This window comes from Streptomyces sp. NPDC004732, assembly GCF_040609235.1.
Classification (GTDB): Bacteria; Actinomycetota; Actinomycetes; order Streptomycetales; family Streptomycetaceae; genus Streptomyces.
Window position 1 is genome coordinate 115,344 of sequence record NZ_JBEXJR010000012.1, and the last position, 110,779, is coordinate 226,122.

107 protein-coding genes, 4 tRNA genes and 1 riboswitch (1 of these 112 running past the window's edge) are annotated in these 110,779 nt (G+C 70.8%); of the genes, 54 read left to right on the top strand and 57 right to left on the bottom strand.

Annotated features, from left to right (window positions below; all coding sequences use genetic code 11):
- Positions 1–2: 2 nt before the first annotated feature.
- Positions 3–1,820 (top strand): glutamine--fructose-6-phosphate transaminase (isomerizing), encoded by a 1,818-nt coding sequence (glmS, locus tag ABZV77_RS32655; protein WP_356264770.1) that lies wholly within the window; start codon positions 3–5, stop codon positions 1,818–1,820.
- A 277-nt stretch (positions 1,821–2,097) separates the two neighbouring features.
- On the opposite strand, the gene ABZV77_RS32660 is transcribed toward glmS, so the two are convergent.
- A complete protein-coding gene (locus tag ABZV77_RS32660; RefSeq protein ID WP_055565530.1) occupies positions 2,098–2,622 on the bottom strand; it encodes a universal stress protein in 525 nt (174 codons plus the stop codon).
- Between the two features lie 466 nt (positions 2,623–3,088).
- On the opposite strand from ABZV77_RS32660, the gene ABZV77_RS32665 reads away from it, so the two are divergent.
- The 5 genes from ABZV77_RS32665 (at position 3,089) to ABZV77_RS32685 (ending at position 6,716) form a co-directional block, all read left to right on the top strand.
- The gene (locus ABZV77_RS32665) at positions 3,089–3,412 is read left to right on the top strand and encodes a hypothetical protein (protein WP_356265187.1); all 324 of its coding nucleotides are present in this window, start codon (positions 3,089–3,091) and stop codon (positions 3,410–3,412) included.
- Positions 3,413–3,835: 423 nt separating this feature from the next.
- Positions 3,836–5,065 (top strand): helix-turn-helix domain-containing protein, encoded by a 1,230-nt coding sequence (locus ABZV77_RS32670; protein ID WP_356264773.1) that lies wholly within the window; start codon positions 3,836–3,838, stop codon positions 5,063–5,065.
- A 10-nt stretch (positions 5,066–5,075) separates the two neighbouring features.
- Positions 5,076–5,678 carry an oligoribonuclease gene (gene orn, locus ABZV77_RS32675; RefSeq protein WP_356264776.1) on the top strand — a complete coding sequence of 201 codons (603 nt, stop codon included), beginning with the start codon at positions 5,076–5,078 and terminating at the stop codon, positions 5,676–5,678.
- A 111-nt stretch (positions 5,679–5,789) separates the two neighbouring features.
- Positions 5,790–5,862 (top strand) — tRNA-His (locus ABZV77_RS32680).
- A 179-nt stretch (positions 5,863–6,041) separates the two neighbouring features.
- Positions 6,042–6,716: a hypothetical protein gene (locus ABZV77_RS32685; protein WP_356264779.1), complete on the top strand. Its 675-nt coding sequence runs from the start codon at positions 6,042–6,044 to the stop codon at positions 6,714–6,716.
- Here the strand turns inward: ABZV77_RS32685 and ABZV77_RS32690 are convergent.
- Positions 6,653–6,985: a hypothetical protein gene (locus tag ABZV77_RS32690; protein WP_356264781.1), complete on the bottom strand. Its 333-nt coding sequence runs from the start codon at positions 6,983–6,985 to the stop codon at positions 6,653–6,655. The genes ABZV77_RS32685 and ABZV77_RS32690 overlap by 64 nt on opposite strands.
- Positions 6,986–7,061: 76 nt before the next feature.
- Between ABZV77_RS32690 and ABZV77_RS32695 the strand changes: the two genes are divergently transcribed.
- Complete coding sequence (locus ABZV77_RS32695; protein ID WP_356264784.1) at positions 7,062–7,700, top strand: hypothetical protein; 639 nt, start codon at positions 7,062–7,064, stop codon at positions 7,698–7,700.
- 42 nt (positions 7,701–7,742) lie between these two features.
- Here ABZV77_RS32695 and ABZV77_RS32700 read toward each other — a convergent pair whose 3' ends face one another.
- Positions 7,743–8,798 carry a LacI family DNA-binding transcriptional regulator gene (locus ABZV77_RS32700; protein WP_356264787.1) on the bottom strand — a complete coding sequence of 352 codons (1,056 nt, stop codon included), beginning with the start codon at positions 8,796–8,798 and terminating at the stop codon, positions 7,743–7,745.
- Positions 8,799–9,099: 301 nt separating this feature from the next.
- Between ABZV77_RS32700 and ABZV77_RS32705 the strand changes: the two genes are divergently transcribed.
- From ABZV77_RS32705 to ABZV77_RS32735, 7 genes are all read left to right on the top strand, one after another.
- Positions 9,100–10,422 (top strand): extracellular solute-binding protein, encoded by a 1,323-nt coding sequence (locus ABZV77_RS32705; protein WP_356264790.1) that lies wholly within the window; start codon positions 9,100–9,102, stop codon positions 10,420–10,422.
- 5 nt (positions 10,423–10,427) lie between these two features.
- Positions 10,428–11,432 (top strand): sugar ABC transporter permease, encoded by a 1,005-nt coding sequence (locus tag ABZV77_RS32710; RefSeq protein ID WP_356264793.1) that lies wholly within the window; start codon positions 10,428–10,430, stop codon positions 11,430–11,432.
- Positions 11,433–11,518: 86 nt separating this feature from the next.
- Complete coding sequence (locus tag ABZV77_RS32715; protein WP_356265190.1) at positions 11,519–12,331, top strand: carbohydrate ABC transporter permease; 813 nt, start codon at positions 11,519–11,521, stop codon at positions 12,329–12,331.
- Positions 12,332–12,427: 96 nt separating this feature from the next.
- On the top strand, positions 12,428–13,849 hold the full coding sequence (locus ABZV77_RS32720) for a GH1 family beta-glucosidase (RefSeq protein WP_356264796.1): 1,422 nt from the start codon (positions 12,428–12,430) through the stop codon (positions 13,847–13,849).
- A gap of 113 nt (positions 13,850–13,962) precedes the next feature.
- Complete coding sequence (gene aspT / locus ABZV77_RS32725; RefSeq protein ID WP_356264799.1) at positions 13,963–15,642, top strand: aspartate-alanine antiporter; 1,680 nt, start codon at positions 13,963–13,965, stop codon at positions 15,640–15,642.
- Between the two features lie 24 nt (positions 15,643–15,666).
- On the top strand, positions 15,667–17,370 hold the full coding sequence (gene aspT / locus ABZV77_RS32730; protein ID WP_356264802.1) for an aspartate-alanine antiporter: 1,704 nt from the start codon (positions 15,667–15,669) through the stop codon (positions 17,368–17,370).
- Positions 17,371–17,388: 18 nt separating this feature from the next.
- A complete protein-coding gene (locus ABZV77_RS32735; RefSeq protein ID WP_356264805.1) occupies positions 17,389–19,038 on the top strand; it encodes a bifunctional aspartate transaminase/aspartate 4-decarboxylase in 1,650 nt (549 codons plus the stop codon).
- 100 nt (positions 19,039–19,138) lie between these two features.
- On the opposite strand, the gene ABZV77_RS32740 is transcribed toward ABZV77_RS32735, so the two are convergent.
- The 3 genes from ABZV77_RS32740 to ABZV77_RS32750 all read right to left on the bottom strand — a co-directional run bounded on the left by ABZV77_RS32740 (position 19,139) and on the right by ABZV77_RS32750 (position 22,518).
- Entirely contained in the window at positions 19,139–20,194 is a 1,056-nt protein-coding gene (locus tag ABZV77_RS32740) for a chitinase (protein ID WP_356264808.1), read from the bottom strand.
- 234 nt (positions 20,195–20,428) lie between these two features.
- A complete protein-coding gene (locus ABZV77_RS32745; RefSeq protein WP_356264811.1) occupies positions 20,429–21,817 on the bottom strand; it encodes a HAMP domain-containing sensor histidine kinase in 1,389 nt (462 codons plus the stop codon).
- Entirely contained in the window at positions 21,814–22,518 is a 705-nt protein-coding gene (locus ABZV77_RS32750) for a response regulator transcription factor (RefSeq protein WP_356264814.1), read from the bottom strand. The genes ABZV77_RS32745 and ABZV77_RS32750 overlap by 4 nt, the downstream gene beginning before the upstream one ends.
- A 97-nt stretch (positions 22,519–22,615) precedes the next feature.
- On the opposite strand from ABZV77_RS32750, the gene ABZV77_RS32755 reads away from it, so the two are divergent.
- The gene (locus ABZV77_RS32755; protein WP_356264817.1) at positions 22,616–23,158 is read left to right on the top strand and encodes a hypothetical protein; all 543 of its coding nucleotides are present in this window, start codon (positions 22,616–22,618) and stop codon (positions 23,156–23,158) included.
- A gap of 27 nt (positions 23,159–23,185) precedes the next feature.
- On the opposite strand, the gene ABZV77_RS32760 is transcribed toward ABZV77_RS32755, so the two are convergent.
- Together ABZV77_RS32760 and ABZV77_RS32765 are read right to left on the bottom strand one after the other, a co-directional pair.
- Entirely contained in the window at positions 23,186–24,046 is an 861-nt protein-coding gene (locus ABZV77_RS32760) for a fused MFS/spermidine synthase (protein ID WP_356264819.1), read from the bottom strand.
- A 135-nt stretch (positions 24,047–24,181) separates the two neighbouring features.
- Positions 24,182–24,703, bottom strand: coding sequence for a hypothetical protein (locus ABZV77_RS32765; protein ID WP_356265193.1), 522 nt, complete (start codon positions 24,701–24,703; stop codon positions 24,182–24,184).
- Between the two features lie 301 nt (positions 24,704–25,004).
- Here ABZV77_RS32765 and ABZV77_RS32770 point away from each other — a divergent pair, with 301 nt between their 5' ends.
- Entirely contained in the window at positions 25,005–26,387 is a 1,383-nt protein-coding gene (locus ABZV77_RS32770; RefSeq protein ID WP_356264822.1) for a tetratricopeptide repeat protein, read from the top strand.
- 13 nt (positions 26,388–26,400) lie between these two features.
- Here ABZV77_RS32770 and ABZV77_RS32775 read toward each other — a convergent pair whose 3' ends face one another.
- The gene (locus ABZV77_RS32775) at positions 26,401–26,994 is read right to left on the bottom strand and encodes a histidine phosphatase family protein (protein ID WP_356264825.1); all 594 of its coding nucleotides are present in this window, start codon (positions 26,992–26,994) and stop codon (positions 26,401–26,403) included.
- A gap of 255 nt (positions 26,995–27,249) precedes the next feature.
- Here ABZV77_RS32775 and ABZV77_RS32780 point away from each other — a divergent pair, with 255 nt between their 5' ends.
- The 4 genes from ABZV77_RS32780 to ABZV77_RS32795 all read left to right on the top strand — a co-directional run bounded on the left by ABZV77_RS32780 (position 27,250) and on the right by ABZV77_RS32795 (position 32,362).
- The gene (locus tag ABZV77_RS32780) at positions 27,250–28,221 is read left to right on the top strand and encodes a phosphatase PAP2 family protein (protein WP_356264828.1); all 972 of its coding nucleotides are present in this window, start codon (positions 27,250–27,252) and stop codon (positions 28,219–28,221) included.
- The gene (locus ABZV77_RS32785) at positions 28,154–29,311 is read left to right on the top strand and encodes a hypothetical protein (protein WP_356264831.1); all 1,158 of its coding nucleotides are present in this window, start codon (positions 28,154–28,156) and stop codon (positions 29,309–29,311) included. The genes ABZV77_RS32780 and ABZV77_RS32785 overlap by 68 nt, the downstream gene beginning before the upstream one ends.
- An 85-nt stretch (positions 29,312–29,396) precedes the next feature.
- On the top strand, positions 29,397–30,998 hold the full coding sequence (locus tag ABZV77_RS32790; protein WP_356264834.1) for a hypothetical protein: 1,602 nt from the start codon (positions 29,397–29,399) through the stop codon (positions 30,996–30,998).
- On the top strand, positions 30,998–32,362 hold the full coding sequence (locus tag ABZV77_RS32795; RefSeq protein ID WP_356264837.1) for an AAA domain-containing protein: 1,365 nt from the start codon (positions 30,998–31,000) through the stop codon (positions 32,360–32,362). The genes ABZV77_RS32790 and ABZV77_RS32795 overlap by 1 nt, the downstream gene beginning before the upstream one ends.
- 150 nt (positions 32,363–32,512) lie before the next feature.
- Here the strand turns inward: ABZV77_RS32795 and ABZV77_RS32800 are convergent, their stop codons facing one another.
- Positions 32,513–34,885 (bottom strand): P-loop NTPase fold protein, encoded by a 2,373-nt coding sequence (locus tag ABZV77_RS32800; protein ID WP_356264839.1) that lies wholly within the window; start codon positions 34,883–34,885, stop codon positions 32,513–32,515.
- A gap of 175 nt (positions 34,886–35,060) precedes the next feature.
- On the opposite strand from ABZV77_RS32800, the gene ABZV77_RS32805 reads away from it, so the two are divergent.
- From ABZV77_RS32805 to ABZV77_RS32815, 3 genes are all read left to right on the top strand, one after another.
- Complete coding sequence (locus ABZV77_RS32805; RefSeq protein ID WP_356264842.1) at positions 35,061–35,411, top strand: hypothetical protein; 351 nt, start codon at positions 35,061–35,063, stop codon at positions 35,409–35,411.
- Between the two features lie 119 nt (positions 35,412–35,530).
- A complete protein-coding gene (locus ABZV77_RS32810) occupies positions 35,531–36,202 on the top strand; it encodes a bifunctional DNA primase/polymerase (protein WP_356264844.1) in 672 nt (223 codons plus the stop codon).
- Positions 36,193–36,266: transfer RNA gene (locus tag ABZV77_RS32815), tRNA-Lys, on the top strand. The genes ABZV77_RS32810 and ABZV77_RS32815 overlap by 10 nt, the downstream gene beginning before the upstream one ends.
- Positions 36,267–36,337: 71 nt before the next feature.
- Here the strand turns inward: ABZV77_RS32815 and ABZV77_RS32820 are convergent.
- Complete coding sequence (locus ABZV77_RS32820) at positions 36,338–37,618, bottom strand: M6 family metalloprotease domain-containing protein (RefSeq protein ID WP_356264847.1); 1,281 nt, start codon at positions 37,616–37,618, stop codon at positions 36,338–36,340.
- Positions 37,619–37,946: 328 nt separating this feature from the next.
- On the opposite strand from ABZV77_RS32820, the gene ABZV77_RS32825 reads away from it, so the two are divergent.
- Complete coding sequence (locus ABZV77_RS32825) at positions 37,947–39,761, top strand: EAL domain-containing protein (protein ID WP_356264850.1); 1,815 nt, start codon at positions 37,947–37,949, stop codon at positions 39,759–39,761.
- A 28-nt stretch (positions 39,762–39,789) separates the two neighbouring features.
- On the opposite strand, the gene ABZV77_RS32830 is transcribed toward ABZV77_RS32825, so the two are convergent.
- The gene (locus ABZV77_RS32830; RefSeq protein ID WP_356264853.1) at positions 39,790–40,890 is read right to left on the bottom strand and encodes an LLM class flavin-dependent oxidoreductase; all 1,101 of its coding nucleotides are present in this window, start codon (positions 40,888–40,890) and stop codon (positions 39,790–39,792) included.
- A 151-nt stretch (positions 40,891–41,041) separates the two neighbouring features.
- On the opposite strand from ABZV77_RS32830, the gene ABZV77_RS32835 reads away from it, so the two are divergent.
- Both ABZV77_RS32835 and ABZV77_RS32840 read left to right on the top strand, forming a co-directional pair.
- Complete coding sequence (locus tag ABZV77_RS32835) at positions 41,042–41,290, top strand: hypothetical protein (protein WP_356264855.1); 249 nt, start codon at positions 41,042–41,044, stop codon at positions 41,288–41,290.
- Positions 41,287–41,547, top strand: a complete 261-nt coding sequence (locus ABZV77_RS32840; protein WP_356264857.1) for a hypothetical protein — start codon at positions 41,287–41,289, stop codon at positions 41,545–41,547. The genes ABZV77_RS32835 and ABZV77_RS32840 overlap by 4 nt, the downstream gene beginning before the upstream one ends.
- Here ABZV77_RS32840 and ABZV77_RS32845 read toward each other — a convergent pair.
- Both ABZV77_RS32845 and ABZV77_RS32850 read right to left on the bottom strand, forming a co-directional pair.
- Entirely contained in the window at positions 41,537–42,274 is a 738-nt protein-coding gene (locus tag ABZV77_RS32845; protein ID WP_356264859.1) for a decarboxylase, read from the bottom strand. The two genes, ABZV77_RS32840 and ABZV77_RS32845, sit on opposite strands and share 11 nt — an antisense overlap.
- Positions 42,271–43,101 (bottom strand): decarboxylase, encoded by an 831-nt coding sequence (locus ABZV77_RS32850; protein ID WP_356264862.1) that lies wholly within the window; start codon positions 43,099–43,101, stop codon positions 42,271–42,273. The genes ABZV77_RS32845 and ABZV77_RS32850 overlap by 4 nt, the downstream gene beginning before the upstream one ends.
- A gap of 291 nt (positions 43,102–43,392) precedes the next feature.
- On the opposite strand from ABZV77_RS32850, the gene ABZV77_RS32855 reads away from it, so the two are divergent.
- Together ABZV77_RS32855 and ABZV77_RS32860 are read left to right on the top strand one after the other, a co-directional pair.
- Positions 43,393–44,370, top strand: a complete 978-nt coding sequence (locus ABZV77_RS32855; RefSeq protein ID WP_356264865.1) for a D-2-hydroxyacid dehydrogenase — start codon at positions 43,393–43,395, stop codon at positions 44,368–44,370.
- A 27-nt stretch (positions 44,371–44,397) separates the two neighbouring features.
- Positions 44,398–45,801 (top strand): amidase, encoded by a 1,404-nt coding sequence (locus ABZV77_RS32860; protein ID WP_356264868.1) that lies wholly within the window; start codon positions 44,398–44,400, stop codon positions 45,799–45,801.
- Positions 45,802–45,808: 7 nt separating this feature from the next.
- Here the strand turns inward: ABZV77_RS32860 and ABZV77_RS32865 are convergent, their stop codons facing one another.
- On the bottom strand, positions 45,809–46,309 hold the full coding sequence (locus tag ABZV77_RS32865) for a DUF3830 family protein (protein WP_356264871.1): 501 nt from the start codon (positions 46,307–46,309) through the stop codon (positions 45,809–45,811).
- Positions 46,310–46,406: 97 nt separating this feature from the next.
- Between ABZV77_RS32865 and ehuB the strand changes: the two genes are divergently transcribed.
- The 5 genes from ehuB to ABZV77_RS32890 all read left to right on the top strand — a co-directional run bounded on the left by ehuB (position 46,407) and on the right by ABZV77_RS32890 (position 50,463).
- Entirely contained in the window at positions 46,407–47,339 is a 933-nt protein-coding gene (ehuB, locus tag ABZV77_RS32870) for an ectoine/hydroxyectoine ABC transporter substrate-binding protein EhuB (RefSeq protein ID WP_356264874.1), read from the top strand.
- Entirely contained in the window at positions 47,336–48,073 is a 738-nt protein-coding gene (gene ehuC, locus ABZV77_RS32875; RefSeq protein ID WP_356264877.1) for an ectoine/hydroxyectoine ABC transporter permease subunit EhuC, read from the top strand. Before ehuB ends, ehuC begins: the two co-directional genes overlap by 4 nt.
- Positions 48,070–48,717 carry an ectoine/hydroxyectoine ABC transporter permease subunit EhuD gene (gene ehuD, locus ABZV77_RS32880; RefSeq protein WP_306332486.1) on the top strand — a complete coding sequence of 216 codons (648 nt, stop codon included), beginning with the start codon at positions 48,070–48,072 and terminating at the stop codon, positions 48,715–48,717. The genes ehuC and ehuD overlap by 4 nt, the downstream gene beginning before the upstream one ends.
- Positions 48,707–49,522 carry an ectoine/hydroxyectoine ABC transporter ATP-binding protein EhuA gene (ehuA, locus tag ABZV77_RS32885; RefSeq protein ID WP_356264881.1) on the top strand — a complete coding sequence of 272 codons (816 nt, stop codon included), beginning with the start codon at positions 48,707–48,709 and terminating at the stop codon, positions 49,520–49,522. Before ehuD ends, ehuA begins: the two co-directional genes overlap by 11 nt.
- 179 nt (positions 49,523–49,701) lie before the next feature.
- Complete coding sequence (locus ABZV77_RS32890; RefSeq protein WP_356264884.1) at positions 49,702–50,463, top strand: IclR family transcriptional regulator C-terminal domain-containing protein; 762 nt, start codon at positions 49,702–49,704, stop codon at positions 50,461–50,463.
- A 73-nt stretch (positions 50,464–50,536) separates the two neighbouring features.
- On the opposite strand, the gene ABZV77_RS32895 is transcribed toward ABZV77_RS32890, so the two are convergent.
- Positions 50,537–50,610 (bottom strand) — tRNA-Lys (locus ABZV77_RS32895).
- A gap of 166 nt (positions 50,611–50,776) precedes the next feature.
- Here ABZV77_RS32895 and ABZV77_RS32900 point away from each other — a divergent pair.
- Genes ABZV77_RS32900 through ABZV77_RS32910 form a run of 3 tightly spaced genes read left to right on the top strand, consistent with a single transcriptional unit; the run spans position 50,777 to position 53,255 of the window.
- A complete protein-coding gene (locus ABZV77_RS32900; protein ID WP_356264887.1) occupies positions 50,777–51,454 on the top strand; it encodes a DedA family protein in 678 nt (225 codons plus the stop codon).
- Positions 51,455–51,507: 53 nt separating this feature from the next.
- Positions 51,508–52,620 carry a sensor histidine kinase gene (locus ABZV77_RS32905; protein WP_356265196.1) on the top strand — a complete coding sequence of 371 codons (1,113 nt, stop codon included), beginning with the start codon at positions 51,508–51,510 and terminating at the stop codon, positions 52,618–52,620.
- Positions 52,611–53,255, top strand: coding sequence for a response regulator transcription factor (locus ABZV77_RS32910; RefSeq protein WP_356264890.1), 645 nt, complete (start codon positions 52,611–52,613; stop codon positions 53,253–53,255). The genes ABZV77_RS32905 and ABZV77_RS32910 overlap by 10 nt, the downstream gene beginning before the upstream one ends.
- Before the next feature lie 23 nt (positions 53,256–53,278).
- Here ABZV77_RS32910 and ABZV77_RS32915 read toward each other — a convergent pair whose 3' ends face one another.
- From ABZV77_RS32915 to ABZV77_RS32945, 7 genes are all read right to left on the bottom strand, one after another.
- Positions 53,279–53,632, bottom strand: coding sequence for a hypothetical protein (locus ABZV77_RS32915; protein ID WP_356264892.1), 354 nt, complete (start codon positions 53,630–53,632; stop codon positions 53,279–53,281).
- Between the two features lie 83 nt (positions 53,633–53,715).
- The gene (locus ABZV77_RS32920; RefSeq protein WP_356264894.1) at positions 53,716–55,374 is read right to left on the bottom strand and encodes an AMP-binding protein; all 1,659 of its coding nucleotides are present in this window, start codon (positions 55,372–55,374) and stop codon (positions 53,716–53,718) included.
- A 40-nt stretch (positions 55,375–55,414) separates the two neighbouring features.
- On the bottom strand, positions 55,415–55,876 hold the full coding sequence (locus ABZV77_RS32925) for a DUF3592 domain-containing protein (protein WP_356264897.1): 462 nt from the start codon (positions 55,874–55,876) through the stop codon (positions 55,415–55,417).
- A gap of 125 nt (positions 55,877–56,001) precedes the next feature.
- The gene (locus ABZV77_RS32930; protein ID WP_356264899.1) at positions 56,002–56,604 is read right to left on the bottom strand and encodes a lytic polysaccharide monooxygenase; all 603 of its coding nucleotides are present in this window, start codon (positions 56,602–56,604) and stop codon (positions 56,002–56,004) included.
- Positions 56,605–56,681: 77 nt separating this feature from the next.
- Positions 56,682–57,371: a nucleoside/nucleotide kinase family protein gene (locus ABZV77_RS32935; protein ID WP_356264901.1), complete on the bottom strand. Its 690-nt coding sequence runs from the start codon at positions 57,369–57,371 to the stop codon at positions 56,682–56,684.
- Positions 57,355–58,521: an SPFH domain-containing protein gene (locus tag ABZV77_RS32940; protein WP_356264903.1), complete on the bottom strand. Its 1,167-nt coding sequence runs from the start codon at positions 58,519–58,521 to the stop codon at positions 57,355–57,357. Before ABZV77_RS32940 ends, ABZV77_RS32935 begins: the two co-directional genes overlap by 17 nt.
- Before the next feature lie 57 nt (positions 58,522–58,578).
- Positions 58,579–59,916, bottom strand: coding sequence for a peptidoglycan-binding protein (locus tag ABZV77_RS32945; protein WP_356264906.1), 1,338 nt, complete (start codon positions 59,914–59,916; stop codon positions 58,579–58,581).
- A 208-nt stretch (positions 59,917–60,124) separates the two neighbouring features.
- On the opposite strand from ABZV77_RS32945, the gene ABZV77_RS32950 reads away from it, so the two are divergent.
- The 4 genes from ABZV77_RS32950 to ABZV77_RS32965 all read left to right on the top strand — a co-directional run bounded on the left by ABZV77_RS32950 (position 60,125) and on the right by ABZV77_RS32965 (position 65,190).
- Positions 60,125–60,198 (top strand) — tRNA-Lys (locus ABZV77_RS32950).
- Between the two features lie 89 nt (positions 60,199–60,287).
- Positions 60,288–61,001 carry a FadR/GntR family transcriptional regulator gene (locus tag ABZV77_RS32955; protein ID WP_356264908.1) on the top strand — a complete coding sequence of 238 codons (714 nt, stop codon included), beginning with the start codon at positions 60,288–60,290 and terminating at the stop codon, positions 60,999–61,001.
- Positions 61,002–61,300: 299 nt separating this feature from the next.
- Positions 61,301–63,256, top strand: coding sequence for a glycosyltransferase family 2 protein (locus ABZV77_RS32960; RefSeq protein WP_356264911.1), 1,956 nt, complete (start codon positions 61,301–61,303; stop codon positions 63,254–63,256).
- Entirely contained in the window at positions 63,253–65,190 is a 1,938-nt protein-coding gene (locus tag ABZV77_RS32965) for a kelch motif-containing protein (RefSeq protein WP_356264913.1), read from the top strand. Before ABZV77_RS32960 ends, ABZV77_RS32965 begins: the two co-directional genes overlap by 4 nt.
- A 136-nt stretch (positions 65,191–65,326) precedes the next feature.
- Here the strand turns inward: ABZV77_RS32965 and ABZV77_RS32970 are convergent, their stop codons facing one another.
- The gene (locus ABZV77_RS32970) at positions 65,327–66,310 is read right to left on the bottom strand and encodes a glycoside hydrolase family 6 protein (protein WP_356265198.1); all 984 of its coding nucleotides are present in this window, start codon (positions 66,308–66,310) and stop codon (positions 65,327–65,329) included.
- Between the two features lie 205 nt (positions 66,311–66,515).
- Between ABZV77_RS32970 and ABZV77_RS32975 the strand changes: the two genes are divergently transcribed.
- A complete protein-coding gene (locus ABZV77_RS32975; RefSeq protein WP_356264915.1) occupies positions 66,516–67,292 on the top strand; it encodes a GAF and ANTAR domain-containing protein in 777 nt (258 codons plus the stop codon).
- 308 nt (positions 67,293–67,600) lie between these two features.
- Here ABZV77_RS32975 and ABZV77_RS32980 read toward each other — a convergent pair whose 3' ends face one another.
- From ABZV77_RS32980 to ABZV77_RS33040, 13 genes are all read right to left on the bottom strand, one after another.
- The gene (locus ABZV77_RS32980) at positions 67,601–68,266 is read right to left on the bottom strand and encodes a class F sortase (RefSeq protein WP_356264918.1); all 666 of its coding nucleotides are present in this window, start codon (positions 68,264–68,266) and stop codon (positions 67,601–67,603) included.
- A 16-nt stretch (positions 68,267–68,282) separates the two neighbouring features.
- On the bottom strand, positions 68,283–68,792 hold the full coding sequence (locus ABZV77_RS32985; RefSeq protein ID WP_356264921.1) for a hypothetical protein: 510 nt from the start codon (positions 68,790–68,792) through the stop codon (positions 68,283–68,285).
- Positions 68,793–68,919: 127 nt separating this feature from the next.
- A complete protein-coding gene (locus ABZV77_RS32990; protein WP_356264924.1) occupies positions 68,920–69,699 on the bottom strand; it encodes an HAD-IIA family hydrolase in 780 nt (259 codons plus the stop codon).
- A 71-nt stretch (positions 69,700–69,770) separates the two neighbouring features.
- Positions 69,771–71,264, bottom strand: coding sequence for an alkaline phosphatase family protein (locus ABZV77_RS32995; RefSeq protein ID WP_356264927.1), 1,494 nt, complete (start codon positions 71,262–71,264; stop codon positions 69,771–69,773).
- Between the two features lie 129 nt (positions 71,265–71,393).
- Positions 71,394–72,479: a 2-aminoethylphosphonate ABC transporter substrate-binding protein gene (locus ABZV77_RS33000; protein WP_356264929.1), complete on the bottom strand. Its 1,086-nt coding sequence runs from the start codon at positions 72,477–72,479 to the stop codon at positions 71,394–71,396.
- Positions 72,480–72,520: 41 nt separating this feature from the next.
- Positions 72,521–73,318, bottom strand: coding sequence for an ABC transporter permease subunit (locus ABZV77_RS33005; RefSeq protein WP_356264932.1), 798 nt, complete (start codon positions 73,316–73,318; stop codon positions 72,521–72,523).
- Complete coding sequence (locus ABZV77_RS33010) at positions 73,305–74,162, bottom strand: 2-aminoethylphosphonate ABC transporter permease subunit (protein ID WP_356264935.1); 858 nt, start codon at positions 74,160–74,162, stop codon at positions 73,305–73,307. The genes ABZV77_RS33005 and ABZV77_RS33010 overlap by 14 nt, the downstream gene beginning before the upstream one ends.
- Before the next feature lie 37 nt (positions 74,163–74,199).
- Positions 74,200–75,252, bottom strand: a complete 1,053-nt coding sequence (locus ABZV77_RS33015; RefSeq protein ID WP_356264938.1) for an ABC transporter ATP-binding protein — start codon at positions 75,250–75,252, stop codon at positions 74,200–74,202.
- Complete coding sequence (locus ABZV77_RS33020) at positions 75,252–75,971, bottom strand: HAD family hydrolase (protein ID WP_356264941.1); 720 nt, start codon at positions 75,969–75,971, stop codon at positions 75,252–75,254. The genes ABZV77_RS33015 and ABZV77_RS33020 overlap by 1 nt, the downstream gene beginning before the upstream one ends.
- A 5-nt stretch (positions 75,972–75,976) precedes the next feature.
- Positions 75,977–77,101, bottom strand: a complete 1,125-nt coding sequence (locus tag ABZV77_RS33025) for a TIGR03364 family FAD-dependent oxidoreductase (protein ID WP_356264944.1) — start codon at positions 77,099–77,101, stop codon at positions 75,977–75,979.
- A 147-nt stretch (positions 77,102–77,248) separates the two neighbouring features.
- Positions 77,249–77,998 carry a GntR family transcriptional regulator gene (locus ABZV77_RS33030; RefSeq protein ID WP_356265201.1) on the bottom strand — a complete coding sequence of 250 codons (750 nt, stop codon included), beginning with the start codon at positions 77,996–77,998 and terminating at the stop codon, positions 77,249–77,251.
- Between the two features lie 177 nt (positions 77,999–78,175).
- Positions 78,176–79,027, bottom strand: a complete 852-nt coding sequence (locus ABZV77_RS33035) for a hypothetical protein (RefSeq protein ID WP_356264947.1) — start codon at positions 79,025–79,027, stop codon at positions 78,176–78,178.
- Between the two features lie 322 nt (positions 79,028–79,349).
- Positions 79,350–80,510, bottom strand: coding sequence for an ROK family transcriptional regulator (locus ABZV77_RS33040; protein ID WP_356264950.1), 1,161 nt, complete (start codon positions 80,508–80,510; stop codon positions 79,350–79,352).
- Positions 80,511–80,566: 56 nt separating this feature from the next.
- Between ABZV77_RS33040 and ABZV77_RS33045 the strand changes: the two genes are divergently transcribed.
- Together ABZV77_RS33045 and ABZV77_RS33050 are read left to right on the top strand one after the other, a co-directional pair.
- Entirely contained in the window at positions 80,567–81,670 is a 1,104-nt protein-coding gene (locus ABZV77_RS33045; protein WP_356264953.1) for a Gfo/Idh/MocA family oxidoreductase, read from the top strand.
- Positions 81,667–82,152, top strand: a complete 486-nt coding sequence (locus ABZV77_RS33050; RefSeq protein ID WP_356264956.1) for a heme-degrading domain-containing protein — start codon at positions 81,667–81,669, stop codon at positions 82,150–82,152. The genes ABZV77_RS33045 and ABZV77_RS33050 overlap by 4 nt, the downstream gene beginning before the upstream one ends.
- A gap of 224 nt (positions 82,153–82,376) precedes the next feature.
- On the opposite strand, the gene ABZV77_RS33055 is transcribed toward ABZV77_RS33050, so the two are convergent.
- The 4 genes from ABZV77_RS33055 to ABZV77_RS33070 form a co-directional block, all read right to left on the bottom strand.
- Positions 82,377–83,234, bottom strand: coding sequence for a fumarylacetoacetate hydrolase family protein (locus ABZV77_RS33055; protein WP_356264958.1), 858 nt, complete (start codon positions 83,232–83,234; stop codon positions 82,377–82,379).
- A gap of 113 nt (positions 83,235–83,347) precedes the next feature.
- Positions 83,348–84,112 carry a YidC/Oxa1 family membrane protein insertase gene (locus ABZV77_RS33060; protein WP_356264961.1) on the bottom strand — a complete coding sequence of 255 codons (765 nt, stop codon included), beginning with the start codon at positions 84,110–84,112 and terminating at the stop codon, positions 83,348–83,350.
- A gap of 170 nt (positions 84,113–84,282) precedes the next feature.
- The gene (locus ABZV77_RS33065) at positions 84,283–84,612 is read right to left on the bottom strand and encodes a DUF6412 domain-containing protein (RefSeq protein ID WP_356264963.1); all 330 of its coding nucleotides are present in this window, start codon (positions 84,610–84,612) and stop codon (positions 84,283–84,285) included.
- 72 nt (positions 84,613–84,684) lie between these two features.
- Positions 84,685–85,215: a helix-turn-helix domain-containing protein gene (locus tag ABZV77_RS33070; protein ID WP_356264966.1), complete on the bottom strand. Its 531-nt coding sequence runs from the start codon at positions 85,213–85,215 to the stop codon at positions 84,685–84,687.
- A gap of 107 nt (positions 85,216–85,322) precedes the next feature.
- Between ABZV77_RS33070 and ABZV77_RS33075 the strand changes: the two genes are divergently transcribed.
- Complete coding sequence (locus ABZV77_RS33075; RefSeq protein WP_356264969.1) at positions 85,323–86,765, top strand: MFS transporter; 1,443 nt, start codon at positions 85,323–85,325, stop codon at positions 86,763–86,765.
- Here ABZV77_RS33075 and ABZV77_RS33080 read toward each other — a convergent pair.
- The 3 genes from ABZV77_RS33080 to ABZV77_RS33090 all read right to left on the bottom strand — a co-directional run bounded on the left by ABZV77_RS33080 (position 86,716) and on the right by ABZV77_RS33090 (position 89,403).
- On the bottom strand, positions 86,716–88,308 hold the full coding sequence (locus ABZV77_RS33080) for a sodium:solute symporter family protein (protein ID WP_356264972.1): 1,593 nt from the start codon (positions 88,306–88,308) through the stop codon (positions 86,716–86,718). The genes ABZV77_RS33075 and ABZV77_RS33080 overlap by 50 nt on opposite strands.
- Complete coding sequence (locus ABZV77_RS33085; RefSeq protein WP_356264975.1) at positions 88,305–88,529, bottom strand: DUF3311 domain-containing protein; 225 nt, start codon at positions 88,527–88,529, stop codon at positions 88,305–88,307. Before ABZV77_RS33085 ends, ABZV77_RS33080 begins: the two co-directional genes overlap by 4 nt.
- Before the next feature lie 61 nt (positions 88,530–88,590).
- Positions 88,591–89,403, bottom strand: a complete 813-nt coding sequence (locus ABZV77_RS33090; protein ID WP_356264978.1) for a class E sortase — start codon at positions 89,401–89,403, stop codon at positions 88,591–88,593.
- Positions 89,404–89,530: 127 nt separating this feature from the next.
- Here ABZV77_RS33090 and ABZV77_RS33095 point away from each other — a divergent pair, with 127 nt between their 5' ends.
- Positions 89,531–90,559, top strand: a complete 1,029-nt coding sequence (locus ABZV77_RS33095) for an SEC-C domain-containing protein (RefSeq protein WP_356264981.1) — start codon at positions 89,531–89,533, stop codon at positions 90,557–90,559.
- 5 nt (positions 90,560–90,564) lie between these two features.
- On the opposite strand, the gene ABZV77_RS33100 is transcribed toward ABZV77_RS33095, so the two are convergent.
- Positions 90,565–91,356 carry a hypothetical protein gene (locus ABZV77_RS33100; protein ID WP_356264983.1) on the bottom strand — a complete coding sequence of 264 codons (792 nt, stop codon included), beginning with the start codon at positions 91,354–91,356 and terminating at the stop codon, positions 90,565–90,567.
- A gap of 194 nt (positions 91,357–91,550) precedes the next feature.
- Between ABZV77_RS33100 and ABZV77_RS33105 the strand changes: the two genes are divergently transcribed.
- A complete protein-coding gene (locus ABZV77_RS33105) occupies positions 91,551–92,495 on the top strand; it encodes a NaeI family type II restriction endonuclease (protein ID WP_356264986.1) in 945 nt (314 codons plus the stop codon).
- A 21-nt stretch (positions 92,496–92,516) separates the two neighbouring features.
- Entirely contained in the window at positions 92,517–92,984 is a 468-nt protein-coding gene (locus ABZV77_RS33110) for a very short patch repair endonuclease (RefSeq protein WP_356264989.1), read from the top strand.
- Positions 92,985–93,003: 19 nt separating this feature from the next.
- Here ABZV77_RS33110 and dcm read toward each other — a convergent pair whose 3' ends face one another.
- Positions 93,004–94,050 (bottom strand): DNA (cytosine-5-)-methyltransferase, encoded by a 1,047-nt coding sequence (dcm, locus tag ABZV77_RS33115; protein ID WP_356264991.1) that lies wholly within the window; start codon positions 94,048–94,050, stop codon positions 93,004–93,006.
- Between the two features lie 257 nt (positions 94,051–94,307).
- On the opposite strand from dcm, the gene ABZV77_RS33120 reads away from it, so the two are divergent.
- The gene (locus tag ABZV77_RS33120) at positions 94,308–94,982 is read left to right on the top strand and encodes an HNH endonuclease (RefSeq protein ID WP_356264993.1); all 675 of its coding nucleotides are present in this window, start codon (positions 94,308–94,310) and stop codon (positions 94,980–94,982) included.
- Here the strand turns inward: ABZV77_RS33120 and ABZV77_RS33125 are convergent.
- Complete coding sequence (locus ABZV77_RS33125) at positions 94,955–95,584, bottom strand: ATP-binding protein (RefSeq protein WP_356264996.1); 630 nt, start codon at positions 95,582–95,584, stop codon at positions 94,955–94,957. The two genes, ABZV77_RS33120 and ABZV77_RS33125, sit on opposite strands and share 28 nt — an antisense overlap.
- Before the next feature lie 212 nt (positions 95,585–95,796).
- Between ABZV77_RS33125 and ABZV77_RS33130 the strand changes: the two genes are divergently transcribed.
- The 3 genes from ABZV77_RS33130 to ABZV77_RS33140 all read left to right on the top strand — a co-directional run bounded on the left by ABZV77_RS33130 (position 95,797) and on the right by ABZV77_RS33140 (position 97,246).
- Positions 95,797–96,642: a helix-turn-helix transcriptional regulator gene (locus ABZV77_RS33130; RefSeq protein ID WP_356264999.1), complete on the top strand. Its 846-nt coding sequence runs from the start codon at positions 95,797–95,799 to the stop codon at positions 96,640–96,642.
- A complete protein-coding gene (locus ABZV77_RS33135; protein ID WP_356265002.1) occupies positions 96,642–96,845 on the top strand; it encodes a DUF397 domain-containing protein in 204 nt (67 codons plus the stop codon). The genes ABZV77_RS33130 and ABZV77_RS33135 overlap by 1 nt, the downstream gene beginning before the upstream one ends.
- Positions 96,846–96,943: 98 nt before the next feature.
- Positions 96,944–97,246: a hypothetical protein gene (locus ABZV77_RS33140; protein WP_356265005.1), complete on the top strand. Its 303-nt coding sequence runs from the start codon at positions 96,944–96,946 to the stop codon at positions 97,244–97,246.
- Here ABZV77_RS33140 and ABZV77_RS33145 read toward each other — a convergent pair.
- Both ABZV77_RS33145 and ABZV77_RS33150 read right to left on the bottom strand, forming a co-directional pair.
- Positions 97,243–97,764, bottom strand: a complete 522-nt coding sequence (locus tag ABZV77_RS33145; RefSeq protein WP_356265008.1) for a hypothetical protein — start codon at positions 97,762–97,764, stop codon at positions 97,243–97,245. The two genes, ABZV77_RS33140 and ABZV77_RS33145, sit on opposite strands and share 4 nt — an antisense overlap.
- Positions 97,765–97,813: 49 nt before the next feature.
- The gene (locus tag ABZV77_RS33150) at positions 97,814–98,866 is read right to left on the bottom strand and encodes a helix-turn-helix domain-containing protein (protein ID WP_356265010.1); all 1,053 of its coding nucleotides are present in this window, start codon (positions 98,864–98,866) and stop codon (positions 97,814–97,816) included.
- 89 nt (positions 98,867–98,955) lie between these two features.
- Between ABZV77_RS33150 and ABZV77_RS33155 the strand changes: the two genes are divergently transcribed.
- A complete protein-coding gene (locus ABZV77_RS33155) occupies positions 98,956–100,263 on the top strand; it encodes an MFS transporter (RefSeq protein WP_356265012.1) in 1,308 nt (435 codons plus the stop codon).
- Here the strand turns inward: ABZV77_RS33155 and ABZV77_RS33160 are convergent.
- Complete coding sequence (locus ABZV77_RS33160) at positions 100,233–101,573, bottom strand: DUF445 domain-containing protein (RefSeq protein WP_356265204.1); 1,341 nt, start codon at positions 101,571–101,573, stop codon at positions 100,233–100,235. The genes ABZV77_RS33155 and ABZV77_RS33160 overlap by 31 nt on opposite strands.
- Positions 101,574–101,925: 352 nt before the next feature.
- Here ABZV77_RS33160 and ABZV77_RS33165 point away from each other — a divergent pair, with 352 nt between their 5' ends.
- Positions 101,926–103,245, top strand: a complete 1,320-nt coding sequence (locus ABZV77_RS33165; protein WP_356265015.1) for an SGNH/GDSL hydrolase family protein — start codon at positions 101,926–101,928, stop codon at positions 103,243–103,245.
- Positions 103,246–103,545: 300 nt separating this feature from the next.
- Here the strand turns inward: ABZV77_RS33165 and ABZV77_RS33170 are convergent, their stop codons facing one another.
- The 4 genes from ABZV77_RS33170 to ABZV77_RS33185 are packed head-to-tail and all read right to left on the bottom strand — an operon-like array spanning position 103,546 to position 106,917.
- Positions 103,546–104,280, bottom strand: coding sequence for a DUF1707 domain-containing protein (locus ABZV77_RS33170; RefSeq protein WP_356265017.1), 735 nt, complete (start codon positions 104,278–104,280; stop codon positions 103,546–103,548).
- Between the two features lie 11 nt (positions 104,281–104,291).
- The gene (locus ABZV77_RS33175) at positions 104,292–105,260 is read right to left on the bottom strand and encodes an ABC transporter ATP-binding protein (RefSeq protein WP_356265020.1); all 969 of its coding nucleotides are present in this window, start codon (positions 105,258–105,260) and stop codon (positions 104,292–104,294) included.
- Positions 105,261–105,266: 6 nt separating this feature from the next.
- Complete coding sequence (locus tag ABZV77_RS33180; protein ID WP_356265023.1) at positions 105,267–106,103, bottom strand: ABC transporter permease; 837 nt, start codon at positions 106,101–106,103, stop codon at positions 105,267–105,269.
- Positions 106,096–106,917 carry an ABC-2 family transporter protein gene (locus ABZV77_RS33185; protein ID WP_356265026.1) on the bottom strand — a complete coding sequence of 274 codons (822 nt, stop codon included), beginning with the start codon at positions 106,915–106,917 and terminating at the stop codon, positions 106,096–106,098. The genes ABZV77_RS33180 and ABZV77_RS33185 overlap by 8 nt, the downstream gene beginning before the upstream one ends.
- Positions 106,918–107,429: 512 nt before the next feature.
- On the opposite strand from ABZV77_RS33185, the gene ABZV77_RS33190 reads away from it, so the two are divergent.
- Positions 107,430–109,703, top strand: coding sequence for a transglycosylase domain-containing protein (locus tag ABZV77_RS33190; protein ID WP_356265207.1), 2,274 nt, complete (start codon positions 107,430–107,432; stop codon positions 109,701–109,703).
- Between the two features lie 44 nt (positions 109,704–109,747).
- Here the strand turns inward: ABZV77_RS33190 and ABZV77_RS33195 are convergent, their stop codons facing one another.
- From ABZV77_RS33195 to ABZV77_RS33205, 3 genes are all read right to left on the bottom strand, one after another.
- Positions 109,748–110,068, bottom strand: coding sequence for a multidrug efflux SMR transporter (locus ABZV77_RS33195; RefSeq protein ID WP_356265029.1), 321 nt, complete (start codon positions 110,066–110,068; stop codon positions 109,748–109,750).
- A gap of 46 nt (positions 110,069–110,114) precedes the next feature.
- Positions 110,115–110,176, bottom strand: a riboswitch (guanidine-III (ykkC-III) riboswitch).
- An 82-nt stretch (positions 110,177–110,258) separates the two neighbouring features.
- Positions 110,259–110,561, bottom strand: coding sequence for a co-chaperone GroES (locus ABZV77_RS33200; protein WP_055568690.1), 303 nt, complete (start codon positions 110,559–110,561; stop codon positions 110,259–110,261).
- Positions 110,562–110,680: 119 nt separating this feature from the next.
- Positions 110,681–110,779 carry the 3' portion of a DUF3618 domain-containing protein gene (locus ABZV77_RS33205; RefSeq protein ID WP_356265032.1) on the bottom strand. It continues 222 nt past the right edge of the window, so 99 of the gene's 321 nt are visible here — the last part of the coding sequence; the start codon falls outside the window, past its right edge — the gene reads right to left on this strand; the stop codon is at positions 110,681–110,683.

Sequence of the window (110,779 nt, forward strand, 5' to 3'; positions counted from 1 at the left end):
TTATGTGCGGAATCGTCGGGTACATCGGCAAGCGTGACGTCGCCCCGCTCCTCCTCGAAGGCCTGCAGCGCCTGGAGTACCGCGGCTACGACTCCGCGGGCATCGCCGTCACCAGCCCCAAGGCCGCCGGCCTGAAGATGGTCAAGGCCAAGGGCCGCGTCCGCGACCTGGAGGCCAAGGTTCCCGCCCGCTTCAAGGGCACGACCGGCATCGCCCACACCCGCTGGGCCACCCACGGCGCGCCCTCCGACGAGAACGCCCACCCGCACCTCTCCGAGGACAGCAAGGTCGCCGTCGTCCACAACGGCATCATCGACAACGCCTCCGAGCTGCGCGCCAAGCTCACCGCCGACGGCGTCGAGTTCCTCTCCGAGACCGACACCGAGGTCCTCACCCACCTCATCGCCCGCTCCCAGGCGGACAAGCTGGAGGAGAAGGTCCGCGAGGCGCTGCGCCACATCGAGGGCACGTACGGCATCGCCGTGCTGCACGCCGACTTCAACGACCGCATCGTCGTCGCCCGCAACGGCTCGCCCGTGGTCCTCGGCATCGGCGAGAAGGAGATGTTCGTCGCCTCGGACGTCGCCGCCCTCGTCTCCCACACCCGCCAGGTCGTCACCCTCGACGACGGCGAGATGGCCACCATCAAGGCCGACGACTACCGCACCTACACCACCGAGGGCTCGCGCACGACCGCCTCGCCGACCACCGTGGAGTGGGAGGCCGAGTCGTACGACATGGGCGGCCACGACACGTACATGCACAAGGAGATCTTCGAGCAGCCCGACGCGGTCGACCGCGTGCTCCGCGGCCGCATCGACGACCGCTTCTCCACCGTGCACCTCGGCGGCCTCAACCTCGACGCGCACGACGCCCGCAAGGTGCGCCGCGTCAAGATCCTCGGCTGCGGCACCTCGTACCACGCGGGCATGATCGGCGCCCAGATGATCGAGGAGCTGGCCCGCATCCCCGCCGACGCGGAGCCCGCGAGCGAGTTCCGTTACCGCAACGCGGTCGTGGACCCCGACACCCTCTACATCGCGGTGTCCCAGTCCGGCGAGACGTACGACGTGCTGGCCGCCGTCCAGGAGCTCAAGCGCAAGGGCGCCCGCGTCCTCGGCGTCGTGAACGTGGTCGGCTCGGCGATCGCCCGCGAGGCGGACGCGGGCGTGTACGTCCACGCGGGCCCCGAGGTCTGCGTCGTCTCCACGAAGTGCTTCACCAACACCACGGTCGCCTTCGGCCTGCTCGCCCTGCACCTCGGCCGCATCCGCGACCTGTCGGTCTCCGACGGCAAGCGGATCATCGAGGGCCTGCGCAAGCTGCCCGGCCAGATCTCGGAGATCCTCAAGCAGGAGGACGAGATCAAGAAGATCGCCAAGCAGTACGCGGACGCCCGTTCGATGCTCTTCATCGGACGCGTACGCGGCTACCCCGTCGCCCGCGAGGCCTCCCTCAAGCTCAAGGAGGTCTCGTACATCCACGCCGAGGCCTACCCCGCCTCCGAGCTCAAGCACGGCCCGCTCGCCCTCATCGAGCCCGCCCTGCCGACGGTCGCCATCGTCCCCGACGACGATCTCCTGGAGAAGAACCGCGCCGCCCTGGAGGAGATCAAGGCCCGCAGCGGCAAGATCCTCGCCGTCGCGCACCAGGAGCAGGAGAAGGCCGACCAGACCATCCTCGTCCCGAAGAACGAGAACGAGCTGGACCCGATCCTGATGGGCATCCCGCTCCAGCTGCTCGCCTACCACACGGCGCTGGCCCTCGGCCGGGACATCGACAAGCCGCGCAACCTCGCGAAGTCCGTGACGGTGGAGTAGTCACGCCCGCAGGACCCAAGTGAACGACCCCCTGTGCGTGCCACCAGCACACAGGGGGTCGTTCCTCAAGGGCCGGGGTCGCCCATTACCCCGGCCCGCGCCCGCCTCGTCCGGTGGCCGTCACCCGCCGGCCCGAGACGCCGCCGTTGTGACCCTTATGTACCCTTCACAAGGGCACGAACCACCTCTACGCGCGAGTAGATTTATCTGTCCACAAAACCGCCTCACAAGGCGAGTTGAGACGCACGCCCCCCAACTCGGCGGGGGCGTGCGGTCGTTAAGGGATGACGACGACGGGGCGCTGCGCCCGGCGCGCGAGCCGGCCCGCAACCGAGCCGAAGATGCGCCCCACGATGCCGTGCGTGGAGCCGACGACGATCGCGTCCGCGCTGTACTCGCGGCCGACCTCCTCCAGCTCGTGGCAGATGTCGCCGCCGCGCTCGACGAGGATCCACGGCACCTCGGAGAGATACTCCGCGCAGGCCAGCTCCAGGCCGAGCACTTCCGTCCGGTGGTCGGGCACGTCGACGAAGACCGGGGGCTCGCACCCCGCCCACACCGTGGTGGGCAGCCGGTTGGCGACGTGGACGATGATCAGGCCCGATCCGGAGCGGTGGGCCATCCCGATCGCATAGGCGAGTGCCCGCTCACTGGAGGTCGAGCCGTCGAAGCCGACGACGACACCGTGCCGGAAGGCGGGATCGCAGGAGTGACGCGGTTCTTCCGCCGCGCGGGGGGTCGCCGTCGGATCGGCGACCTGCCGCTTGCGGTCCGCAGGTTCGGAGAATTCGTGACCGGCCATCGGTGTCTCGGCGAAGGAGTCCTCTGTGGGAGGGTCGGCTTTTTCAGGTGGTGCAAAAGTTCAGGACCTGGAAGGTCGTCCGGGAATCATCTTCCCAACCCCATACCCCCAAGGGTACGGCGACACTCCTCCTCTGCCCAGAGCGTGCGAAGAGCCCCGCTCGGAGCCCGCACCGGGGCCTGCACAGGGCCTCCCGGCGTTCACCGGAGCATGCATGAGCCGCGCCCGTATGGCAATGGTTGCTGCCTCCTACAGGCGGTTTGCCCACCCGTCCGGCGCCACCCGGAGGCCTTCCCAGTGACCCGCCGACGCACCTTGCGTTGGACAGCGCTGGACCTCCGTACACCATCGCCACAGGGAGCACGCCGTGCCTGGACCTTCGACCGCGTCCCCACCTTCCACCCGCTTCCCTTCTTCACCCGAGTCTTCACCAGAGCAAGGAGCGCACGAGCGGCGGCCCGCCGTGGTGCCCGCGCCGCGCACCCACGAGCCGCCGGACGCGCCCCCGCAGGACGCCGCGAGCGACGTGGTCCGCTGGGCCGCGTTCAGCTGCGTGCTGGTCCCCGTCGTCCTTGTCGGGTACGGCGGCTCACTCGCCGGTGCCACCGGCGCGGCGCTCGGACTCGTGGCCGTCACGGGGGTGTGCCGGCTGCTCCTGCGGCAGTCCGAGCGCGGCGCCGCGCGACTGCTTGCAGAACAGAACAACGGGCACCGCGGACGGCACGGCAGAACGGGTGTGGGGGCGCACAGGGGCACTCGTCAGAGTGCCGATAGTGCACCGTTGGACTGACCAATTCACACACACGCTCCCGTATGTTTTCAGCCAACTTCCGGGGGCCGCCGAATTCTTGGCCGAACGCCCCCTCAACCCCCGTCCGACCAGGGCTGAAAGACGCGCTCAGGCCGCCTGCACCCTACGGGGACCGGCCACGGAGCGAAGGCGCACTTCCCAGCAAGCCGCCCGAGTGCAACGCTTCGTGATCGAATGCTTCACGCCAAGTTGCCATGTCGACAATCTGCCGAGTGATGAACTGGTCACCCCGGCAGCACGGGACGCAGTAGATTCGATCTTGACTGTATTACGGCGGGGGACTGGTGGAGGACCGAGGGGAAACGTGCAGGAGCGACAAGCCAGGCAAGCGCGTCAAGCACGTCAAGCACGCCGAGCACGGCAAGAACCAGGAGCCGCGAAGCCCGAGGGGGGTTTAGCACCATGAGCCACGACTCCATTGCCGCGCCGGAGGCCGCGGCTCGGAAACTCTCGGGGCGTCGCCGCCGGGAGATCGTAGCGGTGCTGCTTTTCAGCGGCGGTCCCATCTTCGAGAGCTCCATACCGCTCTCCGTGTTCGGCATCGACCGGCAGGACGCGGGGGTCCCCCGCTACCGGCTGCTGGTGTGTGCCGGTGAGGAGGGCCCGCTGCGGACCACCGGCGGACTGGAACTCACCGCGCCACACGGCCTCGAGGCGATCGGCCGGGCCGGCACGGTCGTCGTGCCCGCCTGGCGGTCGATCACATCGCCGCCACCACCGGAGGCGCTCGACGCACTGCGTCGCGCGCACGAGGAGGGCGCCCGCATCGTCGGGCTGTGCACGGGGGCGTTCGTGCTCGCCGCGGCCGGGCTGCTCGACGGCCGTCCGGCGACCACCCACTGGATGTACGCGCCGACGCTCGCGAAGCGCTATCCATCCGTCCACGTGGATCCGCGCGAGCTCTTCGTCGACGACGGGGACGTCCTGACGAGCGCGGGCACTGCGGCCGGAATTGATCTCTGTCTGCACATCGTGCGCACGGACCACGGCAACGAAGCGGCGGGCGCACTCGCCCGCAGGCTCGTGGTGCCACCGCGCCGGGCCGGCGGCCAGGAGCGCTATCTCGACAGGTCTTTACCGGAGGAGATCGGCGCCGACCCGCTCGCCGAGGTCGTCGCCTGGGCGCTGGAGCACCTCCACGAGCAGTTCGACGTGGAGACGCTGGCCGCGCGCGCCTATATGAGCAGGCGCACCTTCGACCGCAGGTTCCGTTCGCTCACGGGCAGCGCGCCGCTGCAGTGGCTGATCACCCAGCGGGTGCTCCAGGCACAGCGGCTGCTCGAGACCTCCGACTACTCCGTCGACGAGGTCGCGGGCCGCTGCGGCTTCCGGTCGCCCGTGGCGCTGCGGGGGCACTTCCGACGTCAGCTGGGTTCGTCCCCCGCTGCCTACCGGGCCGCCTACCGCGCCCGCAGGCCGCAGGGCGAGCGGGCACTGGAGTCCGTGCCGGCGACGGCGCAGGCGGTGCCCACCCTGGTGGAGGCCGGTCCTGTGCCGTCCCAGACCAGGCGTACGGCAGCCGCGAGTGCGCTCGGCCCTTCGACCTCGCTGCCGACCGAGCCAGGCAAGCCGAACTCGGACGCGTACGCGCCAGGGCGTGCACCTCTGCCCGGGCAGAGGAGTGCGCCGTAGGGTAAGACGCATGAACGATCGCATGGTGTGGATCGACTGCGAGATGACCGGGCTCTCGTTGACGGACGACGCACTTATCGAGGTGGCCGCACTGGTCACCGACTCGGAACTGAACGTGCTCGGCGAAGGTGTGGACATCGTGATCCGCCCGCCGGACGCGGCGCTGGAGACCATGCCCGAGGTGGTGCGCACCATGCACACCGCCTCGGGGCTCCTCGACGAACTGGCCGGCGGCACGACGCTGGCCGACGCCGAGGAGCAGGTCCTGGCGTATGTACGTGAGCACGTCAAGGAGCCGCGGAAGGCTCCCCTGTGCGGAAACTCCGTCGGCACCGACCGCGGCTTCCTGCTGCGGGACATGCAGACGCTGGAGGAGTACCTCCACTACCGCATCGTCGACGTCTCCTCGATCAAGGAGCTGGCCCGGCGCTGGTATCCGAGGGCGTACTTCAACAGTCCGGACAAGAACGGAAACCACCGCGCGCTCGCCGACATCCGCGAGTCCATCGCGGAGCTGCGCTACTACCGCGAGGCGATCTTCGTCCCGCAGCCGGGACCCGACTCGGAGACCGCGCGGACGATCGCGGCCAAGCACGTCCTGCCTGCGGAATAGCCCCGGCAGGAGCCCTGTGTACGGGGTCCGGGAAACGTGTGCGCGAGCACCCCTTCGGACCCTGTACACTTTTTCTCGGCCGGTCGGAAGAACGACAAACGACCGGACATGGTGGGTGTAGCTCAGTTGGTAGAGCACCTGGTTGTGGTCCAGGTGGCCGCGGGTTCAAGTCCCGTCACTCACCCTGATTGATCAAGGGCCGGTCTGCGCAAGCGGACCGGCCCTTCGTCATGTCCGCAGCGCCTGCCGGTGAACGCGGCGCGGCAGGACCCTCTCCCGCATCACGAAACGGACACCCCTCCTTCACATGATGCACACGACGGCGCATCATGCGCAGAGAGAGCACAACTGCAGGGGGGACCCATGAGCAACAGCACGCCGCCACCGCCGCCCGTATTTCCGCCGCAGCCTCCTCCTCCGCCGCCGCGGAAGGGCGCGAGCAACGCGGTCATCATCGGCTCGGCCGCCGCGGTCATCGCCGCCGTCGTCGTGACGGGCATCGTCGTCGTCAACAGCCGCGACGACGACAAGAAGCCGGAGACCACCAGTTCCGCCGGGCCCGCGGCGGGGGACGACGTGGTCGCGGGTGAGGAGGAGCCGGTCGAGGAGGAGGCGCCCGAGGAGTCCGAGGAGAGCTCCGACGCGGAGGTGGCAGGCCTCGACGACACCGTGACGTACGAAAGCGACGTCGAGGTGAAGCTGTCGAAGTTCGCCCGTGGCACGTCCAGCTCGTACGGGTCGCCGGAGAACACGCCGTACGTCAAGTTCGGCGTGCGGGTGAAGAACAACGGGAAGGCGACCGTCGACACGTCGGCGTTCTCCGTCAGCTGCTCCTACGGCAAGGACGGCAAGTCGAGCGAATCGATCTTCGACACCGAGCGCGGGCTGAACGGCGGGCCCGACACGAAGCTCCTCGCGGGCCGGTCCATCACGGTGACGTGGGCGTGCGAGCTGCCGAAGGCCGAGAAGACGATTCAGATCGAGGTCTCGCCGGACATGGAGTCGGAGTCCTCGATCTTCACGGGTGACGTGCAGTAGGCGCCGATGCGGCTGTCCACCCAGCGCGTACGGGGGTGCGTGCAGTCCGGGCCGACCGGATGTCTGTCCAGATAGGGGTGGGCGGCCCGCACCGTCTCCATGTGGCCTTCGCACACGAATGACGTCCTGATCTCGTCCGGGCCTTCGTGTTCCCACGCGATGTGCCACGCGCCCGCCGCCGCACAGCGGACAGCGGTGCCGTCCGGGTGGTGGTCGACGACACCGCAGCCGTCGCCGTCACCCGGGCCTCCGTACTGGGGAAAGTTCATGTGCCTGGCTCCTCGGCCGTGAGTGTACGGGCCGTTCACGCGTTCCTGAGGGCGGCCGACGGAGCATACTGCCGCCATGGGACCCGATCCGCAGAACAGTCCGTCCGACGCGAACGGCCGTCGACGCGAGGCGGCGGCGAACGCCCGCGAGCGCAGGGCCGACGAGCGGGAGCGGAGCGCGGACACCCGCGAGGCCGGTGCCGACCGGCGCGAGGAGGCCGCGGACGAGCGGGAGCGCCGCATCGCCGCCTGGGAGACGCAGGTCGACGATCGGGAACGCGCCGCGGGCGGGGAGCCCCCCAGCCGACGGCAGCGCTCGTACGAACAGATCGACCGGATACAGAAGCTTCTGACGGCCAGCCAGTCGCGGCTGGACCGCAGCGCGTCGGCGCTGCGGCGCGCGGACGCCGGTGACGCGCGGGACCAGGCCTCCATCGACCGGGAGTCGGTCACCTCCAGCTCGTTGCTGGTCCCCGGCAGCCCCTCGGCACGGATCGCCCTGGAGGACCGGGTGCGCCGGCTGCGACAGCAGGCCGTGACGGCCCTGGAGACCCTGTCCAACGCCCAGCACAGGCTCGCCCACGACCACGAGGAGCACGGTCGGCCGCAGCGGGCCGCGGAGCACCGCGACCTCGCCGAGCAGGCCCGCGAGGCGGCGGACGCCCTGCGCGCGAGCGCCGGGAGCGACGCCGGGCGGGCCGAGGAGCAGGAGTAGGAGCAGGAGCAGGAGCAGTCAGCAGGAGTACGGTCCCGCGGCTCAGGAAGAGTCCCGCTCCACCAGTTGCGTCGGGAGCACCAGCTGGCGCCGCTCCAGGCGCCGGACGGCGGCGGGGCGGCTGTCCGCGATCTCGGCGAGGAGGAGGTCGATCATCGCGCGCCCCATCTCCTCGATCGGCTGCCGCACGCTCGTCAGCGGCGGATCCATGTGGCGGGCGATCGCCGAGTCGTCGAAGCCGACGAGGGCCACGTCGTCGGGTATACGGCGCCCCGCCTCGCGCAGCGCCTGGCGGGCACCGGCCGCCATCACGTCGGAGCCCGCGAAGACCGCGTCCACCTCGGGGCAGGCGGCGAGCAGCTCCCGCATCGCCCGGCGGCCGCCCTCCTCCGTGAAGTCGCCCTGCGCGATCAGCCGTTCGTCCACCGGGTGGCCCGCCTCCTGCAGCGCGGCGCGGTAGCCGTCCAGGCGGCGCTGGGCTCCGTACACATCGAGGCGGCCGGTGATGGTGGCTATGGCGGTGCGCCCGCGCGACAGCAGGTGCTCCACGGCGGAGCAGGCCCCGGCGTAGTTGTCGGAGTCGACGGAGGGCAGCGCCTCCTCGGCGGAGCGGCGGCCGCTGATCACCGCGGGGATCTCCAGCTGGGCGAGCAGGTCGGGCAGCGGGTCGTCGGCGTGCACCGAGACCAGGAGGACTCCGTCGACGCGGTGGGCCGCGAGGTACTGGGCGAGGCGCTGGCGCCTGCGGTCGTTGCCCGCGAAGATCAGCAGCAGCTGCATCTCGGTCTCGCTGAGCTCGGCGCCCACTCCGCGCAGGACGTCGGAGAAGTACGGCTCGGCGAAGAAGCGGGTCTCCGGCTCGGGCACGACCAGGGCGATCGCGTCCGTGCGGTTGGCGGCCAGGGCGCGCGCCGCGGTGTTGGGCACGTACCCGAGCTCGGCCACGGCGGCCTCGACGGCGGTCCTGGTCGCCTCGCTCACCCGCGGCGAACCGTTGATCACTCGGGACACGGTCCCCCGGCCGACCCCCGCCCGCGCCGCCACCTCTTCCAGAGTGGGCCGTCCGCCGCTGCGGCCGCGCGCCGCGTGAGCTGCCATAGTCCGCCTCCCGTCACACTTCCCCCGGCGAGGAATGTAACAGCCCGATCTTCGCCGGTCCGCCGGGCCGATCCACAGACGTCCCGTAACGGCCCGATAACCGAAGACGTAACTCCCTGTCCGGTCCCTTGACACCCCCGGCGCCAGCCACGAGTCTTCAACTCATCACTTGTGGGAGCGCTCCCACACTACCTGACACGTACACATCCCGCACGTTCCCCGCCCGAGCCGCAGAGTGAACCAACGGGCCCAGCAGTGCAGTTGGCCGGGGGGTCGGCACGTCAGGCAACAGGAGGACGTCATGCGCAGCAGCACATTCCGCCGGTCCCGTCGATCCCGCCGACTCGTGGCGTACGCGGCCACGGCCGCGCTGGCCACGAGCCTGCTGGCCGCTTGTTCGAGCGACGACGAAGGCGGCTCGGCGGGCGACGGCAAGGTCACGCTCAACGTGGGCACGTTCGGCGTGCTGGGCCTGAAGCAGGCAGGCCTCTACGAGGAGTACGAGCAGTCGCATCCGAACATCAAGATCAAAGAGAACGTGATCGAGCGGAACGACGCCTATTACCCGAAGCTGCTCACCCAGCTGCAGTCCGGCGCGGGCGTCAACGACGTCGCGGCCATAGAGGTCAGCAACATCACCGAGGTCGTACAGACGCAGGGCGCCAAGTTCGAGGACCTGGGCAAGGCGAAGGGCGTGGACAAGTCGACGTACCTCGACTGGAAGTGGCAGCAGGCCACGACCGAGGACGGCAAGACGATCGGCCTCGGCGTCGACATCGGCCCGACCGCGCTCTGCTACCGCAAGGACCTCTTCGAGAAGGCCGGGCTCCCCACCGACCGCGAGAAGCTCGCGAAGGAGTGGGCGGGCGACTGGGACAAGTACGTCGCGCTCGGCAAGAAGTACATGGCGAAGGCGCCCAAGGGCACCAAGTTCGTCGACTCCGCCTCCAGCGTCTACAACGCCGTGTTCGCCGGTGCCACCGAGCGGTACTACGACAAGGGCGGCAAGGAGATCTACGAGGACAGCCAGGGCCGCAAGGACGCCTGGGACGCGGCGATGAAGGTCGCACAGGGCGACATGTCCGCCAAGCTCAAGCAGTTCGACCCGACGTGGGACCAGGGCTTCGCCAACGCCAAGTTCGCCACGGTGGCCTGCCCCGCCTGGATGGCCGGTTACATCCAGGAGAAGGGCGGCCCGGAGGGCAAGGGCCAGTGGGACATGGCCAAGGCGCCGACGGACGGCAACTGGGGCGGCACGTTCCTCGGCGTGCCGAGCGCGGGCAAGCACAAGAAGGAGGCGACCGAGCTCGCCGTCTGGCTCACCCGGCCCGAGCAGCTCGCGAAGGTCTTCGCCAAGCAGGCCAGCTTCCCGTCCACCCCGTCGGCGTACAGCACGCTGAAGCCGTCGGCGGCCACCAAGGCGTACTTCAACGACGCGCCCATCACGCAGATCTTCGCCGACATCGCGAAGAACACCCCCTCGGCCGTCTACGGCATCAAGGACGCCCAGATCGGCCAGTCCATCACCGACATCGGTGTGCTCCAGGTGGAGCAGCAGGGCAAGTCTCCCGAGGAGGGCTGGGAGGCGGCCCAGAAGGAGATCAAGGATGTTCTGGGACAGTGACGCGCATGTCCGAGACCGCTGAGTACGCCGAGACCGCGTCCCCCGGACAAGGGGGCGCGGCCCCGGCCGCGACCGGGAGCAAGACCTCCCGCACGCCGTCGCCCTGGCGCAGCCGCCTGTACCGCTGGGACATCAAGGCGTCGCCGTACGTCTTCGTCGCGCCGTTCTTCCTCTTCTTCGGCGCCTTCGGCCTCTTCCCGCTCCTCTACACCGGCTGGGCCTCGCTGCACCGCCTGGAGCTGACCAATCTCGACGACAGCACCTGGCTGGGCCTGGACAACTACACCAACCTGCTGCAGAGCGAGTACTTCTGGAACGCGCTCGGCAACACCTTCACCATCGGGATCATCTCCACCGTCCCCCAGCTGGCCGTCGCGCTCGGCATCGCGCACCTGCTCAACTACAAGCTGCGCGGCTCCACCCTGTGGCGGGTCGCGATGCTCGCCCCCTACGCGACGTCCGTGGCGAGCGCCTCGCTGGTCTTCACGCTCCTTTTCGCGTGGGACGGCGGGATGGTCAACTGGCTGATCGGCTCCGTCGGCTTCGACCCGGTCAACTGGCGGGAATCCTCGTGGGGTTCGCAGTTCGCCGTGTCGTCGATCGTCATCTGGCGGTGGACCGGGTACAACGCGCTGATCTATCTGGCGGCGATGCAGGCCGTGCCGCACGACCTGTACGAGTCGGCCGCGCTGGACGGCGCCTCGCGCTGGCAGCAGTTCCGGCACGTGACGATCCCGATGCTGCGGCCGACGATCCTGTTCACGGTGGTCGTCTCCACGATCGGGGCCACCCAGCTCTTCGGTGAGCCGCTGCTGTTCGGCGGCACGGCCGGGTCCAAGGGCGGCGCCGACCACCAGTTCCAGACCCTGGGGCTCTATCTGTACGACCAGGGCTGGATCAACGGCCATCTGGGGCGGGCGTCGGCCGTCGCCTGGCTGATGCTCGTCATCCTGCTGCTCATCGCCGCGGTCAACATGCTGATCGCCCGACGCCTGAGGAAGGACCGATGAAGGCCCGCACGGTGGAGCCGACGAAGGCCCGTACGGCGGACCCGGCGAGGAAGGCGCGCCCCCTGGGCCAGCAGGCCGGGCGGACGATGCACGCGGGCCCTCTCACGTACGCGGTCCTCGTGCTGTTCACGGCGATCTCGCTGGCGCCCCTGGTCTGGACGGCCGTCGCGGCCTCGCGCACGAGCGGACGGCTCGCCCAGACGCCGCCGCCCGTGTGGTTCGGCGGCAACCTCTTCAAGAACCTCGAACGGGCGTGGACGGAGGCGAGCCTCGGTGACGCGATGCTGAACACCACGATCGTGGCGGGCAGCATCACCATCGGCACGGTCCTGTTCTCCACCATCGCCGGATTCGCCTTCGCCAAGCTGAAGTTCAGGTTCAGCGGGGCGCTGCTCCTGCTGACCATCGGCACGATGATGGTGCCGCCGCAGCTCAGCGTCGTACCGCTGTATCTGTGGGTCGCGGACCTGCAGTGGACCAATCAGCTCCAGGCGGTGATCCTGCCGACGTTCGTGAGCGCCTTCGGGGTCTTCTTCATGCGGCAGTACCTGATGCAGGCGCTGCCGAGCGAGCTGATCGAGGCGGCGCGGATGGACGGGGCGAGCAGTCTGCGGATCATCTGGCACGTGGTGTTCCCGGCGGCGCGGCCCGCCATGGCGGTCCTCGGCCTGCTGACGTTCGTCATGGCCTGGAACGACTTCCTGTGGCCGATCATCGCGCTGAACCAGTCGAACCCGACGGTGCAGGTGGCGCTCAACTCCCTCGGCACGGGTTACATCCCCGACCGGGCCGTGATCATGGCGGGCGCGCTGCTCGGCACGTTGCCGCTGCTGCTCGCGTTCCTCCTGTTCGGCAAGCAGATCGTGAGCGGCATCATGCAGGGCGCGGTCAAGGGCTGACCCTTCGGGAGGCCTCCGGGGGCCTGCGGGCTCCCGGACTTCCCCCGGCCCCTTCTCTTACGTACGCCTCTTCCCCCTATCCATGGGAGCGCTTCCATGCCTGAACCCATTACCTTTCCGGCGGACTTCCTCTGGGGCGCGGCCACCTCCGCGTACCAGATCGAGGGCGCCGTGCGCGAGGACGGCCGCACCCCCTCCATCTGGGACACCTTCAGCCACACCCCGGGCCGCACCGCGGGCGGCGACACCGGTGACGTCGCCGTCGAGCACTACCACCGCTACCGCGACGACGTGGCGCTCATGGCGGACCTCGGGCTGAACGCCTACCGGTTCTCCGTCTCCTGGTCGCGCGTGCAGCCCACCGGGCGCGGCCCCGCCGTCCAGCGCGGCCTCGACTTCTACCGGCGCCTCGTCGACGAGCTGCTCGCCAAGGGCATCAAACCCGCCCTGACCCTCTACCACTGGGACCTGCCGCAGGAGCTGGAGGACGCGGGCGGCTGGCCGGTGCGGGAGACCGCCCTGCGGTTCGCCGAGTACGCGTCCATCGTCGGCGAGGCGCTCGGCGACCGCGTCTCGTCCTGGATCACGCTCAACGAGCCCTGGTGCAGCGCCTTCCTGGGCTACGGCTCCGGCGTCCATGCCCCCGGCCGCACCGACCCGGCGGCCGCCCTGCACGCCGCCCACCACCTGAACCTCGCGCACGGCCTGGGCGCACAGGCCCTGCGCGCCGCCCTGCCCGCCCGCGCCCAGGTCGCGGTGAGCCTCAACTCCGCGGTGGTCAGGCCGGTCTCCGACGACCCGCGGGACCAGGACGCCCGGCGGCGCATCGACAACCTCGCCAACGGCATCTTCCACGGCCCGATGCTGCACGGCGCCTACCCGGCGGAGCTGTTCGCGGACACGGCCCGGGTCACCGACTGGTCCTGCGTGCGCGAGGGCGACCTGACCGCCGCGCACCAGCCGCTGGACGCGCTGGGCCTCAACTACTACACGCCCGCGCTGGTGTCGGCCGCGCCGGAAGGACCGGGGAGCAGGCGCGCCGACGGGCACGGGGCCAGCGACCACTCCCCCTGGCCGGGCTCCGACGACGTCGCCTTCCACCAGACGCCCGGCGAGCGCACCGAGATGGGCTGGACCATCGACCCGACCGGGCTGCACGAGCTGATCATGCGGTACGCGCGTGAGGCACCCGGCCTCCCGCTGTACGTCACCGAGAACGGCGCGGCCTACGACGACAAGCCCGATCCCGAGGGCCGCGTCCACGACCCGGAGCGCATCGCCTACCTGCACGGTCATCTGGCCGCCGTCCGCCGGGCCATCGCCGACGGCGCCGACGTCCGCGGCTACTACCTCTGGTCGCTCCTGGACAACTTCGAATGGTCGTACGGCTACGGCAAGCGCTTCGGCGCGGTGTACGTCGACTACGAGACGCAGGTCCGCACGCCGAAGTCCAGCGCCCGCTGGTATGCGACGGTGGCGGGCGCCGGTGAGCTGCCGCGCGAGTACGCCGCGGACTGACCTGCGGGGAGCGGCAGCCCGGGAGCCGAGTGGCAGCACGCCGCCCGGCTCCTTAGGTTGCCCCTATGCCATATACGCCTCATATCGCCATAGACCAGGCGCGGTGAGCGCCGGTGGGTGTACTCCGTGATCACCCCGAGTTCGCGCTGTTCATCTGCCTCGCCCTGGGCTACCTCGTGGGCAAGGTGCGCGTCGGCCCCATCACCCTGGGCGGCATCTGCGGCACGCTGATCGTCTCGCTGCTGCTCGGCGCCTGGGCCGAGGTCGTCGTCTCCGACGACGTCAAGACGATCTTCTTCGCGCTCTTCATCTTCGCCCTCGGCTATCTCGCGGGCCCGCAGTTCTTCTCCAACCTCAACCGCGAGAGCCTGCGCTTCTTCGCGCTCTGCGGCATCGAGCTGGTCTGCGTCCTGGGCATCGCGTTCGGCCTCGCCAAGGCCTTCGACCTGGACGTCGGCACGGCGTCGGGCATCCTGGCGGGCGCGGCCACCGAGTCGGCCGTCGTCGGTACGGCGACCGAGGCCATCGGCAAGCTCGACGGCCTCACCCCGGACCAGATCACCCAGTACCAGGGGCACGTGGCCACCGCGTACACGGTCTGCTACCTCTTCGGCCTGATCACCATCGTGCTCTACACCAGCCAGATCATGCCGATGATGCTGCGCATCAACCTGCGGGACGCCTCGCGCGAGCTGTGGGAGAAGATGCGCGGCTCGGGCGGCGGCCTGGAGCCCGACGAGCGCCAGGCACTCCCGGGCATGGTCGGCCGCACCTATCTGGTGACCACGGCCGACGGCAGGACCGTCGGCGACCTGGAGTCGGATCTCGAAGGCCGGGTCACCGTCGAAGCCGTCAAGCGGGGCAGCAGGAACCTGACGCCCGCGCCCGGCCTGGCGCTCACCCTCTCCGACCTGGTCCTGGTGGTCGGCCGCCGCGCCAACGTCATCGAGTCCGGGCACCTCATCGGCCCCGAGACCCCCGGCATCCCCGGCGTCGACACCCCGCTGGCCACCACCCAGGTCGCCGTCACCGAGAAGTCGACGGACGGCATGAGCGTGGACGCCCTCCAGCGCGAGCACCCCGAGTTCATCAAGGACGGCGTGTACGTCACCGACGTGCTGCGCGGCGACCAGCACCTGCCCGCGACCGGTGGCACCACCGTGCGCCGCGGCGACGTGCTCACCCTGGTGGGCGCGCGCTCCGGCCTGACCAAGCTGGTCGCGAGGATCGGCTCGGTCGTCAAGAACGACGCCACCGACTTCATCTATCTGGGTCTGGGCATCGCCGCAGGTTCCCTGCTCGGGCAGGTCGTCGTGCACTTCGGCGACGTACCCATGTCGCTCGGCACGGGCGGCGGCTGTCTGATCTCCGGGCTGCTCTTCGGCTGGTTCCGCTCCCGCAAGCAGACCTTCGGGGCGTTCCCGCCGCAGGCCGCGAACACCCTCAAGGACATGGGCCTGGCGATCTTCATCGCCTGTACGGGGCTCGTGTCGGGGCCGCAGGCCTGGCCGCTGCTCAAGCAGTACGGGGCGCTGCTTCCGTTCGCCGGGATCGCGATGGTCCTGGTGCCCGCGACGATCTCCCTCCTCGTCGGCCGCAAGCTCCTGAAGATCGAGAAACCGCTCCTGATCGGCGCCATCGCGGGCCAGCAGTGCTCGACCCCGGCGATCACTTCCGTCACCCAGGTGGCCCAGAGCTCGGTCCCGCTGCTGGGCTACACGATCACCTACGCCCTCTCGAACTTCCTGCTTCCTCTGACCGGGCCGATCCTCGTCGGCGTACTCGGCGCCTGACGTGGCGCGTCCGGAGCGTAGAAAATGATCGATTTCCTCAACCGGAACATCTTCCAGCCCCATCCCGAGCTGCTCGTCTTCATCACCGTGGCGATCGGCTTCCTCTTCGGGAAGCTGCGCTACAAGGCCATCGGGCTCGGCGCGGTCACCGGCTGCCTCATCGCGGGGCTGCTGCTCGGGGCGCAGTTCAAGGTCGACATCGACGGCACCGTGAAGAACCTCTTCTTCACGATGTTCCTGTTCGCGCTCGGCTACAAGGTCGGCCCGCAGTTCTTCCGCGGCCTGAAGAAGGACGGTCTTCCGCAGGTCCTCAACGCGGTCGTGGTCTGCGTGACCGGCCTGCTCGTCTGCTGGGGTTTCGCCGCGCTGCTCGGCTACGGCCCCGGGCTCTCGGCCGGTCTGCTCGGCGGGGCGCTCACCCAGTCCGCCGTCATCGGTGTCGCGGGCGACGCGATCTCCAATCTGCCGGGGCTCAGCTCCGCGCAGGTCAAGAGCGAGTCGAACCTGGTCGCCATCGGGTACGCGGTGACGTATCCCCTCGGCACGATCCTCTGCGCGATGCTGCTCGCCAACATCCTGCCCAAGCTCTACCGCAAGGACCTCGCGGCCGAATCCGCCGCCCTGGCCAAGGAGCTGGACGCCCCAGGCGACGACCCCGACCTCGCCGAGGGCTACTACGAGGTCGTCCTGCGCGCCTACACCATCCAGCGCCCCGACCTCGTGGGCCGCACCGTCGAGGACTTCGAGAACCAGCAGCGCGAGCTGGGCCGCCGGGTCTACATCACGCGCGTACGCAGGGAGGGGAACATCCTCGACCACGACCAGCAGCTCGCCCTGCGCGAGGGCGACGTCGTGGCGATGAGCGCGCTGCGCGGCTCGCTCGTCGAGTTCGACGCCAGGACGCACATCGGCGCCGAGACCGACGACGTCGAACTCCTCGGCTACCAGACCGAGTCACTGCACGTCGTGGCCTCCGAGAAGGACCACCTGGGCAGGACCATCGGGGACCTGCGGCGCGAGCCGTTCATGGTCGGTGTGTACATCGACAAGCTGTACCGCTCCGGCGCCGACTTCCCCTACCGCCTCTCCACCAAGCTGGAGCGCGGCGACACCCTGATCCTCACCGGCCCCAAACGCCTGGTGGACCCGGCGGGCAAGGAGCTCGGCAAGCCCGTCCCGACGTCCTTCGCCACCGACATGATCTGGGTGGGGCTCGGCATCTTCCTCGGCGGCTGCATCGGCATCCCGGCGCTGACCGCGGGCGGCGTGCCGATCTCGCTCTCCACGTCCGGCGGCGCGCTGATCATGGGCCTGGTCTTCGGGTGGATCCGCGGCAAGTACCCGACGTACGGGAACGTTCCGCCCGGCGCCCAGTGGTTCATGGACACGCTCGGGCTCTGCCTGTTCGTCGCGGTGGTCGGCATCAACGCGGGTCCGAGCTTCACCTCCGGCCTCTCGACGGCCGGTTGGGGCCTGCTCGTGTTCGGTGCGGTCGCCACGGTGATCCCGCTGATCGTCGGCTTCCTCTTCGGGCACTACGTGCAGAAGATCCGCTTCCCCATCCTGATGGGCGTCCTCGCGGGCGGCCAGACGACCACCGCGGCGATCGGCGCGATCAACGAATCGTCCAGGTCCCAGATCCCGACGCTCGGCTACACGATCCCGTACGCCGTCGGAAACGTGCTCCTGACGATCTGGGGAGCCGTCATCGTCCTGCTCCACCACTGATCCCCGGAGGAACGAGCCGTGCCCAAGACCACCTTCACCCGCGAGGAAATCCAGTCCTTCGCCCAGCTCAGCCCCTTCGAGCTGAAGGACAAGTTCATCCAGATCGCCCAGGCGGTACAGGCCGACAAGCCGGGGCAGAAGGAGACGTCCAGCGTCCAGATGCTCAACGCGGGACGCGGCAACCCCAACTGGATCGCCACCGGGCCCCGCGAGGCCTTCTACGCGCTCGGCTACTTCGCCCTCTCGGAGTCGAGGAGGGTGTGGACCGCCGACGACCTCGGTGGCATGCCGGAGAAGAAGGGGTCGGGCGCCCGCTTCGACACCTTCGTGCGGCAGCACCCGGACCTGCCCGGCATCGGGCTGCTCCAGAAGTGCGTCGAGTACGCCGTCGAGCGGTTCGGCTTCGACCGGGACGACTTCATCCACGAGCTGACGGACAGCTCGGTCGGCGACAACTACCCCGTCCCCGACCGGATGCTGAACCACGCCGAGCAGATCGTGCGCGGCTACGTCGCCGACGAGATGTTCGACCACAAACCCCCGCCGGGCAACCTCAGCCTGTTCGCCACCGAGGGCGGCACGGCCGCGATGTGCTACATCTTCGACTCGCTCATGAAGAACGGGGTCCTGCACAAGGGCGACAAGATCGCCCTGATGGTGCCGGTGTTCACGCCGTACGTCGAGATCCCCGAGCTCGACACGTACGAGTTCGACGTGACGTACGTCGAGGCCAGCATGTTCGCCGAGGCGGGCGTGCGGGAGTGGCGCTACCCGGAGGAGGAGGTCGCCAAGCTCGCCGACCCGGACATCAGGATGGTCTGCCTGGTCAACCCCTCCAACCCGCCCTCGCTCGCGCTGAGTCAGCGGGTCGCGGACCAGCTCCAGCAGATCGTCGCCACGTCGAACCCGAACCTGCTGATCGTGACGGACGACGTGTACGGCACGTTCGTCGAGGGCTTCCGGTCCGTCGCCGCCGACCTGCCGCGCAACACGCTGCTCGTCTACTCGTACTCCAAGCACTACGGCGCCACCGGCTGGCGGCTCGGCGTGATCGGGCTGAACGACGACAACGTCATCGACAAGATGATCGCGGCGCTGCCGCAGGCGGAGAAGGACCGGCTCGCCAAGCGGTACGGCACGCTGACGCTGGAGCCGGAGAAGATCAAGTTCATCGACCGGCTCGTCGCGGACTCCCGGCAGGTGGCGCTGAACCACACCTCGGGGCTGTCCCTCCCCCAGCAGATGATGATGGTGCTCTTCTCCCTCTTCGACATGCTGGAGGAAGGGCAGGCGTACAAGCTGCGCATCCGCGCGATCGTGCAGCAGCGGCTCGAACTCCTCCTGGAGGGCGCCGAGATGAAGATCTCGGACGATCCGCACCGGGCGGGCTACTACATCGAGCTCGACCTGCTCGCCGAGGCGGAACGCGTCCACGGCAAGGACTTCGCCGACTTCCTGGAGAAGAACTACGAGCCGGTCGACCCGCTGTTCCGCCTCGCCGAGCAGACGCACGTGGTGCTCCTGAACGGCGGCGGCTTCGAAGGTCCCGAATGGTCGGTGCGGGTGTCGCTCGCGAACCTCGACGACCTCGACTACCTGAAGATCGGGCATCACCTGCGGTCGATCTTCAACGACTACGCGTCGGAGTGGCGGGCGTCGAAGGCGTAGTACGGGAGGTACGGGACAGGGGTGGGCGCCCCGACCGGGTGGGGGGTACCGGTCGAGGCGCCGTGGGGGCGATGGTTCGGGGGTCAGGAGGGGCAGGGACCTACTTGTAGGCGCCGAAGGCCTTCGTGAAGGCGAGCGGCTCCTGCTCGATCGAGGAACAGACCGGCGAGGCACCGCCGCCCGAGCCGCCCTCGCACGCCTTGTCGCGGGTCGAGGACCACATCGAGAGCCAGCCGAGGTCCTTCTCCTCGGCGAACTTCACCAGCTCCGTGGCGTCGTCGACCTTGAAGACCTCGGTGGTGACGTCGTTGACGCCGATCATCGGGGTGACCGCGACGGCCTGCCAGGCCGCCTCGTCGGACAGGCCGAGGGCACCCTTGATCTGCTGCTGCGTGGCGGTGGCGGCGTCGATGGCGTACTTGCCCATGTCACCGCTGTAGGACGGCCCGTAGTCCATGGCCATGATGTTCACCGCGTCGACCTGCACGCCGTTCTCCTTGGCGTTGGCGAGCAGGTCGACGCCGGGCTGGGTCAGGCCCTCGGGCATCACGGGCAGCGTGAACGACACGTTCAGGTCCGGGTGCTCCTTCTGGAGCTGGGCGATCGCCTGGGAGCGGCGGGTGTTGGCCGCGGTGTCGGGCAGGGCGGCGCCCTCGATGTCGAAGTCGACCTTGGTCAGCTCGTAGGCGTCGACGACCTTGCCGTACGCCTTGGCGAGGGCGTCGGCGCTGTCGCACTTGAGGCCGAGCTCGGAGCCCGCGGCCCCGCCGAAGGAGACGCGGACGTCGCCGCCCTTGGCGCGCAGGTCGCCTATCTGCGCGGCCACCTTGTCGTCACCGAGGCCGGTGGTGCCGCCCCACAGGGGCTCGCAGCCGCCGCCGGAGGTGATGAAGGCGAGGTTGAACTCCTTCACGCCGGTCTTCTCCGCGGTGTCGAGGAGGTCGTAGGCCGGGGCGAGGGAGGTGTCGACGAAGGGCGCGAACTTGGTGGCGGCCTGCGTGGACTCCGTGGGCTCCGTGGGCTTGTCGGCCGGGGCCTTCGTCGCCAGCGCCGTGCCGGAGAGGAGGAAGGCGCCGCCGCCGACGAGGGACGCGGCGACGAGTCCGCCGATGACCTTGGACCGGGTGCTCACCGTGCGCCGGTGCGTGCTGCTCATCGCGTTCCTGCCTTAGCTGTACGGGGGTGGGGGTGCGATCACGCTAGCCGCGCGGAGGACGACAAAAGGGGTAACCCTGCGCCGAGTTGAGGATCTTAGGACGCACTTAAGGAAGAGATCGGGAGTGGTTAAAGGTCGGGTCCGACTGCGGCTCGCGGGGGGTGTTTTTAGGGGCGCGGGGAACTGCGCGAGCAACCCCCACCCACCCGCAGAAAAGCCCCCGGCCGGAAAAGCTCAGCCCCCGCTGGGAGCACGCCGCCGGCGACGCACCGCCGCCCCCCGGTGCCCCGGGCGCCCCACCACCGGCCGGTGAGACCCCAGCTGTATCCAGATGCGGACCTCCGTGCCGCCGAGGACCGAGCTGCCGATGCGCAGGTCGCCGCCCGTGGACTCGGCGAGGCGGCGCACGATGTCGAGGCCGAGCCCCGTGGAGCCGTCCTCGCCGGACCCCGCGCCCCTGGCGAGCGCGGCCTCGGGGTCGGCGATGCCGGGGCCCGCGTCGGAGACGAGCACGATCACGGCGTCCTCGCCGTTGTGGACGTCGACCGAGAAGGCCGTGCCTTCGGCCGTGTGCCGGAAGACGTTGCCGAGCAGCGCGTCGAGCGCGGCGACCAGTTCGGGGCGGGCCACCGGTATCCGGACCGGCCTGTCGACGCCCGCCACCCGGACCTCGCGCCCCTCGTCCTCGGCGAGCGCCGACCAGAAGGACATCCGCTCCCTGATCACCTCGGCCGCGTCGCAGCCCGCGCCGGGGCCGGCCATGGCCGTCTGCGGCTTGGCGTCACGGGCGGTGCGGATGATCGTGTCGACCTCGCGCTCCAGCGTCTCGACCGCCGTGCGGGTCTGCTCCGCCGCGTCGCCTTCGCCGAGCGAGGCCGCGTTGAGCCGCAGCACCGTCAGGGGTGTCCGCAGCCGGTGGGAGAGGTCGGCCGCCAGCTCCCGCTCGTTGGCCAGGAGTTGTACGACCTGGTCGGCCATCGAGTTGAACGCCACCGCGGCGAGCCGCAGTTCGGTGGGCCCCTCCTCCGGCACCCGCGCCCCCAGCTTTCCCTCGCCGAGCTCGTGCGCGGCGCCCACCAGGCGTTTCGCGGGCTGGACCATGCGTACGCCGAGCCGGTCCGCGACCGCGACCGAGCCGATGACGAGGGCGATACCGACGCCCGCGAGCACCACCCACGCCGTCGTCACGCCATTGCTGACCTCGGCCTCGGGGACGTAGATCTCCACGACCGCCGTGCCCGAGCTGAGCGCGGTCGGCTGCAGGACCACGAAGCCGCCGGGCACCCCGGTGGTCCTGGCCCGGCCCTCCTTGCGGGTGGCCTCCACCGCTCGCGCCCCGGCCCTCGGGTCGCCGACCTCGAAGGCGTCGGCGTCCCCGACGGCAGGCACGTACACGGCCATCCGTCCGTCGCCGCCCGCCTCGGACGAGGCGACGGCCCGGGTGAGCTCCGCGCGGTCGGTGGTGATGGAGAGCGTGGGGCCCATGCCCGCGCCGTGCCGTTCCGCGTTCGAGATGGCACGGTCCCTCGCCATCTCCTTGACGACGAGGCCGAGCGGCACCGCGAAGGCCACCACGACCATCGTGGTGACGGCCAGGCAGACCTTGACGAGGGCCCACCTCACAGCTGTGGCTCCGGCACCGGCGGCTCCAGCTTCACGCCGACCCCGCGCAGGGTGTGGAGGTAGCGCGGACGCGCGGCCGTTTCGCCCAACTTCCGCCGCAGCCACGACAGATGTACGTCGATGGTCTGGTCGTCGCCGTAGCTCTGCTGCCAGACCTCGGCGAGCAGCTCCTTGCGCGGCACGACGACGCCGGGCCGCCCGGCGAGGAAGGCCAGCAGGTCGAACTCGCGTCGGGTCAGGTCGAGCCGCGCGCCGTCCAGCTCGGCCTGGCGCCGCAGCGGGTCGATGCAGAGCCCGCCGACCTGGAGCACGTTGCCCGGCTGCGCCTCGCCCGCCGTGACCCGCGCGCGGCGCAGCACGGCGGCCATGCGCGCCGAGAGGTGCTCGACGGAGAACGGCTTGGTGAGGTAGTCGTCGGCGCCGTCGTTCAGGAGCCGTACGATCTCCGCCTCGTCGTCCCGCGCGGTCGCGATGATCACGGGGACGTCCGTGATCCCGCGGAGCATCTTCAGCGCCTCCGACCCGTCGAGGTCGGGCAGGCCGAGATCCAGGATCACCACGTCAAAACGGAAATGGGCGACCTCCCGCAGCGCCTCCAGGGCCGTGCCGACGCTGCGCACGGTGTGCGATGCCTCGGTCAGATGCCGGATGAGGGCGGAGCGTACGAACTGGTCATCCTCGACGACGAGCACACTTGCCATGGGCGGCACCGTACGCCATACGGCGGAACCCGGTCGTCCGCGGGAGCCCGGTCCCCCACAGGACACATGTGCGGCGCGTGGTGCAGTATGGCCCGCGATGCACAGAGGACTCGTACACGGAATCGCATGGTCGCTCGCCACGGGCGCGGCGGTCACGCTGTCCTGGTGGGGCGTCCACACGGTGATGGCGGGTACCGCCTACGACCCGCCGCGCGCCCTGCCGCTGGCGGCCGACGACGGTGGCCAGGGCGGCACGGAGCCCATCGTCTCCTCGACGCACCGCGCCGGGCCCCCGCCGTCGCAAAAGCCCACGAAGTCACCGAACCCGTCAAAGTCGCAGCAGCCCCCGAAGTCGCCCACCCCGTCCGGAACGCACTCCGGCAAGCCCACCTCACCCCCGCCCACGAGCTCCGCCACCGGCACGGTGAAGAGCTACAACACCGCGGGCGGCCGGGTCGTCTTCGATCTCGGCAAGAACTCGGCGACGCTCGTCTCGGCGACTCCGGCGGCGGGCTGGTCGGTGCAGACGTGGAAGCAGGACAAGTGGATCCGCGTGGAGTTCACGGGTGGCGCGGCCCGGGTGTCGGTGTTCTGCACCTGGCACGACACGGCGCCCCGGGTGGACATCGACAAGTACTGACCGGCACGCGGCCCGCCGCCATGACCGTCAGCGGAAGACCGATGGCGGCGGTGCGGGCGAGGCGACCGCCGCGGCGTCCGTGACGGCCGCGGCTCCCCCGCTGAAGTCCTTGAGCCCGCGGCCGTGTTCGAGCCTGCCGGGGTGCGGGTCGCCCGCGCAGCGCCGGGTCAGTTCGGCGACGGGCAGCTCCCGGTCGGAGCCGAGCAGCACGGCGTTGCCGAAGCGTTTGCCGCGGAGCACGGCGGGGTCGGCGGCGAGGGCGAGCTCGGGGAAGAGCGCGGCGGCGGTGGCGAGCTGGCCGCGCAGGTGCGCGAGGGGCGGGCCGTCGGCGAGGTTCGCCGCGTAGTACCCGCCGGGCTTCAGGACCCTGCGGACGTCGGTGAGGAATTCGGTGCTGGTGAGGTGGGCGGGGGTGCGTGCCCCGCTGAAGACGTCGGCGACGACGAGGTCGGCCCAGCCGTCGGCGATCTTGGCGAGGGCTTCGCGGGCGTCGGTGCCGCGCACCCGGATCCGCGACTGGGGGTCCAACGGCAGTTCGCGACGGACGAGTTGGACGAGGGCGGTGTCGCGCTCGACGACCTGCTGGGTGGAGCGGGGGCGGGTCGCGGCCACGTAGCGGGCGAGGGTGAAGGCGCCGCCGCCGAGGTGCAGGGCGTGGATCGGCTTGCCGGGCGGGGCGACGAGGTCGGCGATGTGGCCGATTCTGCGCTGGTACTCGAAGTTGAGGTACGCGGGGTCGTCGAGGTCCACGTGGGACTGCGGTGCGCCGTCGACGAGCAGGGTCCAGGCGCGCGGCCTGTCCCGGTCGGGTATGAGCTCGGCGAGCCCGCCGTCGACCTTCTCGACGACGGCTTCCCGCGCCTCCCGGGACCGCTTGTTCCTTGCCATCAGGCCATTATCGGCGTACGTGGACGGCGCGGCCCGCCGACGGGGCGGGGGCGGGGCGGAGGCAGGGCGGGAACGAGCATGTGGCAGGGGCGCGGGGACTGGGCGCAGGGTGCTGCGGGGTGCTGCGGGGGCCGCTCAGCGGCAGTTGTCGGCGGCCTCGATGGTGCGGGCCGCCTGGCCGAGCGCGGCCCGCAGGACGGCCGGGTCGGTGACGGGGTCGTTCTCGCCGTCCGGCGGGAGCAGCCAGCCGGTGCCCGCGACCGGCGGGTCGGGGACGACGGGGCCTGTGGGTCCCGGTGCCGGGTCCGCGTACACGCGCATGCCGCGTCCGAAGGTCTGGGTGCAGGCGCTGCCCGGCAGGTCCCAGCCGTCGGCGGTGCCGGGCGGCACGAGGAAGCCGAGGGTGTCGCAGCCCCCGTCGTGCAGCACGGGGCCGATGGTGTCGGCCGACCCGCGGCGCAGGATGTCGACCGCTTCGAGGCCCTGCCTGGCGGGGACGGTGACGAGGTCGCAGCACTCGTCGTCGCAGGGCTCGGGGCCGGGGGGCGGCGGTGCGCTGCCCTCCTGCGTGGGCCAGTGCCGCGCCGTCGTGCGGGACGCCGGGGGCGGGCCGCTCGCGCGGTTCGCCGTACGGAAGTCGTTGTTCTCCGCGCCGATCTCCAACAAGGAAACCCCTCCTCGTCAGTGCGGCAGCCGCCCTGCTCCCGCTCCTCGTTGTTCAACGCGGCAGGGCGTCAACAGGCACTGCGGCGCGCCGCCGCAAAGGATGGCAGTTCATGGCGGATCCCGGGTGAGATATCCGGTTTGTAGCCAAACTCGGTGTGGTGGACCCATCACAGCCGGTACGTTCGTGCTCCGCCGGAACAGGGGCAGGCCCGCGAGATCCAGTGCGCGGGCGCGGCGTCCAGTGCGCGAGCGTGTGCACGATCCGGCACGATCCGCACGAGAGGGTCCGGCCATGGCGTCGTCACCGATGACATCGTCAACTCAGTCCCCACGACCGAACCTTGCTTTCCGGCAGCTCCGTGGAAAGCGTTCACCCGGCGAGTTCGCCGCGGCGGTCCGGCGGGCCGCCCGCGAGATCGGCGAGCGGGTCAGCTGCGACGCACGCTACGTCGGGCGCGTGGAGGCGGGCGAGATCCGCTGCCCCAACTACGCCTACGAGCGCGTGTTCCTGCACATGTTCCCGGGCCGGACCCTGACGGACCTGGGATTCGCGCCCCGCGCGCTGGTGCGCGGAAGGGGGGCCCGCACCGAGCCCGACCCCCGCGCCTGTGATCCGTACACGGTCCAGACCCACGAGGAGAGCGACGTGCAGCGTCGCGCGTTCATGACCGGCTCCACGGCCACCGTGGCCGCGGCCCTGGGACCCGTCGGCCTCACCCTGAGCGGCCCCGCGGAGGCCGCCGCCCTGTGCGGCCGCAGGGTCGGCGAGGCCGAGGTCCACGCGGTCGAGGAGGCCGTCCGCAAGATCAGGCTGCTCGACGACCGGCACGGCGCCGACGGCCTCTACCGGCGCGCCGCCGCCCCCCTGCGCACCGCCTACACCCTGCTCGACGCGGGGACCACCACCCGGCAGACCACCTCGGACCGGCTGCACGCGGGCGCCGGTGAACTGGCGATCTCCGTCGGCTGGCTGGCCCACGACTCGGGCCGCTTCGACGACGCCCGCTCGCACTACGCCGAGGCCCTCGCCACGGCCCGGGTCTGCGGCGACGCCGCCCTGGAGGCGCACGCCTTCTGCAACACGGCCTTCCTGGCGCGCGACGCGGGACGCCCGCGGGAGGCGGTGCGGGCGGCGCAGGCGGCCACCCGCGCGGCCCGCCACTTCGGCTCGCACCGGCTGCTCTCCCTGATCGCGCTGCGGGAGGCCGGGGGCTGGGCGGGGCTCGGCGACCGCGGGGGCTGCGAGCAGGCGCTGTTGCGCGCCCACAGCCTCTTCGACCGGGGGCCGGGCGACGACGACCCGGAGTGGATGAGCTTCTACGGCCCGGCCGAGCTGGCCGGTCTCGAGGCGCAGTGCTGGTCCGCCCTCGGCGAGTGGGGGCGGGCCTCGGGGCACGCCCGGCTCGCCGCGGCCATCGCGTCCTCGCAGACCCCGCAGTTCACCCGGAACATCGCGCTCTACACCGCGGAGCTCGCCGACGACCTGGCCCGCGCGGGCCGCCCCGACGAGGCGGCCGAGGCGGGGCTGCGGGTCCTCGCGCTCCTCATCGAGGTGCAGTCCTCACGCATCCAGTCGATGCTCGCCACGACGGCACGGGTGCTCCTGCCGCACCGCAGCACCACCGGCGTCAGCGAGTTCCTGGAGAAACATGCCTCCCTGCCGCGCGCGGTGTAGCCGTCCCGGGCGGCTACGCGAGGTGCCCCGTCTCGTTCCACGACTCGACGGCAGGCTCTCCGTAGGCCCAGCCCAGGACCGAAAGAGATGTCGGATTGAGGCGGATGCGGGCGGCGAACTCGATGCCGAGCCCCAGCCAGCGCGCCCCGATGACCCGCAGGATGTGGCCGTGCGCGAAGACCAGTACGTCACGGTCGGCGCTGCGCGCCCACTCCACGACCTCGTCCGCGCGCGCGGAGACCTGCGCCAGCGTCTCGCCCTCGGGGACGCCGTCCCGCCAGATGAACCAGCCGGGGCGGATCGCCTGGATGTCGGCGGGGGTCATGCCGTCGTACGCGCCGTAGTCGAACTCCATGAGCGCGTCCCAGGTGGTCGCGCGGTCGCCGAACCCGGCGATCTCGCAGGTCTCCCGCGCGCGGGAGAGCGGGCTCGTGCGCACCTCGACATGCGGGAGGCCGTCGAAGGGCGCGCGGTGCAGCCGCTCGCCCAGGAGCTTCGCGCCACGACGGCCCTCCTCCAGGAGGGGGATGTCGGTCCTGCCGGTGTGCTTTCCGGACAGCGACCACTCCGTCTGTCCGTGCCTGGCCAGCAGGATGCGCGGTGCCATGGAAATCTCTCCAAGTCGTACACATGCCGATCCGGCCACGAGCGCCGGTGACACTTTTGGTGCTTTTTACGGACAGCGGGCGCCTGCCCCCTCCATCATCACCCACCTGTGGCAGAGCACTCACCCTGCCTGGCAACCCGGTCGCCGATCTCTGCGTCTAAGACGACCGGGGGATGCCTCGACCACCCCGGCGACCGCCGTAAAGTGAGGCGGCGGTATACGCCGCATGAACAGAGACGATGGGGGACCTACCGGATGCCGAAGACCGACATGCCGGGCACCACGGGCATAACCGGGCACCGGCTCCGCTGGTGGACCGAGCTGCCACTGATCGTGCTGGTGTACGCCGCGTACTCAGCGGGCCGGCTGATCGTGCGGGGCGACGTCGCCAGTGCGATCGATCACGGCGTGGGGATCCTCAAGGCCGAGCAGTTCCTGCGTCTCGACGCGGAGAGCCCGCTGAACCGCCTGTTCACCAGCAACGCCTGGATCGGTGTCCCCGCGGACTTCTGGTACGCCTCACTGCACTACCTCGTCACGCCCGCGGTCCTCATCTGGCTCTTCCGCAGCCGCGCGGTCCACTACCGGGCGGCACGCGCCTGGCTGATGACCTCCACCATGATCGGCCTGATCGGCTTCACGCTCCTGCCGACCTGTCCGCCCCGGCTGCTGAGCAAGGGCTACGGCTTCGTCGACACCATGGCGCAGTACAGCGACTTCGGCTGGTGGGGCGGCGAGGCGAGCGCGCCGCGCGGGCTCGGCGGGATGACCAACCAGTACGCGGCCATGCCCAGCCTGCACGTCGGGTGGGCGCTGTGGTGCGGCGTGATGCTGTGGCGCTGCGGCCGCTCGCCGCTCACCAAGGTGGCCGCCGTCGCGTACCCGCTGATCACCACGATCGTGGTGATGGGCACCGCCAACCACTACTTCTTCGACGCCGTCGCGGGCGCCGCCGTGATGGGCGTCGGACTGCTGCTCGTGCGGCCCGTGCAGCGGCTCACGGAGCCCGTGACGAACCGGCTGCGGGCGCGCTTCCTGTCGACCACCGAGCCCTCGTCCGCCACAGAGTCCTCAATTGTCAGTCCCGGGTGCCAGACTTCGACAGGTGAGCGAATTCCCCGACAGCGCAAGCAGAGTGCCCCCCACGGCGCCGAGTCGAGTGCCCGCCCAGCCGACGCAGGACACCCCGCAGAGGCAGGGGACGGCGCTCCGGCAGCAGCTCACTGAGCTGCGCGGCGCGGACCTTGCCGCGCGGCCGCTGGACGCCCGGGCGCTGGCCGCGCTCGCGGCCAACCCGGGGTGCAGACGGCGCGCACTCCTTGACGGCGCGGGCGTGGACAAGACGGCGCTCGCGGAGTCGCTGGGCTCGCCGTCCGGCTTCGGCCAGTCCCAGTTCGCGTTCATGCGGGGCAATGCCTTCGAGGCGCGGGTCAAGGCCGACGGCGGGGCGGAGCTGCTGCGGCTGACGCACGGCAGGCTGGGCGGCGGGCCCGAGCCCGTGCCGGGCGAGGCGGCGGTGCCCGACCTGTCGGCGGCGGGCCCCGAGGGGCGTGCCGCGCGGACCGCGCTCGCGCTGCGGGACGCGACCGCTTCCGGCGGCTGGACGCTCCTCGACCACCCCATGCTGGCGCTGGACGTCGCGGGGACTCCCGCGTTCCTGGAGCCGGACGCGGTGGTGGTCCATCCGGACGGCGGCTGGACGGTCGTCGAGATCAAGTCCTTCCCGATGATCGACGGCTCGGCGGACGCGGCGAAGGTCGGCGGAGCCGCCCGCCAGTCCGCGGTGTACGCACTGGCGCTGGAGCAGGTCGCCGAGCGCATGGACCCGGCTCCCCGGGTGCGGCACCACGTGCTCCTGGTCTGCCCGAAGGACTTCTCGAACCTGCCGTCGGCGTCCGCGGTCGACGTCCGCAAGCAGCTCTCGGTGACCCGCCGCCAGCTGGCCAGGCTGACCCGCGTCGAGGACATCGCGGCGGAGCTGCCGCCGGGCACCACCTTCGACGTGCGGCGCCCCGCCGCGGAGCTGACGGCGGCGGTCGAGTCGGTCCCCGCGACGTATGCCCCCGAGTGCCTGGCCGCCTGCGAGCTGGCCTTCCACTGCCGGGAGCGGGCCCGCGAGGAGGGCGAGGTGACGTCCCTCGGCCGCTCGATCCGCGGCGATCTCGGCGGTCTGACGTCCATCGGCGAGGTGCTCGCGGCCGCCCGCGGCACGGCGGGCGATCCGGACGACCCGGCGGTGGCGGCGCTGCGCAGGGCGGCGGGGCTGCGGCAGGAGGCGCTCTCCGGCGTGGGGGCCTCGGGGGGTGCGTCGCGCTGACCCCGGACCGTCAGGACCGTCGAGACCGTCGAGACCGTCAGCACCGGCAGGACCGGCAGGACCCGCGGACGAAAGAGGGACGACCTTGTCGCTGATCGACAGCCTCGCCCGGCTGGAGGCGGTCGCCACCGGCCGCGCACAGCCGCGGGCCACGGTGCGGCACCGGCACATCTCCCAGCGCCCCCTGGTGCTGGTCCCCCTGATCACCGCCGGTGAGGCGGGCGCGCCGCTCGGCGCCCTCGTCGGGACGGAGCGGACATCGCCGCGCCTCCTCGTCGTGCCCCAGCCCCGCGACCGCGACCTGCGCTTCACGTTCCTCGCCCAGCTCGCCGAGATCGTCCTGCCGTACGTCGACGGGTACGCGGAAGACGTCGAGGCCGCCGAGCGCAACGAGACCGACCCGGAGACCCGCAAGCGCGTCAAGGTCGAGGTCGAGCTCTGCGCGGACGCCCCGCAGCTGATCGTGCCGAGCCGCGCGGGCATCGAGTTCGTCCGGCTCCTCGGCCGCTCCACGCGCTTTCGCCGCACCGCGGAGCAGGATCCCGAGGCGCCCCATCCCGCCCCGCCCCGCGTCCCCCTCCTCGGCCGCTGGCTGACGCACTTCGGGGAGCGCGCCCGCGTCCCCGGGTCGTCGCTGCTCACGGCCATGACCGAGCTGCTCTCCCGGCACTGGGCGACGGGCCAGTCCAGCCTGGAGGACCAGCACCTGGGCGCCCTGCTCGCCTGGATCGAGGCCCCTGAGGGCACCTCGGGCGCCGCTGCCGCGCTCCGCGCCGAGCTGGCCCGCGACGGGGACGGCCAGCTCCTCTGCCCGCCCGCGGGCCCGGCCACGGACCCGGCGTTCGACAACGACCTGCTGGCCCCGGCCATGGAGCGCTACGACCGCGCGCGCAGCGCCCTGGCGGCCGCCGAGGACGGCATCGAGGCGGACGAGCGGCTGGCACGGCTGACCGCCGCCGAGCGGGAGATCCACGCGCTGATCGAGACCAGGACCCGCCCCACCTGGGACGCCGTGTGGCGCGGCCTCGACGCCCTGTGCACGCTCCCCGAGGCCCCGCACGCCACCGACCGGTGGACCCGCGACCGCTGGTCGTTCACCGCCCACCGCGACCGCGTGACGGCGGGCGAGCCGCCGCAGCCCCGCGTCGACGACGCGGTCACCGCGGCGAACAAGCTGGCGACCCGCGAGCGCGAGCAGGCCCGCCTGGACGCCCAGGAGGCCCTCGACGACCCCCTGGTGATGGCGGGCCGCCGCCTCGCGGGCGAGGCCTTCGTCGGCGAGGTGACGGAGGTCGTCATGGCGTACAGCGAGGCCAAGAGCCCGCGGCCGCGCCCGCTCGTCACCGTCCGCACGGACGACCACCCGCACCTCGGCGAGCGCACGAAGGTGTACCGCGCGCTCGGCGGCAAGCCGCAGACCGCGGAGTTCGTGGCGTACGAGGGTGAGGGCGAGGACGGCAAGGGGACGGTCGTGCTGCGGATCACCGACAAGATGGGCCGCGGCAAGGAGCCCGATGCCGGGTCCGTCCCCGGCAAGGGCGACCGGATCTGCTGGACGCTCTTCGAGCACGAGCAGCGCGGCGGCCCCAAGCTGCCGGACCCCGAGGACACCCCGTGGACGCACGGCGGGCCGCCGTCGACCACCGCAGAGAGCCCCGACCCCGTGACCGCGGAGGACACCCTGTGATGCAGCTCGCCCCGCCCGCGGGCGCCTCCTTCGACCCCGGCGCCGAGGCCGCGCGCGCCACGGAGGCGATCCTCCACGACACGCTGCACGGCACGCACCGCGGCGTCGTGGTCGACTCCCCGCCCGGCGCGGGGAAGTCGACGCTCGTGGTCCGCGCGGCCCGTGAACTGGCCGCGGCGGGCCGCCCGCTGATGGTCATCGCACAGACGAACGCGCAGGTGGACGATCTCGTCCTGCGGCTCGCCGAGAAGGATCCCGAGCTTCCCGTGGGCCGTCTGCACAGCAGCGACCCCGATCCGTACGACAAGGCGCTCGACGACTTGGCGAACGTGCGCAAGTCGACGAAGGCGGGCGACCTGGCGGGCCTGGACGTCGTCATCTCGACGGCCGCGAAGTGGGCGCACGTCGACGCCGGGCAGCTCGACGCGCCGTGGGGGCACGCCATCGTCGACGAGGCGTACCAGATGCGTTCGGACGCGCTGCTCGCCGTGGCGGGGCTCTTCGAGCGGGCGCTGTTCGTGGGCGACCCGGGGCAGTTGGACCCGTTCTCGATCGTCGGCGCGGAGCAGTGGGCGGGTCTCTCCTACGACCCGTCGGCGTCCGCCGTGGCGACGCTCCTGGCCCACAATCCCGAGCTGCCGCAGCACCGCCTGCCGGTGTCCTGGCGGCTACCGGCCTCGGCCGCGCCCCTGGTCTCGGACGCGTTCTATCCCTACACACCCTTCCGCAGCGGCACGGGCCCCGGGGACCGTTCGCTGAACTTCGCGGTGCCGTCGGACGGTTCGGGCCCCGACCGGGTGATCGACGAGGCGGCGGAGGCGGGCTGGGGCCTCCTCGAACTGCCCGCGCGGAACACGCCGCGCACGGACCCGGAGGCGGTCCGTGCGCTGGCCCAGGTCGTCCGCCGCCTCCTGGACCGCGGCGGCGCGGCCACGTCGGAGCGCGGCCCCGACCCCACACCGCTCACCGCGGACCGCATCGCGGTCGGCACCGCCCACCGCGACCAGGCGGCCGCGGTCCGGGCCGCCCTCGCCGACCTGGGCGTCATGGACGTCACGGTGGACACGGCCAACCGCCTCCAGGGCCGTGAGTACGACGTGACGGTCGTCCTGCACCCCCTCTCGGGCCGCCCCGACGCCACGGCGTTCCACCTGGAGACGGGCCGCCTCTGCGTCCTGGCATCCCGGCACCGCCACGCCTGCATCGTGGTCTGCCGGGCGGGCGTCGGCACCCTGCTCGACGACCACCCGTCCACGGAACCGGTCCAACTCGGAGTCACGGTCAAGTTCCCCGACGGCTGGGAGGCCAACCACGCGGTCCTGGCCCGCCTCGCGGAACACCGGGTGGCCTGGCGGCCCCGTTAGGGGCGCGGGGAACTGCGCGCTCAGCCCTCGAGAAGCCGCAGACGCGTCTGCGTGGATCTCGGCAGACGCGTCTGCGGCTGGTAGGTGGCTGGTCGCGCAGTTCCCCGCGCCCCTGACGGGGCGACTACTGGGCCCGCGGAGCACCGGGCACTAGGGGAGCTGCGGCGGCACGATCCGGGGCAGCTCCCATGCCGCGCGGAAGCGGTCGAGGATCGTGTGTGCGCTGTACGGGGAGATGGCCAGCTCCTGGCGCGCCTCGGCGAGCCGGTCGAGTTCGCCGTCCGGTCCCTTGCTCTGGGCTCGTCGGCGCCGCGGGTCGAGGTCGGGCCTGCCGAACACCTGGAGGAGTGTCAGGGCGAAGTACGTGCAGACGACCACCTCGTGGCGCAGGCCGCCGCCCGCGTCCGGCTCGGGGGCGGCAGGATCCGGGCCGTCGGGCCGCGCGGGTTCGCCGGTCGGTGCCGTGCCGACGTCCCCCGCCAACTCCCGCAGGCGCGCCTCGATCTCCCGCTCGTCGGCACCGTACGCCGGGTGCAGCAGTCGGACCAGCGCGTGGAGGCGGCTCATCAGCGGGCCGCCCCCGGGCCCCGCGTCCGTCAGGGCCAGCAGCGTACGGAACCCCTCTAGCGTGTTGACCAGTTCCTCCTGGACGACCCGCCGGATCAGGTCCCGCTCCTCCCCCTGCGTGGCGTCGTGCTGCGCCCCGGCGAGGCGGCGTGCGTAGCGGATGAGGTCGCGCGGTATCCCGCCGGACAGGACGTGCGCCAGCAGCACGAAGGGGTGGCCGAGGCTCTCGGCCCGCCGGGCGAGTATCTGCTCCGATTCCCCTGTGGTGCGCGGCGGTACGTAGAACGTGTCGTCGATGGAGCTGTCGGTGGCGTCCCGGTGGGGCAGGCTGCGCCGGGCGAAGGCGGCGCCGATGTCCTCCGCCACCGAGATGAGGTAGCAGACGTTCCGGACGCCGAAGACGGCCTTGATCTGCCCGAGGAACTTCCGGGCCGTCTCCATGTCGCCGAGCCGGTCGAGTTCGTCGATGGCGATGACCACGCGGACGCCGTGCCACCGTCCCACCTCGTCGGCGATGGCTTCGAGCAACTCGCGGTATTCGGCGACCAGTTCGGGAAAGGTGAACGGCACGGACGAGACAGACGTGGAGCTGGAGGCGGTGGTCGCCGCGCCCAGGACCTGCGGGAGGCCGAGGCTCGTCCCGGTCGTGGTGTTCCGCACCGTGCGCAGCCTTGCCAGGTGCCGTACGCACCTCTCGTCGAGGGACACCCCCGCCCGCACCGGGCGCCGGAAGGACGGCAGCAGCCGTAGGCCCACGTACACGAGCGGGATGCCGACGATCCACGGATGGTCCTGCCAGAAGCCGACCGCGCTCGCCCAGGCGTCCGCGCCGCTCTCCCGCATCCGGTCCACGTCCTGCGGCGAGACGAACTCCTCCCGGGACCAGAGCGCGGCCTGGTAGAGCCCGGCGGCGATCGCCCCCAGGGCAAGGGCCATCCGCACCAGCCAGCGGAACGCGTGCAACCCCGCCGTCAGCGCGCGGCGCCTGCGGGGCCGGTACTCGCCGAGGTCCGGCACGCCCGTGCCGAATTCGTCCAGATAGCCCGCGCACACCTTCCCGAAGAGCGCGAGCAGGAATTCGTGCGGGCTGTACTCGGCCGGGGCGCTGACGAACACGGAGAAGTCGCGCGGCGTCTCCTGCTGATGGGTGGAGCACGCCCTCAGCAGGGTGCTCTTGCCCGCGCCGCGCGGCCCGCAGACCGCGATCGTGCCGCCGTGGATCTGGTTCATCCGCTGCTTCAGCTGCTGCTCGGCGGCGCTGAGGACCACGTACTGCGGACTGTGCAACTCCCGCAGCCCGTCGAAGGATTCGCCGGAGAGGAACTGCTCCCACTCCGGGCCGAGCAGGTCCTTTGCCGCCTCCTCGAGGCCGGGCAGCACGCCGTTCTCCTCAAGGGCCCGCTGCCACTCCTCGCGCCGCGCGATCAGCCGCCGTCCGAGCCGTCGTGCCGCGCCGCCGGACCAGATCAGGCCCACCGCCGCCACCACGCGACGGCGCGAGTCGGGGCGGACGGCCACCACGAGCGCGCCGAGCAGGAGGCCGCCCACCAGGGCGCGGCCGGTCCACTCGGCGCCGCGGCCGTCGACCAGCCAGGCGCCGGCCGTCCACCACAGGAGGCAGGCGAGCGCCAGCAACGCCCAGGCCCGCAGCCAGGCGTCCGGCGCGGGCGCCCCACCGAACTCGGCGCGCCGCCTTCGATGGTGGGCGAGGAGGTCCGCGGTCCGCCGGTAGAGCTCGTACTCCACGCGCGTCTCGTCGTGCACCACGTCGACGAAGGTGCGTCCGTAGGCGGTCCGCTCCAGGGCGTCGGGCGAGACCGCGAGGCGCAGGCCGTAGTACTGGCGCAGCCGGGGCTCCCAGAGGCAGCCCTGGACGACGTCCCGGTAGCGGGCCACGTCGGCCGCGTGCGGCCAGGGCCATGCGAAGTCGTCCGGGTCCCCGCCGTGCCGCGTCATGGTCCCCCCACCGGTCGCGTCCGCACTCCCGGTCAGCGTAGTGAGGACCGGCCCTGCCGCGCTGAGAGGTACGCCACCGCGCGGGCCCCGTGGCCCACTTGTGCGGCAAGGGACAATGGGAGACGGCCGGAACGCCGCACGGACGGCGCGTCCCCCCGTACGAGGAGGAACAACCATGGCGGAGCCCGAGCGGCCCCGGACCGAACAGCGCATGCGGCCCGCGCCGCTGCTCTTCGAACCGGCGGAGGCCGGTGCCGACCCGGAGCACTTCTTCGACCTGGAGTCGATGGAGGACCCGCGCGAGCTGCTTGACCGCGCGACCGAGCTGACCCACGCGTTCCGCGCCGCCACGGACCGGTCCGTCGAGTTCCAGGCGATCGCGGCCGCCCAGCTCGCCGACCCCCGCCGCTTCGACCGGATGACGCCCGCGCTGATCGCGGAGCGCGCGGAGTGGACCGAGGACTACGCGAAGAAGATGGTCGAGTTCGGCCGTGATCTGCTGCGGGGCGGCGCCGAGAAGCGTTAGCGGCTCAAGATCGTCTGGCATATGACAGAGGGGGCAAGGTACCCCACCCCGCCCCCTCCTGTCCCGATTTCCCGTAACCCCCAGAAATGGAACCTTCACTACCGGTAGACGTACCTGCCATGAGCAGTACATCCCTCCACACCGCCCCGTCCCCCGTCGGCGGCCCGTCCCCCACCGGGCCCGCCCACGACGCCTGTGACGACGTCACCGCCGAGGGAGCCGCCTGGCTGGCCTCCGCCGAAACGTATCCGCGGAGCGCCCTCACCCACTGGCGCAGCCGCCCCACCGCCCCCGCAGTGCTCCCCTGCGGCTCCGCGTTCGACGTGGTGAGCGTCCCCGCGGTCTTCGGGCGGCGGATGCTCGACCGGTTATGGGAGGAGGGCCCGGGATCGGGCCCGGTCGCCGCGCACCGCGGCCGCGTCCTGCTCTTCACCGCCCCCGGCACCGCACAGCGCCTGCCCGCCCTCCTGGAGTGGGAGGAGTGGGGTGCGGCGGTCCCTTCCGTGCTCTGTCACGGCACGGGCGACGCGGTCACCGTGCCGCCGCTCACCACCCCCGCCGAGGCCCCGGAAGCCACCGAGGGCACCCCGTGCACCGCGCCCGGCGGCCGCCTGGGATCGCGCTGGCTGGTGGCCCCGGGCACCCGGCATCCGTGGCTCCCGGGGCCCGAGGTGGCCCTCTGGGCGTGCGTCCGCGCGGCCCGTTCCGCGGTGTCGTCCGCCGTGCGCATATCGATTTTTCCTGGCGGCGATCAGAGTGCTAAGGTCTACGACGTCAGCAGGCGCCGCTAGCTCAGTTGGTTAGAGCAGCTGACTCTTAATCAGCGGGTCCGGGGTTCGAGTCCCTGGCGGCGCACAGACGGTGAGAAGCCCCTCGCGGAAGCGAGGGGCTTCTTGCGTATCGGCGCGAGCAGCTCGTACGCCACCTCAGCCCGCCGTGACCTGCACCGTCCACGCCCCGGACGCCGTCCGCCCCGCCACCTCGACGCGCACGTCGTGGCCCGGCACCGTGAAGCTCTCCCCCACCCGCACCGGCGCGTCCGCCAGCTGCGGATACACCGAGTCGCCCCAGCAGGACTCCGACTCCGGATGGGCGTCGACGACCTCGACGGGGCCGCCGCCCGACGCCGTCTCGTTCCGCACCTCGTAGGCGAGCACGCCCTCCGTGCACGTCGCGTGGTCGTTGCCCGTGGAGCCGCGCACCTCCAGGGCGAGCACACTGTCCCGGCCCGTGCGGACCACGGCGAGCCGGGTGCCGCCGAGGGCGCCCGGCGCGACGGGGGCCGCCAGCGGCTCCATGGTCAGCCGCTCCGTCCCCAGGCCGACGCACCGCACCTGCCGCGGTGCCAGCCAGCCCAGCTTCCACTTGTGCCAGCCGAAGAGGTCGGGGGCGAGCCCGAACTGGCTGCCCATGACGTCCCAGTCGCCGACGTAGGTGTCCCAGTCGCCCTTGCCGTCGGTGGGCCGGTGGTACAGGTCGGGCAGGTCGAAGACGTGGCCCGTCTCGTGGGCCAGGACGTTGCGGTCCGGCGGGTGCCGCTCGAAGACGGTGACGATGCGCCGGATGTCCGTGCCGTCGGCCCGCATCGGCCGGTCGAAGTTCACCACCTTCGTGGCGTCCGAGTCGACGCCGGGCGCGTCCGGGTCCGCGACGAAGTACACGACGTCGTACCGCGAGAAGTCCACGTGCGGATCGGCGGCGGCCACCGCGTCCCGCAGATAGGCGGCGCGGCGCTTGGGGTTCCAGTCGCGCTGTATGGCGTACGAGAGGGAGTTCCGCGGCATCTCGACCCACTCGCGCTGGGGGTGCGGGCGCAGCGCGAACTTGCCGTACGAGGCGCGCTCGAAGAACTGGCTGGTGGCCGGGAAGTAGTCGGCGGTCAGCTCGTCGGGGGTGGTCTGCGGCGGCGAGTCGGGGAAGGAGAGGAACACCATCACCGCGTTCAGGGTCCTGGCCGGGCGCGGGTAGGCGGTGTTCCAGGTGTCGAGGCCCTCCGAGTGGTGCGCGGCGGTGCGGCGCAGGGCGCACGGTCCCGCGGTGGAATCGGCGATCGCGGGGCCCGCGACCAGTGAGGTGGCGGCCAGGGCGGTCAGCGAGGTGAGGAAGGCGGCGGTGCTGCGCAGGCGGGAGTTCTCCCCTCCACGGGTGAGTCCCCAAGGGGGGAGCTGACGCGGCACGTCGACCTCCGGGTGCGGAATGCGGGACACCTCACCCACCTTGTGATGTTTTGTTGAAGTACGCCCTGTTTGTCTGGCCCTTCCGAGTGAGTACGGAACAAGGGCACGACACCCCGATCGCTCACGGAACGTCACAATCGATCGGGTCGCAACGGAACCAGTTCAGGGCCGAGCAGAAACGATCTGCCGACGACGGTGCACCCCACCCGGCCCGGTGGCACGGCTGGAACGGGCCTCTGGCCAGCCTCTATGATCGGCACACTTTCCTGCGCGGGCCCGGTCCCCCCACCGCCGCCCGCCCCCTGCCCGCCGCCCGACAAGACCTGTCCGGCAACAAACTGCACTGCGGGAGCAAGCGGTGAACGGAACGTCCGAAGGGACCGCATCCACGGTCACAGCGCCCGACCGAACCCGTACCGACGTCACGGAGCGTCGCCGAATCGACGGGTCCGACTACCGCGGCGCCTTCGCGACCGCGCCCCTCCCCCTCGCGGTCGTCGACGGCGAGGGCCTCGTCATCAGCGCCAACGACGCCATGGCCGCCCTCTTCGGCGCGGCCCCCGGCGCGCTCACCGGGCGCGTCGCCGCCGACCTGATCGATCTGGCCTCCGACGCCCGCACCTGGCACGCGTACCGCGAGGTGCTGCGCGGCCGACAGGCCAAGCTGCGCTGCACCCGGCGCCTGAAGCACCCCGACGGGCACTCCCTCTGGGTGCAGATCACCGTCTCGCCGATGCCGGAGCCCGTCGACCGGGACGAGGGCGGCGCCGTCCTGCTCGCCGCCGCCGACATCAGCACGCGCCGCGAGCTGCAGGCCAGGCTGCGCCATGTGCAGATGCACGACCCGGTGACCCGGCTGCCCAACCGCAACCTGTTCTTCGAGCGCCTCGCGACCGCCCTGGAGGCGGGGACGTACGACGACACGAGCACCGGCCGGATCGGGCTCTGCTACCTCGACCTCGACGGGTTCAAGGCGGTCAACGACACCCTCGGCCACCGGGTCGGCGACCGGCTGCTCGCCGCCGTCGCGGAGCGGCTCACGCGCTGCGCCGACCGGGCCGGGTACGGCAGATCGACGGCGCCGCTGGTCGCGCGGCTCGGCGGCGACGAGTTCGCGCTGCTCGTGGAGGACTCGACCGGCACCGATCAGCTGGCCGAGCTCGCCGACACGACATTGAAGGCGCTGCAGGAACCATTCGACCTGTCCGGGCAGCGGCTCTCCGTCTCCGCGTCCATCGGCGTCGTGGAGCGGCGCGCCGCGGGCACCACGACGACGGGTCTGATGCAGGCCGCCGACACCACGCTGTACTGGGCGAAGACCGACGGCAAGGCCCGCTGGACGCTGTTCGACCCCGAGCGCAACGCCCACCGGATGACCCGGCAGGCCCTCGCGAGCTCGCTGCGGCCCGCGGTCGAGCGCGGCGAGTTCGTCCTGGAGTACCAGCCGCTGGTGGGGCTCGACGACGAGGGCCTGCACGGCGTCGAGGCGCTGGTGCGCTGGCAGCATCCGCAGTTCGGCCTATTGACGCCGAATCGGTTCATCGGACTGGCCGAGGAGGACGGTTCGATCGTGCAGCTGGGCCGCTGGGTGCTGCGGAGCTCGTGTCTGCAGGCCAGGCGCTGGCAGCTGGAGCACCCGGAGCGGGAGCCCGTGTTCGTCAGCGTCAACGTGGCGGTGCGGCAGGTGTGGGACTCGGACCTCGTCGCGGACGTCGCGGAGATCCTCGCCGAGACCGGGCTGCCCGCCCACCTCCTGCAGCTGGAGCTCACCGAGTCCGCCGTGATGGGCTCGGCGGGCCGCCCGCTCCAGGCGCTGCAGGCGCTCAGCGACATGGGCGTGCGGATCGCCATCGACGACTTCGGGACGGGCTACTCGAACCTGGCCTACCTGAGCCGGCTCCCCGTCTCCGTCCTCAAGCTGGACGGCTCCTTCGTACGGGGTTTCCAGTACGAGGAGGGCGAGGAGCACACCAACCCCGCCGACGAGGTCATCGTCGAGGCGATGGTGCAGCTCGCCCACCGGCTGGGGCTCACGGTCACCGCGGAGTGCGTGGAGACGGCCGCCCAGGCCACGCGGCTGCGGCGGATCGGCTGCGACACGGGACAGGGCTGGCTCTACTCCCGGCCGGTCGCGGCGGATCGTATCTCCATACTGCTGGACGGGGCCGCCTGAGCGGTCGGCCCCTCCGGCGCAGGGGTGGTTACGCCTTGGGCAGGCCGTACGCGTCCGCGATCAGGTCGTAGCTGCGCAGGCGTGCCTCGCCGCTGTGGGCGTTGGCGGTGAGCATGAGCTCGTCGGCGCCCGTGCGCTTGGCGAGGTCGTCCAGGCCGCTGCGGACCTGGTCGGGGGTGCCGTGGATGACGTTGGAGTTCCAGGTGGTGATGAACTCCCGCTCCATCTCGGTGAACTCGTGCGCCGCCGCCTCCTCGGGGGTGGGCACGAGGCCGGGGCGGCCGGTGCGCAGGCGGACCATGTTCAGGGCGGCGGCCATGACCTGGCGCCTGGCCTCGTTCTCGTCCTCGGTCGCCAGCGCGGAGACGCCGATGAGGGCGTACGGGGCGGCAAGGAGCGCAGAGGGCTTGAACGACTCGCGGTAGAGGTCGAGCGCCGGGATCGTGTTCTGCGCGGAGAAGTGGTGCGCGAAGGCGAACGGCAGACCCAGGACACCGGCGAGGCGGGCGCTGAAGCCGGAGGAGCCGAGCAGCCAGAGCGGCGGGCGGTGCGGGGACTGGACGCCGCCGGGCGAGGTCGCCTGGACGGGACCTGGGACGGCGTGGATGCGGCGGTAGGGGTGGCCGTCGGGGAAGTCGTCGTCCAGGAAGCGCGTGAGCTCGGCGAGCTGCTCGGGGAAGTCGTCGGCGCCTTCGTTGAGGCGCTGGGTGCGGCGCAGGGCGGCGGCGGTGGCGCCGTCCGTGCCGGGGGCGCGGCCGAGGCCCAGGTCGACGCGGCCCGGGGCCATCGCCTCCAGGGTGCCGAACTGTTCGGCGATGACGAGCGGCGCGTGGTTGGGCAGCATGACGCCGCCCGAGCCGAGCCGGATGCGTCCGGTGTGGGCGGCTAGGTGGGCGAGGATCACGGCCGGGGACGAGGAGGCGACGCCGGGCATGGAGTGGTGCTCGGCGACCCAGTAGCGGTGGTAGCCGCGGGCCTCGGCCAGCTTGGCGATGTCGACGCTGGTGCGCAGGGCGTCGGTGGCGGTGCGCCCCGCGCCGACGGTGACGAGGTCGAGCACGGACAGGGGTACCGGCGCGGTGCCGTGCCGCTCGCCGTGGATGCCGTCGTCGGTGGGGTCCACTGTCACTTGGGGTGCCTCCTGCGCTGCGTGCGTACGTCGTCTCGTGGCTCTCTCGTGGGCACGGAACCGGCTCGCGTGGCCACGAATCCGGGAACAGGAGGCACACTCCGTTTTATTCCCCGCACGTCGGCGCGGCCGCCCGACTACGGTGCTGGGCATGGCTGATCCCCGGAAGACCCTCGTCGACGGAGTCGAGGTCGAGGTGCCCAACACCATCCCCGACATCCGCGCCGCCCTGCCCGCGGACCGGCGCGCGGAGTTCGACCGGGCCATCAACGCGGCGGGGGTCGACGAGATCCACGCGGTGATGCGGCACTGGATGCTGGAGGCCGTGCCCGATCCCGACGCCGAGGCCCGCCTCGCCCGGCTGGCCTCCGACGAGGCCGAGCGTCGGGGCACGTCATGAGCCCGCGCCACCGCAGGGCGCACCGCGTCACCTACGCGCCGCCCGCCGACGACACCCTCTCCAAGATGGGTGACGCCGACGCGTTCCGCGCCGCGCTGTCCCGCACCGTGGGCCGGTATCCGTACGGCCACGGCTCCACGCCCGTGCGGGACGACCCCGACCGCAGGGAGGCCACGGTCGACGGCGCGATCGTCCTGTACTACGTCTCCGGATCCGTCCAGACGTTAACGGTGGTGAGGCTGATCCTCAGCCCTTGACCTGGACCAGGGGCTCCTTCGTGAAGAGGGCGCCCAGCGCCGGGGCGTTCACGCGCCGCGAGGCGAGCCGCAGGGCCTCCCAGACCGTGACCTGGTTCGCCGTCAGGACGGGCTTGCCGAGCTCGGCCTCCAGATCACGGACGTACGCCGCCGTGTGCAGGGCCGTGTCCGGCAGGAGCAGCGCCTCGGCGTCCGGGTGGTCGCCCGCGCGGGCCAGCGCGAAGACCTCGTCGTGGCCCCACGTGCCGACCTCCGCCGCCGTGATGATGCCGCTCCCCCTCGCCGCCACGACCTCCACGCCCGCGTCCTTCAGGAACGCAGAGAAGTGCCCGGCCACGTCCTCCGGATAGGTCGCCGCGACCGCGACGCGGGTGGCTCCCACCTCGCGCGCGGCGTGGGCGAAGGCGAACGACGTCGACGAGGCGGGCAGTCCTGCCGTCACGGCCAGCTTGCGGACCTGGTCGTGCGCGCCCTCCCAGCCGAAGACGAAGCTGGCGCTGGTGCACGCCCACACGACCGCCTCCGCGCCGGAGAGCCGCAGCTCCTCGACGCCCGCGGCGAGCCGGTCGGCGGAGCCCATTTCGAGCAGCGCGTCGACCCGGTGCGCGTCCTCACCGATGTCCGTGTGGACGACCTGCAGCCGGATGTCGCTGCCGAGCATCTGCTCCATGCGGGGGTAGTCGTCCTCGGCCGAGTGCCCCGGGTAGAGAAATCCGAGTGCCGTCACGTCCAGCCTCCTCCTTCTGCGGGTGGTACTTCGGGCAGGCCCTGGGGCGGTGCCGGCGGGTTCAGCGGACTCGCGCCCGGCCTCGCCGTCGGATCGATCAGTGCCTGATAGGGCCCTACCGCACGGGTACCCAGTCGACGCAGTGCGGACCACATCGTCACCTGGTTCGCGGAGATCACCGGCATCCGCAGTTCCGCTTCCAGTTGCGGAATGACGTCGTACGTCGGCAGGTTCGTGCAGCTGATGAAGAGGCAGTCCACGCCGCCTTCGCTGCCGCGGACCGCGCGGCGTGCCATGTCGGCCACGTCCCGGTAGGGCACCTTCCAGATGTGCCGGGTGAGGCCGAGGTAGGCGCGTCCCGCAACGGCCACCTCCGCCTCCGCCAGGTACTCCTCCAGGGACTGGGTGACCGACCAGGTGTAGGGCGTGACGAGCGCGATGCGCCGCGCGCCCAGTTCGTCGAGGGCTTCCAGGAGTGCGCCCGAGGTGGTCACCGAGGCGACCGCGCCCTCGCGGGTCATGGCCTCGCACATCGCGCGTTCACCCGGTGTGCCGCCGACGAAGCTGCCCGACGTACAGGCGTACGCAAGGACTTCGGGCTCGGCGGCGGTGAGTGCGCGGACCGCCTCGGCGAGGGTCTCGTGCTCGCTGACCAGGCGCGCGAGGTCGAGGCTGACCTCCACTGGCACGTACGGCGTCCGGGTCAGATGAAGGGAGACCTCGTCCGGGATCCAGCGCCACAGTTCGCGGTCGAGGACGAAGTCGAAGGGGGCGACGACACCTACACCTCGCTGTGGGTGTGGTCCGCCGAGAAAAGAGACGTCCATGAGCAGTCCCCAAGTTCGTGCGTGTATTCAGGGACCGGCCGGGGGCCGGGGACGAGCGATGCCGGCGACGCGCCGGGACGTCGGGACGGGGAGTCGCTGCGCGGGCGTACCAACACAGCGTGTGCAATCGGCAGCACGGAGAGTACTGGTTCTTGGAGAGCCGGTACAGCAGTGCCTCTGTTGACGAAGGTAGGTTCGGGTGCGAGCGTGGTCAATCCGCACATCTCAGACGGCTGAGCCGACTTTGTGACGGGGCTCGGCCGTACCTCTGAACAGGGAAGCGGAATCTCATTGCGAAACGGTGTCCCGTCGGTTTCCGAAACGACCGTCCTCGTCCTTGACGCCGCGCCACCGACCCCGCCGCCACGCCTCGGAAGCCTGGCCGGGCAGGCCCGGATCCTCCACGCCGACCAGGCCACGCTGGCCGAGCGACTGCCCCTCGCCGACGCGCTGTTGGTCTGGGACTTCACCTCGGACGCGGTGCGCCGCGCCTGGCCCGGCGAGGGGCCGCGGCCGCGCTGGGTGCACACCGCGAGCGCGGGCGTGGACCATCTGATGTGCCCCGAACTCGCCGCGTCCGACACCGTGGTGACCAACGCCAGGGGCGTCTTCGACCAGCCCATCGCGGAGTACGTGGCCGCGCTGGTGCTCGCCATGGCCAAGGATCTGCCGCGCACCCTGGAGCTGCAGCGCGAGCGCTCCTGGCGCCACCGCGAGACCCAGCGGATCGCGGGCACGCGCGCGTGCGTGGTCGGCTCGGGGCCCATCGGGCGGGCCATCGTGCGCACGCTGAAGGGGCTCGGCATCATCACCGCCCTGGTGGGCCGCACGGCGCGGCCCGGGGTGCACGCCACGGAGGAGCTCGACCGGCTGATGGCGCGGGCCGACTGGGTGGTGTGCGCGGCGCCGCTCACGGACGACACGCGGGGCATGTTCGACGCGCGGCGCTTCGGCTTCATGCAGCCGTCGGCGCGGTTCATCAACATCGGGCGCGGGCCCCTCGTCGTCGAGGACGACCTGGTCGAGGCCCTGTCCAAGCGGTGGATCGCGGGCGCCGCCCTCGACGTGTTCGAGAACGAGCCGCTGTCCGCGGACTCCCCGCTGTGGACGACGCCGGGACTGCTCGTCTCCCCGCACATGAGCGGCGACACGATCGGCTGGCGCGACGCGCTGGGCGCGCAGTTCGTCGAGCTGTTCGAGGCGTGGGCGGCGGACCGGCCGCTGACGAACGTGGTCGACAAGGAACGTGGGTATGTCCCAGGTCATTGATCACCCCCCGTCTGCTGAGGAGCCTGCATGACCGAGCTCGCGGATCTCACGGCCGTACAACTCGTCAATGGCTATCGCAAGGGCGAATTCAGTCCGGTCGACGCGGTCCGTGCCGCCCTGCGCCGGGCCGAGGAGACCCAGCCCGCGGTGAACGCCTTCGTGCGGCTGACGCAGGATGCGGCGTTGTCGCAGGCCGAGGCCAGCGCGGAGCGGTGGCGGCGGGGTGCGCCGCAGGGCCTGGTGGACGGCGTTCCGGTGTCGGTGAAGGACCTGCTCCTGCTCCGCGGCGAGCCGACGCTGCGCGGCTCGCGGACGGTGCGTCCGGAGGGCAAGTGGAACGAGGACGCACCTGCGGTCGCCCGGCTGCGCGAGCACGGCGCGGTGTTCATCGGGCGGACCACGACACCGGAGTTCGGCTGGAAGGGTGTGACGGACGGACCGCAGAGCGGTATCACCCGGAATCCGCATGATCCGTCGCGGACGTCCGGCGGCTCCAGCGGGGGCAGCGCGGCCGCCGTGGCGGTCGGTGCGGGCCCCCTTTCGCTCGGCACGGACGGCGGCGGCTCGGTGCGGATCCCGGCGTCGTTCTGCGGGATCTTCGCGCTGAAGCCGACGTACGGCCGGGTGCCGCTGTATCCCGCGAGCCCGTTCGGCACGCTCGCCCACGTCGGGCCGATGACGCGCGACGCGGCGGACGCGGCCCTGATGATGGAGGTCATCACGGGCCCCGACGACCGCGACTGGTCGCAGCTCGGCCCCGTGGCGGGGAGCTTCCGTACGGGCCTGGACGGGGGCGTGCGCGGGCTGCGTGTCGCCTACTCCCCCTCGCTGGGCGGGCAGGTCGCGGTGCGTCCCGCCGTCGCGGCGGCGGTGCGCAGGGCCGTGGAGTCGCTCGCGGCGCAGGGCGCGTACGTCGAGGAGGCCGACCCCGACTTCTCCGACCCGGTGGAGGCCTTCCACACCCTGTGGTTCAGCGGGGCGGCGCGCGTCGTACAGCATCTGTCGCCCGCACAACGGGAGTTGCTCGACCCGGGGCTGCGGGAGATCTGCGGGCAGGGCGCGCGGTACAGCGCGCTGGACTACCTCACGGCCGTCGACATCCGGATGGATCTCGGGCGCCGCATGGGCCGCTTCCACTCGACGCACGACCTGCTGGTCACGCCGACGCTGCCGATCACCGCGTTCGAGGCGGGCGTCGAGGTGCCGAAGGGGTCGGGGCACCGGCGCTGGACCGGCTGGACCCCGTTCACGTACCCCTTCAACCTCACCCAGCAGCCCGCCGCGACGGTGCCCTGCGGGGTCGACGACGACGGCCTGCCCATCGGGGTGCAGATCGTCGCGGCGCGGCACGCGGACACGGTGGTGCTCCGTGCCGCGCACGCGCTGTACGAGTCGGGCAGCGCCGCCATCGCGCCGCCCGCACTCGGCTGAACGCGCCTCAGGCGCGGCGGAAGTTCAGCGTCTCGCCCTGGGCGCCCGCACGCCACAGGTCGTTGCAGGCCTCGGCCATCCGGTCGAGGCCATCGACGATCTGGCCCCAGACGATGCCGGGGACCCATCCGACGTCACCGTTCAGGAGCAGGTTGTTCCGTTCGTAGAAGAGGGCCAGGTCGACGACGGTGGTGCCTGCCTGGACGTCGGCCTCGGCCTCGTATCCGTACGCCTGGGTGCCCAGTTCCGTACCGGAGAAGGAGAAATAACAGAGATCTCCCGGGATGGGAGTGACTGTCGGATTCTCCAGCGGCGGCTCACGGTCCGCGAAAGCCGGAAAGAGGGCATAGATCTCGTTGCGCGCATACTTCGCGTGATAGACGTCCGAGCCGAGCGGCAGTGCCTCCCACACCGCCGCGCAGGTCACCGGAGCCCGGTCGTCGAGCAGTTTTGCCGTGCACTGAACCCCTCGCTTGGCGAGGGAGACTTCGATGAATCGCTCTGCCATGTGTCCCATGCTCCTCCCTGGGTCAAGGGGACAACGATTGCATCAGGGGCCTGAATTCATCGGCATAACTCGCGTGGAGTCGGGTAGCCGCGCGCCCATGGCTCCACCACTTGGGAACAACGAGGGATTCATCGGCAGAGCAGTGCGCCGCCGCGCCCTGCTCACCGGAGCGGGCGGGGCGGCTCTGGGCGTATTCGGGGCGTCGGCATGCAGCCGCGTGCCCGACGAGGGGAAGGTTGAGGGGGGCGATCTGCTGGACCGCCTGCGCGACAGCGGCACGGTCAGGATCGGTGTCGCGGGCGAGGTCCCGTTCGGATACATCGACGAGAACGGCGAGGTCACGGGCGAGGCGCCGGCGATCGCCAAGGTCATCTTCCCCCGCCTCGGCGTACCCAAGGTGGAGGCGGTACCCACCAAGTTCGGTGCTCTGATCCCGGGCCTCACGCAGGCCCGGCAGTTCGACGTGGTGTCGGCGGGCATGTACATCACCCCGGTGCGCTGCGCCCAGGTGCTGTTCTCCGACCCCGACTACCTGATGCTCGACTCCTTCATCGTGAAGAAGGGCAACCCGCACGGCATCAAGAATTACGAGGACATCGCCAAGAAGGGCCTGAAGCTGGCGAGCGGCACCGCCTACGCGGAGATCGCCTACGCCGAGGCCGCCGGTGTGAAGGACGTCCTCGTCCTGCCCGACCAGGTGGCGGGCCGGGATGCCGTGGCCCAGGGCCGGGTGGACGCCTTCGCGGGCACCAACGTCACCGTGCGCACGGTGATCAAGAACAACTCCCGGGTCGAGGCGACGGAGCCCTTCCAGCCCATAGTCGACGGCAAACCGGCCTACGGCGCGGGCGGCTTCGCCTTCCGGCCCTCCGAGAAGAACCTGCGGGACGCCTTCAACAAGGAGCTGCACAAGCTCAAGGAGAGCGGCGAACTCCTGCGCATCGTCAAACCGTTCGGCTTCACCGAGGCCGAGATGACGAAGCTGACCGTGGAAAAGCTGTGTCCCCCGGCGAAGGGCGCCTCGTCATGATGTCGTCGGAGTTCTTCGAGAACTGGTTCCTGCCGGGCATCTGGATCACCATCCAGGTCACGGTCCTCAGCGCGGCCCTCGCCTTCGTGATCGCCTTCCCGATCGGCGTGCTGCGCACCTCCCGGCTGTGGATCGTGCGGTTCCTCGCCGGGGCCTACTTCGAGATCTTCCGCAGCACGTCGTCGCTGGTCTTCATGTTCTGGATCGCGTTCACGGTGCCGCCACTGTTCAACATCAGCTTCGAACCGATGTTCGCGGGCGTCCTGGCGCTCGGCATCACATACGGGGCGTACGCCTCGGAGATCGTGCGCGGCGCGCTCGCCGCGGTGCCGACCGCACAGCGCGAGGCGGGCATCGCCCTGAACTTCACCCCGACGCAGCGGCTGCGCCGCATCGAACTGCCGCAGGCCTGGCCGGAGATGATCCCGCCGTTCAACAACCTGCTCATCGAGCTGCTGAAGGGCACGTCGCTGGTGTCCCTCATCGCGGTGGCCGACATGACCTTCGCCGGTGACCTGCTGCGGCTCGTCAAGAATGAGAGCGCGCCGATCTACACGCTGCTGCTCGTCCTGTACTTCGTCCTCGCGTTCCTCCTCACGCGCGGCATGCGGCTCCTGGAGCGGCACGCCAAGAAGCGGGTGGGGCAGACGCCGGAGAAGACGAGCCTGTTCGGCGGGCTGCGCTCCAAGTCGTCGATCGACGTCGTCGTCTCGGCCACGGGGGTTGGCAAGTGAACTGGAACTGGGATCACGTCGACGAGTTCATGCCGCTCTTCTGGGACGGTGTGGAACTCACGCTCAAGGCGCTGCTCTTCGGCTCCTTGATCGCCTTCTCCCTGGGGCTGGTCTGGGCGGTCGCCCAGCGCTCGCCGAAGAAGTGGATCCGCTGGCCGGTCACGGTGGTGACCGAGTTCATCCGGAACACCCCGCTCCTGGTGCAGCTGTTCTTCCTGTTCTACGTGGTGCCGGAGTGGGGGCCCTCGATGTCCCCGCTCACCACGGGCATCGTCGGGCTCGGGCTGCACTACTCGACGTACACCTCCGAGGTCTACCGGGCGGGCATCGAGGGCGTACCGGCGGGACAGTGGGAGGCGGCGACCGCGCTCAGCCTCTCCAAGCGCCGCACCTGGACGGCCGTGGTCCTGCCGCAGGCGGTCCGCAGGGTGATCCCCGCGCTCGGCAACTACGTGATCGTCATGCTGAAGGAGTCGCCGCAGATGGCGGCCATCGGCGCGCTCGACATGCTGGGCCAGGCCCAGAACTACAGCCAGACGACCTTCACCTTCGAGGCGATCAGCGTGGTCGGTGTCGCCTTCATCGTCATCGCCTACCCGGCCTCTCTTCTTCTGCGAGTTTTGGAGCGTCGCCTTGTCCGCTGACAACAGCACTTCCCAGGAAATCCCCAACCCGGCCGTCGACGGCAGCGAGCTGATCCGCTTCGACAAGGTCGTCAAGCGCTACGGCTCGAACGTCGTCCTCGACGAGCTGGACTTCTCCGTCGCCTCCGGCAAGCACGTGACGCTGATCGGGCCCTCCGGTTCCGGCAAGACCACGATCCTGCGGCTCCTCATGACGCTGGTGAAGCCGGAGCAGGGCACGATCAAGGTGGGCGGCAACTACCTCACCCACGAGGAGAAGAACGGCAAGCTCGTCCCCGCGGGCGAGAAGCACGTCCGCGAGGTCCGCAAGAACATCGGGATGGTGTTCCAGCAGTTCAACCTCTTCCCGAACATGAAGGTCCTGCGCAACGTCATGGAGGCGCCGGTCAGCGTCCTCGGCCTGTCCAAGGACGAGGCCGAGCAGCGCGCCCGCGAACTGCTCGACCTGGTCGGGCTCGGCGACCGCTGCGACGCCTACCCGACGCAGCTCTCCGGCGGCCAGCAGCAGCGCGTCGCCATCGCGCGCGCCCTGGCGATGCGCCCGCAGGTGCTGCTGCTCGACGAGGTGACGTCCGCGCTCGACCCGGAGCTGGTGGCGGGCGTCCTGGACGTGCTCCGCGACATCGCGCACACCACGGACATCACGATGCTGTGCGTGACGCACGAGATGAATTTCGCGCGGGACATCTCCGACCAGGTGCTCATGTTCGACTCGGGTCGGGTCATCGAATCCGGCACGCCGGAGAAGATCTTCACCGAGCCGGAGCACGAGCGCACCCGTGAATTCCTCAGCGCGGTGCTGTGACGGATGAGGCGGGCCCACGGTCAGTGGCATGACCTGGGCATATGCCAGAGTGGCGCGTTCCTGATGACAGATCCGGAACGCGCCACCAATCTCCTCAACAGACGCTCCGAATACGCCACTTGACGGTTATCGTGGGACGGAGCCCAACTGTCCGGAACAGTTCCACGCAGGGGGAAGCCGTGGCGTTGCAGCACGAGGCGATCACGCCGCACAGCTCCGTCCAGAGCGCCCTGCGGGTGCTCGAGACCGTCGCCCGGCACAGCACCGGAGTGACCGCCGCCCGGATCTCCCGCGACACCGGACTGCCCCTGTCCCAGCTGACCCCCCTGCTCCGCATGCTGAGCAGCGAGGGGTACGTAGAACAGCTCACCGACGGCGAGGCGTACGTCACCGGGGAGACCCTCAGCCGTCTCGGCTCGACCCGCCACCATGCGCAGGCGCTGCACGAGAAGCTCCAGCGCACCCTGGACGGGCTGCGCGACTCCATCGGCGCCGCGGTCTACATCAGCCGGTACGTGGACGGCGAGGTCCGCGTCACCGAGTTCGCGGCAGGCCCCCGCACCCCCGCGGTCAATGAATGGGTGGACTTCCGCTCCTCCGCCCACGCCAGCGCGGTCGGCAAGAGCCTGCTCACCCAGCTCGACGTGAACGGCCGCAGGGACCACCTCTCCCGCCACAAGATGGCCCGCCTCACCTCCCGGACGATCACGAACGAGCGGGTCCTGCTCAACCGTCTGGCGTCCCAGCCCGCCACGGTCCCCATCCTCGACCTCCAGGAGTACGCGGTCGGCACGGTCTGCGCGGCCGTCCCCATCACCGCGGGCTCCGCCGTCGGCTGCCTCGCCCTGTCCCTGCCGGTCGAGCACGCCCACCGGCTGCGCGAGGCGGCGGACACGCTCAACCGCGGGGCGGCGCCGGTGCTGCTCTCGCTCGCGATCTAGCGGAGTCCCTGGGTGCCGGTACGCCGAAAGGGCGTCCCCGGAAGACCGGGAACGCCCTTTCGACATTCGCAAGTGCGCCGCCAGGGACTCGAACCCCGGACCCGCTGATTAAGAGTCAGCTGCTCTAACCAACTGAGCTAGCGGCGCCTGCTGACTCATTAATAGTACCTGGTCCCAGGGGGTGCTTCGGACCAGGCACTGCCCAGGTTCTGACCAGGTGGGGACGAGGCGCGGACCAGGTGCGGGAAACCGCACCCCCATCCGACGGCAACCCTCATACCGCCGATGACCTGCGGTTTCTAGCGTTGCTCCCATGGACCTCATGACTCTCGCCCTCCCCGAGGAGCCCGCCGGTGGCATCGCGGGCTGGGCCGCGGACCTCGTGGACACCCTGGGCGGGCCCGGCGCGGGGCTCGCCATCGCCCTGGAGAACCTCTTCCCGCCGCTGCCCAGCGAGGTGATCCTGCCGCTGACCGGCTTCGCCGCCGGGCAGGGAGTGATCAGCCTCGCCTCCGCGCTGTTCTGGACGACGCTCGGCTCCGTGGTCGGCGCCGCCGCCCTGTACTGGATCGGGGTGCTCTTCGGACGCGAGCGCATGCACGCCCTGTGGGCGAAGCTGCCGCTGGTCAAGACCTCCGACCTGGAGCGGACCGAGGCGTGGTTCGCCAAGCACGGCACCAAGGCCGTCCTCTTCGGCCGGATGGTGCCGATCTTCCGCAGCCTGATCTCCGTGCCCGCCGGTGTGGAGCGGATGCGGCTGCCGGTCTTCCTCGCCCTGACCACGCTGGGCAGCCTGGTCTGGAACTCCGTGCTCGTGCTTGCCGGGTACTGGCTGGGCGACCAGTGGGACGTGGTCGAGACGTACGTGGGGCTCCTGTCCAAGGCCGTCCTGGTCCTGGCCGTCGCGGCCGTCGCGGTCTACGTGGCGGTGCGCGTCCGGTCCGGGAAGCGGTCGCGGGACACCGCCGAGGCCCGCCACCGTCGGACCTAGGGGCTCGGCTAGTGTCGGGCGATGTGAGAGAACCCGTTGCCGCGCCGCTGCTCATGCGGGTCGCCGGGGTGCTCGTGGGGTGCCTCACCGCCCTGCTCGGGCTGCTGTACTTCATCGTCGCGGGGGCGGTCCTCGGCGCCTTCCTGCTCTGGCCGCGCACCCGCGTGCGCGCCCACGCGCTGCTCGCGGCGGGCGCCCGCAGGCTCACCGCGCTGGAGCGGTGGCGCCGGTCCCTCTTCTTCCACGACGTGTTCCCCGAGCACCGCGCCGACGACCGGCAGATCCTGCGCTATCTCGCGGCCCGCACCTACTCCGGGCTGCTGTGCGCGGTCGTGGTCGGGCTCGTCGACTTCGGTGCCGTCCTCGCGGGGATCTTCGCGGTCGCGCTCACCCGGTCGTCGATGACCTGGGTGGACGTGCTCAGCCAGGTCGTGCTCGGCGGCACCCTGCTCTTCCTCGCCGTGCAGGGGCTGCGCGCGCTGACCGAGCAGGACGCCCGGCTGGCCCGCGAGTGCTTCGGCCCCTCCGAGCGCGAACTCCTCCAGCGCCGCATCGACGAGCTGGCCACCAGCCGGGCCGCGGTGGTGCGGGCGGTCGACGTGGAGCGGCGGCGCGTCGAGCGCGATCTGCACGACGGCGTGCAGCAGCGGCTCGTCGCCCTCGCCATGCTGCTCGGCCGGGCCCGCCGCGGCCGCACCCCCGAGCGGGCCGACGCCCTGCTCGAACAGGCCCACAAGGAAGCCCAGGAGGTCCTCACCGAGCTGCGTGAGGTGGCCTGGCGGGTCTACCCCACGGCGCTCGACAGCCTGGGTCTTCGCGAGGCGCTCGGCGGGGTGTCGGAGCGGTGCGCGGTGCCCGTGCGCATGGAGTACGACGTACCGGATCCGCTGCCCTCCGCCGTCGAGACGGCGGCCTACTTCGTCGTGTCGGAGGCCGTGAACAACGCGGCCAAGCACGCGGCGGCCGACGAGGTCTCCGTCCGCGTACAGCAGCGGGGGACGACGCTCAGCGTCCTCGTCCGCGACACCGGGGTCGGCGGCGCCGACCCCACGGGCAGCGGACTCACCGGCCTGGGCAGCCGGGTCGCCGCGCTCGACGGCACACTGCACGTCGAAAGCCCCCTCGGGGGTCCCACCACGATCACCGCGGAGCTGCCGTGCGCGTAATCCTCGCCGAGGACTCGACCCTGCTGCGGGAGGGCCTGATCCGGCTGCTCGCCGAGGAGGGCCACGAGGTCCTCGCCGCCGTGGGCGACGCGGACGCGCTCCTGCGCGAGGTCGAGGCGCACACCCCCGACGTCGTCGTCACCGACATCCGGATGCCGCCCGACCACACCGACGAGGGCCTGCGCGCCGCGGTGCGCATCCGTGAACTCCGCCCGGAGATCGGCGTGGTCGTCCTCTCCCAGTACGTGGAGCGCAACTACGCGGCGCAGCTGCTCACTTCGAGCGCCGAGCGGGTCGGCTACCTCCTCAAGGACCGGGTCGCCCAGGTCGAGGAGTTCCTGGACGCGCTGGAGCGGGTGCATGCCGGTGGCGCCGCCATCGACCCCGAAGTCGTACGGCAGTTGCTCATCCGCACCACCCACGTCGACCCGCTGACCCGCCTCACCCCGAGGGAGCGCACGGTCCTGGAGGCGCTGGCCGAAGGGCACACCAACGCGGCCATCGGGGAGAAGCTGCACATCTCCCTGAGCGCGGTCGAGAAGAACCTCAACGCGATCTTCGACAAGCTGGGCCTGCACCGGACGACCGGCTATAGCCGCCGGGTCCTCGCGGTGCTGCGGTACTTGGAGTCCTGAGGTCCCGCGCCTGTGGGGCGGGCCTACGACAGGACGAAGCCGTCCATGAACAGCGCCGCGACGAGACCCGCGGCCAGCAGCCAGGTGCCGAGCCGGGTGCGGCCGCGGCGGCTCAGTTCGATCACTCCGCCGCAGAGGATGAGCAGCAGGCCGTAGACGCCGACGACGAGGACCGAGGAGCGGCTCGCAAGACGCAGCACGAGCACCACCGCCGCCGCGGCCATCAGCAGTGAGGCCGCGGCGATGCGGGCGCGCCGGGCGCGGGCGGCGGGGGTGGGGCCGTCCTGGGGCATGACCTCGTCCTGGAGACCGTCCTGGAGGTCATCCTGCGTCGGGTCGCTCGGTGCCGTCGGCTCGGTCTGTTCTGGCGCGCTCATGGATGTGGATCGTAATCGTTCGTGCGAACGGTTTTACCGAGTTGTGTTCCTTCACCACGGATTCCTCACGCACCACGGATTCCTCACGCGAGCAGGGATTCGCGGCCCTGATCCCGGTAGTGGCCCAGGAGGTTCGCCACGTCGGCGGGCGTCAGGCGGTCATACGTGGCGGCGCCGGGCGGGCGCCACCAGACCGGGTCGGCGCAGCGGAAGCCCTCGCGGCGCAGCGCCCCGCGTGCGACCTTGTTCGTCGCCGTCACCGGCATCCGCCGGACCACCCGCACGAAGCGGGGTGTCATCTTCGTCCCCAAGTCGGGCTGGCTCAGCAGGAATTCGGCGAAGTCGAGCGGGTCGAAGGGGGTGTCGGGCGGGGGCGCGAGCGCCGCCATCACCTGGTCGCCGGAGACCGGGTCGGGCACCGCGTACACGGCGACCGCCGCCGCTCCCGCGTACCGCGCGAGGATGTTCTCGATCATCGCCGCCGCCAGGTTCTCGCTGTCCACCCGCAGCCGGTCGTCCGTGCGCCCGGCGAAGTAGAGATACCCGGCGGTGTCGCGGTAGAAGAGGTCTCCCGTCCAGTACCAGCCGTCCCGTTGGCGTTCCGCCTGGGCCTGCGCGTTGCGCCAGTACCCCTCGAAGGGGTTCGACCCGCGGTTCACCAACTCCCCTATCGCCGACTCGCCGTTGAGGAGGCGGCCGGAGTCGGTGAAGCGGGCCGCCTCGCACTCCCGGCGCGTCCCCGGGTCCACCACCGCGAGGTCGTCGCCGGGTGCCGCGCGGCCGATCGCCCCCTGGGGCGTGCCCGGGGTGCGCTGGATCGCCGCGCCGCCCTCGGAGGATCCGTATCCCTCGACGAGCCGCACCCCGAACCGCGCCTCGAAGCGTGCCGCGTCCACCGCACCGGCCTCGGTCCCGAAGCCGACCCGCAGGGGGTTCTCCCGGTCGTCCGGGCGCTCGGGCGTGGCCAGGACGTACTGGACCGCCCGCCCCACGTAGGTGAAGTACGTCGCCCCGAAGTCGCGTACGTCGGCGAGGAACCGGGACGCGGAGAAGCGGGCGCGCAGCGCCACGCCCGCGCCCGCGGCGAGCGCCGGGGCCCAGTCGGCGATCACCGCGTTGCCGTGGAACATGGGCATGCAGATGTAGTGGGTGTCATCGGCGCGCACGCCGAAGTGGGTGACCAGGGAGCGGCCTGCCGCGGCGAGGCGGCCCTGGCTGCAGATCGCCGCCTTGGGCGCGCCGGTCGAGCCGGAGGTGAAGTAGAGCAGCATGCGGCTGTCGGGGCGCACGGTCCTCGCGATGTCCGGCTTCGCGTCTGCGTAGGGCGCGAGGAGGTGCGTGTAGGCGTCCGTGTCGGTCACCAGGAGGCGTACGCCGGGGAGTTCGAGGCCGTCGAGCAGGGGCAGGTGGGCCTGTTCCGTGACGAGGACCGTGCAGTCGGTGTGCAGGATGTCGCGGGCCAGCTCGGGGCCGCGCCGGGTGGGGTTGATGCCTGCCACGGCGGCGCCCGCGAGTGCCGCCGCGCTCAGCCAGAGCGGGTACTCGGGGGTGTTGTCGAGCAGGACGCCGATGTGTGGCGCGGCGTGCCGTGGCAGCAGGTCGGCGAGGAGCGCGGCTCTGGCCGCCGCGCCCGCCGTCATCTGGTGGTGGCTGAGCTCACCGCCCGCGTGGCGCAGGCCGGTGCGGTGGTCGCCCCACCGCGCCTGTACGAGTTCCGCGACCGTTGCATCGGTGGACTCCATGGGCGCGCACGATAATTGACGCTCCGTCAGAAGTGGAGCGTCACGGCATGCCGTTGAAGACGTCTTCCTCGAAGACGGAGTGCGCGGTCGCCATGAAGAAGACGCAGAAGGCCACTATCAGGCCGAAGAAGCAGAGCAGCCCCACCGTGCCCGCCGCCATCGCGACGGGGCGCGGCGCGTGGGCGGTCGCGGCCTCGGGGCGCCGGGCTTCGTAGTGCACGGTGACGAGGTCGCCCTCGACGGTCGTCGCCGGGCCGTTCTCCTCCTCGAAGCGGACGGGACGGCCTGCGCGGGGCGTGAATTCGTAGACGTGGTGCAGCGTCGTGGAGATGGTGTCGCTGTGGCCGCTGGTCGTCGTGTACGCGCGCAGGCAGCGCGCCTCGGCCGTGAGCCCGCCGTTCCAGGCCCGGCTCACCTGGGCGGAGCGCTTGACCACCTGGGCCGCCATGAGGATCGCCCCCAGGGCGATGATTCCTGGCACGGCATAGAAGATGAACTCCATGAGGTTCCCCCGGTGCTGGTTCCGGCCGCTCGCGGGACGCGCGCGCGGCTCTGCGCACGCCGTGAGGTCGGCACGGCGTGCGCAGAACTTACCCGTGGGGTATGGGGAAGATCCTCAAGCATTCCTCAGAATTTGACGTCCGAGCAGGCGTAGAACGCGTTCGACGTGTCCGCGACCGTCCAGACGGCGACGATCACGTGGTGGCCGCTGCGGCCGCCGGGGATCGTGCCGCTGTGCGAGAGGGTCGCGGGCGGCTGCTGGCTGTTGTACGGCACATTGAGGAACGGCGTGGTCTCCAGGGCCGACCTGGTCACGGCCTTGCTCTCGTCCCAGCCCTGCTTGGTGATGTAGTACTTGAAGTCCGTGGTGCGGTGGCGTGCGGTGAACTGCCAGCGGAACGTGTAGTTCTGACCCCCGCTCACCTGCGTCGCCGGCCATGCCCCGCCGCCCGGCGCCTTGGGCGAGTTGAGCTGGTCGAAGCCCGCGATGCCCGCCGAACAGATCTTGCCGTCGGCAGGACCCGCGGCTGGGAAGCCCTTGGGGCCCTCGACACTCTGCGGTTCGTACTGGATGGAGCCGCAGTTGGACACCACGCCCTTGGCGCAGTTGATCTGCCGGCTGGCCGGCAGATCCGTGTAGCCGTGGCTGCTGGCGCCACCGGCGGAGATCGCGAACGCGCCGACCGTGCCGAGGCCGACCATGGCCGCGTACATCTTCTTGTTTCGCATGTGCCGCTCCTGCCGAACGTGGGAGTTCCGTGGGACGTGCGCGCACTGCGGTCTAGACCAAGTTCAGATTATTGCCGTTAGTTGAACATGTCCATACCAATCGCGGAGAGGATCCGTCCGCATCGCCGGCGCGAGGTCGCCACGAGTTCACCGTTGGGTCCGTCGTTCGTCGCGAGCCAGGCCGCGGCCTCCTCCGGCGTCCGGCCACCCGCCAACTGCCGGGCAAGGAGCCGCTGTTCACGTACCTCTCCAGGTGAGTCCAGGTACCAGCACTCCCCCATCAGCGCCCGCGCCTCGCGCCAGCCGGGCAGATCGCAGGCGAGGTAGTTCCCCTCGGTGATCACCAGCCGGGCGCCCGGGGCGACGCGGTGCCGGGCCGCGATCGGTTCGTGGAGCGTGCGGTCGTAATCGGGTACGTAGATGTCGCGCGCCCGGTCGTCGAGCACCCGGCGCAGCAGCGCGACGTATCCCGCCACGTCGAAACTGGGCTCCGACCCCTTCCGGCCGGTCAGGCCGAGCCGCGCCAACTGGTCGTTGGAGAGGTGGAAGCCGTCCAGCGGCAGATACGCGGCGCCCTCGCCGATCCGTTCGACCAGGGCCCGCGCGAGCGTCGACTTGCCGGTGCCCGGCGGGCCCGCGATGCCGAGCACGGCGCGCGGGACGCCGTCCGTCAGCCGCCAGGCGTCCGCGGCGAGGGCCACGAGGCCCGTCGCCGCATCGGCCTTCTTCACGTCATCGGTGTGCTCCGCGTCATCGGTGTTCTCCATGGCCCGTATAGAACGCCACCGTCAGGTCCTTCACCAAAGCCTTGCGCTCGTAGTCGTCCAGCTCCACGAGCCCCCGGGTGGTCAGCCGCGTCACCGTGTCCTCGACCGAGTCGACCACCGAGGTCAGGACCGTGTCGCGGTGCCGCGCGTCGAGGGCGGCGACCCGGCGGCGCTGCATCACGGCGGCGACCTCGGGGGCGTACTCGATGCGGGACGGCTGCACCGAGAAGACCTCGACGCCCACCGCCTCCGCGTCCGCGGCGAGCGCCCGGGTCAGCGCGGAGCCGACGGCGTCGGCGTCGCGCAGGGTCGGGCCGTCGTCGTGGAAGGCGTCGGCGGGCAGCCGCGAGAGGACCCGGGCCGTCGTCGCCTCCACGCACTCCCGCAGGTACTCCTGGTGGTCCTCGACCGCGAGCGTCGCCCTCGCGGGGTCCTTCACCCGCCACACGACCAGGAGTACGACGCGCAGGGCCACGCCGCCGCGGTCCACGGCAGGCATCGGCTCGCTCCGCCAGTGCCGCAGCCGTACGTCGACACGGCGCCGCAGCAGCAGCGGATTCACCCACATGAGGCCGGTGCGGCGGACCGTGCCCCGGTAGCGGCCGAAGAGGCTGAGCACCCAGGCCCTGCCGACCCGGCCGCGGGCAAGACCGCCGAACCCGAAGAGGCCGAGCGTCCCCGACCCGGCGAGCGACGCCCACTGCGCGGCCCCGAGACCGGCCCCCTCGTACCCGGGCAGCCCCGTCACCCGCAGCGCGGGCTCGGGCAGCACCCCCGCCCACCACAGCGAAAGCGCGCACCCGGCGACGCCCGCGCAGCCGCCGAACACCCCGGCGAGACCGGGCAGCACGCGGGCCCGCCGCGGCACGAGGGCCGGGTCGACGTCGGGCACCGGCCGGGCGACCGGCGCGGTCACGTACGGCGTGCTCCGCCGCGTCACCCGCGGCTGCTCGCCGGACCCCTGCCTGCGCCGCACCACGGCGGGCGCGAGCGGGACGCCCGTCGCGTCGTCCGGGTCGTCGCGGAAGAGGAGGTGCACGGGGATCTCGGTGGTGGCCTCGCTCTGGATCACCCGCGGCGACCGCGTGCCCGGCTCGGGCGCCCCGTCGGACTGCGGGGACTCTGGCTGTGAAGCTGCCGTCGCACTCATCCGTGCCTCCGACTCGTTCGTGCCTCGATCTTGTTCGTGCCTCGATCTTGTTCGTGCTCACCGGAACAACCGCCGCCACGTCTCAGGACCCGGATGGCCGTCGGCCGCCGCACCCCGCCAGCCCTGGGCCCGCTGGAACGCCTCCACGTTGCGCCGGTCGCTCTCGCTCCAGGCCGGACCCGGGCCCCGCACGTAGTGCCTGCCGAAGCCCTTCTTCACCAGCTGTCTGCCGAGCCGCTCGATCGCCGGGTCCGAGCGGCCCGGCCGGAAGACGTCCCGGCCGGGGTACGCGGGCGCGCCCGCGCTCCGGCCCGCGCCGCCAGGGGCACCGGAGGCGCCCGCCCCCGGAATGTCCCGGCCCTTCCCCTTCATCAGGTACGCCCACGTCGTCGACCCCGGCAGACCGTCCGCGTCCTTGCCCCGCCAGCCCTGCGCCCGCTGGAACGCCTGCGTCGCCCTGCGGTCCGCGTCGCTCCAGCGCGGCCCTGGCCCCGACCGGTAGAACCGCTTGCCGCCCCGGGCCACCAGCGCCTTGCCGAGCTGCGTCACGTACTTGTTGTTCGCCCCCGGCCCGAAGGACCCCGCGCCCGGGTACAGGGCCGAGGCGGGGCCCGACGTGCCCGAGCCGCCCGGTGAGCCGCCGCCCACGCCCTTGTAGCGATAGGCCAGATAGCTGTTTCCGTTGGTCCAGTAGGCATAGGGGGTGGCCTGTTTCCTGGCGTACGGACGCGCCTGTTCGTATGCGATGTAATGCGAGTGCGTGTAGTCCGTCCAGCCCCCGAAAAGGGTCACGTGCGAGCCCTTGTTGGGGTCCGCCGGATTGTGGAACAGAAGAATGTCGCCGGGCTGCAGATCGTCCTTGGCAATGCGCACCGCATAGGTGCCCAGGCTGCCCGTCCATTCGTTTCCGCTCAGGTTCCAGGCCATCGAGACGAAGCCCGAGCAGTCCTGCCGATAGCCGTCGGACCAGTACTTGTCCATGCTGTACGGCACCTTCGCCGCGACCCACTTCTTGGCCCGGTTGATGATCGCCGCCCGGGTGGTCGCCCGGACGGCGGCCACTCCCGGCGGGCCGGGCGCCGCGGTGGCCGGACGGCCGTGCAGTGGGCTCGCGCCGCCCTGCGGGGTACCGGGGCCGTCCTCGGCCGGGACCGCGCCCGTACCCGCCAGGTGGCCTCCCACCTCGACGGATGCCGCCGCGGGCAGCGTCTGGCCGCCGAGCACGGTGCCCGCCGCCGCGGCGAGGACGAGGGCGCGGCGCGCGCCGTGCGCCGCCGGATGGCCGCCGAGCCGCAGCGGGAGAGCGTGCGGCGCCGTGCGCCGCCAGTGAATACAGCCGGGACAGTCGCAGTCGCTCTCGGGGGTGAATTCCTCGAATACCGGAGCGGCCTCCATGCGATTCCCCTCACACCCCAGAAAAGAATGTTCGCGCATCTGCACGTCCGTCAGTTTCTCAACTGTGCAGGGATACCGCATGTTGACGGTCCGAATGACGCACCGGCCCCGCCCGCTCCACTCCCCGGCACCGCACGGGCCCCGCGGGGGCGGCCGCCGGTGGTCCTGAGCACCCCCGGACGTCCGGTAGAGTTCTCCAGGTCAGCAGGCGCCGCTAGCTCAGTTGGTTAGAGCAGCTGACTCTTAATCAGCGGGTCCGGGGTTCGAGTCCCTGGCGGCGCACAGACAGCGAAGGCCCTCCGTTCACGCGGAGGGCCTTCGTCGTTCCCGTCCGGGGCCTGACCCCGTGCGCGTACCGCTACCGTGTCGCCATGGCGCGAGACATCCAGGAGCGGATCAAGAAGCTGATCATCGATTCGAGGCTGCCCTCCGGGGCCTCGCTGCCGACCGAGCCCGAGCTGATGGCGCGCCTGGGCGTCAGCAGGAACTCCGTGCGGGAGGCCCTCAAGGCGCTCCAGGCCATGGGGATCGTAGAGATCCGGCACGGTTTCGGTACGTATGTCGGCCCGATGTCCGTCGCACCGATGATCGAGGGCCTCGCTTTCCGCACGGTCGCTGGCCACTATCGCGGCGAGGACAGCCTGCTCCAGCTCCTGGAGCTGCGGGAGGCCGTGGAGACGGGGCTCATCGCACGCCTCGCGGGCCGCGTACCCGACGCCGACCTGGCCGAACTCGACGTGCTCGTCGCACGGATGGAGGCCGAGGCGGCGTCCGCGGAGGGTGCCGTGCGCGCCGAGACCGACCGTGCGTTTCACGCCACGCTGTACCGCGGTCTGGGAAATCGGCTCCTCGGTGAGGTTCTGGAGGCGTTTTGGGACGCTTTCCACCGGGTCAGGACGGACCTGGTGGACGTACCACAGGACCCCAAGATCACCTGTCGTCAGCACCGCGAGATCCTGGAGGCGGTGCGCTCGGGTGACGCCGCCCGCGCTGAGCTGGCCATACGTGAGCACTTCGGTAACATCCGAACCCGCCTGGGAACACCAGTCCCAGCAGACGCCTCAAATCGCTCGTATGACCGGTAAACCCCTTGTTTCGCCCTTGCGATCATGCCGTGAGGCGTAGAACCCTGTCCTGGAGCCATTGGCTCTCATGAGGCGGGCGATACGGGGCAGTTGGGGGCCCGAAACGACCGCGGCGGGACAGGGACGGGGGTCCCGTTCATGAAGCGATGTCGAGGGGGGCATCATGCAACCGGAAGGTCGCCGTTCTATGTCTAAGGAGACGGTGGCCTGCCGCTGATGCGTTCGCAAAGGCCGAGGGGAACCGGAGCGAACGGAACGACCTACGAACACGCGGGGGACCGCGTGCGGGGGGATGACTCATGACGTCGACGCCGACGGGCGCGCGGCAGAACGACCCGTCAGAGACGACACAGCTCAGGGTGCCGTCGCACAGGACGGGTGGTTTCCGAAGAATCAAGAAGACCCTGCCGCGGTACGACTATGAGCACTACAGCAGGCTCGCCGGGCCGCTGACGCAGCCCGACCCGAGCAAGCCGTACAAGGTGAAGTACCGCTCGCTGCTCTCGCAGGAGCCGCACAAGGTACGGGCCGCGCTCATGCTGGGAGCGGCCCCGCTGCTCTCGCTCGTGCTGCTCGGCTGGCTGCTCCAGCCCGAGCACTGGACGAAGCGGGACTACGTCGCCAACGAGTGGCTGCCGGTCCTCGACGTCGTCATGCTCATATCGATCGGTCTGATCGAGTTCTTCCGCTGCATGAACGTGCTCTCCAACGCGCACGCGACGCTCGTCGCCCGCGACCCGATCCCGGTGGTGCCCGAGACCGGCACCAGAGTCGCCTTCCTCACCTCGTTCGTGCCCGGCAAGGAGCCGATCGAGATGGTGACGAAGACGCTGGAGGCCGCGGTCAAGATCCGGCACCGCGGCCTGATGCACGTCTGGCTCCTCGACGAGGGTGACGACCCTGAGGTCAAGGAAGTCTGCCGAAGGCTCGGCGTGCACCACTTCTCCCGCAAGGGCGTCGCGAAGTGGAACATGGCGAAGGGCCCGCACCGCGCCAAGACCAAGCACGGCAACTACAACGCCTGGCTCGACGCGCACGGCGACGACTACGACTACTTCGCATCGGTCGACACCGACCACGTCCCGATGCCGAACTACCTGGAGCGGATGCTCGGCTTCTTCCGCGACGAGAACGTCGGCTTCGTCATCGGCCCGCAGGTCTACGGCAACTACGACAACTTCGTCACCAAGGCCGCCGAGTCCCAGCAGTTCCTCTTCCACGCACTGATCCAGCGCGCGGGCAACGCGTACGGCGCCCCGATGTTCGTCGGCACGTCCAACGCGGTGCGCATCAGGGCCCTGAAGCAGATCGGCGGCCTGTACGACTCGATCACCGAGGACATGGCGACGGGCTTCGAGATCCACCGCGCCACGAACCCGGCGACCGGCAAGAAGTGGAAGTCGGTCTACACCCCGGACGTGCTCGCGGTCGGCGAGGGCCCCAACGCCTGGACGGACTTCTTCACCCAGCAGCTGCGCTGGTCCCGCGGCACGTACGAGACGATCCTCAAGCAGTTCTGGAAGGCACCGTTCTCGCTGCCGCCCGGCCGCCTCTTCAACTACACGATGATGGTCATCTTCTACCCGATGTCCGCCATGAACTGGATCCTGGCTGCGCTGAGCTGTGCGCTGTTCCTGGGTCTCGGCGCGTCCGGCGTGAACATCGACCCGACCATCTGGCTGATGCTGTACGGCAACGCCTCGGCGCTGCAGATCGGCCTGTACATCTGGAACCGCAGGCACAACGTCTCCCCGCACGAGCCCGAGGGCTCCGGCGGTGTGGCGGGCATGGTGATGTCGGCGCTCTCCGCGCCGATCTACGCGCGCTCGCTGCTCGACGCCGCGCTGCGCCGCAAGAGCAAGTTCGTGGTGACCCCCAAGGGCGACTCGGCGAGCCCGGACACGTTGTTCGGGACCTTCCGGATCCACCTGTTCTTCATCCTGGTCTTCGCCGCCTCGATGGCCGCCTCCTTCATGTACGGGCACTCGCACCCCGCGATGATCACCTGGGCCACCTTCGCCCTGCTGATCACGGCCGCGCCGATCTTCGCGTGGCGGTGGGGCATGCGCCAGGACAAGAAGAAGCCCAAGCCCCCCGAGCAGGCCGGGACTTCCGGGCCGCCGCAGGGGCCGGACACGACGGTGCCGCAGCAGCGCGACGCCACGGCGCCCCTGCCGCACGCCCCGCAGCAGAAGCCCAGCTGGGCGGCGCCCGACCAGACCATGCAGATTTCCCTTGGGGGACGTAAGAAATGAAAGACCGTTCCAGCCGCCGCCGCGCCCGCCGCATCGCGATAGGCGCGGCGGTCGTCCTTGCGCTGGCAGGGATGAACGGCCCCTGGCTGTGGCGCGTGGGCTCCGAGAAGTACCACGACTACAAGATCAACAAGCCGGAGTACAAGGCGGACAACGGCCACTGGGAGGTCCTGGACTTCCCCGAGGAGTACCGCCAGAACACCATCCACGCGGCGCTGCTGCACACGGGCAAGGTCCTGATGGTCGCGGGGTCCGGCAACAACCAGAAGAACTTCGACAAGAAGAAGTTCGACACCCGGCTGTGGGACCCGGTCAAGAACACCATCAAGAAGATCCCGACGCCCACCGACCTGTTCTGCACGGGCCACACCCAGCTGGGCAACGGCAATCTGCTGATCGCGGGCGGCACGCAGCGCTACGAGAAGCTGAAGGGCGACATCACCAAGGCGGGCGGCCTGATGGTCGTCCACAACGAGGACCCGGACGAGCCGAAGACGATCCCCGCGGGGACGAAGTTCACCGGCAAGAAGACCGGCAAGACGTTCGTCTCCCAGGACAACATCCTGGTGGAGAAGGCCAAGAAGGTCTTCGACCCGCAGACCGGCGCGTTCGTGCGCACCGAGCCGGGCCTCGGCCGGGTCTACGTCGAGGCGCAGAAGAGCGGCGCCAAGTACGAGACGGGCACCCAGGACAACTACCGCATCCAGGGCCTGAAGGGCGCCGACACCCGCAACGTCTACGGCATGGCGGAGAAGCTCGCCCTGGACAAGAAGGACTTCCAGGGGATCAAGGACACCTTCGAGTTCGACCCGATCGCCGAGCGGTACATCAAGGTCGACCCGATGAACGAGGCGCGCTGGTACCCCACGCTGACCACGCTCACCGACGGCAAGATCCTCTCCACCTCGGGCCTCGACGAGATCGGCCAGCTGGTCCCGGGCAAGAACGAGGTGTACGACCCCAAGACCAAGAAGTGGACGTACACCAAGGGCATCCGGCAGTTCCCGACGTACCCGGCGATCTTCCAGATGGCCAACGGCAAGCTCTTCTACTCCGGTTCCAACGCGGGCTACGGCCCGGACGACGTCGGCCGCAAGCCCGGCGTCTGGAATCTGCAGACCAACAAGTGGCAGGGCATCCCGGGGCTGAGCGACCCGAAGCTCATGGAGACCTCCGGCACGGTCGAACTGCCGCCCGCCCAGGACCAGAAGTACATGGTGGTCGGCGGCGGCGGTGTCGGCGAGTCCGAGGAGTCCAGCGAGAAGACCCGCATCGTCGACCTGAAGGCGGACGCCCCGAAGTTCACGGACGGCCCCTCGCTGGAGAAGGGCACGCGCTATCCGCAGATCTCGACGCTGCCCGACGACTCGGTGCTGATCTCCGGCGGCTCCGAGGACTACCGCGGGCGCGGCGACTCCAACATCCACCAGGCGCGGATCTACGACGCGAAGACCGGTGAGATGAAGCGGGTGGCCGACCCCGAGGTGGGGCGCAACTACCACTCCGGTTCGATCCTGCTCCCCGACGGCCGCGTGATGTTCTTCGGCTCCGACTCGCTCTACGCCGACAAGGCCAACACGAAGCCGGGCGTCTTCGAGCAGCGCATCGAGATCTACACGCCGCCGTACCTGTACCACGGTTCGCAGCCGTCGCTGGGCGCGGGGCCGAAGACGATCGCACGGGGCGGGTCGGGAACGTTCCCGACCAAGCACTCCTCGTCCATCGAGACGGCCCGCCTCATCAAGCCGAGTGCGTCGACGCACGTCACGGACATCGACCAGACGTCGATCGCACTCGACCTGAAGAAGTCCGCGGGCAAGGTCACGGTGACGGTCCCGAAGAACCGCAGCGTGGTCGAGTCCGGCTGGTACATGCTCTTCGTGACGGACGATCAGGGCACGCCGAGCAAGGCGCAGTGGGTGAAGGTGCCGTAGGGGGCGCCCGGAGGGCGCTTCAGGGGCGCGGGGAACTGCGCGAGCAACCACAACAAAGCCGCAGCCGCATCTGCCGAGTTACTCGGCAGATGCGGCTGCGGCTTTTCGTGGGCTGATCGCGCAGTTCCCCGCGCCCCTAACGGGACGCCTTCGCCAGGCCCAGCGCGTACTCGGGCCACCACTCGCCCGCCTTCGGGCCACCCCGGCACGTCCCGTCGGACTCGCCGGGCCGCTTGACCCAGAGGTACGCGTCGACGAGCGGGTCGGACGTCTTCGTGGTCGGGGTCTCACCGAGCGCCCGGCCCGGCGGGTTGCACCAGGGGTCCTTGCCCTTGCTGTACGGCCCGTTGCCGTTGCGCGCCGTGTCGATGACGAACGGCTTGTTGCCGATCTTCGCCGACAGCTTCTTGCCGAACTCCGTGCTGACCGCGGTGGTCTGGAAGTTGGAGACGTTCACCGAGAAGCCGTCGGCCTGCTCGACGCCCGACCGCTTCAGGGGCTCCCAGAGGGAGTCGGGGTTCTTCCAGCCCGCGTTGCCCGCGTCCAGGTACACCTTGGTGTTCTTCAGGGACTTGAGCTTGCCGATGGCGCCGTTGAGGAGGTCGTACCGCTCCTCGTGGAACTCCTGGGGCGTGCAGTTGTCGACCATGTGGAGGACCGCGTCGGGCTCCAGGATCACCGTGGCGTGGCGGTCGCCGATGCCCTTGGCGACCTGGTCGACGAAGGCGCGGTACGCGTTGCCGTCGGCCGCGCCGCCGCCCGAGTACTGACCGCAGTCGCGGTGCGGGATGTTGTAGAGGACCAGCAGGGCGTCCCGGTCGGCCTTCTCCGCCGCCTCGGTGAAGCCGCGCGCCTGGTCCTCCGCGTTCTCCGGGACGAGCCACTCGGCGACCGGCTGCTCGGCGATCTTCCGGATCTGGTCGGCGTCGTCCTTCTTGTCGTCCTTGGCGTACGCCTCGACCTGGTTGGCCGCGTTGCCGTCCGGATTGACCCAGTACGGATCCTTGCCCTTGGGCTGCTGCTTCACGTGGGGACTGGACGAATCGCCGTCCGAGTCACCGCCGGAGGAGCATCCGACGAGGAGCAGCGCGGCCCCCGCGAGCGCCACCCCCGTCCGCATCCCCATGGCCGCGAAACCGTGCCCGCGACCGGCGCTATTGCGGTACATCCACTCCCCCTCGGGTGCACTGTCCGTTTCTCAATCCTGACACACGTCCTCCCTGCCCACGAGGCCCGCCCGCGCTGCGCAGAGAGCTGTAGGAGAGCTGTTACAGCCCGCCCGGCCGGGGTAGGCGCAGTCCGCGGGGAGTGGAGGTGGATGGGGCATGCGAGACCGCGACAGGGAACTGCGGCTTGCGGACATTCTGGTGGAAACCACGGACACCCTGACCGACGACTTCGACCTCGATCGCTATCTGGAGTGGCTCGCGGACCGTTGCGAGGAGCTTGTCGACGCCCGCGGCGTCGGCGTGATGTACACCGGCGGGGAGGAAGAGGTGCGCATCGTCCCCTGCGGTCGCCAACAGGTGGCGGTGCGGGGGCTGCTGGAGGTTCAGTACTGCGGCGGTCCGTGCGTCGAGAGCTTCGACACCGGGGAGCCGGTGCCGCCGATGCGGATCTGCCCCGAGGGCGCCGGGGCCCGCTGGCCGGAGTTCGCCGAGCGGGCGGGCGAGAACGGCATCGAGGAGACGTACGCGGTACCGATCAGGCGGGACGACACGATACTTGGCGTGCTCAACATCTTTGTGGCGGCGGCGAATGGGGACGAGCGGCCCGGACATCGGGTGACGTCCGAACGCGGGATGCGCATCGCGCAGACTCTCGCCAATGCCGCGGCCACGGGACTGCACAATCACCGCACCCACTCCGCCTGCCGGGTGCTCTCCGAACAGCTGCAGACGGCGTTGGACAGCCGTATTCACGTGGAACAAGCCAAAGGTCTGCTGGCCGAGCGCTGGAACACCGGCATGGACGAGGCATTCGCGGCGCTGCGGGGTTACGCACGGAGAGAACAGCAGGTCATCGACCTGGTGGCCACCCAAGTGATCAGAGGCAAGATCGACGCGGAAGCGCTCCGTCGGGGCAGGTCCGAACCTTCCTGATGCAGGGACCCCACCTGCGGTGATCACGGAGGGAGAGGGATGCGCGACTTGGCGTCATTCCGTCGCCATCGCCTCTAGGCCCACGCGCTCATTCGTTCTAAAGTCGGTGACACGGCCCAAGCCCCCGGCCAAGTCGACCATTCCGTCATTCGGGAATGGTCCCCGTACCTCCCGCGCCGGCGCCGGGTTTCTCCCGCAGCTCGTGCGCGCGCGGTCGAGGACCAGCCCGGTCGGCGGCTCCGGGGGGAGCGGGCCGCCGACCGGGCCAGGTACGGGTTGCGTACCGGGACCGGTACTTCTCGGTGCCCCTATGCGCTCACATCGGTGAGGTACGCGGAGACGATCACGTTCGCCGTGTAGGTGCGGGCGTTCTTGTCGAAGGTGCCGCCGCAGGTGATCAGGCGCAGCTCCGCGCGGCCGTCCTCGTGCGGGCCGTACGCCTTCTTCGCGTCGAAGCGGTCGCGGTTGACGACCTGTACGTCCTCCACCGTGAACTCGGCGACCTTGCCGTCGTCCCGGGAGACCTCGACCTTCTCGCCGGGGCGCAGGGTGCTGAGGTCGTAGAAGACGGCGGGCTCGGTCTCCGTGTCGACGTGGCCGACGAAGAGGGCCGCGCCGGGGGCGCCTGGGCGGGTGCCGCCGCCGTACCAGCCGACCGTGCCGGACTGCGCGAAGGGCGGCGGGTCGATCGCGCCGTCGCCGTCCAGGCCGCGGGCCGTCACCGGGGCCCGCACCTTCAGCGAAGGCACGTCGACGCGCTCGGGCCTCGCGGGCTCCAACGGGTCGTGTGCGGGCGGGAGTTCGACGCCGAGGGGGCGGCCGACCGCGGCCACGTCGCCCGTGGCGGGCGCGGACAGCCCGCCGCGCAGGCCCGCGATGTCGCTACCCCAGAGGCAGAGGCCGACCAGGAGGACCGCCCAGGCGACTCCGGTCAGGAGCCGTCCCGACCCGGAAGCGCGTTCGGCGCCGGACACGGTGGCGTCCCGCCCGTCACTCGGAGCGGCGTCGGCGGACGCTGCGGAACGCCACCGCGACGGCGGCGACCCCCGCGAGGATCAGGCCGATCACGGCGTGCCGGGTGCCGGGTCCGGCCTCGTTCGCCTCCGCGGTCGCGGCGGTGGTCAGCTGTGCGGTGCCGCCGCCACCTGCCCGTACCGGGGAGACCGGGTCCGGATGGTGCCGCTCGATCCGGACGGTGCCCGCGCTCTGGTGCGGGTGGCCGTCACAGGTGACCGTGACGTCGTAGGTGCCGGAGACGTCGTGCTTGATCCGGGCGCTGCCGCTGAGCGCGTACTTGTCGCCGTCACGGCCGGTGAGGTCGGCGTCCCCCTCGAAGGCCCCCGACCCTGCCGTACCGGTCGTGCCGCTGCAGCCCGTCACGCTCACCTCCACGGTGGCGCCGGGTGCGGTGCTTGCCGGGGAGACGGTGGCCCGTACGGAGCCGTCCTCGTGGGCCTGGGCCGCGCCTGCGGGCAGGACGACCGCCAGGGCGACGGCCACTCCTGCCCCACGGAGAGCAAGGGAACATATACGCATCGTGAACCTCCATCTACGAGGTTCACTCGGCGCGGGCGGCTCCGCATCTTGATGCGGCAAACGGGCGGCGGCCCGGTCGGGCCCGGTCCTGTCAGATGCGGTCCACCAGGTCGGCGATGGAGTCCACGACGTTCGAGGGCCGGAACGGGTGGTGGTCGATGTCGGCCCGCGAGGTGAGGCCCGTGAGCACCAGGAACGTCTCCATGCCCGCTTCGAGCCCGGCGAGGACGTCCGTGTCCATGCGGTCGCCGATCATGGCGCTGGTCTCCGAGTGCGCGCCGATCGCGTTCAGCCCGGTCCGCATCATCAGCGGGTTCGGCTTGCCCGCGAAGTAGGGGCGCCGGCCGGTCGCCTTGGTGATCAGCGCGGCGACGGCCCCGGTGGCGGGCAGCGGGCCCTCGGTGGAGGGGCCCGTCTCGTCGGGGTTGGTGCAGATGAAGCGGGCCCCGCCGTTGATGAGGCGGACGGCCTTGGTCATGGCCTCGAAGGAGTACGTGCGGGTCTCGCCGAGGACCACGTAGTCCGGGTCGTGGTCGGTGAGGACGTACCCGATGTCGTGCAGGGCGGTGGTCAGGCCCGCCTCCCCGATGACGTACGCGGTGCCGCCGGGGCGCTGGTCGTCGAGGAACTTGGCGGTGGCGAGCGCGGAGGTCCAGATGTTCTCGACGGGCACTTCGAGGCCCATCCGGGTCAGCCGGGCCTGGAGGTCGCGCGCGGTGTAGATGGAGTTGTTCGTCAGGACCAGGAAGGGCTTGCCCGACTCGCGCAGCTTCTTGATGAAGGCGTCGGCGCCGGGGATCGGCACTCCCTCGTGGATGAGCACGCCGTCCATGTCGGTGAGCCACGATTCGATGGGCTTGCGCTCTGCCATGGGGTGCACTCCTGCGGTGTACGGGGTTGCTGGGGCGCCGGGACAGCGCTGTGCCGACGCCCACAGCCTAATCAGGAACCCGCGATCTTGACCCCGTCAATGGTCCAGTACCAGTTGTTGGCCCCGGTGTAACGGAAATGGACCCGGGCCTTCCGTGCACCCGCGGGGACCTGGAGCGCGATGTTCTCCACGACGGAGGGGGTGTCCGCCGTGTACGTCTTGACCGCCGTCGGCGTACCGCCGTCGTAGGAGACGAGCACCTCGCCCTTCTGCGGGGCCTCGTGGCGGTAGTACGTCGTGTACGTGAGCGTCGCCCGTGCCCCGCCCCGTACGTCGTACGAGGGGCTGCTCAGCGTCGAGTCGAAGGTGCCCGAGACCGTCTTGTCGCTCCACTCGTCGCCGTCCGCGACCGCGAAGACGCCGCGGGCGCGGATGTTGTTCTCGCGCCGCTGGTCGCGCTCGGCCTTGGTCCAGAACTCGTCCGTCGTGAAGGACCAGCCGCGCCACTCGGTGACGCCGCCGGTGCCCATCCTCGCGTTGTCGACGGTCCAGCCGCTCGGCGGCGTGTGCGTGAAGCCGATGACGCCCGCGCCGATGCCGCCTTCGTCCACGGGACCGCCCAGTGCCGGGCGCAGGGCGTCGAAGTCGTCGGGCCTCGGCTGCTGGACGGGGCGGCCGTCCAGGCCCCAGGCCGGGTCGATGGCGATGCCGAGGTGGGCGAGGGCGGTCGCGGCGACGTCGGGCATGCGGACGTCGTGGCGGACGGAGCCCGCGGTGAGGGTGGGTCCCGTGGCGATCAGGAACGTCTGGCGTTCGGCCCAGGTCGAGCCGCCGTGGCCGCCCGCGTCGGTGTGCCCGTGGTCGGCGGTGATCATGACGAGCCACTCCTCGTTCCCGTACGTGGCACGGGACTTGACGGCGGCGAGGAGCTGCCCGACCTGGGTGTCGACGCCGTGCAGCGCATCGAGGTAGGCCTGGCTCGCCGCGCCGCTGCTGTGGCCCGCGTGGTCGACGTTGTCGAGCTGGACGAAGACCGCGTCGGGGTTGCCCTTGCCGAGCTCGGCGACGGCGCGTGCCGTGGTGCCCGTGTCGTATTCGGCGGACGGCGTGGAGACCCGGGTGTCGACCTTCGCGGAGAAGATGATGTCGGTGATGGGGTTCCAGGACGCGACGGCGTACGTCCGCAAGGAGGGCTTGGCCGCCTCGACGCGGGTCATGAAGTCCGGGTAGGCGGCGAGCTGGTGGCCGGTGAACTCGTTGTTCACGACCTTGTGCTTGTCGGGCCAGACGCCGGTGATGAGCGTCGACCAGCCGGGCCCTGACGAGGTGGGCGCGAGCGGGTTGCTGTAGAGGGCGCTGGGCGCGGTGAGGCCCGCGGCCATCAGGCCCTTGAGGGTGGGGGTGTCCGCGTCCTTGACTCTGTTGAGCAGGGCGCCGTCGAGGCCTATGACGAGCACCTTGGGGGTCTTGGCGGCGGCTCTGGCGGTGGCCGCGAGCGGCCCTGCGGCGAGGGCGGCGGCCGCGGTGGAGACGAGCAGTGAACGGCGGGTGATACCTGACGACACGTGGTCCTCCGGAAGACGTGGTGGGGGGCGGCGCACACCAACGCCCCCGGAGAACCAGGGGCGTTGGGTCCATACCCGTTATCTTTTCGCTACCGAACCCCCTGGGGCCAGGGGTACGACGGTGAACTGTCAGCTACCGGTCGCCGACTTCCAGTCCTCCACGTACGACTGCAGGTTCTCGGAGACGTCCGCCCAGTCCGGCTCGAAGACCTCCACACCCTCGATGATCTTGTCGAGGGCGATGGCGTTGGCGTCGGTGGCCTTGACGTCCTTGCGGGCGGAGAAGCCGCCGCCGATCTCGCTGACCTGCCGCTGCGCCTCCTGGCCGAGCATGAAGTCGAGGAACTTCTTCGCGTTGGCGTTGTGCGGGGCCTTGCCGACGAGCCCGGCAGCGTAGGGCAGCGCGAAGGTGGTGGGCCTGTCCGGGTTCTTCGCGGTCGCCGGGAACCAGATGCCGAGGTTCGGCATGTCCTTGGACTGCGCGTAGTTCATCTGGACGTCACCGTTGGCGGCGAGCAGCTCGCCCTTGTCGACCTTGGGCGCGAGCTTGCCGGTGGAGGCGGACGGGCCGACGTTGTTGGTCTGCAGCTTCTTCAGGTACTCCATCGCCGGTTCCTTGCCGCCGAAGTCGTGCATCGCCTTGATGAGCACGGCGGTGCCGTCGCCCGCGACGCCGGGCGTGGAGTACTGCACCTTGTTCTTGTACGAGCCGTCGGTGAGGTCCTCCCACGTCTCGGGCGCCTTGCCGCCGCTCAGCTCCTTCTTGTTGTAGATGAACCCGAAGTAGTTCTTCACCACGGAGGTCCACTTGCCGTCGGCGGCCTTGTCGGCGCCGTCGACCTGCTCCGAGCCCTTGGGCTCGTAGGACTGCAACAAGCCCTTCTCATCGGCCTGTTGGATGAAGGGCGGCAGGGTGATGAGGACGTCGGCCTGCGTGTTGGACTTCTCGCGGACGGCGCGCTGCACCATCTCGCCGGAGCCGCCCTCCACGTAGTTCACCTTGATGCCGGTCTTCTTCTCGAAGTCCTTGAAGACCCGGTCGTACCAGCCGTCGCCGTTCTCGCCCTTGAGGCCGTCGGCGCTGTAGACGGTGACGACCTTCTCGTCGGACGCGGCGGAGCTGCCGCCGCACGCGGTGAGGGATCCGGCGAGGACGAGGCTGCCGGTGACGGCGGCGACCGTGCGGGCGTGGCGGACTCGGATAAGGCGTGACATGGCGTTTCGTACTCCTTGAAGAGCCGTGGGACGGGGCGGGTTCAGCGGTAGGAGGCGCGGGTGCGGATGCGGGAGACGGCCAGCAGGACGAGCAGGGTGGCCGCCATGAGGACCGTCGCGACGGCGGCGCCGGTGAAGGTGGAGCCGCGGTCGGTGGCCGCGTAGATCTGCACGGGCAGCGGCATCCAGTCCGGCGGGTAGAGCATCATCGTGGCGCTCAACTCGCCCATGGACAGCGCGAAGCAGAGCCCGGCGGCCGCCGTCAGGGACGGCAGCAGGAGCGGCAGCTTCACCTTCCACAGGACGTACGAGGGCCGGGCGCCGAGCGAGGCGGCGGCCTGTTCGTACGCCGGGTCGAGACGCATGATGGCAGCCGAGACCGACTGGTAGGCGAACGCCGTGACAAGAATGGCGTGCGCGAGGATCACGATCGAGCTCGTGCCGTTGAGGATCATCGGCGGCTTGCTGAACGCGACGAGGACCGCGAGGCCGACGACCACGGACGGCACGGCGACGGGCAGCACGAACAGCGCGTCGAGGAGCTTCTTGCCGCCCCGCTTCATCGAGGCCCCGGCGAGCGCGGCCCAGGACCCGACGGTGAGCGCGAGCAGGCTGGCGGCGACCGCGGTGACCAGGCTGGTGGTGAGGGCCCGCAGCGAGTCGCCGCGGGTGGCCGACGCGTAGTGCTCACCGGTGAAGCCGGACGGGAACGCGCCCGACCAGTGCTCGGAGAACGACGCCATGAGGATCACGAGCAGCGGCAGCGCGAAGAGCGGCAGGAAGAGCACGAAGAACAGGACCCAGGTGGCCCACTTCCCCTTGCGGCTATGCACCAACACGACGGCTCACCACCCGGTAGAGGCCGTAGAGGCCCACGGAAATCGCGATGTTGACGACGGCGACGACACACGCCGCCGGATAGTCGGACTCGAGGATCGCCTTGCTGTACACGAGCATCGGCAGGGTCGTGACCCCTTTCGCCCCCGTGAAGAGGACGATCCCGAACTCGTTCAGGCACATGACGAGGACGAGGCTGCCGCCGGCGGCGAGCGCGGGCAGCGCCTCGGGCAGGATGACGCGGCGCACGATGCGGGCGGGCCGGGCGCCGAGGCTGGAGGCGACCTCGATCTGCGCGGTGTCGATCTGCGAGAACGCGGCGAGCAGGGGCCGCATCACGAAGGGCGTGAAGTACGTGATCTCGGCGAGCAGCACGCCCCACGGCGTGGTCAGGAACTGGAACGGCCCCTCGGCGGCGCCCGTCGCATCCGTCCACACGCCGTTCGCCATGCCCTTGGTCCCGTAGATGAAGAGGAGGGCAAGGGTGATGAGGAAGGAGGGAAAGGAGAGGAACACGTCGATGAACTTCGCGACGGCCTTCCCGCCGGGGAACGGCACGAAGGCGATGACCAGCGCGAGCGCGAACCCGAGGACGAGACATCCCACGGTCGCCCCGAGCGCCAGCCACACAGTGGTCCCGAGCGCCTCCCGGAACGCCTCCGAGGCGAAGACGTCGGAGTAGGGCTGGAACGAGGTCCCACCGGTGTCGGGCTGCAGGGACTGCTGGACGACGAGGAAGAGGGGGTAGAGGAAGAAGACACCGAGGAGGGCGACGGGGGGCAGGGCCCACACGAACGCGGGTGCTTTGCGGGTCCGGGGCCCGGCCTCGGTTCGGGTACCTCCCACCCGTGCCGGTTCACTCGAAGCGAGGCGCTCAGCAGGACTACCCATCGGTCACCCCTCCGGCCAGGAGCACCGCATCCTCGGGCGCGAAGTGCACAGTGACCGTGTCCCCGATGGCGGGCGGCGTCCGCAGCTCACGGAGGTCCGCCTTCACCCGCTCCCCCGCGACATCGACGTACAACCGGTGGGTGGCGCCCCGCCACTGGACCTCGGTGACCCGCCCGGTGAGGGCGTTCGGCCCCTCCCCGAGCCCCACCAGATGCGGCCGCACGCACAGCGTGGCCGTCACCCCGGCGGCCACGCCCCCCGTGTCGACCTTGAGCTCGGTCCCGCCGAGCGTGACCCCCGCCGGTCCCACCGTCACCGCGAGGAGGTTCGCGTTGCCCACGAAGGACGCGGTGAACTCCGTGCGGGGCGCCCGGTAGAGCTCCTGCGGCGTTCCGCAGTCCTGCAGCCGGGCCCGGTCCATGACGGCGATCCGGTCGGCCAGGGTGAGCGCCTCGACCTGGTCGTGCGTGACGTACAGGATGGAGACGTCCGGCAACTCCCGGTGCAGCCGGGCGAGTTCCGCCAGCATGCCGGACCGCAGCTGCGCGTCCAGCGCGGACAGCGGCTCATCGAGCAGCAGCACCCCCGGCCGGATGGCGAGCGCCCGCGCAATGGCGACCCGCTGCTGCTGCCCACCGGACAGCTCGCGCGGATACCGCTTGGCGTACGCGGCCATCCCCGTCATCTCCAGGGCCTCGGCGACCCGCCCGGAAATCTCGCCCTTGGCCGCCTTCTGTGCCTTCAGGCCGAAGGCGACGTTGTCCTCGACGCGCATGTGCGGGAAGAGCGCGTACTGCTGCACGACCATGCCGATGCCACGCTGGTGCGGCGGCAGGCCCGTGACGTCGCGCTCCCCGATGAACACCCGCCCGGACGCGGGCCGCACGAACCCCGCGACGGCCCGCAGCGCGGTGGTCTTGCCGGACCCGGAGGGCCCGAGCAGCGCCATGACCTCGCCGGGCTCGACGGTCAGGTCGAGGGAGTCGAGGACGGTGTTCCCGTCGTACGCGACACTGACCCGGTCGAAGCGGATGCCGCTGCCCATCAGCCGTCTCCCCGGAGCAGGGCGGGCAGTTCGGCGACGGAGCCGAGCACGTGGGTGGCGCCCGCCTCGCGCAGCGCCGTGCCGCCGTGGGCGCCGGTCAGCACGCCCGCGACGACGGAGGCGCCGGAGCGTACGCCGCTGAGCATGTCGTAGACCGTGTCGCCCGCGACGGCGACGTCCCGCACGCCGTCCACGGCGCCGGTCCGCAGGAAGGCGCTGAGCACCATGTCCGGGTAGGGGCGCCCGCGGCCGCCCGCGTCGGCGGGGCACAGGGTCAGGCCGACCAGGTCCCGCCAGCCCAGCGCGTCGAGGATGGCGTTCTGGGTGACGCGGGCGAATCCGGTGGTCAGGACGACGGTCCTGCCGTCGTCCGCCAGCTCCTCGATGGCCTCCCGCGCGCCGGGGATCGGGGCGATGCGGCCGCCGTCCACCAGCGACCCGTACGCCGTCTCGAAGGCGGTGTTGGCCTGCTGCGCGAGCTTCTCCTCGCCGAACAGGTGCCGGAAGACGGAGATCTTGGACTCGCCCATGGTGGTGCGGACGTACTCCAGTTTCGCGGCGTGGTCCGCCGAGTCGGGCTCGACGCCGAGTTCGCGCGCGGCGGCGGCGAAGGCCTGCTCGACGAGGCCTCCGTCGGCGACGGTGGTCCCGGCCATGTCGAGCACGACGAGGCCGATCCGGCTGTCGTCCGTGGCCTTGTCGTCCGTGGTCTTCGTCAACTTCCTCACCATCCCAGTTCGTCTGCGGTCTGCTCGGCGATGGCGGGCGAGCAGGTCATGCCGCGCCCGCCGGGCCCGGTGACCAGCCACACGCCGTCCCGCACCTGCTGCCGGTGCACGACACGGCTCGTGTCGACGCACTGCGCGTACACCCCGGCCCAGCGCCGCCTGATCTTCGGCAGCGGGCGGCCGAGGAAGCCCTCGACGACCTCGGTGAGGTGGTCGTAGGGGTCCTCGACGGTGTCGAAGGCGAAGGGGTGCTCGTACTCGTGGGTGTCGCCGATGGTCAGGCCGCCGTCCTTGCGCTGCACCATGAGCAGCTGCATCTTGTGCGCGGCGGCGGTCGGGGTCTGCGCCTGCCCGGCGTTGAGCGCGTCGAGGGCGTCCGACGTGTACGCCGGGTAGTAGCGGAAGCTGTCCGCGTCGGCGACGGAGGTGGTGAGCGGTTCGCCGAGGGGCTCGGTCTGCATCATCTGCAGCCGCACGCGGCGCACGGGCAGGTCGGGTCCGGCCAGCTCGCGGACGAGCCCGCCGAGCCAGGCGCCGGTGGCGAGGACGACGACGTCGCCGGTGTGCACGTCGCCGTGGTCGTCGCGCACGGCGCTCTCGCCGACGACCGCACGGACCTCGCGGCCCGGCAGGAAGGTGTAGCGGGGCGACTTCAACAGCGCTTCCCGCAGCCGCAGCTGGGCGGTGCGCGGCTCCACGGCCGCGTCCCGCTCGCACCACAGCCCCGCGCTGAACTCGCCCCGCAGGGCCGGGTTGAGGGCCCGCGCCTCGTCGGGCGCGAGCAGTTTGTACCCGCGGGCCGCCGCGTCCGGGCGGGCCAGGGCGGCCTCGGCGACGGCGCGCTCGCGCTCGTTGCGGACGAGGGTGAGGGAGCCATTGGCCCGGAAGCCCAGGCCAGGCACACGCTCGCCGATGCCCTCCCACAGCTCGCGGGCGCGCAGGGCGGTGTCGAGCTCTTCGCCGCCCGCCCGGCCGCTCACCCATATCTGTCCGAAGTTGCGGAGCGACGCCCCGCGGGCCTCGCTCTCGCGCTCGATCTGTACGACCTCGTGGCCGCGCTCCACTGCGTGCCAGGCGTGCATGGTTCCCACCACGCCGGCTCCTACGACGATGACTCTCACGGTGGCAACGCTGCTGGGGGCCGGTGACCCGCGCGGGGCGGGTGGGCAACGGGACGGTGAACGGGCACCCAAGCTTGGACTAGACCCGTTACGTTCTCGTTATATGAGTGTGAGTGGTGCTCCATGCCCCGTCGTCGGGGAAACGGTTCAGCTGGAGCCGAGATGGGTGGTGAAGGAGAACCGGTCCCCGCGGTAGAGGGTGCGGACGCGCTCCAGCGGCCGACCGTCCGTGTCCCGTGACAGCCGGTGGATCAGCAGCATGGGCAGCGCGGGCGGCGTCCCGATGAGGAGCGCCTCTCGCGGAGTGGCGAGGACGGTCTCGATCCGCTCGTCGGCATCCCCGAAGGAGATGCCGAGGCTGTCGCGCAGGTACGCGTAGAAGGAGGAGTCGGGCTCGAAGTCGGCGTCGAGCCGCGGCACGCGGGCCACGGAGACGTAGGTGCTCTCCAGGCCGACCCGCTCGTCGTCGGCGAGCAGCACGCGCTCCATGTGCCAGACGGGCTCGCCCGGTTCGGCGCCGATCTCGGCGGCGAGCGGGGCGGGGCAGGGGAAGCGGTCGAGGGAGATGAGGTTACGGCCGGGCGTACGTCCCTGGCGCCGCACGCCTTCCGTGTAGCTCGCGAGCGACAGCGGCTGCTCCAGCTTGGGACCGGCGACGACGGTGCCGCGCCCCTGCCTGCGCAGCCGCCCCTCCAGGAGCAGTTCGCGCAACGCCTGCCGCACGGTCTCCCGCGCCACTTCGTACCGCTCGGCGAGGTCCCGCTCGGTGGGCAGCGCCTGCCCGTCCCCCAACTCCTCGATGAGCCCCGCGATCCTGGCCTTCACGGCGTAGTACTTCGGGATGCGCCCGTGCTCGGGAATGCCGGACCGGATGGGCGCGCCCGGCGCCTGCTCCAGGAGGTGGGCGGGAAGCTGCGGGGAAGGGTGCGGGGAGGCGGGTACGGGGTTCGGGTTGTCCACCTGGGGATGTTCGCAGACGTACGTGAACGGGTGGGTGAACGTGGGGTGGCGGGGGAAGTTGAGGGGGATCGAGGGGGGCGAGGTGCGTCGAGGTGGCTCGAGGTGGGATCCCGTTCAGCGCTTCCCCGCCGCGCGCAGGCGCAGCGCCCCCACGGCGAGGGCGCCCGCGCCCAGGAGGGCGGCGCCCACGGCGAGTCCCGCGCCGAGCGGGGTGCCTGGCCCGGTCTCGGCGAGCTCTTCGAGGCGTTCGGTGGACGGGCTCCCCGAGGGGACGACCGTGCCTTCGGGTGCGATGTCGAAGGGGTAGTTGTTGGATTCGCCGACCCAGTCGCCGTCGTCGTCCCTGCGCTGGACGAGCGCGGCGGATGCCACTGCGTGGTTGGCCGCGGTGTCGTCGGCGAAGGCGAGGCGGACCTTGACGGTGACGGTCCGGCCGGGGCCGACGGTGAACCCGGGGAAGCCGCCGCCGAAGACGCCGATGTTCTCGCCCCGCGCGGTCTTCTGGAAGGCCACGGTCCGCTCGCGCTTCCCGTCGTCGAACTCCAGGCGGACCTGCCGGGCCTTCAACGTCCGCTCCTGGTCGACGAGGACGAGGATCGGGTGGATGTTGCCGCAGGTCTCGTCGGTCGTGTTGGTGAGGTCGAGCGTCCACTCCTGCCGCTCGCCGCCCGGCTCGTAGGCGGCGGGCCCCCGGTGGATGCGGGTGTCGAGGGGGAAGTCGGCACGGTCGGTGGAGGCACAGGTGGGCCGGTCGGCGGCGCTTCGGGCGACGACGTCCCTTCGGGCAGCGTCGCAGGGAACCTCCACAGCCCCCACCCCGCCTCTCGGCTCCACCCCCGCGCAGACCCGGCCGCCGTCCCGCACCCCGCCCCCGGTGGCCCCCGCGGACACCCCGCCTACGGCGACGGGTGCGAGGGCGGCGACTGCGGTGGTGATGCCGAGAGCGAGAGACCTGCGGAAGCGCATGAAGAACCGAACCTTTGCTGAGCGGGCAGCGGCGAACGGGAGCCGGGTGCGAGGAGCCGGGCCCGGGAGCCGGACGGGCAGGGGGACAGGCGGGATATGGGCGGGGACAGGGGGACAGGCAGGGGGACGGGAGCCCGGGGTGAACCGGGGCAGAACCGGGGCGGAACCGGGGAACGGTCCTCGCGCCATGGGCCGAGACCCTGCCACCTCCGCCCTTCCCAGCCGTCCCGCCACCGCCCGATAGGACCGATCGGCCCGCCGGAGTCCCCTCAATCAGGCGAGATTCCCGTCCCCGCGCATTGCGCCCCGCTCAGCTCCGGCCTCAGCCCAGGCGGGCGGGAAAGACCACGTCCGCGCGGCCGAAGAGGGGCGCGAGGACGAGCTGGGCCGCGCCCTCCGCGACGGCGCGCTCCCCGCCGGGGGCGAGGCTCACCGGCACGGGAACCGGCACCGCCCCTCCCCCGCCCCCGCGCCGCACCCGCTCGGCGACGACCGCGCCCACCCCTCGTACGAAAAGGTCCTGCTCGGCGAAGACGGTCCGGCCGCCGAGCAGGACACGGTCGATGTCGAGGAGGCCGACGAGGTTGCCCGCGGCCGTGCCGAGCACCCGCGCCGCCTCCTCGAACTCGCCCCGGGCGACGGCCGCGAGGCAGAGCGCCTCGACGCACCCCCGGTCCCCGCACTCGCACCGCGGGCCGTCCAACTGCAGCACCTGATGCCCGAATTCGCCCGCACCGGTACGGGCACCGCGATGGAGGGCGCCACCGAGCACGAGCCCGGCACCGAGCCCCGTGCCCAGATGGAGGTACGCGAAGGAGTCCGCGGCGCCCGCGAGGGCGAGCCCGAGCGCGGCGGCGTTGGTGTCCTTGTCGACCGCGACGGGCAGCCCGAGCCGTTCCGCGAGCTCGTCGCGCAGCGCGAACCCGTCCCACTCCGGGAACCCGGTGACCCGGTGCAGCACGCCCTCGGCATGATCGAGCGGCCCGGGCAACGCGACCCCGACCCCGGAAACCGGCCACGCACCCCCGCCACCACCCTCCTCCCCCGCCTCCCCCTCTAGGAGCTCCCGCACCTCCCCCGCCGCCGCCTCGACCACCGCCTGCGCGCCCGCGCCGAAGGCGAGCGGGGCGCGGCGTTCAGCGACGACCGTGCCGGTCAGGTCGACGAGGACGGCCGTCAGCTCGTCCCGGTCCAGGTGGAGGCCGACCGCGTGACCCGCCGCGGGGACGAGGCGGAGCACGGTGCGGGGCTTGCCGCCCGTCGAGGCGCGGCGTCCCGCCTCCGCGGCAAGACCCTCCGCCCGCAGCCTCGCCGTGATCTTGCTGACCGCCTGCGGAGTGAGCCCCGTGCGCTCGGCGAGCTCCAGACGGCTGATGCCCGCCTCGCCCGCCGCGCGCAGCAGATCGAGCACGAGCGCGGCGTTGTGCCCGCGCAGTGCCGGCAGGTTCACTCCGGGGTTTGCCCTGTTCACGTACGACTTCACGCCTCCATTGTCCCGCCCGCTTGCACTTTGGCAACACCGTTGCTTAAGTGGAGAGCATGACTGGTACAGGCTCCACGCGCCCTTCCCCGGGCTTCCCTCTCCGCGTCGGCCTCATCGGATACGGCCTCGCGGGCTCCGTCTTCCACGCCCCGCTGATCGCCGCCACCGAGGGCCTCGTCCTCGACACGGTGGTGACGTCGAACCCCGAGCGGCAGGCCCAGGCCCGTGCCGAGTTCGGCGACGACCTGCGCTGCGCCGACTCGGCCGACGAGCTGTGGGACCGCGCGGACGAGCTGGACCTGATCGTCATCGCCTCCCCGAACAAGACGCACGTGGCGCTCGCCACGGCCGCCCTCAAGGCGGGCCTGCCGGTCGTCGTGGACAAGCCGATCGCGGGCACCGCCACCGAGGCGCGCGAGCTCGCGGCGCTCGCGGACGAGCGCGGGCTGCTCCTGTCCGTCTTCCAGAACCGCCGCTGGGACAACGACTTCCGTACGCTGCGCAAGCTGCTCGCCGACGGTGAGCTCGGGGACGTATGGCGCTTCGAGTCCCGCTTCGAACGGTGGCGGCCGCAGCCGAAGGGCGGCTGGCGCGAGTCCGGCAACCCGGAGGAGATCGGCGGCCTCCTCTACGACCTGGGCAGCCACGTCGTCGACCAGGCCCTGGTGCTCTTCGGCCCCGTCGTGAGCGTGTACGCCGAGTCGGACGTCCGCCGTCCGGGCGCGGAGGCCGACGACGACACGTTCCTCGCCCTCACCCACGCGAACGGCGTCCGCTCGCACCTCTACGTGAGCGCCACGACGGCCCAGCTCGGCCCGCGCTTCCGCGTCCTCGGCTCCCAGGCGGGGTACGTGAAGTACGGCCTCGACCCGCAGGAGGCGGCCCTGCGCGACGGCAAGCGCCCGGCCACGCAGGCCCCGTGGGGCGTGGAGGCCGAGTCGATGTGGGGCCGGGTCGGCTCCGGCGAGTCCCCGCTGACCGGCGGTGGGCGCCCCACCCCGACCCTGCCGGGCGACTACCCCGCGTACTACGCGTCGGTGGCCGCCGCCCTGCGCGGCACCGGCGAGAACCCCGTCACCGCACACGAGGCGGCCGCGGCCCTGGACGTCCTGGAAGCGGCGCGCCGCTCGGCCCGCGACGGTGTGACGGTGACCCTGTGACCACCCCTCCCGCCCCCGCGAACGCCCCGACCATCGACGAACTGGAGGCCCAGGAACGCCGCCTGGTCCTCCCCCACTTCACGCACGACGACGCATGGACACTCGGCACCCTCCTGGTGGAACTGGCCCGCGAACGCCACGCCCCCGTGGCGATCGACATCCGCCGCGCGGGCCAGCAGCTCTTCCACGCGGCCCTGCCCGGCTCGACCCCGGACAACGACGCCTGGATCGACCGCAAACGCCGCGTGGTGGAGCGCTACGGCTGCTCGTCCCTGCTGGTCGGCTCCCGCTTCCGCGCCAAGGGCACGACGTTCGAGGACGCCTCGCGCCTGGACCTCGACGTGTACGCGGCCCACGGCGGCGCGTTCCCGATCGCGGTCGAGGGCGCGGGGGTGATCGGCGCGGTGGTGGTGTCGGGGCTGCCGCAGGTGAAGGACCATGCGTTGGTCGCCGAAGCGCTGGAACGCTTCATCACCGGCTGAGCGGCAGGCCGGCCGTCAGGCGATGGTCGGCCAGTGGGGCCACATTCTGCGGAGTGCCTGTTTGTGCAGCTCCTCGCGGGCTTCGAACTGTTTCCAGCAACTCGACAGCTCCCACTGCGTACTTCTCCGACGTCAGAAGCACCGACCCGCGTCGGCGCCCCCGTGGAACCAGGGGCGCCGGGCACAATTCACCGGGAGGGCCGGAACGTCACGGCGTCACGGCGCTACGCGTCCTTCAACTCCTGCCGCTGCCGCCCCAGCCCCCCGATCTCCAGCTCCACCACATCGCCCGCCCGCAGATACGGCTTCGGCTCCGGCTGGCCCATCGCCACGCCCGCGGGCGTCCCCGTGTTGATCACGTCGCCCGGGTAGAGCGTCATGAACTGGCTTACGTAGCGCACCACTTCCGCGACCGGGAAGATCTGTTCGGCGGTCGTGCCGTCCTGCTTCAGTTCGCCGTTGACCCAGAGCTTCAGAGAGAGGGCCTGCGGGTCGGCGATCTCGTCCGCGGTGACCAGCCAGGGGCCCAGCGGGTTGAACGTCTCGCAGTTCTTGCCCTTGTCCCAGGTGCCGCCCCGCTCGATCTGGAACTCCCGCTCGGACACGTCGTGCGCCACCGCGTACCCCGCGACGTGCGCCAGCGCCTCCTCGTGCGACCCCAGGTAGCGCGCCGTACGTCCGATGACCACGGCGAGCTCGACCTCCCAGTCCGTCTTGACCGAGGCGCGCGGCACCAGGACGGTGTCGTCGGGGCCGACCACCGTGTCCGCCGCCTTGAAGAAGACGACCGGCTCGGCGGGCGGCTCCGCCCCCGTCTCGCGGGCGTGGTCGTGATAGTTGAGGCCGATGCAGACGACCTTGCCGATGCGCCCGACCGGCGGGCCGACGCGCAGCCCGTCCGCGTCGAGAACGGGCAGGTCACCGGCGTCGGCAGCGGCCCGTATCCGGCCCAGCGCGGCCGCGTCGGCGAGCACCGCGCCGTCGATGTCGGCGACCACCCCCGACAGGTCACGGAGCGTTCCTTCGGCGTCGAGGAGCGCCGGACGCTCCGCGCCAGACGTACCGACTCGCAGCAGCTTCATGGTCAGACTCCATTCCTTCGGTAGCCCGGCCGATGGGTTGCGGCCATCGGAGGTTTGGTCGATCGTCCAAGGTCCGAGTGCGGTATGCAATACCCGGTTCACGTACTGGACCGTTACCCGGCGGTAGCCAGAACCCCCGCCCCGCCCGGCATGTCCCGGTACAGCACGGCCCGCTCGACCGCGCTCCACGTCGTACTGGTCACCACGTACAGCGCTGCGGCCAGCGGCACCACCGCCACCGTGAACAGAGTCATGAACGACATCAGCGGCATCACCTTCGCGATCGCCCCCATGCCGGGCACCTGCTGGTCACCGCTCTGCTGCGCAGGCGGGTTGGCCGCCATCTGCGCCTTGGTGCGCCGGTAATTGAACGTGGCGACGGCGGCGACGATCACGAAGAGCCCCACGTAGACAAGACCCTGCGCGCCGAAGACCCCGCCGTCGGCCAGCGCGTCCTTCCACCGGCCGCCGAGCGGCGCGGCGAAGAGGGTGTGGTCGAGGAGCGTGTTGGCGTCGCCGCCGATGCTGGAGCTGGAGAACAGGTGGTAGAGGAGGAAGAACGCCGGGAGCTGGAAGAGGCTGGGCAGGCACCCGGAGAGCGGCGACACCTTCTCCTTGCGGTGCAGTTCGAGGACGGCCTTCTGCAGCTTCTCGGGGTTCTTGCCGTGCTTCTTGCGCAACTCCGCGATCTGCGGGTTGAGCTTGGCGCGCGCCTTCTGCCCGCGGGCCGATGCGCGCGAGAGCGGGTGGACGAGGAGCCGTACGCAGGCGGTGAACAGCACGATCGCGGCGGCGGTCGCCGAGGCGTGGAAGAGCGGGTCGAGCAGGTCGGCGATGTGCCCGACCAGCTCGGCGAACAGGGACATGAAAGCGGACATGGAGAAGTCCTCTGGGGGTCTCGTCGTGCCGGGAGAGTGGGCGACGGACAGCGAGGGCTGCCGCCGCGGCGGCGTGACGACCCGCGAGGGGGACTCAGAAAGAGCGCCTCAGGAAAGATCCCGGGCGGGAGCCTCAGGACAAGGTGCCTCAGAAAGCTGGGCGTTATCCCCTACGCGGCCGTCAGGAAGAGACGGCCGGGTGCTCGGGGGCGCCTGCGGCCCCTGGCGTCGGGGTCGCGTTGAGGCAGGAAGGCGGTGCGCATCTCGCGGTCGCGGATGGCCGTGCGCACTCTGGTGCGGGGCACGGCGGGCGCGCAGCGCGCGGCGATCACGGAGCAGGCGGCGAGCGCGGAGCCCGCGGCGGCGGTCGCGGCGAGCGCGACGGCGGAGGCGAGGCCTCCGGTGTCGACGAGGACGACCTCGACGAGGAGGAACAGAAGGAGCAGGGCGGGGCGCGCGGCCGTCTTCCAGTTCTTCCAGCCACGGATCACGTCGTGCATCGCCGTCCTCCCCTCTCCGCTACTCACGCTACTCGCGCCACTCGCGCTCGAGCACTCTTCGTCGTACTGCCGTTATACAGGATCCACTTCGACCGGCTGAAGCAGCCTGCGGGGCGCCGCGAGGGCGCGGCTGACCGGATCGGTGGGTTCCGGGTCGAGCCCGGGCCCCGGCACCATCTCGACGTCCCTGACGGGGACGAGGCCGCCACAGGCCGGGCAGTCGCCCCCGGCGCCCAGCTCGGTGCCGCACGCCGCGTGCCGGAAGTAGCGCGGCGGCTTGGTGCCTGAGATGTGGTCGCGCCCCCACACCCCGAGCGCGCGGAGCACCGGCCACAGGGCCTCGCCGCGCTCCGTCACCACGTACTCGTGCCGCCTCGGCGCCTCGGAGCACGGCCGTTTGTCGAGGACGCCCGCGGCGACGAGCGCCTGCAGACGGGCGGCGAGTACGGCGCGCGGGATGCCGAGATGGACGAGGAAGTCGTTGTACCGCCGCACTCCGTAGAGGGCGTCGCGGACGATGAGCAGCGTCCAGCGCTCGCCGACCACCTCCAGGGCGCGGGCCATCGAGCACTCCTGCGCGGCGTAGTCCTTGCCGAGAGCCATGACCCCACTCTAACCGTTTTTCCCGTACGAGGTTCAGTGAATGAACTCCGAATGCTACGGTCGTCGCACTCGCCGAGTTCAATGACTGAACCTCGAAGGGCTCCACCATGTCCACCCGCCTCGCCCGCACCTCCACCGCCCCGGCACCGGCCACTCCGGCACCGGACACCCCCGCACCCCCGTCCGCCACCCCGCATGGCCGCGCCACCCTCGCCGTCACCAGTGCCGCCACGGCCGTGACCCTCATGACGTACACGGCGCCGATGATCACGCTCCCCGACACGGCCGCCGCCCTGCACACCCCGCTCTCCGCCCAGGCCTGGCTACTCAACGGCACACCGCTCGGTCTCGCCGCGGTGCTCCTGGTCGCGGGGAGCCTCGCCGACGACTACGGCCGGCGGCGGATCTTCCTCTCCGGCACGGTCGCGCTCGGCATCACCGCCGCGCTCTCCGCGCTCGCCGGGTCGACCTGGCTGTTCACACTGGCCCGCCTGGCCCAGGGCGCGGCGAGCGCGGCCATCCTCGCGAGCAGCCTCGGCCTGCTCGTGCACGCGTTCCCCGCGGGCGCCGGGCGGATCAGGGCGACCGGCATCTGGGGCGCGTTCGTGAGCGGCGGCATCGCGGCGGGCCCGCCGGTCGCGGGGGCACTGACGGGAGCGGGCCCGAACGGCTGGCGCTGGGCGTACGCCGCCCTCGGCGCCGCCGCCCTCGCGGTCGCCGCCCTCGCCCCGCGCGCGCTGACCGAGTCCCGCGCCGCGCGCCGCGGCCGCCCGGACCTGGCGGGCGCCGCCACCCTCGGCCTGGCCCTGACGGCGCTGGTGGCCGCGCTCACCCTCGGGCGGGACGGCTGGCTGCGCGCGCCCGTGGCGGCGCTCCTGGCCGCGGCCGCCGTGCTGCTCGCCGCGTTCGTGGCGGTGGAACACCGCGTCCGGACCCCGATGCTCGACCTCGCCCTGCTGCGCCGCCCGCTGTTCCTGGCCTCGACGACGGGCGCCCTGTTCACCGGGTTCTCCGTGATCGGCCTGTTCAGCTACCTGCCGACGCTGCTCCAGCACACGCTGGGCCTCTCCGTCATGAGCACGGCCTGGCTCCTCGTGATCTGGTCGGGCACGTCCTTCGTGGCGGCGCTGCAGGCCAGGCGGCTCGCGGGCCGGGTCTCGGCCCGCCACCAACTGGCCGTCGGCTTCGCCCTGCACGCCGTCGCCGCCGTGACGATGCTGGGCGCGGCCTCCTCGGGCTCCTGGACCCGGCTGCTGCCCGGCCTCCTCGTCTCCGGCGTGGGCAGCGGCCTCCTGAACGCGGCGCTCCCGCTGCTCTCGGTCGAGTCCGTGCCGGCCGAACGCGCCGCGATGGGCTCGGGCGCCAACAACACGGCGCGCTACGTCGGTTCGGCCGCGGGCGTCGCCCTGATGATCGCGGTGTCGACCTCGACGGACGACCTCGCGCACGGCGCGAACCTCGCGATGACGGTCTCGGCCTGCCTCGCCGTGCTCGCGGCGGTCACCGTGCTCCTGCTGCGGGAGCGGAACCACTCCCCCCGGCAGGCCTGACGCCCCGGCCGGGCCCGCCCTCCGCCTCGTCGAGCTCGTCGGGCTCGTCGAGGGGGTCGAGGTCGAGGGGATCGCGCGCGAGGACCTCGTCGTCCGGCCGCCCGTCGGCGCGGTCGGCGGGACCCGCGTACGACACCACGAGCGCGACCGCCAGATTCGCGGCGAGCGCGACGATCCCCGCGTTCACCCCGAAGACGGGATCGTGGTCGCTGAAGACGAGGGCGCACACGATCCCCACCCCCACGACGAGCCCGCTCAACGCCCCGGCCAGCGTCAGCTTCCGCCACACCAGGCCGAGCAGCAGGATCGGTACGAGCTGGGCCATCCCCTCGTAAGAGATGAGCGAGAGCCGTACGAGGGTGTTGGGCGCCCCGTACGTCATCGCGAGCGCGAGCGCGCCCGCCACGACGACCACGGCCTGCGAGGCGAGCTTCTGCCGCTGCGGGGTGCGCCACCGGGGCAGCAGCGACAGCACACTGCTGCCCCACATCGTCCCGATGACCAGCATGAACACGGCCATGGGCACGATGGAGGAGAGCGCGGCCGCGACACCGATGACGCCGACGGCCCACGCGGGCAGCGAGTCGACCACGAGCCTGAACAGCGCGAGGTTGGACTCGGCGCCGACGAGTCCTGGCACGACGAAGAGCGCGGCCATGCCGAGCAGCATGGGCACGAAGAGCAGCACGTTGTAGGCGGGCAGCCAGATGGCGTTGCGCCGCAGCCCGTCGGCGCTGCGCGCGCCCAGATACCCGGCGACGGTGGTCGGGAAGATGACGACGGTCAGCGCGTTGAGCAGCGAGGTCGTGGCGAACCACGCCTGTCCGTAGGGGCTCCCGCCACTTCCCGGCAGCGTGAGCCAGGCGCTCTTCTCGCGCACGATCCGGTCGAGGAACGGCCCGTATCCGTCGAAGTAGTGCTGGGGTACGTAGATGGCGAGGAAGGCGAGCGTCCCGACGACCAGCACGTCCTTGAGCACGGACACCCAGGCGCTCCCGCGCAGCCCGCTCACCACCACGAACCCGGTCGTGACCGCGAAGCCGATGAAATAGGCCCAGTTGAGGCTGATGGCGCCGTAGGAAATGGTGGAGACGACGACGCCCATGCCGGTGATCTGCAGCTGGATGTAGGGCAGCAGGAAGACGGTGACGAGCAGCGCGACACCGGCGCCGAGCCAGGGCCGCCCGTACCGGTGGGCGACCATGTCGGAGATGCTGACGAGCCCGTGCCGCCGGGCGTAGGCCCAGAGCATCGGTCCGACGACGTACCCCACGGCGTACCCGCAGGACATGTACGCGACGACGTACAGCACGGGAGCCCCGTAGTTGTACCCCCAGCCCGCGGCCCCCAGATAGCTGAAGCTGGTGTAGCCCTCCCCCGCCATCAGCACCCAGATGAAGACGGCCCCGAGACTGCGCCCGCCCACGGACCACTCGGCGATCCCGCCCTGCTTGCCGCGCCCGCGGACGGCGGCGAGGCCGAGGGCGACGGTGCCCGCCATGAAGACGGCGAAGACGGCGGTGGCGATGCCGGCGTCACTCATGAGGCACGCTCCGGCTTCTGGCGGCTGCCCCGACTCTTCCGGTCACCTCTGTGCGCGAGCCACACGCAGACCGGCGTGAGCACCGTCGCGCACAGCAGCCAGAAGAACAGAAAGGGCAGCCCGAGGACGACGGGCCGCACGCGGTTGGCGAACGGCAGCACGCCGAGGTACAGCACGAAGGGGCCGAGCAGCCAGAGGAGATGGGGACGTCGAGCGATCACGAGGCGACCTTAGCGGCTGCCTCCGTACTACCCGGGCCGCACTACCTGGGCCTGGGCCGCACTACCTGGGCCGCATGGACCGGAGCTTCCCCCACACGACGAGCCGGTACTTCGAGGTGTACTCGGGGGTGCAGGTGGTGAGCGTGATGTAATACCCGGCCTGGCTGTACCCGTACCCCTTGCGCACATCGCTGCGCGGCACGCTCCGGATGACGCCGCCGTCGTGGGCGGAGGTCCGCGCCAACGCCTTGTCGACGACGTACGTGTACACGGCGTCCTTGGTCGCCACGCTCACCTCGTCCCCGTCCCGCAGCCGGTTGATGTATCGGAACGGCTCGCCGTGGGTGTTGCGATGCCCGGCGAGCGCGAAGTTCCCGCCCTGGCCGGGCTGAGCGGTACGCGGATAGTGCCCGACGTACCCCTTGTTGAGCACGCCGCCCTTGCTCACGCCTTCGGCGACGGGGACGCGGATGCCGATGCGGGGGATGCGGAGGACGGCGTAGGCCTGGTCCCAGTGGGGTGCGGGGGCGGGGCGGGCGGGCTGACGTGCCCCGGCGACGGAGGAGCCACGCGCGCGCTCGGGCTCGGGCTCGGCGGCGGACGAGGAGGAGGCCCTAGGCCCCCCTTCATCGGCACTGTCACCCCCCTCTTTGGAACCGGACCCGCCCTCCCACTCCTCCTCAAGGGCCTCGACCTTCTTCTCGGCGGCGGCGCGGGCCTGCCGATTGGTCCACCAGAGCTGATGGGCGACGAGCAGAAGCAGTACGAGCCCGAGGGTGACGGCGACTTCGGCCCCGTTCCAGAGCAGGCGCGCGGCGAGGGGTCGGGGCGCGCGGCGCCCTTGCTGCACGACAACCGGTACACGTACGCGCACGGCGCCTCCTCTTCCCGACGGCCGCACGGAGGATAGGCGCCGCACCCGCAACAATCCATGGCCGGACCAGGCCCGGGCCCGCACCGCCCCTCCTGCGCAAGGCCCCCTCGGCAGTACCGTGTCCCGTATGCGCCCCGAGAAGCCTGCTGCCGCGGACCACGTCGACGTCGACCACATCGCCGAAGCCGAGCGCCTGGAACGCACGGCCGACCTGTACCCGGAGGACGCCGAACAGCTCCTCCTCCAGGCCGCGGCCCACCTGGAACTGGCCGGCGCCCGCGACCGCGCGACGACGCTCTACGACAACCTCCTGTCGCCCTCGGCCCCCCACCCCCCGTCCGCCCCTCTCCTGATCCGCGCCCTGAAGGCGTCGAACCTCTGGGAGTACGGCCACGAGGCGGAGGCGAGGGCGATCATCGACGGCGTCCGCGCCGCGTCTCCGCGGGACCCGGCACCGTGGGTGATCGTGGCGGAGTCACTCGAATCGCACGACGAGCTGGAGCAGGCGCACGCCACGTTCACGGAGGCGGCGACCCTGCTCATCCCCGCGGCGGCGGAGCCCTCGTACGCCATGCACCCCATCCTCTTCGGCCGCCACCGCGTGCGCCGCCTCCTGGGCGCCGACCACGACGACTGGGACGCCCTGGCGGACCGCGTCTCGTCCGCCCCGGTCTCCCTGGACGAACTCCACGACCCGAAGCGGGTCTGGTCCCTGGGCTCGGAGAACCCCGCGGAGCTGCGCGCGGAAATCACCCGCATCCAGGCGGAGTTGGGCTCCTACCGCGAGGCCCTGTCCCGCCCCTTCCCGGTGGCGGTCCTCCACTGGCCGTCGACGGAACTCACCGAACTCCTGACGGCGTACCCGTCCCTGACCTCGGAGTACCCGTCCCACGAGGCGCACCTGTCGACCATAGAGTCCTCGTTGAGGGAACTCTCGGCCTCGGGCACCCCGAACCTGGGCATCGTCACGGGAACGGTCCCGTCCTACGAGGCCTTCGCCGCCTCAGAGGCATCCTCCCCGGAGGACCCGACCCTCCTGCCCCAGTACGCGACGACGCTGGCGGCGCGGGGGCGGGCGGTTTCTTGGCCGCCGGAGGGGGATGGGGTGTGCTGGTGTGGGTCCGGGCGGGTGTACGGGGAGTGTCACGGCGCCTGAAAGTCTCAAAGAGCACCGAGGCGAGTGGCTGCGTGATCGAGGACCTGGGCAGTCGGCACGTGCACCTGGCCGAACCTGGTCGCTGCTGCGAGTTCAATCGTGTCGAACCGCAGCGGCGGCTGCACATCCGCAAGTAACTGCTCGGCAGGGGTCTTCCGACCAGCATTGCCCCCTTGGCGGAACTTCTTATTCCCCACGCGTAAACTCAGCGCTCGCCGCCCAGTCCACGCGTCCACTCGGAACAGCGCATCAGCCAGCGGATGGACACGCAGATCTATTCCGCGCCGCCTGAGTTGCACAAGGGTGTACACCTCTCGCAGGAAACCGTAGTACGCGTTACCGATGCGCCAGCGCATCGCCGCCTGAGCGCGCCACTGCTCAACACCCTGCTTAACAACAAGGCGCCGTATCAACTCCTTTGAAGGGCTGCCGAGCATGTCCAGCCCCTCAGCATCAGAAAGCGAGAACTCCCGGAACTGCTGATATGTAGGGACTGCTCCAATACGCTCCACGCATGTATGGAACGTATGCGTGAACGCAAAGTTCGGGTGCCAGTCCACGATCTGGGGCACGCTCTCCCCGACCTCGCGCCGCACCTGCCCCAGAGCATGTTCCGTACGTTGGCATACATCGTGCACATCGCCTTCAGTGAGGCGGTACAGCACTCGCGTGCTGTGCGCCAGCACCACTGGCGCAACCTGCTCCCTCCGAGGATCACGCCGCCAGTCGTCGAGACGCCTCTCGGTGCTCACCGACGTACAGAACAGGTCCAGCACATCATTGACTGTCGTCTCCATCGCCCACACCCAGACTCGGCAGTAAGTCAACCCACACGCAAGGTAGTTGACCAAGCTCGCACCGCCCAGGCCATCTTGCGATCCGTGATACAAGTGGGCCGTATGTCCTCTTCCTGATTCAGGAGTTACTCGTGCCCGCACCCTCCTTCGGCCCTCCCGGACCAGCACCTGGTGTGTGTGACGACCCTGAGCTCATGCTCGTACGCCAGCACCTGCTGACCCTGGACCCAAAGGGTGAGCGGTTCGCCCGCGTCCTGCGCGAAACCATCGACCAGCTCCTGGACGGGGAGCACACTGGCCGGTTCGACTGGAACGACCTCCACAAGACCGAGAAGACGCATGCAGGAACCCTGGTAGAAATCAACCTGCTGCGGGAATTTGAACTCGCCAGCGGAGCAGACCTGGACTACTTGATCGAGGGGATCGAGGTCGACTGCAAGTACTCACAGAAGCTGTACGGCTGGATGATTCCGCCAGAAGCCCTGGATGAAATCTGCCTCGTGGTCTGGGCGGACGACCACCAGAGCCTGTGGAGCGCGGGCCTCCTGCGGGCAAACCGCGCAAAGCTGACCACTAGTGGAACCGTCACAAAGAAGGGAAACCGGGACGGAAAGTTCCGGCTCACGAAACAGCATCACTCTCTAGTTACCTGGCTCTGGCACGAGGCGCCACTGGAAAAGAACCTGCTACTGCACATCGATACGGAGACCCAGCAAGCAGTCCTGAATGCCGGAGCCGGATCACGGCGCAGCCCCGGACAGGCAAAGCTCAACGAGCTGTTCCGGCGAGTGCAGAAGCGCCGAGTGAACCGTACGGTGGTGCGGACTCTCGCACAGCAGAAGGACTACATGAAGCGCGTGCGGTACAACGGAGGGGCGCGCGAAAAGCTTCGCAATGAGGGGATCCTCATCTGCGGCGACTATCCGAACCACCAAGCTGTGGCCGCTCAGCTAGGACTGCCCGTCCCGCAGGAGGGCGAGAGCGTCAGTATCCGTGTCGTGGAAGCCAAGCCTCACCATGACGGCCAGCCGCGCGTCCTGCTAGAGGATCGATACTGGGTCGCAGCTCGCCCCGACGACCCAGAAGAACGGGCCCCTCTTCTTCCTGAGACAAAGAAGAAGACAAGCAGCAGCGACTGACCTTTCCGTCCGGAGGAGGCCATGCAGAACACAGAAAGCAGCAGCGAGAGCTGGGTTCCGCCAGAAGGCTCCTGGGCCTCCTCCGCAGCACGACGCCGCAACATGCAAGCCATCCGCAGCCGCGACACCAAGCCCGAGCGGATGATCCGCAGTCTTCTCCACGCTCAGGGCATGCGCTACCGAGTGGCAGCCAAGCCACTCCCCGGCCTTCGCCGGACAGCGGACATCGTCTTCCGTCCGGCAAAGCTGGCCGTGTTTGTTGACGGCTGCTACTGGCACGGCTGCCCAGAACACTACGTACAGCCGAAGACCAATACGGGCTACTGGTCGGACAAGGTTGCCCGGAACATGGCCCGCGACCGCGACACCGACGTGCAGCTCCGGTCGGCAGGGTGGACCGTACTCCGGTTCTGGGAGCACGAATCAGCCGAGGACTGCGCCGTCAAGATCGCAGCGACAGCAAGCCGACTCCGGTCAGCCCAGAAATGAGCAGGTCCCTCTGCCTCAGCTATGCCTCGTCGGCAGCCTTGAGAGCCGCGTAGACCTGCTCGCCGACAGCCTGCGCCACTGGGGGCGGGAAAGCGTTCCCGACCTGCCGGTAAGCCGCAGTCTTGCGCCCGGAGAACTGCCAGTCTGCAGGGAATCCCTGGATCAGAGCGGCTTGGGTCACTGTGAGCTTGGGGCCTGCAGCGGCAAAAAGGTCGCGCTCTGCGTCCTTCATCTCGTCCGGCTCGTTAGCGACGCCCAGTCCGCATACTCCGAGGTCTGCCCAGGCTCGCTTGGCCCGTGTCGGGCCGAGGTCCGCCCCTCCATGCTTCTTTGAACCCCCGACGACCGTGGGGGCGACACCTTCAAGCGCCTTCTCGTACCACTTCTTGAATGCGCTCTCGGCCCTGGGATCGTCAGCGACCGCGTCATACCGGACTCGCATCGAGTCGTGCAGCGCCTCGCCGACCGTGAGTTCCGCACACTCGTCGGGCTTTGTGTGCTGGAAGTGCTGGGCATACTGCGGCTTCATCGCGACGAGGATGGCTCTGGGCCGGAGCTGCGGGACCCCATACCGCTTCGCTTCCAGCACCTCCCAGTAGCACTCTTCGTAACCCAGCGACTCCAAGCGCTTGATGATCTCTTGCCGATACTCGGCGAACTTCGGGTCGAGCAGACCACGCACGTTCTCGATCATCACGGCTTTAGGGTCGAGTTCATCGATGAGCTCAAGCATCCGCGGGAAGAGATCACGCTCATCGTCACGGCCGAGCTGTTTGCCTGCCGCCGAGAATGGGGGGCACGGCACTCCGCCCGCCAGAAGATCAAGGTCCCCCGGGGCCAGCCCCAAGCCCGCCGTATCAAACTCCCTGAGATCTGCCTCGATTACCGTGCAGCCAGCCCACTCCGGATTCGCGCTGATGTTATCCCTGAGCGTCTGACAGGCATCCCTGTCGATCTCAATCAGAGCAGCATGCTTGAATCCCGCATTGTGCAGACCTACGGCCTGGCCCCCAGCCCCGGCGCAGATCTCCACCGAGGTGTACTTGAGCTCATTCATGCGGGCCATGCCCCCTCCATACCGGTACGCAGCGGCGGGCACACTGCGCGCACCACCATCACAGAGGGTGACAGACCCCACTGACAACGAGACCCATCCAAGTGTGCAGCACGTTGCATAGTTCGCTGAACACACCCTCCGTCACGACGAACACTCGTACGATATTGGCCATGCGGATCCCTGCGTGGACTGAGGATGAACTGGTGCTGGCCGGCGCACGCGTTGTAAAGAATGGCTGGCACGAGCTGCGGACCGGGGATCCGGAAGTGCAGGACCTGTCCGAGCTGCTGCGGTCGCTCCCCATTCATCCCGCGGAGGCCCTCGCCCTCCCTGGGTTCCGTTCTCCGGACAGCGCCAGCCGCAAGACCAGCGACTTCGCGACGAACCACCCCGCCTACAGCCGCAAAGGCACCCGGTGCGGGGAGCCGACGCGTCTGATGATCAAGGCCTTCATCGACCGCGAGGCCGAAATGCTCGAGGCCGCCCGGGCGATCGAAGACGGAATCGGCTCGGGGCGGCTGCAGCTCATCCCGCCCCAGCCCGATGAGACCGACGACTCCGGCACCACCGCCATCGAAGGCAGGCTGCTTGTCCGCCAGGCACTCGCCCGCGAGCGGGACCCGAAGCTCCGCAGGCTGAAGATCAAGCAGGCCCAGCAGGACGGCCGTCCGCTGCGCTGCGAAGTCTGCGACTTCGACTTCGCTCGCGCATACGGCGCGCTCGGCGAGGGATACATCGAGGTGCATCACGTCATCCCCCTCCATGTATCCGGCTCCCGAAGCACCAGGCTCGACGACCTTGCCTGCTTGTGCGCCAACTGCCACCGCATGTGCCACAAGAACCGCCGGGGAGAATCGTGGCGCACTCCCGACGCACTGAGGGCCCTGATGCGCACTTCGGCATCCCGCCCCCCTCACGCCGCCTCCGCCGCCGACTCGTAGCGGGCCTGCGCCAGGTCCAGCGCCTCATCCGGGTCCCCGCCCTGCGCAGCGAGCCACTGCAGCAGGTCAGCGATGACCTCTGGAACCAGTGCCTCCAGAGCCGCACGTCCTGGCCCGGCCATCAGGGCAGGGCTGATCAGCCTGCAGTACTCATCCAGTACCGCTGCTGCGCGCTGGACCCGTGCGCACTGTCGAGCGGGGGCCAGCGAGATCTCGCACCACACCGCCTTCCCCGTAGCCGTGAAGAGCGTGCCCCACTCCTCACTCAAAGAGGCCAGGAGGTGAAGCCCCCGCCCGCACTCCGCCTCCCCGCACACAGCACTCAGGGCCGGCACGGCGCGGCTCCCGTCGTGTACCTCTACGCGCAGGCGGCCCCCGCGGGGTTCGAGTACCAGCGTCGCCGGTGCGCCCTCGCCGACGTGCTTGATGACGTTCGTCGCCAACTCCGTCGCGACGAGCCCCGCTTCGTCTAGGACGCTCAGCGCACCCCACTGTTCCAAGTTGCGCTTCACCTCCAGGCGGAGGAGGGGTACCTCCTTCGGTGCCGCCTCGAATGGCAAGACGCAGCGCAGCTGCCGTGCGCCCTCTTCGTGAATGGACATGGAGAGGCTCCTCCCAGGCCACACGGCGCTGCGCCTGCCGTATCCGTACGGCTACACCGCGTAGTGACTGCTGGGAGCATGGCACAGAGAAGTCTCGCTGTGTAACTTCTCACCGACATCCTTCGAGTGAACTCACTGGGGCGCCAACTCAGTTGGCACTTAGCCTGGTTGCGGCCTGCGGGCCGGGAATCCGGCCTCCGGGAAGGAGTCGTATGTCGCTACGGACCACCACGCGTCGGCGCCAGCTGGGCGCCATGATGCGGAAGCTGCGCGCCCGCAAAGGGCTGACTCTGGAGGAGGCCGGCACTCTCGTCGGGGTGTCCAAGGCAACGGTCAGCCGGTACGAGACGCAGGCCGGCCCGGTCAAGTGGCTCGTCGTCGATGCGCTCTGCCGCGAATACGCGGCGACCGATGCCGAACGCCGTGCTGTCGTAGCGCTCGCCAAGGACGCCAAGCAGCAAGGGTGGTGGAGTTCCTTCACGGACTCCATTCCGGAGAGCATGAATCTGCTGCTCACGCTTGAGGACGAAGCCGTACGTGAAGACCACTTCTCGTGCCTCTACGTTCCCGGACTACTGCAGACACGCGCTTACAGCACCGCCGTTCAGCAGGCCAACGAGATACGCCTCGCCCCGGCGGAGATCGAACGGCTCGTCGACATCCGCATGAAGCGTCAGGAGGTCCTGAGCCGGATGGACCCACCTCGGCTGTGGGCCATCCTCGACGAGTCCGTGATCCGTCGCGTCGTGGGTTCCCCGTCGATCATGAAGGAACAGCTCAGCCGCCTCCTCCAGGCCAATGAGTCGCCCCACATCACGCTTCAGGTCCTTCCGTTCTCCATGGGGGCGCACTCCGCCGCGCTCGGGAGTTTCGTCATCATCGGCGGCACGGAACCAGCGCTCGACGTCGTGTACGTCGACCTCCACACAGGCTCACTCTTCTTGGAGAAGGACGAGGAACTCGACCGTTACCGGCTTGCGTTCGACTACCTCCGCGCACAAGCGTTGGACATGGAAGCCTCCTCCTCCATGATTCAACGCATCCGCAAGGAGCTCTAATGCCTGTTGAGCGTCTGACCCCTTCGGCTCTCCCGTGGTTCAAGTCGTCGTACAGCGGGGCCAACACCACGGAGTGCCTGGAGACCGCGTTCGTCCGGCGCGGTGTCTTCATACGTGACTCCAAGCGTGCCGACGGGCCCCGCCTCCTGGTCTCCTCCACGGCCTGGGCCCGGTTCGTCGCGGACGCCGCCGGTCGGCCGTGACGCGGTTCCCCGGTCCCGGCCGTCGGCGGCCGCTCGCCGCGCGTTAGCCTCGGGCCAAAGAACGCAACAGGGACGTATCACCGAGAGGCGGATCAATCATGGCGAGGATTCCGGCGGCGATGGTGGCCGTGAGTGGGATCGTCGGGGGCTATGCCACCGCGCGGGCCACCAAGAAGCGGCCCCTCGGTGGGGTCGTGCTCGGTGCAGCCGGGGTCGTGGCCGCTCGGCAGTGGCGGGAGGCTGCCGGTGGGAAGACCGCAGCCGCGCTCACCGCGGCTTACGTCGCCGGGTTCGCCGGGTCGCATCCGCTGGCCAAGAAGGTGGGCGCCTGGCCCGCCGTGCTCGGTGTCGCCGGTGGCGTCGGGCTCGCCTCCTGGGTGCTTGCCGACCGGCGCGGCTAGGGCAGAACCAGCGGGGGGCGCGTCAGCCTCCTCGCCGTCATCGCCACCATCAGCGACCCCGCCCCGAACAGCAGCGTGAAGGCCGCCCATGCCACGGGCCATACCTGCGCGTCCTGCGTGGGGTGGGTGTTGAACGAGATGTACATCAGCGTCGCGGGCGGGGCCGCCACCACCAGCAGCGTCCATACCGGGCGGTCCCGTATGCCGAAGTAGGCCGCCAGGGCTATGAGTGAGACGGCCAGGAGCGTGACGCCCGTCGTCGTCACCGGTGTCGTCTCGTGGAGAGAGCCCGCCGTTTCGGGGCGGTTGCGCAGGTCCCAGGGGAGGCAGGCCACGTACGCCGTGGCCGCGAGGGCCGCGCCCAGGAGGCGGGTCGCGTACCTGGGCAGCCGTGCCGTCTTCGGCAGAGGCAGCAGGGTAAGTAGGGGTAGCAGGGGTAGCAGGGGTAGCAGCGTCGACAGGGGCTGCCGGGGCGACTGAGCAGGGCGAGTCGGGCGAGTGAGCGGCATCCTGGTCATGGGTTCGACCGTGCCCTCCCGGGCGAGGGGTGCGACAGAGTACGCGTACTCATTCGACGAGCGGTCGGTTGTTCGGGGTGCCCGTCCCCCTGAACGTTCTTCTGTACGCGCCCGGCGACACCCCCACCCCCGTCACGAAGTGCTGCCTCAGCGACGTCCCCGTGCCGAACCCCGTCTCCGTAGCGATGCGGTCGACCGTGTGGTCCGTGGATTCGAGGAGCTCCCGGGCCCGGTCCACCCTGCGCTGCGTCAGCCACTGCATCGGCGTCAGGCCCGTCTCCTCGCGGAAGCGGCGGCTGAACGTCCGCACGCTCATCGACTCCACCCCCGCGAGCTCCGCCAGCGTCAACGGGTCCGCCAGGCACTTCACGGCGTGGGCGCGGGACCTGCCCGTCGAGGTCAGCCCGGCGTCCACCAGCGGGCGCTGGATGTACTGCGCCTGGCCGCCCTCCCGGTGCGGGGGAATCACCGTGCGGCGGGCCACCTCCGCGGCCACCACCGCGCCGTGGTCCTCACGGATCATGTGCAGGCAGAGGTCGATGCCCGCCGCCTCGCCCGCCGAGGTCAGCACCTCGCCCTCGTCCACGTAGAGGACGTCCGGGTCCACCGTGACCTGGGGGAACATCCGCGCCATGTGGTCCGCCGACATCCAGTGCGTCGTCGCCCTGCGGCCGTCCAGGAGCCCCGCCGCCGCCAGGACGAAGGAGCCGGTGCAGATCGACGCCACCCGGCGCGGGGTGGCCAGCGCACCTGCCAACTCCCCGTCGAGCCCGCCCGGTGCCAGCTCCTCGTCGCTCTCGTGCGACGCCGGGACGATCACCGTGTCCGCCGCCGCGACCACGTCGAGGCCGTGCTCGGCGAAGACCGGGAAGTCCGCGCTCGTGCGGATCATGCCGGGGCGGGGCGCGCAGGTGCGTACGGAGTAGAGGAGGTCCCCCTCCGCCGACCTCGCCGTGCCGAGGAGTTGGTGCACGAGGCCCAGCTCCATCGGCAGCACACCGTCCCGGATCAGGACCGCGACCACGTGGGGCGCCGATACCGGTGCCGGGGTCGATACCGGGGCCGATGCGCTTCCGCCCAGTCCCTCTCCGTCCGCATTCATGCTCCGTCCGCATTCATGGCCAGATTCTTGCACAGTGTGGCCATCTGGCCAGTCGCAGCGGTCCGGCCCGTCCCCGCAGGCTCGTACGCATGGAGATCAGCAGGAGGGCCAGTGCCCGGAGCGGCACCGAGACCAGTAGCAAGAACCGCGCCTGGGGCGTCGCCGCCGGAGCCGCCCTCGCCATCGTCGTCGCCGGGGCCTTCAGCACGCTCGCCGGGCTGCTCGTCGGGCCCCTGCACGACGATCTGGGCTGGTCGCGCTCGGCCGTCGGGCTCGGGGCGCTCGTCAACATGGTCGTGTACGGGGCGACCGCGCCGTTCGCGGCGGCGCTGATGGACCGGCTCGGGATGCGGCGCGTGGCGGCGGGGGCGCTGCTGCTCGTGGGGACCGGTGCCGCGCTCACCACGACCATGACCTCGCCCTGGCAGTTCGTTCTCTACTGGGGCGTACTCGTCGGGCTCGGCACCGGCGCCACCGCCACCACCTTCGCCGCCACCGTCAGCGAACGCTGGTTCACCGCGCGGCGCGGCCTCATCACCGGACTGCTCACGGCGGCGAGCGTGGTCGGACAGTTCGCCTTCCTGCCCGTCATGTCGTGGATCATCGATGCGTACGAGTGGCGCACCGCCGCCTACGTGCTCGCCGGCGCCGCCGTGCTGGCCCTCCCTGCGGTCTGGGCCTCCGTACGCGACCCCGAAGCCACGGCGAAGGACCCGCGGGCGGCGGCCGCCCTCCCCGTACTCGGCCGCGCGGCCCGTACCGCCCCCTTCTGGCTGCTCGTCGGCACCTTCGCGGTCTGCGGCGCCTCGACCAACGGCGTGATGTGGACGCACTTCGCACCCGCCGCGCACGACCACGGCATGGCGGTGACCGCCGCCGCCTCGCTGCTCTCGGTCATCGGGCTCTGCAACGTCGCGGGCACCGTGGGGTCGGGGTGGGCCACCGACCGGTTCGACCCCCGGCGGCTGCTCAGCGCGTACTACGCCCTGCGCGGGCTCACCCTCTTCGCGCTGCCGCTGCTCCTGACGGCCACGGTGGACGTGCCGCTCGTCGCGTTCGCCGTGCTGTTCGGGCTGCTCGACGTGGCCACGGTGCCGCCGACCGTCGCCCTGTGCCGCACGCACTTCGGCGCCGACGCCCCCGTCGTCTTCGGATGGGTCAGCGCCGGGCACCAAGTGGGGGCCGGGGCGGTGGCGTTCGCCGGGGGTGTGGCACGGGACGCGTTCGGGGCGTACGACGTCATGTGGGTGGGGGTCGGTGTGCTGTGCGCCGTGGCCTCGTTGACCGTTCTCACGGTGCGGGGCGCGCGGGGGGCGCACGCGGGGTCCGCGCAGAGTGCGCGTAGCCCGCGCGGTGCAGACATCCCCTACGCCCCCAGCAACCGCGACACCGTATAGATCGCCAGCCCCGCCAGGGAGCCCACCACCGTGCCGTTGATCCGGATGAACTGGAGGTCACGGCCGATGTGCGCCTCGATCTTCTTCGACGTGTGCTCCGCGTCCCAGCCCGCCACGGTGTCGGTGATGAGGGAGGTGATCTCGTCGCGGTACGTCGTCACCACGTACACCGCCGCGCCTTCCACCCAGCCGTCGACCTTCTGCTGGAGGCGTCCGTCCGTCGCCATCCGTGCGCCGAGCGAGAGGAGCGAGGCCCGCACACGCAGGCGCAGCTCGCTGCGCTCGTCCTCGGCGGCGGCCACGATCATGGCGCGCACGGCCGACCAGGCCGAGGCGATGAGGTCCTGGACCTCGTCGCGCCCGAGCACCTCACGCTTCAGCCGCTCCACGCGCTCCCGCGTGTCCGAGTCGGACTGCAGGTCGGCGGCGAAGTCGGCGAGGAAGCGGTCGACGGCGCCCCGCGCGGGGTGCTCCGGCATGTCCCGCATCTCGGTGACGAAGCGGAGCAGTTCCTTGTAGACCCGCTCGCCGACCCTCTTGTCGACGAACCGCGGGGTCCAGCCGGGCGCCCCGCCCTGCACCGCGTCCATCACCGAGTCGGCGTGCTCCACGAGCCAGTCGTGCGCGCGGACGCACACCAGGTCGACGACCCGCTTGTGGCCGCCGTCCGCCACGACCTTCTCCAGCATCTTGCCCATGCCGGGGGCGATCTCCTGGGCGTCGGCGCGGCGCGTGATGGCCTCGCCGACGACGGCCTGCACGTCCGAGTCGCGCAGGACGGTGAGGGCGCCGCGCAGGGCCGTGGCGAGCTCGGCGGTCACCCGGTCGGCGTGCGCGGGCTCGGCGAGCCAGGCACCGAGGCGGCCACCGATGCCTACGGCGTGCAGGCGGCCTCGTACGACATCGGCCGAGAGGAAGTTCTCCCCGACGAAATCGCCCAGGGACGCGCCCAGTTGGTCCTTCTTGTTCGGGATGATCGCCGTGTGCGGGATGGGCAGGCCGAGAGGGTGGCGGAAGAGCGCGGTGACCGCGAACCAGTCGGCGAGGGCGCCGACCATGCCTGCCTCGGCGGCGGCTGCCACGTAACCCGCCCAGGGGCCCGCGCCGGAGTGCTGCGCCCACTTCGCCAGTACGTAGACGACGGCGACGAGGACGAGGAGTCCGGTCGCCGTGATCTTCATACGGCGGACGCCGCGGCGCTTCTCCTCGTCGGCGGGGCTGTACGTGAAGCCGCCGGGAGCGGGGGTGGGCCGTTCCGTGGCCGACGTCTTCCCGCCCGCGCCCTTTAGGCCATTCGTGGAGCCGCCCACCCTGAAGGCGGTGCTGTCAGCTTCGGTCGGGGTGCGGCTTGGAGTGCCGTCCCCGTGGGCATGCTGCTCGCCGTGCACCTCGGCCGATTCCTCCGCATTTGCGCGATCCACTCACTCCACCTGGCCCGTTCGCATCGTCCTCGTCCGCACTGTTCCCCTGTCCTGTGTCCCGATTGTCCCCACGGCGTGTGTTCTACGCCCCTTCCTGACCGACTCCTGGAACGGACGACAAGTTCCCGGCGTCTCATGGGACGGAGGGGGGCAGTGTCGGCCGCCTCACGGCCCATGCCGCATCATGGGGTGATCACATCGGAGCCTCGGGGCTCCCCCTGCCCGAGGAGAAAGAGCCCGCATGACCAAGCGACACGGTTATGCCCTTCTCGCCGCGGTTCTCGCGGTCATAGTGGTGATTTCTGCCGCCATATACGTCGGAGTCACCGGCACCGACGGCGGCTCACAGGACATCAGCGCGGGCCCTCGCGGCCCCCGCAGCTCCGCCGCACCCGCCTCCTCCGGCGTCTGGGTCGGCTCCTGGTCCGCCTCGCCCGCGGGGTCCGAACCGGGCACGGAGCAGAAGGGGTTCGCAGGCCGCTCCATCCGCAACGTCGTGCACACGAGCGTCGGCGGCAGCAGCGCCCGCATCACCCTTTCGAACCTGTACGGCACGACGCCGCTCAGCATCACGCACGCCTCGATCGCGCTGGCCTCCGCGTCGAACAACCCGGCGGCCGCGGCGGGCACGCTGCGCAGGCTCACCTTCAACGGCAACACGTCCGTGGTGATCCCGCCGGGACAGCAGGTCATGAGCGACGCCGCCAGGGTGCGGGTGCCGCACGACACGGACCTGCTGGTCACGACGTACTCGCCGACCCCGTCCGGGCCGGTCACCTACCACCCCCACGCCCGGCAGATCAGCTACGTCGCCGAGGGCGACCGCACCGAGGACCAGCTGGGCGACGCGTACACCGAGCAGAGCCCCTACTGGCGCTACCTCTCCGCGGTGGACGTGCTGAGCAACGAGACCGACGGGACCGTCGTCGTCTTCGGCGACTCCATCACCGACGGCATCTCGTCCACGATGGGCGCCAACCGGCGGTGGACCGACGTCCTCGCGGGCCGACTGCGGGCGGAGTCGGGCGCGCCGCGCTACGGCGTCGTGAACCAGGGCATCAGCGGCAACCGCATCCTCTCCGACGGCCTCGGCAACCCCGCGATCAATCCCAGCGGGCTCTCCCGGTTCGACCGGGACGTCCTGGACCGGACCGGCGTGAAGGCCGTCGTGATCGCACTCGGCGTCAACGACATCCTGCGCAACCCGCACCAGAACGATCCGGACCGCATCGTCGAGGGGCTGCGCGAGCTGACCCGGCAGGCGCATACGCGCGGGCTGCGGGTCGTCGGCGCGACGCTCATGCCGTTCGGGGGGCACCGGGGGTATGCGCCCGCTCTGGAGAGCGTGCGGCAGGCCGTGAACGAGGAGATCAGGTCGGGGCGGGTCTTCGACGAGTTCGTCGACTTCGATCGGGCGCTGCGGGATCCTTATGATCCGCGGAAGCTTCGGGAGCGGTATGACTCGGGGGATCATCTGCATCCGTCCGATGCGGGGTTCCGGCGGATGGCAGAGACGTTCAATCTCTCGCATCTGAAGGGCTCGGCTGCGGCCGAGCTCTGATCTCCTGGGGCGTTCCCTGCGGGGGTTGTGCCTTGGCCGCGGGCCGCGTGGTGGCCGGTCGCGCAGTTCCCCGCGCCCCTGACCCAGCCGTGGGCCCGCCAGCCGTCGGGCTCAGCCCACCCGGGGCTCTGTCGCGCAGTTCCCCGCGCCCCTGGCCTACCCTTCGCCGCGCCAGCCGTCAGGCTCAGCCCACCCTGGGTGTTGCGCAGTTCCCCGCGCCCCTGACTCACCCTTCGCCCCGCCAGCCCGTCAAGCCCAGGCCACCCGGGGCTCTGTCGCGCAGTTCCCCGCGCCCCTGGCCTAGCCTTCGGTTTTGCGGCGGTCCAGTTTTTGTTGGCGGCGTTCTTCTCGTTGGCGGAGTTTTTCGATTCTGCGGATTTTTCTGTCCACGCCCACTCCGCCCATGAGCGCGAAGCCCTTGACGACCACGCGGGGGGAGCCGGGGGTGCCCTCGCCCGTTGCCCTGTCGTCGAAGCCGCCCATGAAGGCGAAGCCCTTGACCACGACGGTCAGCTCGGGAGGGGCGATGACCTGGATGCCGCCCATGATCGTGAAGCAGCGGATCTCGACGTCGCGGTCCGTGAACCGCGCCTCGCGCAGGTCGATCTCGCCGCCGCCCCACATCGCGAAGCAGGTGAACACGCGGCCCACCACCCAGCTGCCCTTGCGGCCGAAGCCGCTCCACAGGGCGAAGCCGCCGGTCGAGGACGGCTCGCCCGACACCATGCGCTCGGACCAGTCGATGGCGACGGGGTCGTCGCTCACCGGGCGTTTCACCAGGTCCGCCTTGGGAGAGCGCACCGCGTGCGACGGGAGGTCGCGGGTGAGCGGCTCCAGCTCTCCGTACGTACGCGCCTTGTACGTCGCGTCGAGGCGCTCCTCGAACTCCGTCATGTCGAGGCGGCCCTCGGCCATCGCGTCCCGGAGCTGCTCGGCGACCCGGTCACGGTCGGCGTCGGATGCCCGCAGGTCGGGGGCGGAGGGGACGGAGGGTCCGGAGGGGACCTCTGGGAGGTTCGGGCGGTCGTCGCTCATAACTCCGCAGCCTACGAGGTCGGCTTCTCCGCGTACATCTTCGCGATGACCGCCTCGATGTCCGGTTCTCTGACGGAGAGATCGGCCAGGGGGTAGTCGTTCGCGATGCGGGCGACCAGGGGGGCCGCGGATTGCGAGGAAGGGAAGGCCAGCCACTGTCTCGGGCCTTCCACCTTCACCACCCGCGCCGCCGATCCCGCCTCGATCGGCGGGAGTTCGCGTTCCAGGTCCACGACGAGCGTGCGCTCGCTCTCGCCCACCTCGTGCAGGCCCGCCAGCGGACCGTCGTACATGAGGCGTCCGTGGTCGATGACCATCACCCGCTTGCAGAGCTGCTCGATGTCGGTCAGGTCGTGGGTGGTGAGGAGGACCGTCGTGCCGGACTCGGCGTTCAAGTCCCGCAGGAAATCGCGGACCTTCGCCTTGCTGATCACGTCAAGGCCGATCGTCGGCTCGTCCAGGTACAGCACCTCGGGGTCGTGCAGCAGCGCCGCCGCGATGTCGCCGCGCATCCGCTGGCCCAGGGAGAGTTGACGCACCGGGACGTCAAGGAGCGAGCCCAGTTCGAGGAGTTCCACGCAGCGGTCGAGGTTCTCGGCGTAGCGGGCGTCCGGGATCCGGTACATCCGGTGCATGAGGCGGTACGAGTCGATCAGTGGCAGGTCCCACCAGAGCGTGGTGCGCTGGCCGAAGACCACGCCGATGCGCCGGGCCAGCCGCGTGCGCTCGCGGGAGGGGTCGATTCCGGCGACCCGCAACCGGCCGCCGCTCGGCGTCAGGATGCCCGTCAGCATCTTGATCGTCGTGGACTTGCCCGCGCCGTTCGGGCCGATGTAGCCGACCATCTCGCCGCGCGGCACGGTGAAGGAGATCCCGTCGACCGCCCGCACCTCGTGGCGCGCACGCCGCAGGAAGCCGGTTTTCCTGCGTACGTCGAAGACCTTCTCCACCCCGTCAAGCTCGATGAGGGGATCCGCCATGTCAGTTCAGCTCCCTGTGCTGCGGTACGAACGGAGGCCCGTGCGCCAGGCGAGGCCCGCGAGCGCGAGAAGGGCCGGGGCCACCAGCGGCGGCGTGAACGCCACCCAGGTCGGCAGGTCGAGGGGATAGGGCCGCCCGAGCACGTACAGCGCGGGCAGCCAGTTCACGAAGGCCAGCGGCAGGACGAAGGTGACGCCGCGCACCAGGTCCTTGGCGAAGAGGGTCGGCGGGTACTGGAGCAGGGTGGTGCCGCCGTACGTGAAGGCGTTCTGCACCTCCGCCGCGTCCTGCGCCACGAACTGGAAGGCGGCGCCGCCCACGAACACGGCCGCGAAGATGCCCGCGCCGCACAGCAGCATCAGCGGCACCATCAGGACCTTCAGCGGGGTCCAGTCGATGTCCAGGACCACGAGGGCGTACGTGAGGACGAGCGTGCCCTGTGCGAGCCTGCCGATCCTGTGCAGCCCGAAGCGGTCCGCGGCGACCTGCGCGATGACCGGGGCGGGCCGCACCAGGAGCGTGTCGAGCGTGCCGTCGCGCACCCGCCTGCCGAGCCGGTCCATGGAGCCCAGGGCGAGGTCGGCGAGCCCGAAGGCGGTGCAGGAGGCGCCGTACAGGAACGCGATCTCGGGCAGCGAGTAGCCGCCGAGCCGGTCGACCTGCGAGAACATCAGCAGGATCGCCACGAAGTCGAACGCGGTCACCGCGAAGTTGCCGAGCGCGGTCATCGCGAAGGAGAGGCGGTAGGCCATGAGGGAGCGGATCCACATGGCGGAGATCAGACGGTAGGCGCGCACCCCTTCCCGGAGGGCCCGGAGCCTGAGCCGGTCGCCGTCAGCCACCCTGGACCACCACCCGTCGCGTCGCCACGGCCTGCAGCAGCCGCCCGGCCGTCAGCAGCGCCGCCGCCCAGCCGAGCTGGAAGGCGTACGTCCCCAGCAGCGCCGTCCCGGAGCGTTCGCCGAGGAACACGTCGGCGGGCAGCTGCAGCAGCGCCGACCAGGGCAGCGCACGGGCGAACTCGCCGAGGGCGCCGGGGAAGACGTTCAGCGGCAGCAGCATCCCGGAGAAGAACGTGCCCGCGAGCATCGCCACCTGGGTGATGCCCGCGCCGTCCATCAGCCAGAAGGCGGAGAGCGCCACCAGGAACCGGATCGCGAAGCTGACCAGCGCCCCGAGCACGACGGCCACCAGGAACGCCAGCCAGCGCAGGGCGTCCTCAGGCAGCGTCAGATCGAAGACGAGGGCTCCGAAGACCATCGGTACGACTCCGCGGCCGACCAGCTGGAACGCGGCCCGGCCCAGGTCGGCCGCCAGCCACCAGAGCTGCAGGTCGGCGGGGCGGTACAGGTCGACGGCGATGTCCCCGGTGCGGATCCGCTCGATCAGCTCGCCCTCGAAGCCACCACCCATCAGTGCCATCACCGTCAACAGGCCCTGTCCCAGCCACACATAGGTGAGTGCCTGGGACTGGTCGTAGCCGCCGAGGCCGGGACGTTCGTCCCAGAGCGCCAGGTAGGTGTAGGCGAGAACCAGCCCGAAGACGGTGTTCGTGAACACCCCCGCGGCCGTCGCCATCCGATACGTGGCGTACCTGCGGAAGCTCCCCTCGGTGACGGCCGCGTACAAACGGAACCGTCCAGCACGCACAAGCATCCCTTTCACAGTGGGCTTCGTCCCGAATCGGGCCAAAGCGCTGGAGCCTAGTGCGATCGGAGTCGCTCGTGCCAGGCATTTTCGGCGCGGGGGCGCGTGCCTGGTCATGAACGCATGTGGCAACGGTGTCCAATGGGGTTGCAACGGGGTTGCAATCGGGTTTACGAGGCGTACTGGATGTACGACGCTAACCGGGAGTTCCGCAAGACATGAGCGACGAGCCGCAGCAGCAGGGTCCTGCCGGGCGCCAGGGCTGGGCGCCCAGGGAGCCGCAGGACACGCCCGCTGACACCGCGACGGGCCCGGCCGGGGAGGGGTCGGGGACGGCGAAGGCGGCTGAGTCCTCAGAGTCGGCTGAGGCCTCCGGGGCGGCAGGGACGGCAGGCACGGCAGGCACGGCAGAGGCAACAGCAGCAGCCGCAGCCACAGGCGCCTCCGCTGACGGGAAGAAGCCCAAGAAGCCCAAGCGTCCCAAGCGCAAGGGGTGGCGGCGGATCTTCCCCACCTGGCGCATGGTCCTCGGCGGCTTCATCCTGATCATCCTGCTGTGCATCGGCGGCTTCATGGCGGGCTACATGCTGGTCGACATCCCGCCCGCGAACGCCGCCGCGACCAAGCAGAGCAACGTCTACCTCTACTCCGACGGCACCCAGATCGCCCGCGACGGCGAGGTCAACCGCGAGAAGGTGCCGCTCAAGCAGGTTCCGCTCACCGTCCAGCACGCCGTGCTCGCCGCCGAGGACCGCGACTTCTACGGCGAGTCCGCGGTCGACCCCAAGGCGATGATCCGCGCGGCCTGGAACACCGTCACCGGCAAGGGCAAGCAGTCCGGCTCCACGATCACCCAGCAGTACGTGAAGAACTACTACCTGGGGCAGGAGCAGACGGTCACCCGAAAGGTGAAGGAATTCTTCATCTCGATCAAGCTGGACCGCGAGGTGAGCAAGAACGACATCCTTGAGGGCTATCTGAACACCAGCTACTTCGGCCGCAACGCGTACGGCATCCAGGCGGCCGCCCAGGCGTACTACGGCGAGGACGTCCAGGACCTCTCCGTCGCCCAGGGCGCCTACCTCGCCACCCTCCTCAACTCCCCCAACGCGTACGACGTCGCCACCCACCCCGAGAACAAGAAGCGCGCGGCGGGCCGTTGGAACTACGTCCTGGACGGCATGGTCACGGAGGGCTGGCTCAGCAAGTCCGACCGGGCGAAGAGCAAGTTCCCGGTGCCCGACGAGGCGAAGGGCGCCGCGGGCCTGTCCGGGCAGCGCGGCTACGTGGTGAAGGCCGTCGAGGACTATCTGACGGCCAACAAGATCATCGATGAGGACACCCTCGCCAAGGGCGGCTACCGCATCACCACGACCCTCCAGAAGGACCGTCAGGACGCCTTCAAGGAGGCCGTCGACAAGCAGGTGATGTCGAAGGTCGACAAGGACGCGCGCAAGGTCGACCGCAACGTCCGCGCGGGCGGCGCCTCCATCGACCCGGCCACCGGCAAGGTCGTCGCGATGTACGGGGGCATCGACTACACCAAGCAGTACGTCAACAACGCGACGCGGCGCGACTACCAGGTCGGCTCCACGTTCAAGCCGTTCGTCTTCACCTCGGCCGTGGAGAACGGCTCGGTCACCCAGGACGGCCGCCCGATCACCCCGAACACGGTCTACGACGGCACCAACAAGCGCCCGGTGCAGGGCTGGAGCGGCGGGACGTACGCCCCCGAGAACGAGGACAACGTCAACTACGGCGACATCACCGTCCGCACCGCCACCGACAAGTCCGTGAACTCGGTGTACGCGCAGATGGCCGTCGACGTCGGCTCGGGCAAGGTCAAGGACACCGCCGTCGACCTCGGCGTCCCCGAGAACACCCCCGACCTGACCGCGTCCCCGTCGATCGCGCTCGGCCCCTCCACCGCGAGCGTCCTGGACATGACCGAGGCGTACGCGACGCTGGCGAACCACGGCAAGCACGGCACGTACACGCTCGTCGAGAAGATCACCAAGGACGGCAGCGAGATCGAGCTGCCGGAGCAGCGGACCCAGCAGGCCGTCACCCGCGAGGCCGCCGACACCACCACGTCGGTCCTGCAGAGCGTCGTCCAGGGCGGAACCGGCACGGCGGCGCAGGGCGCGGGCCGCCCGGCCGCGGGCAAGACCGGCACCGCGGAGAACGACACGGCGGCCTGGTTCGCCGGTTACACCCCCGAGCTCGCCACGGTCGTCGCCGTCATGGGCCAGGACCCGGAGACCGGGGCGCACACCCCGCTGTACGGCGCGCTCGGCGAGGCCCGCATCAACGGTGGCGCCTACCCGGCGCGCATCTGGGCGCAGTTCACCAAGTCGGCCCTGGAGGGCAAGCCGGTCAAGGACTTCGACCTGGAGCTCGAGCAGGGCGCGGACCTGCCCGAGGTGCCCGACCCGACGACGGGCGGCGTCGACGAGCCCGGCACCGGCGGCACGACGGACGGCGGCACCGACACCGGGGGCGGCCAGGACGGCGGCACCACCGGCGACCAGGACACCGGCGGCACCACCACGGGCGGCCAGGACAACGGAGGCCAGACGGGCGGCCAGACGGGTGGCCAGGACGGCGGCCAGCAGGGCGGTCAGGAGACCGGCGGCCAGAACACCGGCGGGCCGACGGACGGCGGCGCCGCCAACGGCGGACCCACCGACGGCGGCGCCCAGGGCGGGCCGACGGGCGGCGGCACCGATACCGGCGGCGGCCAGGACGGCGGCACGGACGACGGCGGGGCGCTCGGCGGCCTCACGGACGGTTGACGCCGCCGAGCCCCGCTCCTCCGGCCCTAGTGCCTCTAGTGCCTCTAGTGGCCGGAGGTCGCCTTGAGGCCGACCACGGCCACGAGCAGCAGACAGACGAAGAAGATCCGGGCGGCGGTGACCGGCTCGCCCAGAATCACCATGCCGAGCACCGCCGCACCGGCCGCGCCGATGCCGACCCACACTCCGTAGGCGGTACCGATGGGCAGTGTCTTGGCGGCGTGCGACAGGAGCATCATGCTGGCGACGATGCCCGCGCCCGTGAACACGCTGGGCCACAGGCGCGTGAAGCCGTCCGTGTACTTCATCCCGATCGACCAGCCCACTTCGAGCAGACCGGCGATGATCAGCAGAACCCAGGCCATGACGGCACCTCCGACGAGTAGAAACGCGAACGCGTTACCTGATGGGGGTGCGTCGTCTTTGCAGGAACCCGGTACGGCGCGTCTCGTCGGGGTCCTTCCAAGGTAGCAAAACGCATGCGTAAGGGGCTGGTGACGATGGTCACCAGCCCCTTACGCATGCGTTTTGCGGTGCCTACAGGTCCTACAGGTCCTACAGGTACAGGCCCGTCGAGTCCTCGGACCCCTCGAACCGGTCGGCCGCAACGGCGTGCAGATCGCGCTCCCGCATCAGTACGTAGGCCACGCCCCGCACCTCCACCTCGGCGCGGTCCTCCGGGTCGTACAGGACCCGGTCGCCCGGCTCGACCGTCCGGACGTTCTGCCCGACCGCGACCACCTCGGCCCAGGCGAGCCGCTTGCCCACGGCAGCGGTCGCGGGGATCAGGATGCCGCCGCCGGAGCGCCGCTCGCCCTCGCTCGTGTCCTGCCGCACCAGCACGCGGTCGTGCAGCATGCGGATGGGCAGCTTGTCGTCGTGGGGAGTCCTGGATGTCACGGGGGGCTTCTCGGTCACGCCCCAGAACCTACCTGCCCCGGCAGGGCCCGTGGGCTCCCGGGGCGGCACTCATGCCGTCAGGCGCCGCGTCGGCGCGAGCTCACCACGAGGAGCCCGACCAGGCCCACGGCCACCAGGGCGACGGGCACGATGCGCTCGATGCGCGGCGAACCGTC

Excerpts from the sequence above, each read along its gene's own strand:
- dcm (WP_356264991.1), bottom strand. The coding sequence starts at position 94,050 with ATGGCCCGCATGAATGAGCTCAAGTACACCTCGGTGGAGATCTGCGCC.
- ABZV77_RS33100 (WP_356264983.1), bottom strand. The coding sequence starts at position 91,356 with ATGGAGACGACAGTCAATGATGTGCTGGACCTGTTCTGTACGTCGGTG.
- ABZV77_RS33000 (WP_356264929.1), bottom strand. The coding sequence starts at position 72,479 with ATGTCACGCCTTATCCGAGTCCGCCACGCCCGCACGGTCGCCGCCGTC.
- ABZV77_RS33125 (WP_356264996.1), bottom strand. The coding sequence starts at position 95,584 with ATGTCCATTCACGAAGAGGGCGCACGGCAGCTGCGCTGCGTCTTGCCA.
- ABZV77_RS32705 (WP_356264790.1), top strand. The coding sequence starts at position 9,100 with ATGCGCAGCAGCACATTCCGCCGGTCCCGTCGATCCCGCCGACTCGTG.
- ABZV77_RS32975 (WP_356264915.1), top strand. The coding sequence starts at position 66,516 with ATGCGAGACCGCGACAGGGAACTGCGGCTTGCGGACATTCTGGTGGAA.
- ABZV77_RS32660 (WP_055565530.1), bottom strand. The coding sequence starts at position 2,622 with ATGGCCGGTCACGAATTCTCCGAACCTGCGGACCGCAAGCGGCAGGTC.
- ABZV77_RS33185 (WP_356265026.1), bottom strand. The coding sequence starts at position 106,917 with ATGCTTGTGCGTGCTGGACGGTTCCGTTTGTACGCGGCCGTCACCGAG.
- ABZV77_RS32915 (WP_356264892.1), bottom strand. The coding sequence starts at position 53,632 with ATGAGCGCGCCAGAACAGACCGAGCCGACGGCACCGAGCGACCCGACG.
- ABZV77_RS33035 (WP_356264947.1), bottom strand. The coding sequence starts at position 79,027 with ATGCGCTTCCGCAGGTCTCTCGCTCTCGGCATCACCACCGCAGTCGCC.
- ABZV77_RS32715 (WP_356265190.1), top strand. The coding sequence starts at position 11,519 with ATGCACGCGGGCCCTCTCACGTACGCGGTCCTCGTGCTGTTCACGGCG.
- ABZV77_RS32970 (WP_356265198.1), bottom strand. The coding sequence starts at position 66,310 with ATGCGGACGGGGGTGGCGCTCGCGGGGGCCGCGCTGCTCCTCGTCGGA.
- ABZV77_RS32865 (WP_356264871.1), bottom strand. The coding sequence starts at position 46,309 with ATGGCAGAGCGATTCATCGAAGTCTCCCTCGCCAAGCGAGGGGTTCAG.
- ABZV77_RS32960 (WP_356264911.1), top strand. The coding sequence starts at position 61,301 with ATGACGTCGACGCCGACGGGCGCGCGGCAGAACGACCCGTCAGAGACG.
- ABZV77_RS32700 (WP_356264787.1), bottom strand. The coding sequence starts at position 8,798 with ATGGCAGCTCACGCGGCGCGCGGCCGCAGCGGCGGACGGCCCACTCTG.
- ABZV77_RS32685 (WP_356264779.1), top strand. The coding sequence starts at position 6,042 with ATGAGCAACAGCACGCCGCCACCGCCGCCCGTATTTCCGCCGCAGCCT.
- ABZV77_RS33045 (WP_356264953.1), top strand. The coding sequence starts at position 80,567 with ATGACTGGTACAGGCTCCACGCGCCCTTCCCCGGGCTTCCCTCTCCGC.
- ABZV77_RS33200 (WP_055568690.1), bottom strand. The coding sequence starts at position 110,561 with ATGCTGCACGACCGCGTGCTGGTGCGGCAGGACACGAGCGAGGGCGAG.
- ABZV77_RS33060 (WP_356264961.1), bottom strand. The coding sequence starts at position 84,112 with ATGTCCGCTTTCATGTCCCTGTTCGCCGAGCTGGTCGGGCACATCGCC.
- ABZV77_RS33080 (WP_356264972.1), bottom strand. The coding sequence starts at position 88,308 with ATGAGTGACGCCGGCATCGCCACCGCCGTCTTCGCCGTCTTCATGGCG.
- aspT (WP_356264802.1), top strand. The coding sequence starts at position 15,667 with ATGATCGATTTCCTCAACCGGAACATCTTCCAGCCCCATCCCGAGCTG.
- ABZV77_RS32925 (WP_356264897.1), bottom strand. The coding sequence starts at position 55,876 with ATGGAGTTCATCTTCTATGCCGTGCCAGGAATCATCGCCCTGGGGGCG.
- ehuB (WP_356264874.1), top strand. The coding sequence starts at position 46,407 with ATGGCTCCACCACTTGGGAACAACGAGGGATTCATCGGCAGAGCAGTG.
- ABZV77_RS33095 (WP_356264981.1), top strand. The coding sequence starts at position 89,531 with ATGCGCCCCGAGAAGCCTGCTGCCGCGGACCACGTCGACGTCGACCAC.
- ABZV77_RS32720 (WP_356264796.1), top strand. The coding sequence starts at position 12,428 with ATGCCTGAACCCATTACCTTTCCGGCGGACTTCCTCTGGGGCGCGGCC.
- ABZV77_RS32840 (WP_356264857.1), top strand. The coding sequence starts at position 41,287 with ATGAGCCCGCGCCACCGCAGGGCGCACCGCGTCACCTACGCGCCGCCC.
- ABZV77_RS32905 (WP_356265196.1), top strand. The coding sequence starts at position 51,508 with ATGCGGGTCGCCGGGGTGCTCGTGGGGTGCCTCACCGCCCTGCTCGGG.
- ABZV77_RS33195 (WP_356265029.1), bottom strand. The coding sequence starts at position 110,068 with ATGGCCTGGGTTCTGCTGATCATCGCCGGTCTGCTCGAAGTGGGCTGG.
- ABZV77_RS32780 (WP_356264828.1), top strand. The coding sequence starts at position 27,250 with ATGCCGAAGACCGACATGCCGGGCACCACGGGCATAACCGGGCACCGG.
- ABZV77_RS32850 (WP_356264862.1), bottom strand. The coding sequence starts at position 43,101 with ATGGACGTCTCTTTTCTCGGCGGACCACACCCACAGCGAGGTGTAGGT.
- ABZV77_RS32755 (WP_356264817.1), top strand. The coding sequence starts at position 22,616 with ATGCACAGAGGACTCGTACACGGAATCGCATGGTCGCTCGCCACGGGC.
- ABZV77_RS33055 (WP_356264958.1), bottom strand. The coding sequence starts at position 83,234 with ATGAAGCTGCTGCGAGTCGGTACGTCTGGCGCGGAGCGTCCGGCGCTC.
- ABZV77_RS33015 (WP_356264938.1), bottom strand. The coding sequence starts at position 75,252 with ATGGGCAGCGGCATCCGCTTCGACCGGGTCAGTGTCGCGTACGACGGG.
- ABZV77_RS32710 (WP_356264793.1), top strand. The coding sequence starts at position 10,428 with ATGTCCGAGACCGCTGAGTACGCCGAGACCGCGTCCCCCGGACAAGGG.
- ABZV77_RS32835 (WP_356264855.1), top strand. The coding sequence starts at position 41,042 with ATGGCTGATCCCCGGAAGACCCTCGTCGACGGAGTCGAGGTCGAGGTG.
- ABZV77_RS32805 (WP_356264842.1), top strand. The coding sequence starts at position 35,061 with ATGGCGGAGCCCGAGCGGCCCCGGACCGAACAGCGCATGCGGCCCGCG.
- ABZV77_RS32810 (WP_356264844.1), top strand. The coding sequence starts at position 35,531 with ATGAGCAGTACATCCCTCCACACCGCCCCGTCCCCCGTCGGCGGCCCG.
- ABZV77_RS32930 (WP_356264899.1), bottom strand. The coding sequence starts at position 56,604 with ATGCGAAACAAGAAGATGTACGCGGCCATGGTCGGCCTCGGCACGGTC.
- orn (WP_356264776.1), top strand. The coding sequence starts at position 5,076 with ATGAACGATCGCATGGTGTGGATCGACTGCGAGATGACCGGGCTCTCG.
- ABZV77_RS32750 (WP_356264814.1), bottom strand. The coding sequence starts at position 22,518 with ATGGCAAGTGTGCTCGTCGTCGAGGATGACCAGTTCGTACGCTCCGCC.
- ABZV77_RS32760 (WP_356264819.1), bottom strand. The coding sequence starts at position 24,046 with ATGGCAAGGAACAAGCGGTCCCGGGAGGCGCGGGAAGCCGTCGTCGAG.
- ABZV77_RS32935 (WP_356264901.1), bottom strand. The coding sequence starts at position 57,371 with ATGGAGAACACCGATGACGCGGAGCACACCGATGACGTGAAGAAGGCC.
- ABZV77_RS32920 (WP_356264894.1), bottom strand. The coding sequence starts at position 55,374 with ATGGAGTCCACCGATGCAACGGTCGCGGAACTCGTACAGGCGCGGTGG.
- ABZV77_RS33110 (WP_356264989.1), top strand. The coding sequence starts at position 92,517 with ATGCAGAACACAGAAAGCAGCAGCGAGAGCTGGGTTCCGCCAGAAGGC.
- ABZV77_RS32795 (WP_356264837.1), top strand. The coding sequence starts at position 30,998 with ATGCAGCTCGCCCCGCCCGCGGGCGCCTCCTTCGACCCCGGCGCCGAG.
- ABZV77_RS33140 (WP_356265005.1), top strand. The coding sequence starts at position 96,944 with ATGGCGAGGATTCCGGCGGCGATGGTGGCCGTGAGTGGGATCGTCGGG.
- ABZV77_RS33070 (WP_356264966.1), bottom strand. The coding sequence starts at position 85,215 with ATGGCTCTCGGCAAGGACTACGCCGCGCAGGAGTGCTCGATGGCCCGC.
- ABZV77_RS33130 (WP_356264999.1), top strand. The coding sequence starts at position 95,797 with ATGTCGCTACGGACCACCACGCGTCGGCGCCAGCTGGGCGCCATGATG.
- ABZV77_RS33145 (WP_356265008.1), bottom strand. The coding sequence starts at position 97,764 with ATGACCAGGATGCCGCTCACTCGCCCGACTCGCCCTGCTCAGTCGCCC.
- ABZV77_RS32945 (WP_356264906.1), bottom strand. The coding sequence starts at position 59,916 with ATGGAGGCCGCTCCGGTATTCGAGGAATTCACCCCCGAGAGCGACTGC.
- ABZV77_RS32860 (WP_356264868.1), top strand. The coding sequence starts at position 44,398 with ATGACCGAGCTCGCGGATCTCACGGCCGTACAACTCGTCAATGGCTAT.
- ABZV77_RS33075 (WP_356264969.1), top strand. The coding sequence starts at position 85,323 with ATGTCCACCCGCCTCGCCCGCACCTCCACCGCCCCGGCACCGGCCACT.
- ABZV77_RS32695 (WP_356264784.1), top strand. The coding sequence starts at position 7,062 with ATGGGACCCGATCCGCAGAACAGTCCGTCCGACGCGAACGGCCGTCGA.
- ehuC (WP_356264877.1), top strand. The coding sequence starts at position 47,336 with ATGATGTCGTCGGAGTTCTTCGAGAACTGGTTCCTGCCGGGCATCTGG.
- ABZV77_RS33170 (WP_356265017.1), bottom strand. The coding sequence starts at position 104,280 with ATGAGCGACGACCGCCCGAACCTCCCAGAGGTCCCCTCCGGACCCTCC.
- ABZV77_RS32965 (WP_356264913.1), top strand. The coding sequence starts at position 63,253 with ATGAAAGACCGTTCCAGCCGCCGCCGCGCCCGCCGCATCGCGATAGGC.
- ABZV77_RS33105 (WP_356264986.1), top strand. The coding sequence starts at position 91,551 with ATGCTCGTACGCCAGCACCTGCTGACCCTGGACCCAAAGGGTGAGCGG.
- ABZV77_RS32990 (WP_356264924.1), bottom strand. The coding sequence starts at position 69,699 with ATGGCAGAGCGCAAGCCCATCGAATCGTGGCTCACCGACATGGACGGC.
- ABZV77_RS33155 (WP_356265012.1), top strand. The coding sequence starts at position 98,956 with ATGGAGATCAGCAGGAGGGCCAGTGCCCGGAGCGGCACCGAGACCAGT.
- ABZV77_RS33150 (WP_356265010.1), bottom strand. The coding sequence starts at position 98,866 with ATGAATGCGGACGGAGAGGGACTGGGCGGAAGCGCATCGGCCCCGGTA.
- ABZV77_RS32800 (WP_356264839.1), bottom strand. The coding sequence starts at position 34,885 with ATGACGCGGCACGGCGGGGACCCGGACGACTTCGCATGGCCCTGGCCG.
- glmS (WP_356264770.1), top strand. The coding sequence starts at position 3 with ATGTGCGGAATCGTCGGGTACATCGGCAAGCGTGACGTCGCCCCGCTC.
- ABZV77_RS33190 (WP_356265207.1), top strand. The coding sequence starts at position 107,430 with ATGGTCCTCGGCGGCTTCATCCTGATCATCCTGCTGTGCATCGGCGGC.
- ABZV77_RS32690 (WP_356264781.1), bottom strand. The coding sequence starts at position 6,985 with ATGAACTTTCCCCAGTACGGAGGCCCGGGTGACGGCGACGGCTGCGGT.
- ABZV77_RS32670 (WP_356264773.1), top strand. The coding sequence starts at position 3,836 with ATGAGCCACGACTCCATTGCCGCGCCGGAGGCCGCGGCTCGGAAACTC.
- ABZV77_RS32770 (WP_356264822.1), top strand. The coding sequence starts at position 25,005 with ATGGCGTCGTCACCGATGACATCGTCAACTCAGTCCCCACGACCGAAC.
- ABZV77_RS33135 (WP_356265002.1), top strand. The coding sequence starts at position 96,642 with ATGCCTGTTGAGCGTCTGACCCCTTCGGCTCTCCCGTGGTTCAAGTCG.
- ABZV77_RS33065 (WP_356264963.1), bottom strand. The coding sequence starts at position 84,612 with ATGCACGACGTGATCCGTGGCTGGAAGAACTGGAAGACGGCCGCGCGC.
- ABZV77_RS32900 (WP_356264887.1), top strand. The coding sequence starts at position 50,777 with ATGGACCTCATGACTCTCGCCCTCCCCGAGGAGCCCGCCGGTGGCATC.
- ABZV77_RS32940 (WP_356264903.1), bottom strand. The coding sequence starts at position 58,521 with ATGAGTGCGACGGCAGCTTCACAGCCAGAGTCCCCGCAGTCCGACGGG.
- ABZV77_RS32775 (WP_356264825.1), bottom strand. The coding sequence starts at position 26,994 with ATGGCACCGCGCATCCTGCTGGCCAGGCACGGACAGACGGAGTGGTCG.
- ABZV77_RS33165 (WP_356265015.1), top strand. The coding sequence starts at position 101,926 with ATGACCAAGCGACACGGTTATGCCCTTCTCGCCGCGGTTCTCGCGGTC.
- ABZV77_RS32740 (WP_356264808.1), bottom strand. The coding sequence starts at position 20,194 with ATGAGCAGCACGCACCGGCGCACGGTGAGCACCCGGTCCAAGGTCATC.
- ABZV77_RS32955 (WP_356264908.1), top strand. The coding sequence starts at position 60,288 with ATGGCGCGAGACATCCAGGAGCGGATCAAGAAGCTGATCATCGATTCG.
- ABZV77_RS33175 (WP_356265020.1), bottom strand. The coding sequence starts at position 105,260 with ATGGCGGATCCCCTCATCGAGCTTGACGGGGTGGAGAAGGTCTTCGAC.